This window comes from Stenotrophomonas sp. GW821-FHT01H02A, assembly GCF_059422145.1.
In genome coordinates, this window is sequence record NZ_JBWKWI010000009.1 from 1 (window position 1) to 114,197 (window position 114,197).

Genomic DNA, 114,197 nt, shown 5'->3' on the forward strand with positions numbered 1-114,197 from the left:
TTTCATCAGTGGAGAGAACTGCAGCATGACGTGACGCATGTCATGGGCATCGACGTACTCTTCGACCACGTAGAGGTTCTCCCAGTCCCAGAACGTATCGAGCACCGCTGGCGCAATACCCAAGGGACTCAGGATGTTCAGGTTCTCCATCTCGCGCTTGAGACGGGTAGTCGCATCCCCGCCGTTCTCGTAGAGCTCGACATGAGGACGCGCCTCCTTGATGACCACCTGTCGGCCGGTAGCGCGCTCGATCGAGAGATAGACACCGCCCGTGTTGGAGAAGCCCAGCGCGCTTTCAACGAGATAGCGTCCCTCATTGAGTGATCGGTCGCCGATTCCATCCTCATCACTCGGGAACGGATCCTGAGCCCACGGCGGACTCTCGAAGTATGGGTTCCGGCGATCAGGCATGTGCTCTCCCGATGGCCCCACCAGCATCGGTATCCGCTTACCCATGATGTCCAGGTGGCTCACCTGGATGATGCCGCCATAGCGGTAGTACAGGCAGCGGCTGTCCTTGTAGCGTCTGTCGGACAGAATGTAGGAGCCGGTCCGGGTGCCAAGCGCCTGGTAAAGCGCCTCGATCACCTGGATGAACTCGCCTTCCGTGTGCGGATAGACGGTGATGAACTTCCCGGACCCACCCCGGGGCCATCGCTTGGATGTCATCATCCTCATCGTCCGGCAATCGTTCGCGAACTTGAACGGGACATCCTGCTCAAGCAACAGCGCCGCAGCGTCGGCCAGCATGGCGCGGCAGTTGTCCTCGATCGCCGACAGATGAATCTTCCACCCTTGGATGGGAAGAGAACCCACCTGAGCATCGCCCCCAGGCATCACGTGCGACCAGACACCCTTCTGGCGAATTTCCCAACCACGCCCATGCGCTGCCAGTAGTGGTCGCACGATAGCGGCGAGCTCATCGCTGGGCGTGTAATGGTCGTAATCCGGCTCATAGAAGCGATCATCGCTATTGATGAAAGTGATCTTGTCTACGTGCCGACGTTCCCGCAGTGTCGGATTTTCAGATGCCATGGCGCGCTCCTTGAATGGGCTCGGCGCTTGGCCCGTGTCTTGAGCCAAGCGGTGTCCAACACTGTTGCGGGAAGGACATCGGGGCAGCGGTCCCCTCTCCGGCTGGATGCGCCGGCTAGCGATCCTGAGATGCACGTCGCAGGCAGGATGCCGGGGTGAGAGCTCCCCCTCTCACCTTGCCCACCGTGGGGCAGCGCCGCCGGCTGGGAAGCCGATCACTGAGGGTCTGAATCGTGGGTGCGTTCCACACCCACGACATTCGCATCGATTGCAGGCTGCGGTTTACTGAATGTTTCCGCCACAGCAGGTGTGCGTCGAGCTACCCGAGCTGTTTCCCAGCGTGCCGACATTCGTGTCCAGGGCAAGGCGCTGCAGATTGAGTACGCGATTCATGAGAGACCTCCTTATTGGAAAACGAAGAATCCGATCTGACTTGATTGTCTGTCGAATCAGTCGGTGACACTGCGCACTGGCATTTCAGTTGCGCAGATAAGTGGGCAATACGAAACAGCAGCAACCGTAGTAGGCCCTGTAGCGCCGCACACAGCCGGTTGCAGTTGAGTCTCTTGCCGATGAACATCCGCGAAGGGGCGAAGGTGTTGACGGATATTCAACGCCTTTCGTAGCCACGGCAGTAGCCGGTCTCCTCCGCGTGGTGCAGTAGGAAATGCCCCTACAACGACGTCCATGTCGATCCCATCAACGCATAGGGCGCGCGCCTCGGTTATCCGGCAGAATGCCTACGTATCCAGGTGAGGGATCCACCCCCATGCGCATCCACCAGATCGACCTTCCCGTCTCCGATGTCGCCGCCACCGTGGCGTACTTCCGCGATGAACTTCAGCTGCCGGTCGAGGGCTCGGCCGTGCGCATCGGCTGGAGCACCCTGAAGCTGCAAGCCGCAGGATCGAACCCGGTCGGCGGCGTGCACCTGGCGTTCAACGTGCCGGCGAATCGCTTCGAAGCGGCCACCGACTGGCTCAAGGCACGGGCCACCCTGCAGCGCGATCTGAAGGGCCATGACCACTTCACCTTCGATGGCCGCTGGGATTCGGAATCGATCTATTTCACCGGGCCGGACGGTCTGATCCTGGAGTTGATCGCGCGGCGGCGCTTGCCTGCGGGCGAGCGCCAGGGCGGGTTCCATGGCAGCGAGATGACCTGCATCAGCGAGGTCGGCCTGCCCGCTGAGCACGTGGGCGAGGTGCAGGCAAAGGCCCAGGCGGCCTTCGGGCTGGAGCCCTTGTCACAGCCCACGCCACACTTCGCAGCGCTCGGCGATGACGAAGGCCTGTTGATCGTGGTCGATGCCACGCGCCGCTGGTTCCCCGAGCAGAAGGTGCTGCCGAATGCGCGCGGCATCCGCGTGGTGCTGCATGACGTGGTGCCGGGCGCGGTGGTCGACGACGCAGCACCGGGCTGGCACCTGCGCTCGGCCTGAGCAGGTCCGGACGAACGAAGCCCCGCCGGAGCGGGGCTTCAGTTCACGCAACAGCCGGCTGGGCTCACTCTTCCTCGTCCTGCTGGCCGCCCTGCTGCTGGTTCTGATTGCGCTGCTGCTGTTCCTGCTGCTGTTGCTGCTGCTGGCCGCGACCGCGTTCCTGCTGCTCACCGCGCTGATTCGGGTTCTGCTGGTTCTGCTGAGCCATCTCGATTCTCCGGTTGCCGCAAACGGAATGTCGCGGTCCGGGCCATCCTCTGCAGCGCGAGGTTAACGACGTGTGGGGGTTTGTATACGAATTCGTCAACGTCTCCACGCCCACGTTTTCTGCACGTGCAGACCCCATGTCGCAGTAGGCGTTGGCCCGCATATGAACGGTTCGAATTCCCTTATGCCACTCCCTACCGAACCCCTCGTCGTGCGACTGAACAGGGCATCCCTGGACCAGCTTCTGCAGATGACGCGCAGATGACGATCACGGCATCACCGGCGGCACGTAGGTCAACGTCATGCCCAGCAGCCACAGCAGGCCGAGCACCAACGGGATGTGCACCAGCAGCTGGATGAAGGTGAAGCCGACGATGTCGCGCGCTTTCAGGCCGAGCACGCCCAGCAGCGGCAGCATCCAGAACGGGTTGATCAGGTTCGGCAGTGCCTCGGCGGCGTTGTAGACCTGCACTGCCCAGCCCAGGTGGGCCTTCAGTTCGTTGGCGGCCTGCATGACGTAAGGCGCTTCGATGATCCACTTGCCACCACCGGAGGGCACGAAGAAGCCGAGCACCGCCGAGTACACGCCCATCACCAGCGCGAAGGTGTCGGTGGTGGCGATGTGCACGAACAGCGTGGACAGGCGATGGGCGAGCGTCTCATCGCCACTGCCGGTGGCGTGGGTGAGGATCATCGCGATACCGCCGTACAGCGGGAACTGGATCAGCACGCCGGTGGTGCTCGGCACTGCCTTGGCGACCGCGTTGAGGAAGCTGCGCGGGCGCCAGTGCAGCAGCAGGCCGAGCGAGATGAACAGGAAGTTGTAGGTGTTGAGGTTGGCGATGGCGGTGACCACCGGCTTGCTGGCGAACTCGCCGAACAGCCAGCCGAACGCGAGCAGCGAGAGCAGCACGGTCAGCAGCGGGCTGTACTCCAGCCACTCGCCGGGGCGGGTGCGCGGCTGCAGCGGCTCGGCCTCGGCGCGGGCGGCGCCCTCGAAATCCTTGGCGGTGCGTGCGGAGGCGGCGCCGGGGGCGGTCAGCCAGGCGATCAGCAGCGAGACCAGGATCAGCGCGGCGGTCAGCGCGATCGACTGCCACAGGAAGATGGTTTCGGTGAAGGGCAGCACGCCGGTGATCTCGACCAGGCCGGGCGGCATGCTGGCCGGGTTGGCCTGCAGCTGGGCGGCCGAGGAGCTCAGCCCCATCGCCCAGACCGCGCCAAGACCGAGGTACGCCGAGGCACCGGCGGCGCGGTAGTCCATGTGGAGTGCTTCGCAGCGGGCCAGCGCGCGCACCAGCAGGCCGCCGAACACCAGCGAGAAGCCCCAGCTGAGCAGCGAGGCGAGCATGCTGATCAGCCCGACATAGACCACCGCCCCACGACCGGTCCTGGGGACGCGGGCCAGCAGATCGATGAAACGCGCGACGATCGGCGCGGTGGCCACCGCGTAGCCGCCGATGACCACGAAGGCCATCTGCATGGTGAACGGGATCAGGCTCCAGAAGCCCTCGCCGAACGCCGTCGCGGTGGCCTGCGGGGTGGCACCGAGGCCCATCGCGGCGGCAGCGACGATGACCACGCCAAGCACCGCGAACACGTAGGCATCGGGGAACCACTTTTCCGCCCAGGCGGCCGAGCGCAGTGCCGCGCGCGCCATCCAGCCGTCCTGCACCACCGTCGACGTGTTCATTGCCCCGCCCTCCCCGATCATTCGATGGGAGCGATTCTGGGCGCTGGCCACGGCGCTGTCAGTCGCCTAATGGTCGTAGTGCGCGTTATCGGTAGCACCCGACCGTTGGTCGGGTGACCCCTCAGCGCACCGCCAGCGACACCGCGATGCCGGCGAACAGCGCCGCACCGACCCAATTGTTGTGCAGGAAGGCCTTGAAGCACGGGTCACGCTCGCGCTTGCGGGCGATCCAGAACTCGTAGGCGATCAGCCCGGCGGCCACGCCGACGCCCAGGCCGTAATAGAACCCCAGCCCGGCGCGCAGGCCGACCAGCGCCATCGTGCCCAGGAACAGCGCGTAGAGGATGCCCTGGATGACCAGGTCCAGATCCCCGAACAGGATCGCGGTGGAGTGCGAGCCCATCTTCAGGTCGTCATCGCGGTCGACCATGGCGTACCAGGTGTCATACGCGGTGGACCACAGGATGTTGGCGCCGTACAGCAGCCAGCCGATCACCGGCACTTCGCCCTGGACCGCGGCGAAGGCCATCGGGATGCCCCAGCCGAAGGCCATGCCGAGGTAGACCTGCGGCAGGTGGGTGTAGCGCTTCAGGTAGGGATAGCTGGCGGCCAGGATCACGCCGATGAAGCTCATGCCGATGGTGAGCCAGTTCAGGGTCAGCACCAGGGCAAAGGCGACGATCATCAGCCCCGCGAACAGGGCCAGCGCCTCGCGGCCGGAGACGGCACCGCTGGCCAGCGGGCGGTCCTTGGTGCGTTTGACGTGCGGGTCCAGCCAGCGGTCGGCGTAATCGTTGATCACGCAGCCGGCCGAGCGGGTCAGCCAGACGCCGGCGGTGAACACGAACAGCGTCCACAGCGGCGGCAGCCCGCCGGAGGCCAGCCACAGCGCCCACCAGGTGGGCCAGAGCAGCAGCAGGGTGCCGATCGGGCGGTCGGCGCGCATCAGTTTCCAGTAGTGCCGCCAGCGCGGCGGGGGAGCCGCCTCGGGCGCTTCAAAACGTTCGTAAGCCATCGGTAAAGGATACCGCCTGGGCTGGCCGGGCGCGCCGTCGGCCGGCGCATCGATGCAGGGGGCAGACCTGCGCGGCGTTTACGGATAGAATGCTCCTCCCGCGCCGCCTTGGCGGTCCGTGGCCCCATCAGGCGGCCCGGCGGGATGCAGGACACAACGCGCTCGTAGCTCAGCCGGATAGAGTAGTGGCTTCCGAAGCCATTGGTCGGGGGTTCGAATCCCTCCGGGCGCACCATCCTTGCCACTGTTCCCCGTGTTCATTGCTCTGCCTGCGCTGACCGCGCCCAGGCTGGGCCGCGCCATCAGCTGGCCGACCGGGTCAATGCGCGCACGGGATGGCCGGTACGCATCGGTACCGGCCATGCGACGTCAGTCCTGCTCAGTACGTCCCATCAAACGCAAAGATCGGCTTGCGCTGCCTCCACAGCCCGGCGGTGAAATCCGGGAACTCCAGCGTCTGGAAGCTGTTGGCGATCGACTGCTCGGACAGCGGCGTGATCGCACTCCAGGTGACCGCATCGTAGATATCGATCGGCATCGGTGCCTTGGCCTTGAGCGCCTCCACGAAGGCATGGATGACGAACCAGTCCATGCCACCGTGGCCGGCGCTGGCCGCGGTATCGGCGTGCTGCTTCCACAACGGGTGCTCGTACTGATCCTGGTAGGTCTGGAAGGCTTCCCACTTGTGCGGCGGGCTGCGGCCTTCGATATGGATGGACTGGTTCACATCCATCCACAGGCCCTTGGTGCCCTGCACGCGGAAGCCCATCGAGTAAGGGCGCGGCAGCGAGGTGTCGTGCTGCAGCAGGATGGTCTCGCCGTTCTCGCAGGCCAGCGTGGTGGTGACGATGTCGCCGAGCTTGAAGGCCACCTTGGTGCTGGGGTGGGTGGTGCCACCGCTCTTGGCCACGGTGTACTCGTGCAGCCCGCGCGCCTTGCTGGCGAATGCGTTGATGTGGGTGAAGCGGTTGCCACGGTTGATGCCGGTGTACATCGCACAGGGACCGATGCCGTGGCTCGGGTACAGCTCGCCGTTGCGCTTCACCGAATGCTCGGTGCGCCAGCGCGCCTCGGACCAGCCCTTCGGGCCGAACTCGACGCCGCTGTCATAAGGCTGGTTGGGATCACCGGAGTTGAACTTCACGCCGCGCAGGTCGTGCTGGTAGCCGCCCTGCAGATGCACCAGTTCACCGAACAGGCCCTGGCGCACCATCTGCAGCGCGGCCATCACATCGCGGCGATAGCAGACATTCTCCAGCAGCATGTAAGGCGTACCGGTCGCCAGTTGGGTCTTGAGCACATCCCAGTGATCCTGCAGGGTGATGCCGGCGACGACCTCGCAGCCCACCGCGACCTTGGCCTGCATGGCCGCGATCGCCATCGGCGCGTGGTATTCCCACGGGGTGGCGATGATCACGCCGTCCAGGCCACGCTGCTCGATCAGCCGCTTCCAGGCATTGACGTCGCCGTCCTGCCCGTACGCCTTGGGCGCCGGCTTGCCGGCCTTGGCCACCATGTCCATGCCGCGCTTGAGCATGATCGGTTCGATGTCGCACAGCGCGACCACCTCCACGTCGTCGCGGCGGACCAGTTCCTTCAGCAATACCTGGCCGCGCATGCCGGTACCGATCAGGCCCAGCCGCACCTTGCGCGCGCGGGCCCAGGCGGGCGTGTTCGGCAGCAGGCTGCTGGCGGCGACGGCCGCGCTGGCGACGATGAATTCTCTGCGTTTCATGGACGTACCTCGTTTGAAGATCGCGTCGGCCGGGACCGGCGCGAGGGAAGCATCAGAACTTGTAGCCGACGGTCAGACTGTAGCCGCGACCGAAGATGGTGGCGTAATCGCTGGAATCGCCCAGGAAGCTGTTCGGGTCATAGAACGGCAGGCGGTCGAACAGGTTCTTGATGGTGAAGCCGACGTTCCAGTGCTCGTCCGGACGCCAGCCCACGCTCAGGTTGGCGGTCCACCACGACGGCGCGCCATCGCACTTGCTCTTTTCCACCGGCAGGTAGCCGGCGGTGCAGGTCTGCGGGTTGTTGTCTTCCTCATCGATCTGCTCCAGCGCCCACTTGGTGCCGCCCACGTAGTTGACGAAGAAGCTGGTGGTGACCTGCTTGTAGCTCCAGTCCGCGTTCAACGTGGCACGCAGGCGGGGGTTGTTGTAGTAGCCGACCAGGTCGCCGTAGTACCAACCGCTTTCGTCATCCAGGTAGGAGCGGTTGCGGTTGGCGATGGTGGCGGCCACGCCGATGTTGAGGTTGCCCCACTCACCGAGCGAGAAGCGGCTGCGCGCGTCGATGTCGAAGCCGTCGATCAGGGTCTTGCCGCGGTTCTTGTACTGACCCACCACGCTGGCCACGTTGCCGACGCTGTAGCCAGGCAGCGTGCCGGGGCACGCAACGCCGCTGGCCGGGTCAGCGCACATCGCCGCCAGCGCAGCCAGGTTGGCGCGGTCGCTGTCGGTGATCGGCGAGCGGGTGGAGGAGATGATGTCTTCGTCGCGGGTGAAATCCGGGGCGACGATTTCGTTGCTGCGATAGATGAACCAGTAGTCAGCCGATACCGAGAGCCACTGGGCCGGCTCGTAGACGAAGCCGAGGGTGGTGATCTTGGCCTTCTCCGGCTTCAGGTCCGGGTTCGGCTGGGTCATGCGCGCCACGGTGCGGCTGCAATCGGTGTTGAGCAGGTTCTTGCCAAGGTCGACATCGCCACCGCGCTGCGACGACAGCAGCAGGTTGGCGATCGCGTTGGTCTCGTTGCAGCGCACCTCATCGCGGTAGCCGCCCAACTGGGCGAACACACCGCCGTTGCCGGACTCGGCCAGGCTGGGCGCGCGGAAGCCGGTGGAGTACGTACCGCGCAGCATCAGCTGGTCGAACATCTGGTACTTCAGGCCGATCTTCGGCGCGAGGTTGGCGCTGAAGTCCGGGTATTTGTCCACGCGCAGCGCGGCGTCCAGTTCCAGCTTCTCGGTGAGCGGCGCCACCGTCTCGGCGAACAGTGCATAGGTGTTGCGCTTGCCGTCGAACCACGAGCCGCCCTGCTGGGTGATCAGGCCGTTGGCCGCGTCCGGGTTGCCGGGGGTGTAGAAGGTTTCGCGGCTGGCGTTGAAGCCGAATGCCGCACGCACGTCGCCAGCGGGCATCTGGAACAGCGGTCCTTCGATCTTGCCATCCAGGGTATGCAGGCGCGTCCAGGACTGGATGTCGAAGGTCGGGAACGCTTCACGGATCAGGGCAGCGTTGGCCTCGCTGATCTCGCCGAACTTGTAGGCCGGATGGTCGGAGATGATCACCCGCCCGGTGCCCGGATCGATGGAGTACGGACCGAAGGCCTTTTCAAAGCCGGCCAGGTTCACGTTGGTGGTCTGGTAGGTAACCGAGTGGCTGCCGGCGGTGGCGAAGGCGGTTTCCCAGTTCCAGTCGCCGATATCACCGCGCAGGCCGGCTACCACGCGGTAGCTCTGGTCGGTGTTGCGCTGGCCGAAGTGGTTGGCGCCCACGTCCTGCAGCAGGTACTGCAGGCCGACCACGCCGCCCATCAGCGCCTTCAGTTCGGGCGAGGCATGGTTGTACTCGTTGTTCGGACCCAGGTACGGATACAGGAACTGGTTGACGGTGGTGCCGGTGTTGCGCGAGAACCAGCTGGTCGGGTTGCCGGTGGTGGTGCCGTACGCGCGCGGGGTGCCTCCGTTGGCGGTCAGGTCGATGTCGGTGTAGGTGGCTTCGGCGAAGGCCTCGGTGCTGTCGCCGATCAGGAAATGCGCGTTGACGTAGGCGGTGTTGCGCTCGGACTTGGCGCCGGCATCGATCTCGTTGTTCATCCACGTCTCCCAGATGCAGCGCGGGCCGGCCGCTTCACTGGTGAGCACGTTGTTGCAGCCCGGGGCGGCTTCCTGCACGCGGGCACCGGTGACGGGATCGAAGGCGAAGTAGCTGCCCGGATTGAACTCGCCCGGCTTGCTGCCGGTGCCCAGGCGCAGGTTGGGCAGGTAGTTGGGGTTGTTGACGTAGTACTGGCTGGGCCGCTTGTCGTAGAAATCGCTCAGCGGAATCGCGTCGCGCCGGTACAGGTTGACCGAGGCGTAGACGTTGTAGCGGTCTTCATCCAGATCGCCGAAGCCGGCGGTGATGCTGCCCTGGTGCTCGCCGTAAGAGCTGATCCGCGAGGACTTGTCAGTGGTGAGGTTGATCTCCGCGCCCTGGTAGGAGCGCTTGGTGATCACGTTGATCACGCCGGCCACCGCGTCGGTGCCGTACACGGCCGAGGCGCCATCGGTCAGCACTTCCATGCGTTCGATCGCCGCGGCGGGGATCGCATCGATGTTGACGAACTGGGTCTGGAAGCCGGCCGGGGCACCGTAGTACGACAGGCGGCGGCCGTTCAACAGCACCAGCGTACCCTGCGCGCCGAGCCCACGCAGGTTGGCCTGCGAGGCACCGTCCGAGCCGGTGAACAGCGAACGCGAATCCTGCTGGCCCGGCCGCGCGGCGGGGAGGTTGTCGAGCACCTGGAGCAGGGTGCGTGCCCCCATATTCTCGATGTCCTGCTTGCTGATCACCTGCACCGGCGAAGCGGTCTCCACATCGCTGCGGCGGATGTTGGAGCCGGTCACCTGGATGCGTGACAGTTCGGTGGCCTTGGCGTCGGGCGGGGTGTCCTGCGCGCTGGCCGTACCGGCCACGGCGAGGGCCAGGCCCAGCGCGATGGACAAGGGGGTGGCGGGGATGCAGCGATGGCGATGGCGTTCGGTCAACATCTTTGGCTCCTTGTTCGATCCGCAGCGTGGGGCTGGCGGTGGATGGGGTTTTTCGGGCAAACGTCCCCCGTGCCGCGGCCGGAGGGCCGCAGACGGGAAACGGGAGAGAGCGGTCGTTCGAAAGGCGGTTCGGTTACGGCGACACGATGCTGGCGGTATCGCCCTCCTGTCCGATCAGGGCGGCATTGGCCCAGTTGCCACAGACCTGCGCGGGGTGCTCGCCCTGCGCCCCGAGCGTGCGCAGGCTCAGCCGCTGCAGGCCGCGCACGTCCAGCTCCGGTTTCACGACGCCAGGTGCTTTGACCAGGCCGCTGTCGTACAGCAGCCGACCGTCGCCCCAGACCTGGAACTGCATGCCGCCGGCGGTGCGGCATTGATCATCGATGCCCAGATCGGCGCGCAGCAGGCGCCAGCTGCCATCCAGCTGCAGGTCGACCCGGCTGCTGCCATTGACGCCCAGGCCGCGGCGGAAGTGCAGGCCGTTCATGCGCATTTCGGCCTGGCCACCGAAGGCGTGGTCGGTGGCGACGCTGGCCTTCAATGGCGCCGGCAGCGGCAGCGCGGACAGATACAGCTGCTGCGCCGGGCCGTCCGGCTGCGGATGCTCCAGCACATGGAAAGTGGACAGCACGATCGGGCCGACATCGCGCGGCTGCAACGCATCGACCGCACGTGCCACGCTGCCCTGCGCAGCGGTGACCATTGGATCGGAACCGCTGGCGCCATCACCGTCCGGATTCTGCGTGCTCAGCACGCGGAAGCGCAGCAGGCGGCCGGCATGGGCGGGGAAATCGATCTGCTGCATGCCCTGCTGCAGGGTCAGGCGACCGCGCTTGATCGGCTCACCCCACTCGCCGTTGCTGTCGGCCATGTAGATTTCGTAGTCGCGGATCTGGCCGCTCTTCCAGTGCTGGTCGTTGCGCGGTGCCAGTGCGATGCCGTCGATCAGCTTGCGTTCGCCGAAGCCAAGCACCCATTCGTGCGCGCCGGTCTTGACCGCCTGGTTGCGCACGGTGCGGAACCACGTGGCCGGATCGTCGTCGAAGGCCTTCTCCATCTCGTAGCCCTGCTCCTCTGCCGGCCGGTTGACCACCAGCAAGCTGTCCGACGGCAGCGCGCGGCCCAGTTCCGGTGCGGCCGGGAAGGCATCGTCGGCGGGCGCGGCGGCGACCGGCAGCTCCAGCTGCAGCGTGAGCGCCTGGCGGATGTCGGTCGGCGCGGTACGCACGTGCAGGGTGCCGCGGCGTTCGGCCGCGTCGAAGTACCAGCCTTCCCTGGCACCCTGCCACGCCGCCTGGTCGGCCAGCATCGGCAGCATGCGACCCTCCAGCGTCACCGCGGCGGGGCGCTGGCGGCTGAGCACGCGCAGCGCATAGCGGCGCTGCGGCAGCTGGCCGGCGTACTGGCCCTGTACCGGATCGATGCGGACCTGCACCGGGCCGCTGCCCTGCGCCGGTGCCTGCACCGTGATCGCCTGCGTGCTGGACTCGCCCTTCTCATAGCGGCGGGTGGCGCCATCGTCTTCGTACAGGGTGTACTGCGAGGTGCCCTGCGGGTACAGATCGAAGGTCACTTCGTCGAGCGGCTTCTCGCCGTCATAGAGCATCGCCGGGTACATCGGGATGATCGCGCCGGCGCGCACGAACACCGGGATCGTGGCCAAATCGACCGCGCGGTCCAGCGAACGGCCCGCGGCACCGGCCTGCAGCTGGCGACCATCCCAGTAGTCGATCCAGCGCCCCTGCGGCAGGTGGATGTCGCGGCGCCAGCCACGGCTCGCGGCCTGGCTGCGGTACACCGGGGCGATCAGCAGCTCACGGCCGAGCAGGAACTGGTACTTGTGCGCTTCGGTGTAGGCCTGCGGGTCCTGCGGGTAATCCCACATCAACGCGCGCAGCAGCGGTGCACCGGTGGTCGCGGCATCGTGCGCCAGCCCGTACATGTACGGCGTCATGCGCATTTTCAGTTTCAGGTAGTCGCGGTTGACGCTGCGGTAGGGCTCATCGAACCACCACGGATGCTTGCGCGCATTGCCCGACCAACCCGACATGCCCATCAGCACCGGGGTGAAGCTCTTCCATTGCAGGTCGCGGGTGAACGTCTCGGCGCTGCCGCCGAAGATCGCATCCACGTCGCCACTGGCGTAGGCCATGCCGGACAGGCCGGAGCCGATCAGGGTCGGGATGTGCCAGCGGATGTAATCCCAGCTGCTGCTCTGGTCGCCGGTCCAGGCCACCGCATAGCGCTGGATGCCGCCCCAACCCATCACCGTCCACAGGAACGGACGCGAGTCGGAGTTGTTCATGATGCCGTTGAAGGCGGACTGGTTGGCATCCATCGCGAACTGGTAGCCCTTGCCGGTCCAGGCCACGTCCAGCTTCTGCACGCGGCTGCCGGCGGTGCCGACTTCCCAGGCGATCTTGTCGACGCCGTTTTCCGTCCACAGCCCGGTCTTGAAGCCGTATTTCGCCAGCCCCTGCACGGTCTCGGGCAGCTTTCGGTAGCCGCAGCCGTAACCGTCGTTGGGCAGGATCCAGCCGCCGGGCATGTCGTGCTCGCGGTACTGCCGGGCCACGCTGTCGACCACATCCGGCGTCGTGCCGGTCGGGCCGTCGCTCCAGCCGTCAGGCACGCTGCCGGGCTTCTTGATGTTGTCACCATCGTTGTAGCAGTCGGCGTCGCCGTAGGAGAACGCCCAACGCGGCAGCAGGCCGGCCCGGCCGGTCAGCGTGGTGTAGCGGTCCAGCAGCGCATGCAGGCTCGGCCCGACGAAGTAGTACGCATCGAAGCGGTCCTCACGGTGCAGCAGCGTGGCCTGGTCGGCCTGGCGCAGATCGTAGGTGCCGTCGCTCCACGTGTTGCGCAGCATGCCCCAGCCTCGCGAGCTCAGCAGCATCGGCGCCGGGTTGGGACGGTCGCCTTCTTCCCAGCCACCGGAGTACGACACCTCCAGCTCACGCCCCTTGAACTCGAAGCGACCATTCTGCTGGCCGCCCCCGTAGAAGTGTTCATCGCTCTCGCTGGAGAGCACCTGCATGCTCTGGTCCTTGTCCAGGTCCAGCGGCTGCAGTTCGCGCCACAGCGCGACATCGCGGTCGCCGTCGCGGCGAGCCAGCGACAGGCGCAGCGGCTGGCGCTGGATGTGCAGGACCAGTGCATCGGTGCGGATGCGCACCTCGTTGGCATCTTCTTCCAGTTGAACGGCGACCGTCGCGGTCGGCTGCGGCAACACGATCGGCGCGGCCTTGTCGCCGGCGCCGGTCAGGGTGCCGTTGCGGCCGGCCCGGATGCGCAGGACGTCAGCGCGCAGCAGATCCACGCGTACGGTGGCACCGGTATCGGTGCTGAGCGTCCAGCCAGCGGTGCCGTCTTTGTCGGGGGCCGCAGTGACCGCGCGCAGGTTGCCCACCGGCGCGGCGCTGGCGGTGCTGCCCAGGGCCACTGCGGCGAGCAGTGCGATCGTCAGACCAGTGCGTCGTAACCGGAAATCCACCTTGCCCCCAAGCCCGCGGTCGGCGGGAAACTGAAACCAGTGCGGCCGACTCTAGGGCAGGGTCTCGAAAGATGTCAACAAATTGCAAAGAAAAAGGAAGGATATTTTACCGTAAACGAAAGATGCGGCAGTGCGACACTTTCCAAACGTCACCTGAATACGCATTTGTTGCGGCCTGAAACCTTGGTGCAGCGCGGCATCCGTGCCAGCGCCCAGCCGAAGAAGCGCAGCTCAGCGTGGAAAACTGTGACCGATCCATCTTTTCTTTATCTTTCGATATTTGACATTTCGAAAGAAAACGCAGAAGGTGCGGTCGCCCAACAGGAATTGCGAATGGACGCTTCTCTGCTCCCTGATTTGCCCGCGTGGCAGCGCCTCGGTGGCGCCTATACCGCCGAAGAAATCGCCCAGCAGCCCCGGCTGTGGGCCGTGCTGGCCGGCCTCCTGGACGCCGCACAGACGCGCATCGATGGCTTCCTCGGGGAGGCGCTGCGCGATCCCGGCCAGCTGGTGATCTTCACCGGCGCCGGCAGCTCGGGCTTCATTGCCGAGATGGTGGCCGACCAGATCAATGCGCAGTGGCCTGCCGAGGTCCGCGCCGTGCACACCACCAGCCTGCTGACCCATCCGGCGCTGTACCTGCGCCGCGACCGCCCGACCCTGCTGGTGTCGTTTGGCCGCAGCGGCTCCAGCCCGGAAAGCGTGGCCGCGGTGGATCTGGTCCGCGACCAGGTCGATCACGCGCGCTTTCTGGACATCACCTGCAATGCCGAGGGCGAACTCGCCAAACGTGGCCAGGGCCGCAGCGATACGTTGTCGCTGCTGATGCCGGCGGCCAGCTGCGACCGCGCCTTCGCCATGACCAGCAGCCTGAGCTGCATGTTGCTGGCCGCGCTGAGTGCGTTCGACAGCGCTCCCTGGGCACAGCGCCTGGAACGCCTGCGCACCCTGGCCAGTCACGGCGAGAGTGCGCTGGATGCCTGGGATGCGGCGGTCGCCGCCCTGGCCCAGGCGTCGTACGCGCGCGTCATCTACCTCGGTAGTGGCCCGCTGGAGGCGGTCGCCCGCGAGGCCGCGCTGAAGGTGCTCGAACTCACCGCCGGCCGCGTGCTGGCGCTGGCCAACACCCCGCTGGGGTTCCGCCATGGGCCCAAGTCCACCCTCAACAGCGAGACCCTGGTGGTGATGCTGCGCAGCGCACAGCCGCTGGCCCGCCGCTACGAGCAGGATCTGTTGAACGAACTGCGCCGCGACGGCATCGCCGGGCGCGTGCTGTCGATCGGGCCGGACGACGCGGATCGCGCCGACGGTGACTTCGTCCTCGCCGCGCCTGCACTGCCCGATCCATGGCTCGCCCCGCTGTGGCTGCTGGTGCCGCAATGCTACGCACTGCAGCGTTCGGCCGCGCTCGGCATGACCCCGGACAATCCCTTCCCCGACGGCACGGTCAACCGTGTGGTGCAGGGCGTGACCATCCACCCCCACGGCTGAGCGCGCATGCAGACCTGGTACGGCATCGACATCGGCGGCACCAAGATCGAACTGGTCGCGTGCGACGCCACGCTGGTAGTCCACCACCGCCAGCGCGTGGCGACGCCGACCCGCGACTACGCCGCGTTCCTGCAGGCGATCGTCGATCTGGTCGATGCGGCGGATGCCGCGCTCGGCCAGCGCGGGGTGGCGGTCGGCATCGGCCTGCCCGGCGTGCGCGACCGCGCCAGCGGCCGCCAGCTCAGTGCCAACGTGCCCAGCCTGACCGGTCACACGGTCGGGGCGGACCTGCAGGCGCGCCTGCAGCGCCCGCTGGAGCTGGGCAACGATCTGCAGTGCTTCGCCCTGTCCGAAGCGCATGACGGCACCGCCGCCGGCTATCCCAGCATGTTCGGGGTGATCCTCGGCACGGGGGCGGGCGGTGGCTTCTGCGTGGGTGGCCGGCTGATCGCCGGGCACAACGGCATTGCCGGCGAGTGGGGCCACTGGAGCCTGCCCGCCACGCTGCAGCTGCGCCATGACCTGCCTCTGCTGGACTGCGGCTGCGGGCTGCGTGGCTGCCTGGAGCGTTATGTCTCCGGCAGCGGGCTGGCGATGATCCACCAACGCCGCGGTGGCGACGCGCTGGATGCTGCGGAGGTGGTCGCACGCGCCCAGGCCGGCGATGCGATCGCGCAGCAGGCCCTGGCCATCCACCGCGACCTGCTCGGCTACAGCTTCGCCAGCCTGATCCTCGCGCACGATCCACACGTGATCGTGCTCGGCGGTGGCCTGTCCAAGCTGGAGCAGCTGTATCGCGATCTGCCCGCCGCGATCGCGCCCTACCTGTTCGATGGCGTGCGCGTGCCGCCGATCCTGCCGCCCACCTTCGGCGATGCCGGCGGTGCGCGGGGCGCCGCCCTGCTCGCACGCCAGCACCATTCCTCCCCCTGAACACCGCTGTTACTGGAGTTGCCATGTCCGCCGTCCAATCGTTGATCGCCGCCCATCGCCAGGGCCACCCCGTCGGGCTGTACAGCGTCTGCTGCAGCAACGCGCAGGTGCTGCTGGCGGCGATGCAGGTCGCGCAGCGCTACGACACCCTGCTGCTGATCGAAGCGACCTCCAACCAGGTCGATCAGTTCGGCGGCTACACCGGCATGACCCCGCCGCAGTACCGCGACTACGTGCTGCAGCTGGCGCGCGATGCCGGCTTCCCGGTCGAGCGGCTGGTGCTCGGCGGCGACCACCTGGGGCCGAACGCCTGGCAGAAGGGTCCGGCAGCGGTGGCGATGGCGAACGCGCGTGAGCTGATCGCCGCCTATGTCGCCGCCGGCTTCCACAAGATCCACCTGGACTGCAGCATGTCCTGCGCCGACGACCCGACCCCGTTGCCGGACGCCATCGTCGCGGCGCGCTCGGCCGAACTGGCGCGCATCGCCGAACGCACTGCGGCCGAGCACGGGCTGCCGCCGCCGGTCTACGTGATCGGCACCGAAGTGCCGATTCCCGGCGGTGAGGCCTCGCTGGCCGGGGGCCTGCAGGTGACCACGCCGGCCGCCGCGGCCACCACCCTGGCCATCCACCGCGAAGCATTCTCCACCCCGGACCTGCTGCCGGCGTGGGAACGCGTGATCGCGATGGTGGTGCAGCCCGGCGTGGATTTCGACCACAGCAGCGTGCACTGCTACGACCCCGCCGCTGCCGCGGACCTCTCGGCCTTCGTCGAGCAGCAGCCGCGCATCGTGTTCGAAGCACACTCCACCGATTACCAGACCGAAGCCGGCCTGCATGCGCTGGTCCGCGATCACTTCGCGATCCTGAAAGTCGGCCCGGCGGCGACCTATGCCTTCCGCGAAGCGGTGTTCGCGCTGGCCATGATCGAGCGTGAGCTGCTGCCCGCCGCGCAGCACTCGCAGCTGATCGAGGTGCTGGACCGCTGCATGGTCGACAAGCCCGCCAGCTGGCGCAGCTACTACCAGGGCGACGAACACGAACTGCGCCTGCTGCGCGCGTACTCGCTCAGCGACCGCAGCCGCTACTACTGGGGCGAGCCGGCGGTGCAGGCCGCGCTGGACACGCTGGTCGCCAATCTCACCGCGCATGTGCCGCCGCAGATGCTGCTCAGCCAGTTCATGCCCGAACAGCTCAAGGCGATCGAGGCCGGCGAATTGCAGCCGGCGCCGCTGGCGCTGATCCAGCACAAGGTGGCGCTGCGCCTGGCCGAGTATGCCCGGGCCTGCAATCGCAACGTGTCGGGCACGCATAACGAAACCCGGCAGGCCAAGGAGCTTTCGGAACGGTAAGCTTCGGCTTTCCCTTTCGAACGGAATCGTCCCCATGCGAAACACCCGGCAGCGCCGCCAACAGATCCTCCAGACCCTGGTCGAGCACGGCAACGTGCAGGTCAGCGAGCTGGTGGAGCGCTTTGCGGTGTCCGCGGTCACCATCCGCGCCGACCTGACCCACATCGAGTCGCAGGGGCTGGCCACGCGCACCCACGGGGGCGCCACGCTGGTGCGCACGCCGCCGCAGGAACAGGACATCCACGAGAAGGATGCGTTGAACCTGCCGATGAAGGACCGCATCGGTATCGAGGCGGCCAAGCTGGTCAAGGCCGGCGACAACATCATCATCGACTCCGGCTCGACCACGATGACCCTGGCGCGCCACCTGCGCGGGCACCGCGATGTCACGGTGATGACCAACGGGCTCAACATCGCCTGGGAGCTGGCCAATGCGCCCGGCGTGGAGCTGCTGCTCACCGGCGGGCTGCTGCGCAAGCAGTCGCTGTCGCTGCATGGCAGCCAGGCCGAGGCCAGCCTCAATACCTACAGCTTCGACACCTTGTTCCTCGGTGTGGATGGCCTGGACCTGCAGTTCGGCCTGACCACCCACCACGAGGCCGAAGCCAGCCTCAACCACCGCATGGTCGAGCGCGCGCGCCGCATCGTGGTACTGACCGATGCCTCCAAGTTCGGCCGGGTCAGCCTGCACCGCATCGCGCGGCTGGACCAGGTCCACACCATCATCACCGACGCCAGCATCGAGGCCGAGTACCTGGAAGGGCTGCAGCGGCTGGGCGTCGAAGTGATCATCGCCGAGTCCCCGCCTTGACCGAGTCCCGCTCCCTGCACGGCCGCCTGCTCACCGACACCGGTTGGGTCCGCGGCGATATCCATTTCGACCAGCGCATCACCGCCATCGACACCGCGCACGCTGATCCGCGCGACGATGATGACGTACCGCTGGTCCTGCCCGGCTTCATCGACCTGCATGTGCATGGCGGAGCCGGGGTGGACATCATGCAGGGCGGCACGACCGCGCAGACGGTGGCGCGTGCGCACGCCCGGCACGGCACCACCGCGCTGCTGGGCACCACCATGACCGCGCAGGAAGACGACATCACCCGCGCGCTGGAAGGCCTGTCCGCTGCGATCGCCACGCGCGAGGCCGGCATGGCGCGCGTGCTCGGCGTCCACCTGGAAGGCCCCTTCATCAGTGCGCAGCGCCTGGGCGCGCAGCCACCGCTGGTGGTCGAGGCGACGCTGGCCGACGTGCAGCGCCTGCATGCGATCGCCCCGATCAAGGTGCTCACCCTCGCCCCGGAGATCGGCCAGCACCTCGCGCTGATTCCCGCGCTGAGCGCACTCGGCATCCGGGTGCAGCTTGGCCACAGCGCCGGCAGCTACGAAGACGGCGTGGCCGCGCTGAACGCCGGTGCGGCCGGCTTCACCCATCTGTTCAACGGCATGACCGGGGTGGACCACTACCACCCGGGCATCGCCACCGCGGCGCTCGCGCATGCGCAGTACGCCGAACTCATTCCCGATCTGCAGCACGTGCATCCGGGCGCGATCCGCACCGCGCTGCGCGCGATTCCGCGCCTGTACTGCGTGACCGATGCGACCGCCGCCACCGGCATGCCCGATGGCGAGTACGCACTCGGCGTGCAACGCGTACACAAGTGCCTGGGCTGCGTGCGGCTGTCGACTGGCTCGCTGGCCGGCAGTGCGCTGACCATGGACCAGGCACTGCGCAACCTGGTCTCGCTCGGCCTGGACATCGCCGATGCCTCCAACCGGCTGTCGCGCTACCCGGCCGACTACCTCGGCATCGACGACCGCGGGCGCATCGCGACCGGGGCCTGGGCGGACCTGGTGGTGCTCGACCACGACCTGCGCGTGCGCGGCGTGGTGGTGGAAGGCGACGACATCGCGCTCGACTGAGCGTGGACTCCCGCGCCGCCATGGCGCACGCAGCAGCAGACAGGACCGGCACGATGAACGACGTTTCCGCAGCCATGCCCGTGCACGCCGGCGCTTCCGCACCGCGCTGGCCGGTACGCTATCTGTTGTTCATCGGCGGCATGGGTGGGCTGCTGTACGGCATCGACATCGGCATCATCGCCGGTGCCCTGCCCTATCTGGAGGCCACCGCCACCGCGAGCTGGCACCTGACCAGCCAGCAGTTGGGCTTCGTGGTCGCCGCGGTGCTGCTCGGCAGTGTGCTGTCCTCGCTGTTCGCCGGGGCGGTCGCCGACCTGATCGGCCGCCGTGGCGCGATGCTGCTGGCCGGCGTGCTGTTCACCGCGAGCATTCCGGTGATGGCGCTGTCCGATGGCTATGCCGCGCTGTTGATGGGACGCCTGCTGCAGGGCGTCAGTGGCGGCCTGATCGGCGTGGTGGTGCCGCTCTACCTGGCCGAAGTGCTCAGCCCGGAACGACGGGGGCGTGGCGCGGCGATGTTCCAGCTGCTGTTGACCATCGGCCTGGTACTGGCCGCGGTGATCGGGCTGTACCACGCGCATGCGGTGGATGCGGCCACCGCCGCGGTGCGCCACCTGCCGGGTGCCGAGCAGCAGCGCCTGCTGTTCGACGTCAAGGATCACGCGTGGCGCACCATTTTCTGGAGCTGCCTGCTGCCCGGGCTGGTGTTCACCGGCGGCGTGCTGCTGATCAGTGAATCCCCCCGCTGGCTGGTCCGCCGTGGCCGCATCGACAAGGCGCGCCGTGCCCTGCAGCGTACCGTTGCCGCGGGCGAGGTGGAGCCGACCCTGCAGCGCATGCAGGCCCCCGAAGACGTGCAGATCGGCCGCAACGGCAAGCGCGACCCGCTGCTCAGCCGGCGCTATGTGTGGCCGTTCGTGCTGGCCTGCCTGGTGCTGGCCTTCACCCAGGCCACCGGCATCAACTCGGTGCTGGCCTACGCGGTCAACATCCTCAACCAGGCCGGCCTGCCCGGCTCGGTCGCCAATGGGGCGGACGTGGCGATCAAGCTGCTCAATGCGGTGATGACCGTGGTCGCGCTGGTGCTGGTCGACCGCAAGGGCCGCAAGTTCCTGCTGATGCTCGGCAGTGGCGGCATCACGCTGTCGCTGCTGGCGGCGGCACTGCTGTTCGTGCAGAGCGAACGCGGACGGCTGGATGTGCAGGCCGCACTGCAGCAGCAGGTGAGCGGCACCACGTTGTCGCTGCCGCTGGACGCCGCGCAGTGGCAGCGCCTGGACGGCAATGCCGGCGCCGCACCGCAGCAGTTGACCGTGTCCTACGCCTACGGTGGCTTCAGCAACGTGCGTTCCCTGCGCAGCGACAACCCGATCGACGCCACCCTGCAGATCCGTCGCGAGGACGCGGTCTCGGCCGACAGCGTGATCGGGCGCTTCTTCCGCACCCTGCACCTCAACCCGTTCCCGGACCCGGCGCACGCCGCCACTGCGCCGCTGGTGATCGAACGCGCGGTGATCGGCCCGGTGCCCCCGCCCACCCACGGCTGGCTGGTCGCCGGCTGCATCCTGCTGTTCGTCGCGTTCTTCGCGGTGGGCCCCGGCGTGTGCGTGTGGCTGGCGCTGTCCGAGCTGATGCCGACCCGCATCCGTTCCAACGGCATGAGCATCGCGCTGTTGATCAACCAGTTCGTCTCCACCGTGATCGCCGCGATCTTCCTGCCCACGGTGGGCCATCATGGCTACGCCAGCATGTTCTTCTTCTGGGCCGGCTGTACGCTGCTGTACTTCCTCATCGCCGCGTTCTGGCTGCCGGAGACCAAGGGCAAGTCGCTGGAGCAGATCGAGGCGCATTTCCGCTGAAGCCGGCTGCCGCTGGCAAGGCGTTCAAGGCGCCTTGCCGGTCACCTCGGTGTACAGCCGGTGCGCTTCCTCCGTGCTGTCCAGCCCGGTGACCTGCATGGACTGCGCGAAGGGGCCGGCGATGACGGCGACGTTGAGCACCTGATCGCCGATCGTCAACGCGACCCGCCTGGCGACACGCGCTTCCGTCGCGGCGAGGATGCGCGGTGCCGCCGTATCCGTGAAGCGCAGGATCAGGGTCCCGTTTCCGGTGGCGCCGTCGCTGCCCACGGCCACCGCGGCGATGTCGGCCGTGGTGATGAACGCCGGCTCGATCAAGGACAGCGTATTGCCGTCTCGGTCCTTGAGCGTCGTGACGCCGGGGCGGCGACTATCCTCGGCCACCTCACGCATCTGGATGCGCGCCTGCGCCAGCGGTGCGGTACCCGCCGGGGAGTCACTCACCGCCGGTGCGGGAGGGGCCTGGCTGCAAGCGCCCAGCCCGGCACCCAGCATCATCGTCGCGATCAACAGACAGCTGCGCATGCACGTCTCTCTTTGAGTGGGGGCACGAGTATCGCGGTAGCCCGCCCTCAGCGCAGGCGACGGATGCGCCAGGCGACCACGATCTGCAGCACACCGTAGAGCAGGCTGCCGATGCCGATCCACAGCGTGGTGACGGCAATGCCCGCAATCGGGTTGGCCACCATCATCGCGCCGAGCACGATCGCCAGCACGCCGCTGAGGATCAGCAGCCACTCGCCCTGGATTTCCTTGCGCACGCGGATCGCGAACACGATGCGGTAGATACCGGCCACGATCAGCCAGGCGGCCAGCAGCAGGATCAGTATGCTGGCCGTGGCCAGCGGGTTGAGTACGGCCAGGACACCGAATACCAGCGAGGCCAATGCATAGACCAGCAGCCAGCCACGCGGCACGCCACTGCGGCCGAACAACGCGAACAGACTGATCAGGCCTTCCACCAGGGCCATCACGCCGATCGCCCAGGCCAGCGCGGTGGCGGCCGACAACGGCCGTGCGATTGCGATCAGTCCGAAGACGACGGCGACCACGCCGTACAGCATCAGCACCCACCAGCTGCGGCCGATGGCAGTGAGGAAGGGAGAGGTGCGCGGATCCGGCGGCAGGTTCATGGGACGTCCTTGCAGGGAGGATGACGGCCCGATGGTACGGCCTGATCCCGTGCAAAGCGCGGCAACGCCGCTCAGGGCACGCGTGCGCAGACCCAGACCTGCATCGGCCCGGCGCCGGCGTACTGCAGCGCGCGCAGGGCGGCATCGGTGGTCGCCCCGGTGGTCATCACGTCGTCGACGATGGTCAGCCCGGCGGGCGGGTGGCCACGGACCGCGAACGCATCACGCAGGTTGCAGCGCCGGGCATCGGCGTCCAGGTTCGATTGCGCGGCGGTCTCGCGGGTGCGCTGCAGCCCGTTCCAGAGCGGGCAGCACAGGCCGCGCGCGAGCGGCTTGCTCAGTTCCAGCGCCTGGTTGTAGCCGCGCTGGCGCAGCCGTCGGCGATGCAGCGGCATCGGCTGCAATGGGCCGGCCAGGAACGACGGCACGCGCTGCAGCATCAACTGCGAGAGCAACCGGCCGGCCGCCAGGTCCTGGTGGAATTTGAATTGGATCAGCAGGCGGTCGATCGGTGGCGCGTACAGGAACGCCGCGCTGGCGGCAGCCTGGCGGGGATGCTCGTCCACGCAGCGCTCGCAGTGGTCGCCATCGGCAGCGCCCGGGTCGGCGGCCGCCAGCGGCAGCGCGCAACGCCGGCAGGCACGGTCGTTCCATGGCAGCGCCTGGTGGCAGGCACGGCACAGATCCATGCCGTCCTCGCCCGGGCAATCGCAGACCAGGCAACGCAGCGGCAGGATCTGCCAGCCGAGCCAACCCAGTCCACCGTAAACTTTCGACAGGATCATGTGGTTGACAGATGGTGGCAGCCTCACCAGACTGCCGCCCTTTCGTTCCACTATCTGTCAGGACATCCCCATGGCTTCTGTCATCCGCCACGACTGGCATCGCGAAGAACTGCTGGCCCTGTTCGCGCTGCCCTTCCCGGCATTGCTGCACCGCGCGGCCAGCGTGCACCGTGAGCAGTTTGATCCGGCGGAAGTCCAGGTCTCGACCCTGCTCTCGGTCAAGACCGGCGGTTGCCCGGAAGACTGCGCGTACTGCCCGCAGGCACAGCGCTACAGCACCGGGGTGGATGCACAGAAGCTGATGGCCACCGACGAGGTGGTCGCCAAGGCCCGCCAGGCCAAGGCGGCCGGCGCCTCGCGGTTCTGCATGGGGGCGGCCTGGCGCTCGCCCAAGGACCGCGACATCCCCAAGGTGGCGGCGATGATCCGCGAGGTGAAGGCGCTCGGCCTGGAGACCTGCGCCACCTTGGGCATGCTCAGCGGCGAGCAGGCCACCGCGCTGCGTGAGGCCGGGCTGGACTACTACAACCACAACCTGGACACCGCGCCGGACTACTACGATTCGATCATCCACACGCGCCAGTACCAGGACCGGCTGGACACGCTGGAGCATGTGCGCGATGCCGGGATGAAGACGTGCTGCGGCGGCATCGTCGGCATGGGCGAGACCCGCGAGCACCGCGCCGGCCTGCTGCTGGCGCTGGCCACCCTGCCTGCCCACCCGGACTCGGTGCCGATCAACCGCCTGGTACAGGTCGCCGGCACCCCGCTGCATGGCACCGCCGAGCTGGATCCGTTCGAGTTCGTGCGGATGATCGCGGTGGCTCGGATCGTCATGCCGCGTTCGATGGTACGGCTGTCGGCCGGGCGCGAGACGATGAGCGACGAGCTGCAGGCGCTGTGCTTCCTGGCGGGGGCCAATTCCATCTTCCATGGCGAAAAGCTGCTGACCACCGGCAACCCGGACACCGAGCGCGACCTCGTCCTGTTCGAACGGCTGGGCCTGCGCCCGATGGCGGTCACGGTGGATGCCACCGGGCACGACCACCCGGGCATGGTCCACGCCGACATCACCGCCGGCGGCAGCTGCGGGCAGGCGGCCTGAGCCCCGAGCAGCGGGCCCGGCAACCGGGTACGCTAACGGCCCACCCGGACCCCCTGACGACCATGGCCCGTCCTGACCTGCACGACCGCATCCAGGCCCAGCGCAAGCTCCGCGACGCGCAGGGGCGCCTGCGGGTGCGCCGTGTGGTGAGCCGGCGCGATGGCGTGCAGCTGGAAGTGGACGGCCAATGGCTGACCAACTTCTGCAGCAATGACTATCTGGGCCTGTCGCAGCAGTTCGGCGTGGTCAGTGCACTGCAGGATGCCGCCGCGCGCGAAGGCGCCGGCGCGACCGCCTCGCACTTGATCTGCGGCCACCATGCACTGCATGAAGCGCTGGAACAGGAAATGGCCGATTGGCTCGGTTATCCGCGGGCGCTGCTGTTCGGCAGCGGCTTTGCTGCGAACCTCGCCGTGCAGCAGGCGCTGCTCAGCGAGGAAGACGACGTCTGCGTGCAGGACCGGCTCAACCACGCCAGCCTGCTGGATGCCACGCGCCTGGCCGGTTGCCGCCTGCGTCGCTACCCGCACCTGGACACCGAAGGCGCGCTGCGCCAGCTCAAGCACGCACCCAACGGCGCGGCGATGCTGGCCACCGACGGCGTTTTCAGCATGGATGGCGACATCGCGCCGCTGCGGTCGTTGTCGCTGGTGGCGCGCATGCAGGACGCACTGCTGTACGTCGATGACGCGCACGGCATCGGCGTGGTCGGCGAACACGGCCGCGGCTGCGTGGCCGAGGCCGGCCTGGGCGTCAACGATGTGCCGCTGCAGCTGGCGACACTCGGCAAGGCGCTCGGCGGCTGCGGTGCGGTCGTGCTCGGCGACGAGGCGCTGATCCAGCACCTGGCCGAAACCGCGCGTCCCTATATCTACACCACCGCCGTGCCGCCGGCCCAGGCTGCCGCTGCACTGGCGGCGGTGAAGCTGGCGCGGCGCGACGACTGGCGCCGCGAGAAACTCACCGAACTGATCGGCATCTTCCGCACCGGCGCCCGCCAGCACGGTCTGGAACTGATGCCATCGGATACCCCGATCCAACCGCTGCTGTGCGGCGCCGAGTCCACCGTGATGGCGCTGTCGGCCGCGCTGGAAGCGGCCGGCTTCCTGGTCAGCGCGATCCGTCCGCCGACCGTCCCCGAAGGCAAGGCACGCCTGCGCGTGACGCTGTCCGCCCTGCATGCACCGGCGCAGGTCCACGCGCTGGTCGATGCGATCGCCCACGCGCGCGACACCGTGGTCCAGCAGCACGCGCTGAATGCCCTGACCGCGTGACGCCGCAGAGTTGAGCATGCATATCGATGTCATCGGCCAGGGCCCGGCACTGGTCCTCATCCACGGCTGGGCCCTGCATGGCGGCGTGTTCGCACCGCTGGTGGAGCGCCTGTCCGCGCACGTCCAGCTGCACCTGGTGGATCTGCCCGGCCACGGCGCCAGCCGCGACGACAGCACGCCGCTGCGCCTGCCCTACGTGGTCAATGCCATCGCCGCCGCCACGCCGCCGGCGGTCTGGTGCGGCTGGTCGCTCGGCGGCCTGTTCGCCCTGCATGCCGCCGCCACCCTGCCGCAGGTTCGCGGCGTGGCGATGCTCGCCGCCACGCCGCGCTTCGTGCGCGGCGACGACTGGCCGCACGCGGTGGAGCCGGCAGTGTTCGAACAGTTCGGTCAGGATCTCGCGCAGGACTACCGCGGCACGCTGGAGCGCTTCCTGGCGCTGGACGCGATGGGCTCCGAGCACGCGCGGCAGGAACTGCGCACGCTGCGCGAGATGCTGGTCGCGCGCGGCGAGCCGGCCCCGCGCGCATTGCAGGAAGGCCTGCGCCTGCTGGAGAACACCGACCTGCGCGGCGCCCTGGCCACCTTGGGCAAGCCCAGCCTGTGGCTGGCCGGCCAGCGCGACCGGCTGGTCTCGGCGCGGGCCATGCAGGCCGCCGCCGCGCTCGCCCCGGGCGCACAGGCCCACGTGGTGGCGCACGGCGGGCATGCCCCGTTCCTCGGCCATGCCGACGAAGTCGCCGCGCAGCTGCAACACTTTGTTGCCGCGCTGTCTTGACCTGTTCCGGCCGCGCATCGCCGATCATGTACGCCTGCCTTTTCCCACAGGACTGACCCATGGATCTTGGAATCGCCGGCCGCTGGGCCCTGGTCTGCGCCGCCAGCAAAGGCCTCGGGCTGGGCTGCGCGCGCGCGCTGGCACGCGAAGGCGTCAACGTGGTCATCGCCGCGCGCGGTGAAGCGGCACTGGACCGCGCCGTGCTCGAGCTGCAGGCCCTGCCAGGCGCACGCAAGGTGATCGGGGTGGTCGCCGACATCTCGACGCCGACAGGCCGCGCCGCTGCATTGGCCGCCTGTCCCCAGGTCGACATCCTGGTCAACAACGCGGGCGGACCGCCGGCCGGCGATTTCCGCCAGTTCAGCCGCGAGGACTGGATCGCCGCGCTGGACGCCAACATGCTGGCCCCGATCGAGCTGATCCGCGCCACCGTGGACGGCATGATCGAGCGCGGCTTTGGCCGCGTGGTCAACATCACGTCCTCGTCGGTGAAGGCCCCGATCGACATCCTCGGGCTCTCCAACGGCGCACGCTCCGGACTGACCGGGTTCGTGGCCGGGCTGGCACGCAGGACCGTCGCCCACAATGTCACCCTCAACAATCTGCTGCCGGGCCAGTTCGATACCGATCGCCTGCGCGGCAACTTCGCTTACCTGGCGCAGCAGCAGGGCATCGACGCCGGCCAGTTGGCCGAACGCAAACGCACGCATATTCCCGCCGGCCGCTTCGGCACCGCCGACGAGTTCGGCGCCGCCTGCGCGTTCCTGTGCAGCGCGCAGGCCGGCTACATCACCGGGCAGAACCTGCTGATCGATGGCGGCGCCTACCCGGGCACCTTCTGATTCCACCCGCACCACCGTTTTGAGCCGTGAGTACCCCATGACGTCCAGCTTCGATCCGCATCACGTCCGTCGCGCCTTCTCGCGCGCCGCCAGCAGTTACGACGCCGCCGCCGCGCTGCAGCGCGAGGTGGAGAAGCGCCTGCTTGAATCGCTGGACTACCTGGAAAACCGCCAACCACAGGTGGTGCTCGATGTCGGCAGTGGCACCGGCCACGCCAGCGCGCTGATGAAGAAGCGTTGGCCCAAGGCGCAGGTGATCGCGCTGGACCTGGCCCAGCCGATGCTGCGCGAAGCGAAGAAGCAGGCAGGCTGGTGGAAGCCGTTCTCGCGCGTGTGCGGGGACGCGCAGGCACTACCGGTGCTGGACCAGAGCGTGGATGTGATCTTCAGCAACCTGTGCCTGCAGTGGGTGGAGGATCTGCCCGCGGTATTCGCCGGGTTCCGCCGTGCGCTCAAGCCCGGCGGCCTGCTGCTGGTCTCCACGTTCGGGCCGGAGACGCTGATCGAACTGCGCGATGCGTTCGCCGCCGCCGACGAGGTGCCGCATGTCAGTCGTTTCGCCCCGATCGCGCAGTTCGGCGACGCGCTGATGATGTCCGGCTTCCGCGATCCGGTGCTGGACCGCGACCTGTTCACCCTGACCTACGACGACCTGACCGCACTGATGCGCGAGTTGCAGGCGATCGGCGCCACCAACGCGCGCCAGGACCGCCGCCACACGCTGACCGGGCGCGGGCGTTTCGATGCCGCACGTGCTGCGTACGAGCCGCTGCGGCGCGAGGACGGCAAGTTGCCCAGCAGCTGGGAAGTGATCTACGCACACGCGTGGGCGCCGGAAGGCGGCGCACCGATCCGCGAGCGCGGCCACGATGTCGCCACGGTGCCGGTGTCGGCGATCCCGATCCGCCGCAGAACGCCCTGAGCCGACCGCGCCGACCGCGCTGATCGCGTAGAGCCGACCGTTGGTCGGCTGCCCGCAGGGCGGCTCGGCGGTCCGGCCGACCAACGGTCGGCGCTACGACGGGAACAGATCGCGATGGAAGAAGTAGATTTCCTGCGCCAGGAACCGCCAGCTGGTGTGGAAGCTGCGGAAGCGCGTGCTCGGCGTGGACGAGGCCAGCGCATCGATGCCCAGCTCGCGGCACAGGCGCAGTGCGCGGGCCATGTGCAGCGGGTCGCTGACGATGATCACGCGGTGCAGCTTGCGCTGCTCCATCAACCGCCGCGCCTCGATCAGGTTCTGCCGGGTGGTGCGCGAGGCGGTCTCGATCAGGATCGCGTCATCGGGCACGCCCTGCTTGAGCGCATAGCGACGTGCGACCTGCGATTCGGAAAAACGCGCGCCGGTGCCGCCGTAGCCACCGGTGAAGATCAGCAGCGGCGCATACCCCTGCTGGTAGAGATCCAGCCCGTGCCGGATCCGCTCTTCGAACACCGGCGAGGGTTTGGCGTCGTAGGCCGCCGCGCCGAGCACGATGATCGCGTCGGCCTTCTGCGCCTGGTCGCGCTCGCCGATCCAGACGATCCACGCGGTGACTCCGAGCAGCCACACGGCCAGCACGATGCACAGCCGCCACAGCCACCCGAAGAAACCTACCCGTGTCCGTCGGCTCATGCCGCGTCCCACGGCAGCGCGTCCAGATCGACATTGCCGCCGGACAGCACCACGCCCACGCGTTTGCCGGCAAAGCGCGCCGGCTCGGCGAGGATCGCCGCCAGGGCAATCGCCGAAGAAGGCTCGACCACCTGTTTGAGCACTTGCCAGATCAATCGCATCGCGGCGACGGTGGCGTCATCGGCGACGGTGATGACCTGGGCCGCGCCCCGCAGCAGCGCGAAGTTGGGCGCGCCCAGCGTCCCGCGCAGGCCATCGCAGATGGTGTCGGGGGTGAAATCGATGCGGCGCTCACCCGCCGCCAGCGAGCGCGCAGTGTCGGCCGCACCTGCCGGCTCGGCCAGGACCAGCTCTGCATGGGGAGCGGCCGCCTGCAGCGCCAGCCGCGTACCGGCGGCCAGGCCACCGCCGCCGATCGGCACCACCATCACGTCCAGCCCGTGGCTGGCGTGCAGCAGCTCCAGCGCGGCCGTGCCCTGGCCGGCGATCACGCCGGGGTCGGTATAGGGATGGACCAGGGTCGCCCCGGTTTCGGCCTGGACCTGTGCGCACATCGCCTCGCGCGCGGCGATCGAAGCATCGCAGCGCCACAGCGTGGCGCCGTGGCGACCGATGTTGGCCAGCTTGGCCGCCACCGCGCCCTCGGGCACGATCACGTGGCAGGCGATGCCACGGGTGCGCGCGGCCAGCGCGAGGGCGGCGCCATGGTTGCCCGAGGAGTGGGTGACCACCCCGCGGCGGGCCTGCGCCTCATCCAGTGCCCAGACGGCGTTGCAGGCGCCGCGGAACTTGAAGGCGCCGCTGCGCTGCAGGTGTTCGGCCTTGAACCACACGGTGGCACCGGTCATCGCATCCAGCGTGCGCGAGCGCAGCACCGGGGTCACGCAGGCATGCGCGGCAATGCGCGCCGCCGCCGCCAGCACGTCGTCAACACAGGGCAAGGGTGAATCGCTCATGACGCAAGATTAACGTATGCCCCCCGCCCACATCCGTCTTGATGAACGTGTCAGCATGGCAACCATTCATTCGGATCGGGCCGAGTTAAGGGCTGATTCAATGCCCTGGGCCGAAGCTGGCCCTACAGCCCTTTGGGGGGACCCCATCATGAAAATGCGCCTTGTTCTTGCCGGTGGCCTGTTGTTGGCCCTGTCCGGCTGCGCGACGTACGACTATGTCGGCGGTGGCGGCGGCAATGGCTACTACCACGGCGCACCCTCGGTCGAGTACCGCTATCCGGCCGGATACCCCTACGGGTACGGCAGCGGCTACTACGGCAGTGGCTACTACGGGTACGGGGGCGGCTATGGCGGTGGCTACGGCTATCCGGTGTATCGCCCGTATCCGAATTATCGCCCGCCGCACAATCATCGGCCGCCGCCGCGCCCCGGCAATGGCAACGGAGGCAACCCCACCCGTCCGCCGGATCGCCCGCGTCCGAGCAACGGCGGCTCCCCGTGGCGGAACATGGATTCGATGAGTGGACCGCGCCGGCCGCAGCAGCAACAGCAGCGCCCGTCGCCGCCGCCACAGGCGCGCCCGGCCCAGGCACCCCGTCCCTCTTCGCCAAGGATGAACGGTTCCCCGTGGCGGAATCTCAACAATGCGAACCAACGCACAGTTGAGCCCTGAGGTGGCTTGATTTTCACGCGCCCGGCCGTTCAATCTAGCCGTGCGGTGACAGCCACGGTCACAAAGTGCCAAAAGCGACAAGTGGCGTCACATTCGGCTCTATGTCGATATCCGCCAGGAACATCTGGATCCCCCCTGTTCCGGCCCTGTCGGATGTCGGCACCTTAAACGCAGAAGGCCCCGCCACTGGCGGGGCCTTCTGCATCTGGGCCGCCCGTTTTCCGCGGGCGCATCAAAAAAACAGGGCCGGCAGTCCCCCGACTGCCGGCCCCTCTGCTTCCCCACGATGCGCTTGGACCGGCCCCTGTTCCAATTCCGGTCCGTTGCGCACAAGGCGCATGCCATCCTGGGTGCTATTGGGTTATCTGCAGAAAACGTGCCAACTTGAGGGTTGATTTCATTGCCCCCGACGAATGGCGCTAAAATCGCCATCCGCGCCCTGCCGCCAGGGCTGATCCGGGCCGCCCGGCCCCGTCCCGAGCTCCTCCGCCATGACTGACTCCTTCTACCGCTACGACGTGATCGTCATCGGCGGCGGCCACGCCGGCACCGAGGCCGCGCTGGCCGCCGCACGCAGCGGTGCGCGCACCCTGCTGCTGACCCATAACGTCGAGACGATCGGCGCGATGAGCTGCAACCCGGCCATCGGCGGGATCGGCAAGGGCCACCTGGTCAAGGAGATCGACGCCCTGGGCGGCGCGATGGCCCATGCGGCCGACCGCGCCGGCATCCAGTGGCGCACGCTCAACGCCTCCAAGGGCCCCGCCGTGCGCGCCACGCGCTGCCAGGCTGACCGCAACCTCTACCGCATGGCGATCCGCCAGATCGTCGAGGCCCAGTCCAACCTCACCGTGTTCCAGGCGGCGGTCGATGACCTGGTCATCGACGGCGATGCCGTCCGCGGCGCCATCACCCAGACCGGCCTGCGCTTCAGCGCGCCGGCGGTGGTGCTGACCGCCGGCACCTTCCTGGCCGGCAAGATCCACGTCGGCGAGACCCAATACGCCGCCGGCCGCATGGGCGACCCGCCGGCGACCACGCTGGCCGCGCGCCTGCGCGAACGCCCGTTCGTGATCGACCGCCTGAAGACCGGCACCCCGCCGCGCATCGACGGCCGTTCGCTGGACTACGGCCTGATGGAAGAGCAGCCCGGTGACGACCCGCGCCCGGTGATGTCCTTCCTGGGCAGCGTGGACGAGCACCCGGCGCAGGTCAGCTGCTGGATCACCCACACCAGCGAGCGCACTCACGAGATCATCCGCAACGCGCTGCATCGCTCGCCGCTGTACAGCGGCCAGATCGAAGGCATCGGCCCGCGCTACTGCCCCTCCATCGAGGACAAGGTGGTGCGCTTCGCCGAGAAGGCCAGCCACCAGATCTTCGTCGAGCCCGAAGGGCTGGACGTGGTCGAGATCTATCCCAACGGCATCTCCACCTCGCTGCCGTTCGATGTGCAGCTGGCGCTGGTGCGCAGCATGCGCGGCTTCGAGAATGCGCATATCACCCGCCCCGGCTATGCGATCGAATACGACTTCTTCGATCCGCGCGGGCTGAAGAACACGCTGGAGACCAAGACCGTCAGCGGCCTGTTCTTCGCCGGCCAGATCAACGGCACCACCGGCTATGAAGAAGCCGCTGCGCAGGGCCTGCTGGCCGGCCTCAATGCCGCGCGTTTCACCCGCGAGGAAGCCGGCTGGTGCCCGCGCCGCGACGAGGCGTACCTGGGCGTGCTGGTCGACGACCTGATCACCCATGGCACCAACGAGCCGTACCGCATGTTCACCAGCCGCGCCGAATACCGGCTGCAGTTGCGCGAGGACAATGCCGACGTGCGCCTGACCGGCTTCGGCCGCGAACTGGGCCTGGTCGATGACCGTCGCTGGGCGGCATTCCAGACCAAGCAGGACGCCGTGGCACAGGAAACCGCGCGCCTGCGTGCACTGTGGGCGACCCCGGGCAATGCGCTCGGCCGCGAGGTGGAAGCCACGCTGGGGGTGGCGGTCAGCCGCGAAACCAACGTGCTCGACCTGATCAAGCGCCCGGAACTGGACTACGCCACGCTCATGCAGGTGCCGTCGCTCGGCCCGGCCGTGGCCGATGCCAAGGTCGCCGAACAGGTCGAGATCGGGGTGAAGTACGCCGGCTACCTGGACCGCCAGCGCGACGAAATCGAGCGCCAGCAGCGCCATGAGAACACCGCCATCGCCGCCGATTTCGATTACGCCAGCGTGCGCGGTCTCTCGGCGGAGGTGCAGCAGAAGCTCGAGCGCGTGCGTCCGCAGACGATCGGCCAGGCCCAGCGCATCCCCGGCATGACGCCCGCAGCGATCTCGCTGCTGCTGGTGCATCTGGAACGCGCGCGCCGCATCCGCGCCGCGTAACGCGGCACCCGCCCCCGGTAGAGCCGACCGTTGGTCGGCTGCACAGCAACCGCCGGGGGATTCCGGGCAGCCGACCAACGGTCGGCTCTACCGCGGGTGGCGGGCGGGGGTTTGCGGGCGATCGGCAAGGGGCAGGCGCCCCCGCGTTATCATCGGGGGCCGGGACAACGCTGCAGGCGGCGTCCCAGCCCTGCGTTGCCGGAGTTTGCGCATGTCCCCGATCCGCCCCTTCCTCGACAAGCTGCCGGTACTCGGCGAACGCGTCTACATCGATCCGGCCTGCACGATCATCGGCGATGTGGTGCTGGGCGATGACGTCTCGGTGTGGCCGGGCACGGTGATCCGCGGCGATGTGAACCACGTCCGGATCGGTGCGCGCAGCAACATCCAGGACGGCACCATCATCCACGTCAGCCACCACAGCCCGTTCAACAAGGGCGGCTACCCGACGATCATCGGTGAGGGCGTCACGGTCGGCCATGGCACCATCATCCATGCCTGCACGATCGGCGATTACTGCCTGATCGGCATGGGCGCCTGCATCCTCGATGGCGCCAAGGTGGGCACGCATGGGTTCCTGGGCGCCGGCGCGGTACTCGGCCCGGGCAAGGTGGTCGGCGAAGGCGAGCTGTGGCTGGGCAACCCGGCGCGGCTGGCGCGCACGCTCAGCGCCAAGGAGATCGAATCGCTGCATTACTCGGCCGATCACTATGTGCGCCTGAAGGATCAGTACCGGGGTTGATTGCGGTAAAGTCCTCAGCCGACCAGGAAGCAGTCGAGACCCGCATGCCCCCGCTGGCAGACCGGAGAGGAATCCGGCGTCCCTTGTGCCCTTCCGTACCCCCCACCGCGATGTGCCGCCGATGAGCGCGCCGATGCTGGATACGTACCGGGAGGTCATCACTCCCGAAGGCGTGCCCCTGCACCTGCCCGTGGCCGGTCCATTGCCGCGTGCGCTGGCCTGGGTGATCGACTTCGTGATCCGGATCGGCGCGCTGATGCTGCTGAGCATTCCGCTGGCCTTCCTCGGCGGATTCGGCCAAGGGCTTTATCTGGGCCTGATGTTCCTGCTGATGTGGGCCTACACCATCGTCCAGGAGGCCTGCTGGGGCCGCACGCTGGGCAAGCGCGCGATGGGCCTGCGCGTGGTCGCGCGCGATGGCGGGCCGATCGGCTGGATGAGCGCGGTCACCCGCAACCTGCTGCGCACCGTGGACATGCTGCCGTTCGGCTATGCGCTGGGGCTGCTGTCGAGCCTGTTCGACGCGCATGGCCGCCGCCTCGGCGATCTGGTCGCCGGTACCGTAGTGATCCACCAGGGCGCGGCGCCGCTGGGCGGCACGGTGGCGGTCGGCAGCGTGCTGGCACCACCGCAACCGCTGCAGCCCGCCGAACAGGCCGCCGTGGTCGCCTTTGCCGAACGCGCGCCGCGGCTGTCGGCGCCACGCCAGCAGGAACTGGCCGATATCGCCGCGCCGCTCACCGGAAGCCACGGCCAGGTCGGCGTGCTGCGCCTGTATGCGATGGCCAACTGGCTGCTGGGACGGCGATGAGACAGGAACAGTTCGTTGCCCGCTACCAGGCCGAGTGGCAGGCGCTGGAGCACTGGCTGGCCCAGCGCGGTGAGCACCCGCGGCAGGCGCGCCGGCAGCCGACCCATGCAGGCCTGGACGACGGCGACTTCCCGCAGCGCTACCGCCGCCTGTGCCAGCAGCTCGCGCTGGCGCGCCGGCGTGGTTACAGCCCGCAGCTGGTGGCGCGGCTGCAGCAGCTGATGCAGCAGGGCCACACCCTGCTGTACCGCACCCCGCGCCCGCAGTGGCAGCGCGCGCTCGCCTTCCTGTTCGCCGACTTCCCGCAGCTGGTGCGCAGCCAGGCGCGCAGCATGTGGGTGGCCGCGGCATTGTTCGTGATACCGCTGGCGGGGAGTTTCGCGCTGATCCTGTGGCGCCCCGAGCTGATCCATCTCTTGATGGACAACGCCCGCATCGCCGAGTTCGAACGCATGTACGATCCGGCCTCGCCGAACCTGGGCCGCGACAGTGGGACCAACTGGACGATGTTCGGCTACTACATCATGAACAACATCAGCATCGGCCTGCGCACGTTCGCGTTCGGCTTGATCGCCGGCATTGGCACGGTGTTGGTGATGCTGTTCAACGGCGTCGGCATCGGCTCGGTCGCCGGGCACCTGCAGCACATCGGCCACGGCGATCCATTCTGGCGCTTCGTGGCTGGCCACGGTGCATTCGAGCTGACCGCGATCGTGATCGCCGGCGGTGCCGGGATGCAGCTGGGCATGAAACTGCTCGCACCCGGTCGGCGGCGGCGCATCGATGCGCTGGTGGAGGGCGGTGTGATCGGCGCCAAGCTGTGCGTCGGCGTCGCCGCGATGCTGTTGATCGCCGCGTTCATCGAGGCTTTCTGGTCCTCGATCGCGGCGATCCCGGCGTGGGGCAAATACAGCGTGGCAGCCGTGCTGTGGACCGCGGTACTGGTGTGGTTGTGGCGCGGCGGACGCGGAGGGGCCGATGCAGATTGATCGGCTCAACGTCGTGCTGCGCGCGCGCTCGGGCTGGGAAGCCATGGAGCTGGGCATGGCCCTGGTCCGTCGCCATGCCGCCGCGATCTGGGCGCCCTGGGTGGCCGCCTCGCTGCCGGTGTTCGTGCTGCTCAATGCATTGGCCTGGTGGACCGACAGTTTCGGCTGGGCCTGGCTGGCGATGTGGTGGCTCAAGCCGTTGTTCGAGCGGATCGCGCTGTACGTGATCTCGCGTGGGGTGTTCGGCGATGTATCGACGACGGCGCAGACACTGCGCGCGCAGCGTACGTGGGGCTGGCAGGGCTTCTGGGGCTACCTCGGCTGGCGGCGCCTGAGCCCGCTGCGCCCGGTGCTGCTGCCCGTCAATCTGCTGGAAGGTGCCGATCCAGCGCATCGTCGCCAGCGTCGGCGCGCGATCGCCGCAGGTGCGATAGGGCACGGGCTGCTGCTGACGGCGGTCTGCATGGTCTTCGAGATCGTACTGGTGGTCGGTGGCATCGCGGCAATGTTCATGTTCATCCCGGTGGACCTGCTGTCCGAATCCTGGCGCGCGGCATGGGAGCTGGCCAAGCAGGACATGCCGGCCTGGATGCAGCTGGGCGTGAACCTGCTGTTCTGGGCTGCCGCCACGCTGATCGGTCCGTTCTACGTCGGCGCCGGATTCGGCCTGTACCTGGACCGGCGCACGCAGATGGAAGCATGGGATCTGGAAATCGCTTTCCGCCGCCTGCACGCGCGGCTGCAGCAGGCCGCGCCGCTGCTGGTGCTGGCCCTGGTACTGGCGTGGCCGGGGTCGGGGCTGCACGCCCAGCAGGTACCGCCGCCGTCGAGCAGCCACGGCACGCTGACGGCACCGGACGATGCATCATCGCCCGAGGACGGCCTGGCGCCGGCCTCCGATGCGGGCGACGACGACGCAGCAGATGACGAAACAGATGATCCACCCCTGACCTACGACAACGATCCGGACAACACGCCGGTCGGCATCTTCGGCAACGAGGCCGTGGACACCGCCGGCTTCCGCCAGGCGGTGCAGCGCGCGTACGAAGACCCGCTGCAGAGCCCGACGCGCGAGGTCACCGAGTGGAAGCGCACGGACACCGACGCGGCCGAGGCCGAAAAGGCAAAACGCGGGGCCACGACCAAAGGCACGGGGCAAGGTGGCGCCAAGGGTCCGTTGTTGCCCGCACAGATCGCCGAATGGATGTTGTGGGCGGTGGTCGGCATCCTGGTGGTGCTGCTGCTGATCACCGCGCCGCGCTGGCTGCCGTGGCTGCGCGGCTCCGGCCGGCGCCATCGGGCGAAGGCGGCCGCGGTGGTGGAAGAAGCGATCGCGATACCGGACGTGGTACCGCCCGATCCCGCCGCACGTGCCCGTGCGCTGTGGCAGGAGGGCCGACCACGCCAGGCGCTGGCGTTGTTGTATCGCGCGAGCGTAGACGCCATGAGCGAGCGCGCGCAGATCAGCCTGCCACCGGGCGCCACCGAAGCGCAGTGCCTGCGGGCCTCGCGACAGATGCCGGTCGAGGCCGATCGCCGCCTGTTCGCGCGCATCGTGCGGGTCTGGCAATACGCCGCGTATGCCGGCCGGCTGCCGACCGATGACGAATTCGAGGCCTTGGCCGCCACCCTGCAGAGCCAGTTCGGGTGGCGCGCATGAGCGCGCGCCTGCGCTGGTTGCTGGTCGGCCTCGTGCTGCTGGTGATCGCGGTGCCGCTGGCGATTCTGTTCCTGCGGACGCACGAGCGGGTGAGCCAGGTCGAGCACCTGCCGCCACAGGGCGAAGCCAGCTACAACCCGCTGTACGTGCTCGGCCAGGCGCTGCGCGCGGACGGCATCACCGTGCAGTCGCGGCCGCGCCTGGACCTGACCCGGATGCCGCTGGAGCCCGGTGACACCCTGGTGCTGCTGCAGGACAGCGCGGAAGTGCCCGCGCCGGCCGTCACGGCGCTGATGGCCTGGGTGCAACGCGGTGGACACCTGATCGTCCGCACGCCGCCGGTGGGCAAGGACGACGCGCGAAATGGACCGCTGCTGGACGCGCTCGGCGTGGACAGCGAGGACTACGAGAGCTATTGCCAGCAGTTCCACGTGCGTGACGATCCGCAGCACGTCGAATTCTGCAATGGTCGCCGCTTCGCGGCGCAGCCACCCGCTGGCATGGCCATCGAACGCGAATGGGGCGACACGGGCGATCTGGCCTTCGTCCGCCTGCGCCACGGCCAGGGCCGCATCGATGTGCTGGCCGACATGGCCTTCATGCACGGCAAGGGCCGGCCCAACCCGGCGGTCCCGCCGAACGCGGCCAATGCCACCATCGACGGCCTGCACGACAGAGCCCATCGCGACCTGACCCGCTACGTGCTCGCACCCAATTACGGCAAGGGCACGATGTGGCTGGTCTACGCCTCGCGCCCGCCCTCGTTGTGGAACCGCGTGTTCTACCTTGGCTGGCCGGTCTGGGCGCCGTTGCTGCTGGCCCTGCTCGGCTGGCTCTGGCAGCGCGGGCAGCGCCTGGGCAGCGAACTGCCCTCCCCCGCCGCGGAACGCCGCTCGCTGCTGGAACACATCCGCGCCAGCGGCGAGCACCTGTTGCGCTTCGGCAAGGCGCCGCTGCTGTACGACGCGGTCCGGCGTGCATTCCTGGCGCGCCTGCGGCGGCGTTCGCCGAGTGCGGCCGCGCTGACCGGCGAGGCCCGGGTGCAGGCCGTCGCCACGTTGTTGCAGTGGTCGCACGAGCGCGTGCAGACCGCCTTGACCCCACCCGCTTCCCACGACGTCGCCGGCCTGCGCGACCGCATCCGCCTGCTGATCCAGATGAGAAACCTGCTATGACCGAGCCGACGCTTCCGCCGCCGCTGTCCCCTCCTGCCGTGACGCCATCACCCTCGCCATCGCCGTCGCCGTTGTCCGAGCGCGTCGATGCCGTGCGCGAGGCGGTGGGCCGCGCCTTCATCGGCCAGCCCGAGGTACTGGACCAGATCCTGATCGCGCTGCTGGCCGGTGGCCACGTGCTGATCGAAGGCGTGCCCGGGCTGGGCAAGACCCTCCTGGTGCGCGCCCTCGCCCAGGCGTTGGAGCTGGACTACGGCCGCGTGCAGTTCACCCCGGACCTGATGCCCAGCGATGTCAGCGGCCATGCGGTGTACGACCCGAAGACGGAGAGCTTCAAGATCCGCCGCGGCCCGGTGTTCACCAACCTGCTGCTCGCCGATGAAATCAACCGTGCGCCGGCCAAGACCCAGTCGGCCCTGCTGGAAGTGATGCAGGAAGGCCAGGTCACGATCGAGGGCAAGGCGTTCGCGCTGACTCCACCGTTCCTGGCCCTGGCCACCCAGAACCCGGTCGAGCAGGAAGGCACCTACCCGCTGCCGGAAGCGCAGCTGGACCGCTTCCTGCTCAAGGTGCTGATCGACTACCCGGCGCTGGAAGACGAGAAGCGCATGGTCGATGCGATCACCACCGGCCGCAGCGCGGCCGACTTCGATTTCTCGCAGGTGCCGCGCGTGCTGAGCGGCGCCGAGGTGGTCGCGCTGCAGCAGGCCACCGCGGCGATCACGGTCGATCCGGAGGTGATCGACTACGCGGTGCGGATCGTCGCCGCCACCCGTCAGTGGCCGGGCATCGCGCTCGGTGCCGGCCCGCGCGGCAGCATCGCGCTGGTGCGTGCGGCGCGTGCGCAGGCGGTGCTGTCCGGCCGTGATTTCGTCACCCCGGATGACGTGCGCGACATCGCCAAGCCGGCACTGCGCCACCGCATCGCGCTGGCGCCGGAACTGCAGATCGAAGGACAGAGCGCCGACGATGCGCTGATTGCGCTGCTGGCCAAGGTGGATGCACCGCGCAAATGAGCGGCCGCCTCCTCCCCCGCGAGCGGATGGCATGAGGCCGGGCCCACTGCTGCTGGCGCTGCTGGCCGGCTGGGGGCTGCTTGGCGTGCCGGTCGTGCTCGGCGCGTGGCCACACGCGGTCTGGTACGCGATCGGCGGCGGCGTGGCGCTGGTCGCGCTGGTCGACCTGCTGCGCCTGCGCGGCCAGCCCTCGCCGAGTGTGCACCGCGAACTGCCCGAATCATTGGCGCTGAACGTCGAGCGTGAAGCCACCCTGCGCCTGGAATCGAGCCGGCATCAGCGCGTGGAGGTGGTTGATCTGGTCCCCGGTGGCTGGAGCCTGCAGGGGCTGCCGCGTACGCTGGCGCTCAAGCCGATGGTGAGCAGCAGCGTGGCGTACCGGCTGACCCCGACCGCACGTGGCCGCTTCGTGTTCGAGGGCGTGCATCTGCGCGTGCATAGCGCTTGGCGCCTTTGGCGTCAGCGGCGGCAGCTGCCGCCGGCGATGACGGTCCGCGTGTACCCCAACTTCGTGCCGCTGACCCGCTTTGCGCTGTTCAGTGCCGAACAGGCCTCGCGCCTGGTCGGTGCGCACCTCAAGCGCCGTCGCGGCGAAGGCACCGATTTCCACCAGATGCGCGAGTACCGCGTCGGCGACAGCCTGCGCCAGATCGACTGGAAGGCCACCGCGCGGGCGCGCAAGCTGATTTCGCGCGAGTACCAGGATGAGAAGAACCAGCAGCTGGTGCTGATGATCGATACCGGCCGGCGCATGATGGCCAGCGAAGGTGGCCTGTCGCACTTCGACCATGTGCTCAACGCGGCGCTGGTGGTGTCCTACCTCGCGCTGCGCCAGGGCGACGGCGTGGGGCTGTTTGCCGCCGGGGGAGAAAGCCGTTGGGTCGCGCCGAAACGCGGCATGGGCACCATCGACACCCTGCTGCGTGCCAGCTACGACCTGCAGGCACAGCCGGTCGCGACCGATTATCTGGCCGCCGCCACCGAGCTCTCGCTGCGCCAGCGCCGCCGTTCATTGGTGATGTTGGTCACCAACGTGCGCGATGAGGACATCGAAGATCTGCTCGCGGCGGTGCGCCTGCTGCAGCGCCAGCATCTGGTGTGCGTGGCCAGCCTGCGCGAGCGCGAGCTGGATGATGCGCTGGCCCAGCCGGTGGAGACGCTGCAGGACGCCAGCCAGGCCGGCGCGATCGCCCGCTACCTGCAGCAGCGCAGCGATGCGCATGATGCGCTGCGCAGCCATCGGGTGATGGTGCTCGATGTCACCGCCGAGGCCCTGCCGGGCGCGCTGGTGGAACGCTATCTGGCGGTCAAGCGGGACGGCTTGCTGTAACCCACCGGGACCGGGCTGCGGTCGGGACCGGCCGCGGGAACGCCATCAGAGATAGATGCGCGTCGGTGCTTCGTCGATGATCGCGTGCGGTACGAAGCGGGCGCTGTCGCGGGTGATCCGGCTGCTGTCTTCGCGGATGCCCATGCCACAGGCCTGGTCGCCCACCACCCAGCTGCCGATCAGCGGATAGCCGCCATCGAACGCGGTGAGGGGATGCGCGGCCTGGCGGATCGCCGGGCCGGTGTACGGGCCTTCGCTTTCCTGCCAGCTGCCATCGGCCAGGTGCAGGGCGACGTTGGCGCCTTCGCGCGAGAACAGCGGTTTGCGTACCCAGCCGCGCGGCAGCTCGCTGCCATCGTCGAACTCGGCGGCGAGCAGGTTCGGGTGGCCGCGGTGGCGCTGCCACAGCAACGGCAGCACGCCCTTGTTGCTCAGGATCGCCTTCCATGCCGGTTCCAGCAGCTGCACGCCCGAGCCGGGCAGCGCCTGGCCGAACGACTCGGTCATCAGGTCTTCCAGCGGATACAGCTTGAACAGGCTGCCGATCACGCTGTCGTCGAGCGCGGTGAAGCGCCCGTCTTCGGACAGGCCGATATCTTCGATCGCGATCGCTTCGCCGCGCAGGCCGGCCTGGGCGGCGCAGTCGCGCAGATAGGCGACGGTGCCCTGGTCTTCCTCGGACGCCCCCACCGCACTGAAATACAGCGGCGGCGGCAGCTGCGCGGCCAGTTCACCGAAACGTTCCACCAGGGCTTCATGAATCGCGTTGAACTGGTCGGCATGCGGCGGCAACCGGTTCTGGTTGCGCTGGTCCTCCAGCCACTGCCACTGGAAGAACGAGGCTTCGAAGAGCGACGTCGGCGTGTCGTAATTCAGTTCGTACAGCTTGGCCGGGCCACTGCCGTCGTAGGCGAAATCCAGCCGCCCGTACAGGTGCGGCTCGCGCCGGCGCCAGCTGTCGGCGATCCAGTCGCGGAACGGCGGCGGGATCGCCAGCTGCTCCATCAGCTGCTGGCTGCCCACCACCTCATCGACCAGATCCATCGCCATCGCGTGCAGCTCGGCGCTGGGGTCTTCGATGTCCTGTTCGATCTGACGCAGGGTGAAGGCGTAATACGCCGTTTCATCCCAGTACGGCAGGCCATCGATGGTATGGAAACGGAACCCCGACTCTTCGGCCCGGGCGCGCCACTGGCTGCGCTCGGCGATACGCACGCGCTGCATCGATCAGCCGCCGACGCTGCTGCGGTTGCTGCTGGTGTTGCCGAAGCCACCCCGGCTGGCGGTGACCGCACGGTTCGGGGTGGCGTTGACCGGGGCCAGGCCGGCCTTGCCGGCACCGATACCGCTGGCGGTGTTCAGCCCGCCGGTGGACGGACCCGGGCGTGCCCAGCCCTTGGCCTTGTCCTGGTAGGCCGGCGCCGCCGCCGGCTGCTGGGCCAGGCCCGCGCCGCCGCGGTTGTTGAGCATCTGCGACATGAAGAAGCCCATCATCATCGGGCCGATGAACGAATGGCCGGTGGAGGTCTTCTGTTCCACGCACTGCTCGGCGTTGTACTCGGCCTCACAGGCTTCACGCGTCGCGTACTTGGGGGCGGCATCGGCGGACTGCTTCTGCGCTTCGGCAAAGGCGTTGCGGCAGCTGGACGGATCGCCGGTGGCTTCGGTACAGGCCTGCACCGAGGTGTAGAGCCCCTCCTGCACCTGTACGGCCTCGTTCTTCTGGCAGGCGGTGAACAGCAGCGGCGCAGCGCTCATCAGCAGCAGCGCAGTGGTCCTGGAACGTTTCATGGCGTCATGCCCCCTAGTGCGGTTATCTCCCCAATCATGCCTGATCGGCGCGAACAACCAAAACCAGCAAAGTCCAGAACATGAACGGCGTTTCAGGATTCGATCGCACGGCAGCAGCGAAGGTGGTTGCAAACGCAACCGGAATTTTTCGGCAGAATCGGGCTGAAACGCGCCCCCACGGCCCGCCGGATCCTGCCAGCCACCATGCCTGAATACCGCTCCCGCACCTCCACCGCCGGCCGCAACATGGCTGGCGCACGCGCCCTGTGGCGCGCCACCGGGATGACCGATGGCGATTTCCACAAGCCGATCATCGCCGTCGCCAACTCATTCACCCAGTTCGTGCCCGGCCACGTGCACCTCAAGGACCTGGGCCAGCTCGTGGCGCGCGAGATCGAGCAGGTCGGCGGCGTGGCGAAGGAGTTCAACACCATCGCGGTGGATGACGGGATCGCCATGGGCCACGACGGCATGCTGTATTCGCTGCCCAGCCGCGAGATCATCGCCGACTCGGTGGAGTACATGGTCAACGCGCACTGCGCCGACGCGCTGGTGTGCATCTCCAACTGCGACAAGATCACCCCCGGCATGCTGATGGCCGCGCTGCGCCTGAACATCCCGGTGGTGTTCGTTTCCGGTGGGCCGATGGAAGCGGGCAAGACACGCCTGTCCGAGCACAAACTGGACCTGGTGGATGCGATGGTGATCGCCGCCGATGAAAGCGCCAGCGATGAGAAGGTCGCCGAATACGAGCGCAGCGCCTGCCCCACCTGCGGCTCGTGCTCGGGCATGTTCACCGCCAACTCGATGAACTGCCTGACCGAAGCGCTGGGCCTGTCGCTGCCGGGCAACGGCTCGACCCTGGCCACGCATGCCGACCGCGAGCAGCTGTTCCGCCGGGCCGGCCGCCTGGTCGTGGAACTGTGCCACCGCTGGTATGGCGGCGAAGAGATCGGTGCCCTGCCGCGCGGCATCGCCACCCGCCAGGCGTTCGAGAACGCGATGACGCTGGACATCGCGATGGGCGGCTCGACCAACACCATCCTGCATCTGCTGGCGGCGGCGCAGGAGGCCGAGGTGGACTTCGACCTGCATGCCATCGATGCGCTCTCGCGGCGGGTGCCGCAGCTGTGCAAGGTCGCCCCGAACACGCCGAAGTACCACATGGAGGATGTGCATCGGGCCGGTGGCGTATTCGGCATCCTCGGCGAACTCGCGCGCGGAGGGCTGCTGCATACCGACGTGCCGACCGTACACAGCCGCACCCTGGCCGAGGCGATCGCACGTTGGGATGTCGCGGTGAGCACCGACGAGAACGTGCACGATTTCTTCCGCGCCGGGCCGGCCGGCATCCCGACCCAGGTCGCGTTCAGCCAGGCCACGCGCTGGCCGACGCTGGACGTGGACCGCACCGAAGGCTGCATCCGGGATGTCGCCAATGCCTATTCCGCCGAGGGTGGACTGGCCGTGCTGCGTGGCAACCTCGCCGTCGACGGCTGCGTGGTGAAGACCGCCGGCGTGGACGAATCGATCCACGTGTTCGAGGGCAACGCGCGGGTGTTCGAGAGCCAGGACGCCGCCGTGCAGGGCATCCTCGCCGATGAAGTCGTTGCCGGTGACGTGGTGGTGATCCGCTACGAAGGCCCGCGCGGTGGCCCGGGCATGCAGGAGATGCTGTATCCGACCAGCTATCTGAAATCCAAGGGCCTGGGCAAGCAATGCGCCCTGCTCACCGATGGCCGTTTCTCCGGCGGCACCTCGGGCCTGTCGATCGGGCATGCCTCACCGGAAGCGGCCTCGGGCGGCACCATCGGCCTGGTTCGCGATGGCGACCGCATCCGCATCGACATTCCGGCGCGGCGCATCGATCTGCTGCTGGATGACGCCACGCTGGCGGCACGCCGTGCCGAGCAGGACGCCCTGGGCTGGAAACCGCGCGAGGCGCGCCCGCGCAAGGTCACCGGCGCGCTGAAAGCGTATGCATTGCTGGCCACCAGTGCCGACAAGGGCGCGGTGCGGGACCTGGCGAAGCTGGACGACTGAGGACGCCAGCGCGGCCTCCCGGCTTGACCTGGGTGCAGCCCTCGCAAACACTCAGGTCAGACCTCTGCACAAGGATGTGACGATGCGCAGTACCCGTTCTCTGCTCGCGCTGGCCCTGTCGGCGGCCGCATGTCCGGCCTTCGCCGATGGATGCGCGGTGGATCGCACCGCGATGCTGGCGTTGACCCCGGAGCAGTTCGATCAGGATATGGAAGGCGGCTGGCGACCGATGGCGGAACAAGGCGAATGCCAGCTGGCCGCCGCGGATCTCATCGCGGCCTATCGTGCGCAGCCCAAGGCCGCCGGCAACACCACGATGATCTGGCATGAAGCGCAGATGCGTGCACAGGCCGGGCAGGACGCACAGGCGGTCGCGTTGATGCGGCAGACCTACACGCCCGCGCCCGACGCTGGCGGTTGGAATCCCTACGTGGAAGCCAGCATCGCCTTCATCGAGAAGGACCGCCCGGCCCTGGCCGCTGCGCGCGCGACGCTCGCCGCCCTGCCTGCGCCACCGGAGGTGAACGTCAAGGATGGATTTTTCAGCTTCGCGATGCCGAACGGCGAGGTGCTGCAGGTCGCCTGGCCGCCCAATCTCGATGTGGTCGATGCGTTTGTCCGCTGCTTCGGCCAGGGCTACCGGCAGGCGTATTCCGCTCAGTCCTGCCGCCATCCCGACACTACGACCACGCCCGAGGGCCGCACACCCTGATCGGGTCGCAGGAGCTGCCCGTGTTACCCGATCACCCGCTTGAACGGCGGCAGTGAATCGATGATGCGTTTGCCGTAGCGGCGGGTCAGCAGCCGCGAGTCGAGGATGATCACGCGGCCGGTATCGGTGGAGGTGCGGATCAACCGGCCGGAGAACTGGGTGAGCGTGCGCAGGGCGTGCGGGATCGCGATCAGGTTGAACGCGTTCAGACCGCGGCTTTCGAACCACTCGCTCAAGGTGGAGGTCTGCGGGTCGGTCGGGACCGCGAACGGCACCTGGGTGATCACCACCGTGGTGCAGGCTTCGCCGGGCAGATCGAGGCCTTCGCCGAAGGAATTCAGCCCGAACAGCACCGAGCCCTCGCCGGCGGAGGTGCGCCGCAGGTGCTCGTCGATCATCTTCTGCTTGGCGGTTTCGCCCTGTACCAGCACCTGCCTGCGCTGCGCGGCCGGCATCAGCTCGGCCACCTTTTCCATCTTCCAGCGCGAGGTGAACAGCACGATGCTGCCCTTGTCCCAGTCCAGCTCCTTGACCAGGTACTTGGCGATCTCCTTGGGGTGGCCCTCCTTGTCATCGGGGGTCACCGGGAACGCCGGCACGATCAGCTGCGCCTGGTTGGGCAGGTCGAACGGGGAGGCCAGCGAGACCATCTCGGCCTCGGCCGGAATACCGTTGTCGATCGCCAGCGCCTGGAAATCACCGCCGCCGGTGAGCGTGGCCGAGGTCATCACCACCGAGTCCACTTCATCCCAGAGCAGCTTGCGCAGCACGTTGGCGGCCGACACCGGCGAGCCGTGCAGGACCAGGTCGCCATCGCGCGAGAGGGTCACCCAGCGCGCGGTCGGCGGCTGGCCGTCCTTGTCTTCGCGGCGCCAGCCGGTCCACAGGTTGTGCTGCTGCTCGATCATCTCCAGCGCCATGCCGAGGTTGCGCTGCAGGCGCTCGCGCGCGGCATCCTCGGGCTTGCCCTTGGCCACCTGCGTCAGCGCGGCGTGCGCCCAGTTGAACAGCGCGCGGGTATCGTCGGCGATGGCCTCGATGTCCGGCATCCAGATCTCCGGCAGGCGGCCGTTCGGGGCACGCCACATCGGCTCCTGCGCGGACGGGTCCGGCCGCCAGCTGCGGTCGATCACATCGCGGAAGGCCTTGAGCTGCTTGCTGACCTTGGCCGCGACCTCGATCGCCTCGTTGGGCAGCAGGTTGCCCAGCTTGTCCTTGTCCACCGCGCGGTACGCCGCGGCGATCAGGATCTGCAGGCGGCCGGTGCGCTTGGCCATCTCGTCCAGCGCAAGGCTGGCCGCGCCCTGGTCGATGGCGACGTTGCCGATGTGATGGCCTTCATCAAGCACCAGCAGCATGTCCGAGGGCGGGGCGATCAGCGGTTGGCCGTTGTCGCTCTCGCCGATCGACAGCGCCGACAACAGCAGTGCGTGATTGGTCACCACGATCTGCGCTTCACGCACGGTGTTGCGTGAGCGCAGCACGGCACACTGCGCCGAGTAGGCGCACTTGCGTCCGGCGCAGCCCGAGGCCGGCGTGGTGATGCGCGAGCGCAGGGTGTTGCTGATCGTCTCCGGCGCGTTGTCCAGATCACCGTTCCAGCGGCCTTCGAGAAAGGCCTTGCTCAGCGACTGCGCCAGGTCCATTTCGATCGGCGCCAGCGGGCGGTCGAACAAGGGCTGCTCGTCTTCGAACATCCCTTCCTGCGCGCCATCGCCATGCGCTTCAGCGGCATTGCGGGTGCACAGGTAGCGGGTGCGGCCCTTGGCCAGCGCCACCGTGGCTTCGATGCCGGTGGCCTTGAGGAAGTTGGGGATGTCGCGCTCGACCAGCTGCGACTGCAGCGCCACGGTGCCGGTGCTGATCACCAGCTTCTTCTTGGTCGCCAGCGCGATCGGCACGCCGGCGGTCAGGTAGCCCAGCGACTTGCCGACCCCGGTCGGGGCCTCAACCACGCCAACGCCGCCGCTGTGCGAGAGCGCACGCGACACCACGCCGATCATCTGGCTCTGCGAGCGCCGGGTACTGAAGCCGGGCGTATTGGCCTGCAGCTTGGCGTAGGCGTCGCGGATGCCGGCCTTGAGTTCGTCGTTCAGCGCGCGGGGGGCTTCAACTTTTTCGGTCACGCCGGGGGACTGCCTGACTGGATCACGGTCCCCATTTTCTCACGACCCGGCGGCCGTGACCGGCGCCATTTTCCGCGCCGGTTCATCTCCATGACGCGACCCACTCCAACACTGTGGACCGCGACAGCCTGCTGCATCCGCTCAGCGCGGTGGCAGCGGCGCAGCGGGTGGAACGGCGCGGCTGCGCAGCGCGCGGGTCATCGCCCAGACCAGCAGGACCAGGGCGAGCGCCTCGAACAGGTTGAGCGCGAAGTGGCCAGCGCCCAGCAGCTTGGACATCAGCTGCAGGTTTTCGTAGTTGCCCTGCTGCACCATCCACATCGGCACCAGGTTGAGCACCAGGCCGGCCAGCGTGGTCAGCGCTATCAGGCCCAGCGCGCCCAGGGCCACGCTGCGGATCGCCCCGCGCGGGGTGTCCACCACCCACACCACCGCGACCGCCAGCGCGATCAGCACCGGCAGGCGCACGCCCACCATGGTCAGCATCGAGACCAGCAGGTCCATGTCCACCGGCTCAGTCCTCGCCGGCCAGCGGCGCCAGCCGGTTCCGCAGCTCGGTGTAGACCGCGTCGGTCTGCGGGCGCACGGCGTGCCACTGCAGGAAGCTCTCGGCGGCCTGTTCGACCAGCATGCCCAGGCCATCGACGATGTTGCGGCAGCCGGCCGAGCGCGCCCATGCGGTGAAGGCGATCGCGGCCTCGCCGTAGTTGAGGTCCACGGCGGTGGTCATGCTGTTGACCAGCGAGAGCGGCAGCTTGAACTCCGCGGCGCGGTCGCGCCCGGCCGAGGTGGCGTTGACGATCAACTCGAAATCGCCCAGCTCGCGGATGTCTTCCCAGTAGCGGGTGATCGCGCGGCCCGGCTCGCCCATCGCATCGATCAGCGCGTCGGCGCGCTCCGGAGTGCGGTTGACCACCACCAGCTCCAGGATGCCGGCATCCAGCAGGGCCGGGGCCACGCTGCGGGCCGAGCCACCGGCGCCGATCAACAGGGTGCGGCGGCCACGCAGGTCCAGGCCGTGGCGGTCGGTGAGGTCACGGACCAGGCCGATGCCATCGGTGGTATCGCCATGCCAGCGGTCGCCCTTGCGCAGCAGCGTGTTGACCGCGCCGGCGCGGCGCGCGCGCGAGGTCAGCGTGGTGCACAGTGCGAAGGCGGCTTCTTTGTGCGGCGCGGTGATGTTGGCGCCGACGCCGCCCTCGGCAGCGAAGGCCTCCAACGCTGCCAGGAATTCGGCCGGCGACGCTTCGATCGCACGGTAGTCCAGCGCCAGACCTTCCTGCCGGCCGAACGTGGCGTGGATGTGCGGCGACTGCGAATGCGCGATGGGCTGGCCGAATACGGCGTAACGGTCGGTCATGGGTTGTCCTGCTCCGGGCCTAGAATGGAACGCAAACCCCAACGGACGCGATGATGCGCATTCCATTGTCTCTGCTCGCGCTGAGCGCCAGTTTACTCTGCACGCCCGCCGCGATGGCGCTTTCCGAATTCGGCATCGAGGGCATGGGCGTGGTTTCGACCAAGGCCAACGAAGCCCAGGCCACGATCGCGCCGGACGGCCAACGCCTCGTCTGGGCCAGCGACCGCGCCGGTGGCCAGGGCGGCTGGGACCTGTGGCAGGCGGTGCTGCGCGATGGCCGCTGGCAGGATCCCGCCCCACTTCCGCTCAACAGCGCCAGCGATGAGCGCGACCCCTACTTCAGCCACGATGGACGCTGGCTGTACTTCGCCTCCGACCGAAGCGGCGGCCAGGGTGGATTCGACCTGTACCGCGCCCCGGTGGCCGCCGATGGCAGCCTCGGGCCCACGCAGACCCTGCCGGGCCCCCTCAACACGCGCGACGACGAACGGGCGCCGGCCCTGCGCCCGGACGGGCGCACCCTGCTGTTCTCGCGCAACGGCAAGCACACCCAGGGCGGCTTCGATCTGTATCTGGCGCCCGTGCAGGGCGAGGGATTCGGCACCGCGCAGGCCCTGCCCGCTCCGCTCAACACGGCCGCCGACGAACTCGGGGCGGCCTGGCTGGATAACGAGGGTGCACTGGCCTTCACCCGCGCGAGCGGCGGACATGCGCAGGTCCTGCTGGCGGGCTGCGATCACCGCCAGGCGGCGGTGCCGCTGACGTTGTCGTTCAATACCGCGGACGGCCAGACCGGCGCGCCGGTAGTGGACGCGTCGAAGCCGTCGGAAATGGTACTGGCCGGCATGGCACGCTCACCGCGTGCCGGCGGGCTGGATCTGTACCGGATCAGGACGCCGTCAGCGCCGAAGGGCCAGCGCTGCGGCTGACGCTGCGGGGGCCGAATGGCCGCCGCGTGGCCTGGCGCCAGCCCTGACCGTGCCGGCCGAGCGCTAGCGCGCCTGCAGCAGCTCGGCGCGCAACTGCTCGTACTGCGCTTCGCTGATCTCGCCATGGTCCTTGCGCTGGTTCAAGGCCGCCAGCTGCGCCTGCAACGCCGGCGACAGCTGCGCCTCACGGGCGATGCGGGCAGCGGCGGAGGGCTGCTCCGGCGCCTGCCGCGCGGCGCGGCGCACGCCACGGATCACCAGCCCGATGACCATTGCGAAGGCCAGCACGCCGGCCGTCCAGGTCACCCACTGTAGCCATCCCATCGTCTGCATCATCGTCGTCCTGTATCGGGGTGGGCGCGTATTGTCAGCGCTCGCGCAGCCAACGCGCCACCTGCGGGGCGAAATAGGTCAGCACGCCATCGGCGCCGGCACGCTTGAAACCGATCAGCGACTCCATCACGCAGGCGCGTTCGTCCAGCCAGCCATTGGCGAAGGCGGCCTTCATCATCGCGTACTCGCCGCTGACCTGGTAGGCGAAGGTCGGCACGCCGAACTGCTGCTTCACCCGGCGCACCAGGTCCAGGTAGGGCATGCCTGGCTTGACCATGACCATGTCCGCACCTTCTTCCAGGTCCAGCGCGATTTCGCGCATGGCCTCGTCGCCGTTGGCCGGGTCCATCTGGTAGGTCTTCTTGTCCGCCTTGCCGAGGCCGGCCGAGCTGCCGACCGCATCGCGGAAGGGACCGTAGAACGCCGACGCGTACTTGGCCGAGTAGGCCATGATGCGCACGTTGACATGGCCGGCGGCATCCAGCGCACGGCGGATCGCGCCGATGCGGCCGTCCATCATGTCCGACGGCGAAATGATGTCCACGCCCGCTTCGGCATGCGAGAGCGACTGCTTGACCAGTGCCTCGACCGTGATGTCGTTGAGCACGTAGCCGGCGTCATCGATGATGCCGTCCTGGCCATGCGTGGTGTACGGATCCAGCGCGACATCGGTCATCACGCCCAGCTCGGGGAAGCGCGCCTTGAGTGCACGCACGGCGCGCTGCGCCAGGCCATTCCCGTCCCATGCCGCCGCCGCGTCGAGACTCTTGCCGGCCGGATCGATCACCGGGAACAGGTCGATCACCGGGATGCCGAGTTCCAGCGCCTCTTCGGCCACCTTGAGCAGCTCGTCGATCGAGAGCCGTTCCACGCCCGGCATCGAGGCGATCGGGGCGCGCCCGGCCAGTTCGTGCACGAACACCGGATAGATCAGGTCGTCGGTGGTCAGGGTGTTCTCGCGCATGAGGCGGCGCGAGAATTCGTCGTGACGCATGCGCCGGGGGCGATAATCGGGGTGTGCCATGAGGTGCTCCGGAACGGAAGGCAGGAATTACTGCAGCAGGTACTGCCGCGGTTGCAGGGGCTCAGGCAGCGGCTGGACGCCCAGGCTGTCGAGCAGATCGATTTCGATGGTGCGCACCATCGCATCCAGCGGCAGGTCGTTGGATTCCAGCCCGAACGGCTCTTCCATCTCCTCGCCAAGCTGGTCCAGGCCGAAGAATGCATACGCCAACACGGCCGACACCACCGGCGTGGCCCAGCCCAGCGAACTGGCCAGGCCGAACGGCAACAGCACGCAGAACAGCCACGCGCAGCGGTGCAGCAGCAGCGTGTACGCGAACGGCAGCGGCGTGGTCAGGATGCGCTCGCAACCGGCCTGGATGCTGGAGAGCGCATGCAGGCGTGTTTCGAACTGGGTGTACAGGTAGGGATCGAGCTGACCGGCGCGCAGCGCCCGGGCCAGATCGGAGGCGATCATCGCCAGCAGTTGATCCGGCACATTGCGGCGCTGGCCGAAACGCGCACGGTCGGCCTCGGCCACCCACGGCAGCGCCGCCAGCGCCACGTCGCGGCCACGCAGGCGGGCAGCCAGCGCATGCGCGAAGCCGATGCACAGCCGGCACACCCGGTCGCGCAGCGCGGCATCGTCGACCAGCAGTGCCTGGGACAGGCGCGCCAGGCTGCGGGATTCATAGATCAACTGGCCCCACAGTTTGCGGCCTTCCCACCAGCGCTCGAAACAGGCGTTGTTGCGGAAGCTGAGGAAGATCGACAGCACCAGGCCCAGCAGCGTGAACGGCGCCACCGAGACGCGCTCGATGCCCGGCGGGTGCCACAGCTCGGCCAGGGCGGCGACGGCGACGGACAGCAGCAGGATCGCCACGACTTTCGGGGCCACCGCCGGAACGATGGAGCCGCGCAGGATATAGAGCAGTTGCCAGCCGTGGGGACGAGGACGAATGATCATCGGTGCAGGGAGAGCGCCCGGACGGGCGTGGACCGCCGGCGGAGCCGGATGCGGCAGCCGGTCATTCTACGCCGATGCTGCCGGGCGGCCGTGAGCTGCGACGGTCGGTCGCACCCGCACGGCTCAGAGGATGCCGCCACCCAGCCCGAGCCGGACGATGCCGACCACCACCACGATGCCGTTGAGCACCAGCCCGGTCCAGGCCCGGCCGCGCTTGCTGGCATGGGTGAACAGGATGCCGATGGCGGCGATCACCGCGCCCACCGCGGCGAACGGGATCAGGAACCAGTTGCCCCAGCCCAGCAGCGGGATCAGGGCCACAATCATCCAGAGCAGCGCGACGATGCCCCACAACAGACTGATCAATCCCATGCCCGGCTCCTTGAGGTGAATGCGTGGCCCACCATAGCGGTTCCGGGCGCAGGCGCAAGCGGCGGCGAGACGCTGTTGGCGGGGGCCTCACCGGGCCGGTGCTAGGGTGCACTGGCAGGGGTTGGGACCGATTCAGTCGCCAGCACCGATCATCCCAGCCATCACACACAGGGGTAACGCCATGAACATCCGATGCGCTGCATTGCTGGGCCTGGCGCTGGTCAGCGCTGGCTGTGCCAGCACCTCCAAGGTCATGCTCGGCCAGGCGCGTGCGCCGGTCGATCCGGCCACGGTGCAGATCTACTCCACCCCGCCGGCCGGCTCGCAGGAAATCGCCCAGCTCGAATCGGCGAGTGCGGTCGGTTTCGGCACCCAGGGCCAGACCGATGCCGCCGTGATGCGGCTCAAGCGTGAGGCCGCCGCGCTCGGGGCCAATGGCGTCATTCTGATGGGCGTCGGCTCCAGCGGATCGCCGGTGGGCATGTCCGTCGGTGCGGGCAGCTACGGCTCGCACGTGGGCGGTGGCCTCGGCATCGGCATCCCGACCACGCAGAAGCGCGCGGCCGGGGTCGCCATCTGGGTGCCCAACCCGCCGCCGGCACCGCGCCTGCCGACGCAGACGATCACGCCGCAGCGGTAACGAACACCGCGGTAGGCCACGACCGTGGGTCGTGGCCCCCGTGTCAGCGCTTGGCCGCGCTGTTGTACTTGGGCACGAACACCTCGTTCACTGCCTTGGCCAGCTGGTCCGGCGGCAGCAGGCCCTGGTCGAGCAGGAAGTTGTTGAACGCCAGGCGGTCGAAACGATCACCCAGCGCCAGCTCGGTCTGCATGCGCAGCTCAAGAATGCGGGTATAGCCGTAGAAGTAGCTGCCCGCCTGGCCGGGCATGCGCACCATGTAGCGGTCCAGTTCCTGCGTGGCCATCGCCTTGGACAGGCCGACCTCATCGATCAGCACGCGCTCGGCGTTGGCACGGTCGATCTGGCCGAGGTTGAGCATCGGGTCCAGCATCGCGCGCGCGGCACGCAGCAGGCGGAACTGCAGTGCGATCAGCTGCCCGTCCAGCGGCTCGTACGGCACCATCTCCGCTTCGGCATACAGCGCCCAGCCTTCCACGTTGACCGAGTTGAAGGCGAACATGGTGCGCGCCAGCGAGATGCCGCGCTCCACCATCGCGGTGAACTGCAGCTCGTGACCGGGGCGGCCTTCATGCGCGCTCAGCGTCCAGGCGGCGGAGCCGAAGTTGAAATCGTCGTACTGCGCGGCCTTGTCGCCGGCGGCCGGGTTGCCCAGCGACAGCACGAAGGTGCCCTGCTGCCCGGTGTTGCCGACCAGCGGGGCCGGCAGGAAATGCGGGGCCGGCGAGGCGGCGCTTTCGGCCGCCGAGCCCAGCCGCATCTGCATCGGGCGCTGCGGCACGTCGACGATCTTTTCCTTGCGGATGATCGGGTCGATCGCATCGATCACGCCACGGTAGTGGTGTTCAAGCTGGTCGTCGGGAATCTTGTCGCCCTTGAGCGCCCGCACCACCGCCACCGGGTCGGTGGTGTCGGTGACCTTCAGGCCCTTGGCCTGCACCACCAGCGGTGCCAGCTGGCGCATCGCCGAGCGGGTTTCCATGAATTCCAGCTGGGCCCGCTGCATCAGCAGCGCCGGGGCGATGTCGATGCCCACGCGCTTGAGCTGGTACGCATACAGCGGCTCGGGCAGGCGCGCATCGGTGCGGGCCTTGGGCAGCACCTCGCGGCGGGTCCAGTCGCGGTACTCGCGCAGCTGGCTGGCGATGGTCTGCAGCGCCTGCTCGGCGCCGGCCACCTTGTACTTGCCGAACAACTGCTCGATGCCGCTGATGTAGGTATCGACATTGGCCAGCGACTGCTCGACTTCGATCTTCGTCGGCTGCAGCAGGCTCTTGTCGCCCAGGCGCTCTTCGTAGCGCTGGCGCGACAGCGTGGTCACCGGCTGCGTGCCCGGGGCAAGCCCGGCGTAGGCCTTCAGGCGATCCAGCGCCTTGGCCCGGCGCTCGGCGGGTACCTGGTCGGACAGCAGCAGGTTGAGGCCGCTGAACACGGTCTGCGGGGTGTCGCTCCACGGCAGCAGGTACTTCTCGTTGAGCTCGCTGCCTTCGATGTTCTGGTCGGCGGCGGCGATCATGATCGCCAGGTCCTGACGCACGTTGGGATCGCGCTCGGTGGTGAGCTTGGCCTGCAGTTCACTGCGTGCCTTGGCCATCGCCGCGCGGTAGCGGGCGCCGTTGTCCGGGCCGAAGTCAGCCACCTTGTCGTCATAACCCGGTACGCCGAAGAAGCCGGTTTCTTCCGGCTGGAACGGGCCCTGCGCATCCAACAGGATCTGCGCCAACTGGTTGCTGCGGGTGACCCAGGCCGGCGAGGCGGCGGGCTTGGCGGCTGCCGGGGCGGCCAGGGCCGGCGGGGCCGACAGCGCGGCGGGAACGGACAGGGCCAACGCAACAGCAAGGACAAGCGGCTTCATGCAGGAACTCCAGGGCAGGATGCCTGCGACCCTACGCACTTGGCGGGTCCGGGGCAATTGGCCGGAGGTCATGCGCTGCTCAGATCCGCAACGCGTCCGGTGACGGCGGGCACTCCCCTTTGGCCCGGCACTCTTCCAGCGCGCAGCGTTCCGCGGCTTCGATATCGTCCAGCGCCGCCAGATCGATCGCCTCCTTGCCGTCGGTCACCACGTACAGCATCGGGTAATCCCAGTGATCGCCGGAGCGCTTGGCATTGAGGAACATGCGGCCATGGCCCTGTGGGCCGGAGACCGCGATCACGAACTGGCTCTGGCCATTGGAGTGCATCGAGCCGGCCGGCAGGTAGCCATCACGCAGCGGCTCACCCAGCGCCTCCACCAGTTCGATGTTGCAGCGCGCGCGGCGCATGGCCTCCTGGTAGGGCGTGCTGGATTTGCTCCAGTACGCCCACTGGGACAGCGCGAACCACACCGCCCCGGTTGCGGCGCCGATGCCAAACACGACCGCCAATGGCATGGCCCAGCGCCAGTGGCGGCGCCACCAGCCGGTGGGCACGGTCGTACCAGGAAGCGCGGGCGGCAATGTCATCGGCAAACTCCTTGTCAGGCCGGTGGCAGGAACGGGTAATCAGGGCGCCAGGCAGCGCCCCAGGAAATCTTCGGCCAGGCGGTAGCGATGCAGCGCGTTGCTGCCCGACAGGCCGTGCTTGGCACCCGGATAGGTCATCAGTTCGAACGGCTGGCCGCGCTTCTGCAGGGCGCTCATCAGCACCGTGGAGTTGGTGAACAGCACGTTGTCGTCGGCCATGCCGTGGATCAGCAGCAGGCGTGAGCGCAGGCCGTCGATGTGCGCCAGCACGCGCGCTTCTTCGTAGCCCTTCGGGTTGTTGCCCGGCAGGTTCATGTAGCGCTCGGTGTAGTGGGTGTCGTACAGGCCCCAATCGGTCACCGGCGCACCGGCCACGCCACAGGCGTAGCTGTCCGATGCCTTGGCCAGCAGCATCAAGGTCATGTAACCGCCGTTGGACCAGCCCTGCACGCCGATGCGCGCCGGGGCGACCCAGGCCTGCTGCTTCAGCCAGGCCACGCCGCGCAGCTGGTCGGCCACTTCCACCGTGCCCTGCACGCCATACAGCGCGCCGCCGAAATCACGGCCGCGACGCGGGGTGCCGCGGTTGTCCAGCGAAAACACCACGTAGCCCTGCTGGGCCAGGTACTGGTTGAACAGGTGGTCGCCACGGCCGGGCCAGCTGTTGGTGACCGTCTGCGAGGCCGGGCCGCCGTAGACGTACACCACCACCGGGTAGCGCTTGGCCGGATCGAAGCCGGTCGGCTTGATCAGGCTGTAGTGCAGTTCGGTCTTGCCGTCGGCGGCGGTCAGGCTGCCGAACTCGACCGGGCGCTGCGCATCGAGATAGCGCGCGTACGGATGCGCCGGGTCTTCAAGATTGTTCTCGACCAGGGTCGCGATCTTCTCGCCGTTGGCACGGTGCAGCGCGATCTGCGGCGGCGTGGTGGTGTTGGACCAGCTGTCCACGTAGACGCTGGCGTTGCGCGCGAAGCTGGCGGTGTGCATGCCCGGTGCCTGGGACAGGCGCTGCGGCGTGCCCCCCTGCAGCGACACGGCATACAGCTGGCTTTCGCGCGGGTTGTCCATCCCGGCACGGAAATAGACCTTGCCGGCGGTTTCATCCACGGCCAGCAGTTCGTCCACCGGCCAGTTGCCGGCGGTCAGCGCGGTGACGGTCTTGCCGTCATCGGAAATGCGGTACAGATGCTCGAAACCGGTGCGCTCGGACGACCACACGAAGCCGCCCTGCTTGAGGAAGCGCAGGCTGTTGTGCAGCGGCACCCAGGTCGGCGACGTTTCGGTCACCAGGGTGCGCTGCTGGCCGCTGGCCAGTTCGGTCTGGATCAGTTCGAGCGTCTTCTGGTCGCGCGACTGGCGCTGGAAGGTCAGGTGCCTGGGGTCGCGCCAATCGACGCGGGCCAGATAGATGTCGGGGTTGCGGCCGAGGTCGATCCAGCTGGGCTTGGCGTTCTGGCGCGGCGCGATCACCGCCAGTCTGACGGTGACGTTGTGGTCGCCGGCGGCCGGGTAGCGCTGCTCGATCATCTCGGTGCGGTCGGCATACATCTCATAGCGCTTCTGCACCGGCACCGGCGATTCATCGATGCGGGCGAACGCGATGGCCGAGTCGTCCGGCGCCCACCAGTAACCGGTGTGGCGGTCCATTTCCTCATCGGCCACGAACTCGGCCACGCCGTTGCCGATGGTGTCGCTGCCATCGCGGGTGAGCTGGATCTGCTGGCCACTGGCCAGGTCGATCACCCACAGGTTGCGGGCGCGCACGAAGCTGACGAAGCCGCCCTTCGGCGAGAGCTTGGCATCGGTGGCGAAGCCTTCACCGTGGGTGAGCTGGCGCACCGCGGCCTTGCCCTGCTTGCTCAGGTCGTACAGGTACAACTCGCCGCCGAGCGGGAACAGCAGCGTGCGCGCATCCGGCGACCACTGGTAATCGACGATGCCGGTCATCGCGGCGATGCGCTGGCGCTCGCGGCGCGCCTTCTCGGCATCGCTCAGGGTTTCTTCGCCCGGCAGCACTACCTTCGAATCGACCAGCAGATGGGTCTGGCCACTGGCGATGTCGTACGCCCACAGGTCCAGCTGGTTGCGGTCCGCATCCTTGCCACGCAGGAAACTGACCTGCGAGCCATCCGGGGCGACCTTGGGCTTCATCAGGGTCGGGCCGGACAACGGCAGCGGACCGGTGATGGCATCCAGGGTCAGTTTTTCAGCGTGGGCGATCGAGGTCGAGGCGAGCATCAGGGCGAGCGAAGCAAACAGGTGGCGCATGAAGGATTCCGGCAGCGTCTGGGCAGTCCCCGGCCGCGGGTGCGGCACGGGGAACGCTTCATCCTAACCAAATCCGTCTCGATCGTGCCGGCGGCGGGCGAACGTCCGGCCGCGCCAACCGCTGCGGGGATCCGGCCAGCGACCGGCACTACCGGGCAGGCGGCCCCCGTTTCAGCGCTGGCCGAACAGGTGTTTGCGCTCCTCTTCGCTGAGCGGCTTGCCGGCCTGCGGATTGACCTGTTCGCGCAGCGCGTAGGCGCGCTGGGTGGCCGGACGGGCCGCGATCGCGTCATGCCAGCGCTTGAGGTTCGGGAAGGCGCTGAAATCCACCGGGAGCTTGTCGTAGGCCCCGATCCAGGGGTAGCTGGCCATGTCGGCGATGCTGTACGCCTCGCCGCCGAGGTAGGCGGTCTGCGCCAGGCGTTTGTCCATCACCCCGTGCAGGCGGCGAACTTCGTTGTTGTAGCGCTCGATCGCATAGGGAATCTTTTCGGGCGCGTAGACATTGAAATGCCCCATCTGGCCGCTCATCGGGCCCAGGCCGGCCATCTGCCAGAACAGCCATTCCAGCACCGCCACCCGGCCGCGGCTGTCGGCCGGCAGGAAGCGACCGCTCTTCTCGGTCAGATACAGCAGGATCGCGCCGGACTCGAACACGCTCTGCGGGGCGCCGCCATCGGTGGGCTGGTGGTCGACCAGGGCCGGCATCTTGTTGTTGGGCGAGATCGCGAGGAACTCGGGCTTGAACTGGTCCCCGGCGCCGATGTTCACCGGCTGGATCCGGTACGGCAGGCCGGTCTCCTCCAGCATCAGCGTGACTTTGTGGCCATTCGGGGTGGGCCAGTAGTACAGGTCGATCATGGCGACAGCTCGCGGATTGGGAATCCCGAGTCTAGTCCGTCACTCGGCTTGGCAGGGTCAAGCCGGACCGTTACGCTGCGCCGTCCCCGCAACGCAGCATTCCAGCATGAGCTCGACCCAGACTCCCATCAGCCCCCTGTCCTCCCTGATCTTCGCCTCGCGCTGGCTGCAGCTGCCGCTGTACCTGGGCCTGATCCTGGCGCAATGCGTCTATGTGTTCCTGTTCGGCAAGGAGTTGTGGCACCTGCTGCACAAGGCCAACGCCATGGGCGAACAGGAGATCATGCTGCTGGTGCTGGGCCTGATCGACGTGGTGATGATCTCCAACCTGCTGGTGATGGTGATCGTGGGCGGCTACGAGACCTTCGTGTCGCGCCTGCGCCTGGAGAACCATCCCGACCAGCCGGAGTGGCTGAGCCACGTCAACGCGAGCGTGCTGAAGGTGAAACTGGCGTTGTCGATCATCGGCATTTCCTCGATCCACCTGCTCAAGACCTTCATCGCCGCCGGCACCCTGGACGGCCTGCCGTCGTGCGCCAGCCCGGACTACATCCTGGCGGTGCAGACGGCCATCAGCAGCATCGGTCCCAGCGCAGCGGCAGCCTTCAAGTGCGCTCCGCTGACCTCCACCGGTGTGATGTGGCAGACCATCATCCACTGCGCCTTCATCCTCTCGGCGATCGGCATCGCCTACACCGACAAGCTGATGAACGGCACGCCGAGCAAGGCCCTGTCGCACTGAGGCTTGCCCGGCAGCAGCGGCATCGGTGAGGATGCCCCCTGCCCTGAGCGCCTGGCCCCCGGGCCGGGCGGGTGATGCTAGATTGCACATCTGCGGGTCCGCCATGGCCGTCGGGAAACGTCCATGGCCTTCGGTCGGCCTGACCGCATCAGGTCCTACGTATCGTCGTCTTCAAAGGGGAGTTGGATGTCGCACGTCAAGACTCATGGCCCGGCGCGGCTGTTCGCGCCGATGATCCTGCTGGTGGCCCTGTCCGCCTGCTCGGGCAAGGACGAAACCGCACCCGCCGCGCCTGCGGCACCGGCGGCCCCCACTGCCGCACCGGCCGCACCGGCGGTGTCGGCCAAGGTCCAGTCGATGGGCACCGAGGAACTGCGCGAGCTGGCCAGCAAGGCACTGCGCGAGAACCGGATGTACGCCCCGGCCGGCGACAACGCCATCGAGTACTACCTGGCGCTGCGCGACAAGACCCCGGATGACGCCTCGGTCAAAAGTGCGCTGACGGATCTGCTCCCCTACACCCTGATCGCCGCAGAGCAGAACCTGGGCCGCGAGGATTTTGCCGAAACCCAGCGGCTGGTCGCCCTGATCGAAAAGGTCGACCCGACCGCGCCGGCATTGCCGCGCCTGAAGCAGGGCATCAGCGGCAGTATGCAGACCGCGCTCAAGCGCACCCAGGAAGAGACCGACAAGGTCAAGAAAGACGCCGAAACGCGCGCCAAGCAGCTGGTCGAACAGCAGCGCCTGGCCCAGCAGCAGACGGCCGAAGCCGAGGCCGCCCGACAGATCGCCGCCCAGCAGGAAGCCGCGCGCCGCGACACCGACCGCCAGGATGCCGAGCGCCAGGCCACCGCGCGCCGCGAGGCCGAGCAGCGCCAGCAGCAGGCCGCCGCCCAGCAGGCCGCGGCCACCCGCCAGGCAGCCGTTGCACCGAGCCTGCGCCCGGTCAGCACCCCGGCGCCGCGCTACCCGGCCGATGCCCTGCGCTCGGGCACCTCGGGCGAGGTGCTGGTCGAACTGACGGTCGGCACCGACGGTTCGGTAACCGCGGCCCGCGTGCTGCGCGCCACCCCGGCCCGCGTGTTCGACCGCGAAGCGCTCAATGCGGTCAAGCGCTGGAAGTTCGAACCGGTCGGCGCCCCGGTCACCACGCGCCGCACGCTTGCCTTCGCACCGGAAGGCGGTTGATCGCGACGTAAGGTGGAATATTGAAAGGCCCGGAGCGATCCGGGCCTTTTTCTTTAACGGGGACGTTAACGGGGACGGGGGTAGTTAATAACAGGGACGGAGGTAGTTAAGCGCGTTTGTCTGACAACTGGGCGCGCCGCAGGCCTAGCGCTTTTCCCGCCCTGGCTCTGCAAGGTGATCAATCGCCATCAACGTTGCCGTCCATGCCCCGTTCCGCTCGCCTGGTTCTCCCCGGCATCCCGCTTCATGTCATGCAACGTGGCGTCAATCGCGCTGCGTTGTTCATCGATGATGAAGACCGGCGTCACTACCTGCGGCTGTTGCGCAATGCCTGCCGCAAGCAGGGGATCGCCCTCCACGCGTTCGTATTGATGGGCAATCACGTCCATCTTCTGATGACACCCTCGGCAGCGGAGGGGCTGGCCCCCGCCATGCGGCAGTGCGGGCAGAACTATGTGCAGTACTTCAACAAACGGTATGGGCGCAGCGGAACACTGCTGGAAGGCCGTTTCAAGTCGTGTCTGGTGGATTCCGACAGCTATCTGTTGATGGTCCATCGTTACATAGAGCTCAATCCGGTACGGGCCGCGATGGTGGCCTTCGCCGAGGACTATCGATGGTCCAGTGCTCGGGTGTATCTGGGGCTTGAGCACAACCCCATGCTGACGCCACACCCCTGCTACACCATACTCGGCCCTACGCCGAAAGCCCGTGCGGACGCCTACGGCCAATGGCTTCGGGCCAGCATCCAACCACAGGAAAGAGCGCGGATCGTGGCCTACGTCGCGCAGGAGCGCGCGCTGGGTAGCCAGCGCTTCCAGGACATGGTGCAGCAGGCATTGCACAGGTCCGTGGCCTACAGGCCTGCGGGACGGCCGATCAAGGTCAGCGGCGCCTAGCAGGCTGTCCGTCGGCGTCCCGGAACCAACGGACGACATCCCGGTTAACCACCTCGGTTAACCACCTCCGTCCCTGTTATTAACTACCTCCGTCCCCGTTATTGAAAAGGGCTCCTTGCGGAGCCCCTGGTGCATCAACCGGAGATCGCCAACCGCTCCTGGTGGTAGCGACGCACTGCCGCGTACCAGAACAGCGCGGCAAGGCCGAAGCCAGCGCCAAGGTAGACCGCCCACATCTGCGGGCTGATCGTTTCGTGGCGGATGATCTTGAGCAGCATTTGGTTCTGTGCCAGGAACGGCACGGCGAACTGCCACAGCTCGCTTTTGATCGGATACACCATCAGCGCATAGCCCGGCAGCATCGGCAGCAGCATCAGCCAGGTCATATGGCTCTGGGCCTCCTTCATGCTCTTGGCCGCGGCCGACAGGAAGGTCAGCAGCGAGGTACCGATGAACAGCATCGGCACCATGATCAGCAGCATCTGCACCATCGACACGAAGCCCATGTTGAGCTGCCGGCCTACGCCGCCGGAGGACAGCTGCGCACTGATCTTGAAAGCCAGCAGCGTCAGCAGCAGCGATGCCATGCCGACCGCACAGGCGGCGGCGATCTTGCCGCTGACGATCGCACTGCGCGCTGCCGGCGTGGCCAACAGCGGTTCCAGCGACTGCCGCTCACGCTCACCGGCGGTAGTGTCCATCACCAGGTAGGCACCGCCCAGGAACGAAGTGATGGTGAGCAGGATCGGCAACAGCACCGACAGCATCATGCCGCGCTTGGCTTCGGCGGTCGCCAGATCCTGCGCCGCGACATCCAGCGGTCGGGCCACCTGCGCATCGATGCCACGGGCAAGCAACCGGAGTGCACCCACCTGCTGGCTGTAGCCCCCCAGTGCGGCTTCCAGCCGGCTGCTGGGAATATCAGCGGCACGCCGGGTGCTGTCCTTGATGATCTCCACCAGCGCCGGTCGGCCCTCGGCCCAGTCCGTCCCAAATGACGGGCTGATCCGCAGCGCGACATCGATGCGCTGGCTGCGGATCGCCTCGGTGAGGTCCGCCGGTGCCTTCGTCGCATTCAGACCCTGCGCGGCCAGGAAACGCACCAGGTTGGGCGCATGCTCACCGCCGATCATCGGGATGTCCAGCGGCTGCTCGATCTGCGTCTTGACCCGGCTTTCGGCCAGCTTGCTCATGCCGAGAATCAGCACGGGATACAGCAGCGGCCCCAGCAGCAGGGTCAGCGCGAGCGTACGGCGGTCCCGCGAGAGATCGCGCAGCTCTTTGCACATCACGATCCACAACGTTGCGAACGAACTCATGCGTGCAATCCTTCTTCGGTACCGATCGCCTTCACGAAGGCATCTTCCAGGTTGCTTTCCCCGGTCTGTGCGCGCAGCTCGTCGGCGCTGCCGGCAGCCATCACCGTGCCCTGCGCGATGATCACCACGTGGTCACACAGCGCGGCCACCTCCTGCATGATGTGGCTGGAGAAGATCACGCAGCGGCCCTCGTCGCGCAGCCCGCGCAGGAAGCCACGCAGCGCGCGCGTAGTCATCACGTCCAGCCCGTTGGTGGGCTCATCCAGGATCACGTTGCGCGGGTCATGCACCAGCGCGCGGGCGATCGCGGTCTTGGTGCGCTGGCCCTGCGAGAAGCCTTCGGTCTGGCGGTCGAGGATGTCCTCCATCTCCAGCGCCGCGGACAGCACCTTGGTGCGCTCGCGGATCCGCGCTGCACTCAGGCCGTGCAGCTGCCCGAAGTAGGCGATGTTCTCGCGCGCGGTCAGGCGCTTGTAGACACCACGTGCATCGGGCAGCACCGCCAACTGGCGGCGCACCGCGATCGGGTCCACCGACGCATCGATGCCATCCACCAGTACGCGGCCCTGATCAGGCTTCATCAGCGTGTACAGCATGCGCATGGTGGTGGTCTTGCCGGCGCCGTTGGGGCCGAGCAGGCCGGTGATGCGGCCGTTCTCGGCCTGGAAGCCGACGTTCTGGACGGCATGGATCAGGCCGGTCTTGGTCTTGAATGCTTTGTGCAGATTCTCGGCGACGATCATGCGCGCACCTCCCCGGTGCGGTACGAGGAACGGTTCATGGCGCCCATCCGTTGAATGAGGTGAATGCCGGCACCGGGCTGAGGCTGTCCAGGCAGGTGGCGTCGAGCGACTTCGCATCCGCAGTGTCGATGAACTGACCGAGGATGCGCGGCATGCAGCCAGCGTTGATCGTGCCGTGGCCCTGGCCCTTGGCGAGCAGGTGACGTCCATTCGGCAGCTGCTTGAGCACCTGCTCGGCATAACGCGGCGGCGTGACCGGGTCGAACTGGCCCGACAGCAGCAGCACCGGCAGCGACGAGGCGAACGGCTTGGTGAAATCCTTCGGGCGCGAACCGGCGTTCCAGGCCGGGCACGCCGCGAAGAACATGCGCGCCACTTCCGGGCCCAGCACGCGGTCGCCCTGCGCGCCTTCCTGATAGCGGTCGGCGTCCTCCGCGCACAGCACCGACCACTGCATGCCACGGTTCATCTGTACGCCCAGCGTGCGGCTGGCCATCTTGCTCAACGACATCAGCGGCGCATAGCGCCCCTGCGCAGCTTCATCGAGCATCACCGGCAGCAGCGAGGACAGCTCCGGCATGTAGGAGAACATGAAGGCCAGTCCGGTCACCGAATCGGCGGTCACTACATCGCGCTCGGCCTGGCCGGTGCCTGGGTTGCGATAGTCGACCTCGACCGGCGCCTTCGCCAGCGTCGCCATGACGTTGCGCAGCTGGGTGCGGGTATCGACCGGGAAGCGCTTGGCGCAGATCGGATCCTGGCGGCACTGTGCCGACTGCAGGGTGATCGCATCTTCGAAGGTGTTGGCGAAGTCGCCACCGACCACCAGGTCGTTCGGCACCACGCCATCGATCACGACCGTGCGGGTGTGTTGCGGATAGTGCGCGGCATACTGCTGCGCCACGCGCGTGCCGTAGGAGCCACCGATCACGTTGACCCTGTCCACGCCCAACGCCTTGCGCACCGTATCCAGATCGCCGATGGCTTCGGTGGTGGTGTAGAAGCGGGTATCGGCGCGGCCGGTCAGCGACTGTGCGCACCGGCGGGCATAGTCCTCGATCAAGCTCGCGCTCGGCGCGGCGTTCTCGTCCAGCGGCAGTTCCTTGCCCTGTGCATCCAGGCAGGTGAGCGGGTTGGACTTGCCGGTGCCACGCTGGTCGATCAGGAAGATGTCGCGCTGCTTGCGCACGTCGCGCAGCGCCAGGTTGACCGGTGCGGCGACCTCGGTGGCGGCCTGGCCCGGGCCACCGGCGAGGAAGACGACCGGGTCGGCCTTGCCGGCGCCATCATTGCCGGCCTCCAGCCAGGCGATGTGCAACCCGATCCTGCGGCCACCGGGTTCGGCCGGGTTTTCCGGCACCTGCAGGGTGGCGCACTGCGCCTCCACATTCGCACTGGCCTGTGCGCTGGTCAGGGTGCAGGGCTGGAACGCGAGCGTGCCGTAGAGGCGTTGGGCGGCTGCAGCGCCCGATGCGTCGTCCGGCACTGGCGTACAGCCGGCACACAGAGCAGCGACCAGCGCGACGGCCAGCCTCAGGTGATGTGTAGACATCTTCCGTACTTCCCCTTGTTGAAGGTCATGCCACCACGACGCGTGGGCGTGGCCGATGTGACCCAACTTACACGGCTGGCAGGGTGGCGGGGAAGGCGGCCCAGGCGCCGCACCCCTCACGGGACGGTCAAGGCGACCGCGCTGATGGTGCGGTCGCGGCCTTCGGCCTTGGCCCGGTAGAGCGCCGCATCGGCCTCGCCCAGCAGGCGCGCCATGTCGCCTGTGCCCTGATCGATGGCCAGGCCGATGCTGGCCGTCACCGGTACCGGCAGGCCATCGAGCCGCGCCGGCGACTCGCGCAGCGCCTGGCGCAGGCGATCGGCGCACTGTCGTGCCTGGGCCTGGTCCGCGCCCGGCAGCAGCAGGACGAATTCCTCGCCGCCATAGCGGCCCAGCAGGTGCTCACGGTCGGCGACGCATCCGGCCAGCACGTCCGCCACGTGGCGCAGCACGGCGTCGCCGGCCAGGTGGCCCCAGCGGTCATTGATCTGCTTGAAGTGATCCACATCCAGCAGCAGCAGCGCCAACGGCCGGGCCGGGCGGCGATTGAGCTGCAGCAGGCCGGCACCGTCGGCCAGCACCGCCCCCCGGTTGAGCAGGCCGGTGAGCACGTCGGTCCGCGCCAGCCGCTGCAGATCCACCAGCATGCGCTCCACCAGCAGCAGCACCAGCGCGAAGCACCGGGCCAGCTCCAGGATCAACCCGACCAGGTAGGTCGCAAACACCGGTGCGCCGGCGCGCAGGATGTCATCGCCTGCATCGGCGGCGACCGGCAGGAACAGGCGGACCAGATACAGCAGGGTCTGCGCGGCGAACACCGCGGCGGCCAGCCGGCAACTCGTGCGCTGCGCCGGCGGTGCATGGCGCAGCAGCAGCCACGTCATCCAGCCGTTGAGCAGCACCGCGAATACGCTGAACACGTGCAGCCGGATGACCAGACTGGGATGGACGACCAGGAAGAAGGCGATCGCCCCGAGATAGGTGGCCATCCACGCCACGGGCTGCCACGCCGGCAGCCGACGTCCAAGGTGGCGCGCCACGCCATACAGCATCAGCACGCCGGACAACGCGACCGCCACGTTGCCGGCGAGGATGCCGGACACCTGCGGCAGATAGGGCCGCAGCGCGATCAGGGTCAGGCTGACCGACAGCATCCACAGGCTGGCCGTCCACAGCCGCAGCGCGGGCTGCCTGCGCAGCACCAGCAGCAACAGCGAGAAGCCCATGGCGATGCCCAGGCACAGCAGGAAGCCGAGCACGGCGATGGTGGGGAAATCCAGGGGCATCGTGTCAGCCAGGCGGAAGCGGCGCGCGGCGCATCTTACCGCCCGCCACGGCGCAACGCCGCCGGCCCGGGAGCGGACAGCGGCGCCTGGCTGCCCCCGCACCGCCCACTGGCGCGCAGGGGAACAGGGTTACTTGCTGCTGACGTACTTCTCGCGCCGCACCTGCGGGGTAGCCAGGCCAGCGTCCTTCAACGCCTCGAAGGTCGCATCGACCATGTCCGGGTTGCCGCACAGATAGGCGATGTCGGTGGCCGGGTCCGGGGCGAACTCGGCCAGATGCTGCTGCACGTAGCCGTGGCGCACATCCGGATGCGGGTGCTCCGGCAGCTCGCGGGACAGGCAGGGGACATAGCGGAAGCCCGGGTGGGCCTCGGCGAAGGCCCGGAAGTCGTCGCTGTAGAGCAGTTCGGCGGGCGTGCGGGCGCCCTGCAGCAGGACGACCTCCACGCCGCGCTCGGCCATGGCGGTGGCCAGCAGCAGCAGCATCGAGCGATACGGGGTGACTCCGGTCCCGGTGGCGATCAGCAGGTAACGGGCATTGTGATCGCCCGCCTGCAGGCAGAACCGGCCGAACGGGCCACTGGCACTGACGTGGCCGCCGATGTCCAGGCCCTCGAACAGGGCCGTGGCGGCGCCGCCGGGGACGAAGCTGACCGCGATATCGACCGCATCGCCCGCGCCGAGGGCGTGATCATGAATGGTCGCCAGCGAATAGCTGCGCTTGGTGGCAGTGCCGTCGGCGTACTCGAAATGGACCTGGATGAACTGACCGGGCTGGAAATCCAGCGGCTGGCCGTCATCACGCAGGAACTGGTAATGGCCGACGGTCGGGGCCAGCATGCGCCGGTCGACCAGTTTGAGGGGGAATTGAGCAGGCACGACTTTTCGGGACAGTGTGTAGCCGGGGCAAGCCCTCGGGGTCTTCTATAATAGCCGCTCCCCGCCCCTATCCAGCGCCAGCCCATAGGCGCGAAGGCAAGAGCTTGGCTTCCCAGAACACTCCCGCGCCCACCGCCGTGCCCGCCCTGCGGGTGCGTGATCTCCGCAAAACCTACGACAACGGCACCCAGGCGCTGAAGGGCGTCTCGCTGGACGTGGCCCCGGGCGACTTCTTCGCCCTGCTGGGCCCCAACGGCGCCGGCAAGTCGACCCTGATCGGCATCATCAGCTCGCTGGTGAACCTCAGCGAGGGCCAGGTCGAGGTCTTCGGCAGCGACCTGGTACGCAACCGCAGCGCCACCATGCGCCTGATCGGCCTGGTCCCCCAGGAGATCAACTTCAACCTGTTCGAAAAGCCCTTCGACATCCTGGTCAACTACGCCGGCTTCTACGGCGTGGCGCGTGCCGAGGCCGAGCAGATGGCCGAAGAAGAACTCAAGCGCGCCCACCTGTGGGACAAGGCGCAGGTGATGAGCCGCACCCTGTCCGGCGGCATGAAGCGCCGGCTGATGATCGCCCGCGCGATGATGACCCGCCCGCGCCTGCTGATCCTGGATGAGCCGACCGCCGGCGTGGACATCGAGATCCGCCGCGACATGTGGCGCGTGCTCAAGGAGATCAATGCCGCCGGCACCACGATCATCCTCACCACGCACTACCTGGAAGAAGCCGAGCACCTGTGCCGGAACCTGGCCATCATCAACCACGGCCAGATCGTCACCCAGGGCCCGATGCGCGAACTGCTGGCCAAGCTGGACGTGGAGGGCTTCCTGTTCGACATCGACGGCAGCTTGCCGGCCCAGCTGCCGGAGATCGAGGGCGCGGTCCTGATCGCCACCGACAGCCACACGCTGGACGTGGACATGCCGCGCGCGATGGACCTCAACCGGGTGTTTGAAGCCTTGAACGCCGCCGGTATCCGGGTGCGTTCGATGCGCACCAAGAGCAACCGCCTGGAGGAGCTGTTCGTGCGCCTCACCGGCAACCAGGAGAACGTGGCATGAGCAGCACCCCGACCCCGGTCCTGACCGACGGCCAGCGCAACCGCATCGCACTGATGACCATCGTGCGCCGCGAAGTGGCGCGCATCCTGCGCATCTGGGGCCAGACCCTGGTGCCGCCGGCGATCACCATGACCCTGTACTTCCTGATCTTCGGCGGCCTGATCGGCTCGCGCGTAGGCGAGATGGGCGGCTACAGCTACATGCAGTTCATCGTGCCGGGCCTGGTGATGATGAGCGTGATCCAGAACAGCTACGGCAACATCAGCTCCTCGTTCTTCGGCGCCAAGTTCGGCCGCCACGTGGAGGAGCTGCTGGTCAGCCCGATGCCCAACTGGGTGATCCTGTGGGGCTATGTCTCCGGTGCGGTGCTGCGCGGCCTGATGGTCGGCGTGATCGTGCTGATCATCGCCATGTTCTTCACCCCGGTGCGCATCCCGCACCCGCTGGTGACGCTGACCACGGTGCTGCTGGGCGCAACGATCTTCTCGCTGGCCGGCTTCATCAACGCGGTGTACGCCAAGAAGTTCGATGACGTGGCGATCGTGCCGACCTTCATCCTGACCCCGCTGACCTACCTGGGCGGCGTGTTCTATTCGGTGAAGCTGCTGCCGACCTGGGCCGAAGCGGCCACCCACGCCAACCCGATCTTCTATATGGTCAACGCGTTCCGCTACGGCCTGCTGGGCACCAGCGACGTGCCGCTGTGGGTGGCCTACGCACTGATGATCGGCTTCGTGGTCGCCCTGACCGCGCTGGCCCTGTGGCTGCTGAAGCGTGGCGTGGGGATGCGCAGCTGATGCGCATCCTGATCCTCGGCGCCGGCGGGACCGGCGGTTACTTCGGTGGTCGCCTGGCCCAGGCCGGCGTGGACGTGACCTTCCTGGTGCGCCCGGCGCGCGCGGCGCAGCTGGCGCGCGAGGGCCTGGTGCTGCGCAGCCCGTTGGGCGATGCGACGTTCCCGGTCAAGCACGTCACCGCCGAGGCGCTGCCTGCGCTCGCGCGCGCTGAACCCTTCGATCTGGTGATCCTGAGCTGCAAGGCCTACGACTTGGCCAGCTCGATCGAGGCGATCGCGCCGGCGGTCGGCCCGCGCACCACGGTGCTGCCGATCCTCAACGGACTGCGCCATTACGCGGATCTCGACGCGCGCTTCGGCCGCGACGCGGTACTGGGCGGGCTGTGCTTCATCAGCGCGACCAAAGCCGCCGATGGCGCGGTCGTGCATCTGGCGCCGGCGGCGAAGCTGACCTTCGGCGAGCGCGACGGCACCGGCAGCAGCGCGCGCGTGCTGGCACTGGCGGCGGCCTGCGTGCAGGCCGACGTGGACCACGTCGCCACCGAGGCGATCGGCCAGGAGCAATGGATCAAGTACACCTTCCTGACCACGCTGGCGGCGGCGACCTGCCTGATGCGCGCCGATGTCGGCACGATCGTGGCCACCGATGACGGTGCGACCATCGTTCGGGGCCTGTACGCGGAGTGCGTGGCGGTTGCCGAGGCGGCCGGCGAGCCGATCCCGGCCAAGGCGCGCGAGATCGCGCTGGCCGCGACCACCCAGGCCGGCTCGGCGTTGAAGGCGTCGATGCTGCGCGATCTGGAAGCCGGCCAGCAGGTCGAGGCCGAGCACATCGTCGGCGACATGCTGGTACGCGCACGTGCCGCCGACCAGGCGGCACCGCTGCTGGCCGTGGCTTACGCACACCTGCAGGCCTACCAGCAGCTGCGCGGCGCCTGAGCGCCATGCCGACCGCGCTGCCGGCCCGCGTGGTGGTCCTGGGCCTGGGCTACAGCGGTCGGCATCTGGCGGCGCTGCTGCAGGCACACGGCGTGGCCTGCAGCGGCACCGTGCGTGATCCGGCGCGTGCGCAGGAAGATGGACTGGTCCGCCACCGCCTGGTCGCAGGCGAACCGATCAGCCCGCCCCTGTGCGAGGCGATCCGCACGGCCGAGGCCATCATCTGCTCCGTGCCACCGGATGCAGACGGTGACCCGGCCCTGCGCCTGCTCACCGACGCGCTGAGCGACAGCCCTGCGCTGCGCTGGGTCGGCTATCTCTCCTCCACCGCGGTCTACGCCGACCGCGATGGCGGGTGGGTCAACGAGATGTCTGCCGCCGATGCAACCGATGCGACCGCCCTGAGGCGCCTGCGCGCAGAACAGCAGTGGCAGGCGTTCGCGCGCGCGCGTGGCATCGCCTCGGCGGCGTTCCGGCTGCCGGGCCTGTATGGGCGCGGGCGCAATGTGCTGGTCCAGCTGGCGCAGGGCAAGGCGAGGCAGGTGGTGCGACCGGGGCTGGTGTTCAACCGGCTGCATGTGGAGGATCTGGCCAGCGGCGTGCTGGCGGCGATGCGGCAGCCTGCGGGCGCTGCGCTCTACCTGCTCAGCGATGACGAACCGGCGCCGCCACAGGACGTGCTGGCCTATGCCGCGGCGCTGAGCGGGTGGCCGCTGCCCGCCGCGCAGGCCTGGAATGCACCCGAGGTGGCCACCCCACTGCGCCGCTTCTACAGCAGCAACAAGCGCATCGATGGCCGCAGCACGCGCGCGGCACTGCAGTGGCAGCCGCGGCTCACGACCTATCGCGAAGGCCTGGACGACGCGTGGGCCCACGGCGACGGACGCACTGCCCTGCGCTAGCCCATGACCGTGGGTCGTTGGTCGTGGGCGCCGTACCCATGCGTGGTCCGACACGCGTACCGACCAACGGTCGGTACCTACCCGATCAGGCGACGTCAGGCAGCCGGAAGAACGCGCGCGTCGCGGCGGTGGCATGGGCGGCAGTAACCTCCACGGCTTCGCCGCGATCGCGCGCCAGCTCGTCGACGATGTGCGACAGGAACATCGGCTCGTTGCGGCGGTCCTTCGGCATCGGCTTGAGCGTGCGCGGCAGCAGGTAAGGTGCGTCGGTCTCGATCATCAGGCGGTCGGCCGGGATGTGCTTGACCAGCTCGCGCAGGTGGGCGCCACGGCGTTCATCGCACAACCAGCCGGTGATGCCGATGTACCAGTCCTGGTCCAGGTAATCGAACAGCTCCTGGCGCTCGCCGGTGAAGCAGTGCACCACCGCCGGGCCCAGCTTGCCGTCGAAGTTCTTCATCTGCGCCATGAAATCGGCGTGCGCATCGCGCTGGTGCAGGAACAGCGGCTTGCCGTTCTCGGCGGCGAGCTGCAGCTGGCGCTCGAAGGCGCGGTGCTGCGCCGGGCGCGGCGAGAAATCGCGGAAGTAGTCCAGCCCGCACTCGCCCACCGCCACCACCTCGGCGTGCGCATGCAGCGCGCGCATCTCCGCGTCGCACTCGTCGGTGTATTCCACCGCATGGTGCGGATGCACGCCAGCGGTGGCGTACAGGACGCCGGGATGCTGGCGGGCCAGCGCCAGCGCCATCGGCGAATGCTCGCGGCTGGCGCCGGTGATGATCATCTGTGCCACCCCGGCCTCGCGGGCACGCGTCAGCACGGCGTCGCGGTCGCGATCAAAGGAATCGTGGGTGAGGTTGGCGCCGATATCGATCAGTTGCATGGGGGCTACAGGACGAATGAACCCGCCCATTCTACCGTGCTGCCCCGCGATGCCCCGGCGAGCACGTCTCGCCGGCCTCGCCTGCGCCCCGTATCCTTGCCGCATGACGCCCCCGATGTTCCCGATTTCCACGCTGCTGCCGCAGCTCCTGACCACGCTGGAGCACGGCCCCCGGCTGGTGCTGGAAGCGCCACCCGGCGCCGGCAAGACCACCCAGGTGCCACTGGCCCTGCTGGATGCGCCGTGGCTGGAAGGCCGCAGGATCATCATGCTGGAGCCACGCCGCGTGGCCGCGCGCAGCGCCGCGCAGTTCATGGCGCGACAGCTGGGCGAGAACGTCGGTGAGACCGTCGGCTATCGCATCCGCTTCGAGAACAGGATCTCCGCGCGGACCCGGATCGAGGTGGTGACCGAAGGCATCCTGACCCGCATGCTGCAGGACGATCCATTGCTGGAGGGCGTGGGCGCGCTGCTGTTCGATGAGTTCCACGAGCGCCATCTGGCCGCCGATCTGGGCCTGGCGCTGGCGCTGGATGTGCAGTCGCAACTGCGCGAGGACCTGCGCATCGTGGTGATGTCGGCCACCCTGGATGGCGAGCGGCTGGCGCAGTTCCTCGATGCGCCCCGGCTGAGCAGCGAAGGCCGCAGCTTCCCGGTGACGATCGCGCATTTCCCCGCACGCCGCGACGAAGCGCTGGAACCGCAGGCGCGCCGCGCGGTGGAGCAGGCGTTGGCCGAGCATCCCGGCGACGTGCTGGTGTTCCTGCCCGGGCAGCGCGAGATCGCGCGCGTGCAGACCGCGCTGCAGTCCGTGCTCGATCCCGCCGTGCAGGTACTGCCGCTGCACGGCGAACTGCCGGTGGACCAGCAATCGCAGGTGCTGCAGCCCGATCCCGGCGGGCGCCGCCGGGTGGTGCTGGCCACCAACGTGGCCGAATCGTCGGTCACCCTGCCCGGCGTGCGCGTGGTGATCGATGCGGGACTCGCCCGCGAGCCACGCTACGACCCCAACAGCGGCTTCGCGCGCCTGGATGTGGTCAACATCGCACAGGCCTCGGCCGATCAGCGTGCCGGCCGCGCGGGCCGTGTCGCCGAGGGCTGGGCCTGGCGGCTGTGGCCGCAGTCGCAGCGGCTGGAGGCACAGCGTCGGCCCGAGATCGCGCAGGTGGAACTGGCCTCGCTGGCGCTGGAGCTGGCCGCCTGGGGCAGCGACGACCTGCGCTTCGTCGATACACCGCCGGCCGGTGCATTGGCCGCCGCCCGTGAACTGCTGCAGCGCCTGGGCGCGCTCAGCGACAGCGGCACGCTGACCCCACTGGGCCGCCGGATGCTGACCCTCGGCACGCATCCGCGGCTGGCCGCGATGCTGATGGCAGCTGGCACGGGTGTCGAACAGGCCTTGGCCTGCGATCTCGCCGCGCTGGTGGAAGCGCGCGATCCGCTGCGCCAGGGTGGGGATGCCCTCGCCGCGCGGTGGCGTGCGCTGGCAGCGTTCCGTCAGGGGCGCGTGCCGCACGATGCCAACCGCGGTGGCCTGGCCACCATCGATGCAGCCAGCAAGCAATGGCGGCGACGCCTGCGCTGTGATTCCGCACCCCCTGCGTCGGTCGAGGCGCATCAGCTCGGCGACCTGCTCGCGCATGCTTTCCCGGACCGGATAGCCGCCCGCCATCCCACCGATCCGCTGCGCTACCTGCTGGCCAATGGGCGTAGCGCGCGCCTGTTCGATCCCAGCGATCTGCGTGGCGAGCCCTGGCTGGTGGCCGTGGAGCTGCGCTACGAAGCACGCGACGCGTTGCTGCTGCGTGCCGCGCCGGTGGACGAGAACCGTCTGCGCCGTGATTTCCCAGAGCGCTTTAAACAAGAGGACGTGGTGCGCTGGGACGGTGAGAAGCGCGCGCTGGTCGCGCGCCGCGAAACCCGCTTCGATCGCATCGTGCTGGACAGCCGCTCGGCCGGCCGGGTGGATCCCGCGCACGCTGCGCAGGCACTGACCGATGCCGTTGCCGAACTCGGGCTGGATGCATTGCCGTGGACGGACGGTCTGCGCCAGTGGCAGGCACGTGCACTGGCGGTGCGCGCGTGGATGCCGGAGCTCGAACTGCCGGATGTCTCCGATGCAGCGCTGATGGCGACGCTGCCGGCCTGGCTGACGCCCGCGTTCAACGGCAGGACACGCCTGGACGCGCTCGACGAATCCACCTTGGGTGAAGCGCTGAAATCCCCCCTGCCGTGGGCGCAACGCCAGCTGATCGATCGCCATGCCCCGGTCCGCATCACCGTGCCCTCTGGCATGGAACGTCTGATCCACTACGCGCTCGATGCCGATGGCGTCACGCCGCAGGCGCCGGTGCTGGCCGTCAAACTGCAGGAACTGTTCGGCCTGAGCGACACCCCGCGCATCGCCGATGGCCGCATCCCGCTGACCCTGCATCTGCTCTCCCCTGGCGGCCGCCCGCTGCAGGTTACCCAGGACCTGCGCAACTTCTGGGCGAACACGTACGCGGAAGTAAAGAAGGAAATGAAGGGCCGCTATCCCAAGCATCCGTGGCCGGATGATCCGTGGACGGCAACCGCGACGCACCGGGCCAAGCCACGGGGGACGTGAGCGCGGCTCCGTGGTGATGCGTTCCCCATTCATGGCTGCCACCTGACCAGCGTCATGGGCCCCGCTGACCCCCACTGCGCCCAGCCGTTACAGTCGTGACCTGGCCGTCGCTGGCGGATAACACGCCCTACACGGCCATCGCGCGACACTGGATCAGAACCGAGGCAAAGGACCCCCCATGAGCAGATTGACCGTGATTACCGACCGCGCCCTCGAGCGCGCCCTGGACATCGCCAGCACCGCTGGTGACGGCCTCAAGCATGCCGGCAGCAACCTGCGCCACTTCGGCCCGCAGGCCACCGACTGGATCAAGACCGGTGCCGCGCTCGGCGCGGTCAAGACCGGCAGCAAAGTGGCTGCCAAGGTCGTGCGCCGCAATCCGGCCGTGACCATCGCCGCCGCGGCCGTCGGCGTGGGCCTGCTGGGCTACGCGCTGTACCGCAAGCAGCAGAAGAAAAAGCTCGCCAACGGTGGCGTGGTGAACGGCCAGGCGCAGCGCATCAGCGCCCGCAACCGCCGCAACGACACGGTGGTGGATGAAACCAGCGATATCGGCAGCGACGCCTGATCCGTTGACGCATCACTGCATGCGTATCGAAGCCGCCGGCCTTGCCGGCGGTTTTTTATTGCGGCACGACGACGCACCGCGTGGCGCTACCGGATTTCCCGCCATTGGCCGGGTTGCAGATCGCCGATCGCATGCGCGCCCATGGAGACGCGCACCAGTCGCAGCGTCGGCAAGCCGACCGCCGCGGTCATCCGCCGCACCTGCCGGTTGCGCCCCTCGCGCAGCGTGATCGCCAGCCACGCATCGGGCACCGTCTTGCGGAAACGGACCGGCGGCGTGCGCGGCCACAGTTCAGGCGGGGGCTCCAGGCGCTCGACACCCGCCGGCAGTGTGGGGCCATCGTTGAGCAGCACACCACGGCGCAATGCCTGGAGCTGTTCATCGGTTACCGTGCCTTCCACCTGCACCCAATAGGTTTTGTCGGCCTTGTGCCGCGGATCGGTCAACTGGTGGGCCAGACCGCCGTCATCGGTGAGCAGCAGCAGGCCTTCGCTGTCGTAATCCAGTCGCCCCGCTGCGTACACCGCCGGTGGCAGCCCGAAACCGGCCAAGGTCGCGCGCGGCGGCTGGCTGCGGTCGGTGAACTGGCACAGCACGTTGAACGGTTTGTTGAAGGCGATCAGCATCGGGGCAACAGCGGCGGTGGGGTGGCCCATTGTCCCATCCCCGTGCCGCCGCCGCGAACGGCGGCGAACGTCAGCCGTTGATCTTCATTCTGAGCAGGACGCGCGGGCGGTAACCCGCGCGCGGTGTCTTACTTGCCCGGCTTCACGAAGCGCAGCGTCATCCGGTCGCTTTCACCGATCGCCTGGTACTTGGCCTCGTCGGCGGCGTCATGCTGGTTGGTCGGCGGCAGCGTCCACACGCCGTTCGGGTAATCCTTGGTATCGCGCGGGTTGGTGTTGATCTCGCTGCTGCCGGCCAGTTCGAAACCGGCGGCCTTGGCCATCGCGATCACCTGCTGCTGGCCCACGTAACCGGTCTTGTCGTCGGCCGGCACATCCGCCTTGGCACGGTGCTCGACGACGCCGAGCACGCCGCCCGGCTTAAGCACCGAGAAGAAGCCCTTGAACATGCCTTCGGCCTGGCCGCTGCTGCGCCAGTTGTGCACGTTGCGGAAGGTCAGCACCACATCGGCCGAGTTGGCCGTACCGAACACCGGCGCCTTCGGGTCATAGGCAACCACGCGGCTCTTGCCGAACACGCTGGCGTCGCCGGCGAACTTCTTTTCCAGGCTGTCACGGCTGCGCTGCTGGTAATCGCGGCCACGCCCTTCCGGCACGGCCATCGGATCGACCACGGCGGCCACGTACTGGCCCTGGTCGTGCAGCAGCGGCGCAAGGATTTCGGAGTACCAGCCGTTGCCCGGGGTGATCTCGATGACGGTCTGGCCCGGTGCGACACCGAAGAACGACAGCGTCTGTGCCGGATGGCGGTACGCATCACGCTTGACGTTGGCCGGATCGCGGCGGCTGTCCTGCACGGCCTTCTGCACGGCCGGGGTGATCGCGACCTGCGCGTTCGGGCCAGCGGGCTTGATCGCCATCGCGGGCGCGGCAAGCATCAGGGTGGAGACAGTGAACAGGCAGGCACAGGTCAACGAACGGGCTTTCATCGGCGGGGCTTCCGGTAGCGGGATGCGGCGAGACTAGCAGCCAAGCGTGCACAGGTGTTCACAAAACGTTAGTGCGACGCAGCAATCCGGAACACTGTTTTGTGCCTGCTGCCGCAACGCTGTCACTACGCCGGCCGTATCCTGTGGAAACGATTCCCAGGGAGAACATCACCCATGACTGCTACGCGCGAACTCGGTCGTTCCGGCCTCCATGTCGCCCCCATCGCCTTCGGCGGCAATGTCTTCGGCTGGAGTGCGGACGAGAAGACCTCCTTCGCCCTGCTCGATGCCTTCGTCGAGTCCGGCTTCAACCTGGTCGATACCGCCGATGTCTATTCGGCATGGGTGCCGGGCAACCAGGGCGGTGAATCGGAAACCATCCTGGGCCGCTGGTTCAAACACAGTGGCAAGCGTGACAAGGTGGTGCTGGCGACCAAGGTGGCCAAGTGGTCCGAACACCCGGGCCTGTCCGCCGACAACATCACCGCGGCGGTGGAGGACTCGCTGCGCCGCCTGCAGACCGACGTGATCGATCTGTACCAGGCGCACGAGGATGATGAATCCACCCCGCTCGAATCCACGCTGGCGGCCTTCGGTCGCCTGATCGAACAGGGCAAGGTGCGCGCGATCGGTGCCTCCAACTACAGCGCCGAGCGCCTGCGCGATGCCTTGAAGGTCTCGGCCGACTACAAGCTGCCCCGCTACGAGACGCTGCAACCGGAGTACAACCTGTACGACCGTGCCGGCTACGAAGCCGGGCTGGAAGCGGTGGTGCGCGAAGCGCAGCTGGGCGTGATCAGCTACTACTCGCTGGCCAGTGGCTTCCTCAGCGGCAAGTACCGCAGTGCCGCCGATGCGGGCAAGAGCAGCGCGCGCGGCCAGAGTGTGGTGGACAAATACGTCAATCCGCGCGGCCTGCGCATCCTCGCCGCGCTGGACGATGTGGCCAGCACGCATGGCGTGAGCCCCTCGCAGGTGGCGATCGCGTGGTTGATCGCACGCCCGGGCATCACCGCGCCGATCGTCAGCGCCACCAGTGTCGAGCAGTTGAAGGATGTGCTGGCGGCCGCGAACGTCGCGCTGTCGACGCAGGATGTGCAGCAGCTGGATGCGGCGAGCGCCGAACAGGGCTGAGCACACCGCCCTGTGTGACGGACAGCCGCCGCAGGGCGGCTGTGTCCGTCCGGGGCGGGCGTTCCGTTTCCAGTCCGGGCTCGCTCGTCTTATCGGCTTGCCCGGCTGTCTTCGGCGACCAGCGCGTGGTGCAGGCTCACGCCAGCGCGCACGCCTTCGGCACTGGCCAGGCTGATGTTGCCGACCAGCGTTGCGTCGCCCGCGGCGTAAATGCCGGGCACGCTGGTCTGCTTGCCCGCGTCGACCTGGACCAGCACACCGATCGGGCTGTCCTCCAGCGCGCAGCCCAGCTGCTCGACCAACGGCGTGCCCATGTGCTGCCCCGCGGTGACGAACAGCGCGCGCAGTTCGATCCGGCGGCCATCGGCGAGCACGGCCGCGCTCAATGCGGGTGCTTCACCTTCCAGCCCGGTCACCGCCTCGTGCTCGATGCTGACCCCGCGATGCTGCAGGGCGGCGAGTTCCTCCGGCGCCAGTGTCATGCCGTGCGCGAACAGGGTGACGTTGCCCCAGTCCGCGAGCAACGCGGCCATCGTCGCGGATTTCTCATGCCCGCCCAGCAGGCCGATCGCACCGCCGCCGATTTCATAGCCATGGCAGTACGGGCAATGCACCACGCTGTGGCCCCAGCGTTCGGCCAGCCCAGGCAGTTCCGGCAGCGCATCGCGGATGCCGGTTGCCAGCAGCAGCTTGCGCGTGGCCCAGGTGTCACCGTTCGCGGTGCCGACCACGAAACCATCCACGGTCGGCTGGGCCGTGCAGACCGTGTCACTGATCCAGCGCACGGTGGGATAGTCCAGCAACTGCGCCTTGGCGTTGCGCAGCAGCTCGGCGCCGGCGATGCCATCCTGGCCGAGGACACCGTGGGAATGTGCGGCGAAGCGGTTGCGTGGCAGGCCGCTGTCGATCACCAGCACCTCGCGGCGCGCACGCGCCAGGATCAGGGCAGCGGACAGGCCGGCGAAACTGCCGCCGACGACAATCGCATCAAGCGTCATGGGGAACTCCTGCAGCGTGGTGAGCCAGGTGGCGGGCGAATTCCTCGCCCAACGTGGCCAGGGTGGTGTCGCGCAGGCGGGCCTCGAGCAGGGCCTGGGCCTGGCGGTAACTGTCGTCGAGTGCCTCGTTGACCACGCGCTGCACCGGGCAGCCGCGTCCGGTCTCGCGTGCGCCGGTGTGCAGCAGGGCGGGCGCACCGATGGCGAGATACACATCGTGCAGCGTGATCTGCGCCGGCGCCCGGGCGAGTTGGGCGCCGCCCCCGTGGCCACGCACGGTCGTCACCAGGCCGCCCTTGTTCAGGGCCGACAGCAGACGCCGGATCACCACGGGATGGGTCGGCAGGCAAGTAGCGAGCTGTTCGGAGGTGCGCGGGCCGTCCTGGCCGACCAGATGGGCCATCACGTGCAGCGCGTCGGAAAACTGGTTGCTGGATTTCATGTAACAACGATAGTTACATATTGATTGCCTGTCCAGTCCTGTTTCGTTCCATTTTTAGCTTACTTCCGCATACACGCAGCCTTCACAACATTGAATGGAACGCGAAGCGTGATTGGCGTCGCACTTCAGGGTGTCCCCAACAGACCGATACCGCATCGCCCTTCCTTACTTTTGATCTCTCATGACGTCCTCCGCACCGGCGCGTCCACGCGCCCTGAGTCTTCAATTCAAACTGCTGGGCGCGCTGTCGCTCGGCCTGGTCATCATCGTGCTGGCCGCCTTGGCCGGGCTGGGCTCGGCCTGGCGGCACCTGGCGGCCGAGGTGCCCGTCGAGGTCGCTCGCAAGGCACAGGCCGAGCTGCTGCAGCGCGGGTTCCGCCTGCAGGTGCAGGAGTGGAAGAACGTGTTGATCCGCGGTGCCGATGACGCCCAGCGCGAGCGCCACCTGGCCGCGTTCACTGCGGAAGGACGCCGCATTGAAGCCCTGGCCGGCACGCTGGCGACCAGCCGCGACGAACAGACACGCACGCTGGCCAACCGGTTCCTGGCCGAGCACCGCGCATTGGAGGCCCGCTACCGCGGCGCGCTGGAGGCGTTCGCGTCCAGTGGCTATGACACCCAGGCCGGCGACGCGCTGGTGCTCGGGGCCGACCGTGCCGTGGGTACCACCTTGGATGCACTGGCTGCGCGGGCCAGCGAGCGCGCGGCGTACGAGACCAACGCCACTTCCGAGCGCGCCCGCGAAGCGCTGGTCGCCTCGGCGATCGTCACGGCACTGGCGGCGGTGCTGCTGCTGGTCGCGCTTACCGTGTGGCTGCGGCGCGCGGTGATCGCCCCGGTGGTCGCGGTGGAAGCGGCGGCACGCGCGGTGGCACGCGGTGATCTGGAGCATGTCGTGGTGGTGCGCAGCCACGACGAGATCGGTCGCCTCGGCACCGCGATGCGCGCGGTGACCCAGACCCTGAAGGACGTGCTGGCCGCGCAGGCGACCATGGCACAGCGCCACGACGCCGGTGAGATCAGCTACCGCATGGACGCCACGGCATTCCCCGGCGGCTATGGGCAGATGGTGCGCGACACCAACACCCTGGTCGCCAACCACATCCAGGTGAAGCTGCGGGCGATCGAGATCATGGGCCACTACGCGGTCGGTGATCTGTCGGTGGACATGGAGCGCCTGCCCGGCGAGAAGGCGGTGATCACCCAGGCACTGGATACGGCCAAGGCCAACCTCGGTGCGATCAATGCCGAGATCAAGCGGCTGGCCGAGGCCGCCGCCGTGGGCGATTTCAGCCAGCGCGGCGATGAAGCGCGTTATCAGCACGACTTCGGCGAGATGGTCGGCGGCCTCAACCGCCTGATGCACACCACCGAGCAGGACCTGGGCGAGGCCTCGCGCGTGCTCCAGGCGATCGCCGGCGGTGATCTCAGCGCGCGCATGCACGGCGACTTCCATGGCGTGTTCGCGCGCATGCGCGATGACATGGCGCGCACCACCGGTCAGCTGGCCACCATCGTCGGCGACATCAAGCAGGCCGCGCAGTCGATCCAGACCGCGGCCGGCGAGATCGCCGCAGGCAACAGCGATCTGTCGCGCCGTACCGAACAGCAGGCGGCCAACCTGGAAGAGACCGCCGCCTCGATGGAGGAACTCACCTCCACCGTGCGCCAGAACGCCGAGCATGCGCGCCGGGCCAACCAGCTCGCGATCAACGCCGCGTCGGTCGCCATGCAGGGCGGCGAGGTGGTTGGCGAGGTGGTCACCACGATGGGGGCGATGCAGTCGTCGTCGCGGCAGATCGCCGAGATCATCGGCGTCATCGACGGCATCGCGTTCCAGACCAACATCCTCGCGCTCAACGCCGCCGTCGAAGCGGCACGCGCCGGCGAGCAGGGCCGCGGCTTCGCGGTGGTCGCCAGCGAAGTGCGCACGCTGGCGCAGCGCTCGGCCGGTGCGGCCAAGGAGATCAAGGGGCTCATCGATCGGTCGGTCGCCGATGTCGACCGCGGCGCGGTACTGGTGCAGCAGGCCGGCCGGACCATGGGCGAGATCGTCGGCAGCGTGCAGCACGTCACCGACATCATGGCCGACATCGCGGCCGCGTCGCAGGAGCAGTCGGCCGGGATCGAACAGGTCAACCAGACCGTGGTGCAGATGGATGAGACCACGCAGCAGAATGCGGCCTTGGTGGAGGAAGCCTCGGCGGCGGCGCGCAGCATGGAAGCGCAGGCGGTGGCCTTGAATGCCGCGGTGGATGTGTTCGTGCTGGATGCGCGGCGCGGTGCGCCGACCGGATGGGTCCGGGCCGCATGAGGCAGGCGTGGTGCCGGCCAGCGGTCGGCACTACCGGACGTAGGGCGTACCGACCATGGCCTCGGCCAGATGGTCGAGGAACGAACTGATCCGCGCCGACACTGCCGTGTTGCGGTAGTACACGGCGTGGATCGGCTGGCGGACCTCCACGGTGAGTTCCGGCAGCAGTTGGACCAGCGTGCCCGCCTCACGGTCGCGATCGGTCATGAAGTCGGACAGGCTCACGATGCCGACCCCTTCCAGCGCCAGCTGGCGCAGCGTTTCGCCACTGGAGACCGCCACCGCCGGACGGACATGCAGCAGTGCATCGGTCGCACCGGGCAGCGGCCAGTGGTTGAGCGAATCAGGCTCGTTGAAACCGAGCAGGGTGTGCTCGCCCAGCGCCGCCACATCGCGCGGGGTGCCATGCTGCTCAAGGTAGGCCGGGCTGGCCATCACCCGCAGGCGGCTGTGGGCCAGCGGCCGCGCGTGCAGGGTGGAATCGGCCAGCGGCCCGATCCGGATCGCCACATCGGTGCGCCGCTCCAGCAGGTCGATGTAGCGCTCGCTGCTGTTGAGCTCCAGCGCCACCTCGGGATAACGCGCGCGGTAACCCGCTACCAGCGGGGCGATCACGTGCAGGACGAACGGCATCGCCGCATCCACGCGCAGTCGTCCGGCCGGGCGCTCGCGGCGGGCGGCGATCTGCTCTTCGGCGGCCTCCACCGAAGCCACGATGGCGCGGGCCTGGGCCAGGAAGGCATCGCCCTCCTCGGTCAACTGCAGGCGCCGGGTGGTACGGGTCAGCAACGTGGTGCCGAGCTTTTCCTCCAGCCGGCCCAGCGCGCGGCTGACCCCGGAGGTGGTCTGGCCCAGCTGTTCGGCGGCGGCGGTGATCGAGCCGCTGTCGATCACGGCGATGAAGGCCTGCATCTCATCAAGGGTGGTTTTCATGGCGGTGGCGCGGCGGAGGTGCCCCATTATTGACCATGGGGCAACAGTGATTGGCGTGAAGGCCGCTTTTTCCGCAAGAGTGCGGCGCGCAGACTGCGCAGCCTTACTTCCCACCGGTATCCGTCCATGTCCCGTGGTATCCCCTTGGCCTTGTTGGCGCTGACGCTGGGTGCGTACGCCATCGGCACGACTGAATTCGTCATCGTCGGCCTGATCCCGACCATCGCCGCCGACCTCGGCGTCACCCTGCCCTCGGCCGGCCTGCTGGTATCGCTGTACGCGCTGGGCGTGGCGGTCGGTGCGCCGGTGCTCACCGCGCTGACCGGCCGGGTGCCGCGCAAGACGCTGCTGGTGGCGCTGATGCTGCTGTTCACCCTCGGCAACGTGATCGCCTGGATGGCACCGGGCTACGGCTCGCTGATCGTGGCGCGCGTCCTGACCGGCCTGGCGCACGGCGTGTTCTTCTCGATCGGCTCGATCATCGCCACCTCGGTGGTGCCCAAGGAGAAGGCGGCCAGCGCGATCGCGATCATGTTCACCGGCCTCACCGTGGCCTTGGTCACCGGCGTGCCGCTGGGCACCTTCATCGGCCAGCACCTGGGCTGGCGCGCCACCTTCCTGGCGGTGGCCGCGCTCGGCGTGATCGCGCTGATCGGCAGCCTGCTGTTCGTGCCGCGCAATCTCCAGCGCAGCGAGCCGGCCACGTTCGGCCAGCAGCTCTCCGTGCTGGCGCAGCCGCGCCTGCTGCTGGTGTATGCGATCACCGCGCTCGGTTACGGCGGCACCTTCCTGTCCTTCACCTACCTGGCCTCGATCCTGCAGGACGTGACCGGTTTCTCGGCCAATGCGGTCAGCGGCGTGCTGCTGGTCTACGGCGTGTCGGTGGCGATCGGCAACCTGTGGGGCGGCCGCCTGGCCGACCGCCGCGGCCCGATCCCGGCGCTGAAGCTGATCTTCGCGTTGCTGGCCGCCGTGCTGTTCGTGCTCACCTTCACCGCCTACAACACCTGGCTGGTGCTGCTGACCGTGCTGGCGCTGGGTGCGGTGGCGTTCGGCAACGTACCGGGGCTGCAGGTGTACGTGGTCAAGCAGGCACAACGTTTCGCCCCGCAGGCCGCCGATGTGGCCTCCGGCCTGAACATCGCCGCGTTCAACGTCGGCATCGCACTCGGCGCGTCGCTGGGCGGCCTGGTGGTCGATCACTTCGGCCTGATGCACACCCCGTGGCTGGGCGCGCTGGTGGTGATGGGCGCCTTCGGCCTGACCGCGTTGAGCGGGCGCCTGGACCGCCGCGATGGGGTTGCCGACCGTGCCGAAGGCATCACCGTGAGTGCGCATTGAGGGATTCCGGTCGCGGACCCGTGACAGCAGCCGACCAACGGTCGGCTCTACCTGACAGCCGAGCAACGATTCGTTTCACGCAACCGCAGCCGGCCAACGGTCGGCTCTACGTCGCTTTACGGTGCACGGCGTAGCCTGCACCTCACCCCATGAAGGAGTTTCCATGAACATTCCCGCATTCGGCCTCGGCACCTTCCGCCTGAAGGGCCAGACCGTGATCGACTCGGTGCGCAACGCACTGGACGTTGGCTACCGCGCCATCGATACCGCGCAGATCTACGAGAACGAGGCCGAGGTCGGCCAGGCCATCGCCGAGTCCGGCGTGGCCCGCGATGATCTGTTCCTCACCACCAAGATCTGGATCGCCAACTTCCATCACGACGCGCTGCTGGAAAGCCTGCGCGAGAGCCTGCGCAAGCTGCGCACCGACCATGTCGAACTGACCCTGATCCACTGGCCGTCGCCGAAGGATGCCGTGCCGATGGCCGAGTATCTCGGTGCGCTGGCCGAGGCCAAGTCGCAGGGCCTGACCCGGCAGATCGGCATCTCCAACTTCACCATCGCCCAGACCCGCCAGGCCATCGAGATCCTGGGTGCCGACGCGATCGCCACCAACCAGATCGAAGTCCATCCGTACCTGCAGAACCGCGCGTTGATCGCGTTCCTGAAGGACCAGGGCATCCATGTCACCACGTACATGAGCCTGGCCTACGGCGAAGTGCTCAAGGACCCGGTGATCCAGGCCATCGCCGAGCGCCACCAGGCCACCCCGGCCCAGGTCGCGCTGGCGTGGGCATTGCAGCAGGGCTACGCGGTGATTCCGTCCTCGACCAAGCGCGAGAACCTGGCCGGCAACCTGCTGGCGGCCGAGTTGCGCTTGAGCGATGAGGACATGGCGCAGATCGCCACGCTGGATCGCGGGCATCGCCTGGCCAATCCGGAGGGGATCGCCCCGGCCTGGGATTGATCGGTAGCGCCCGACCGTTGGTCGGGCGTGGATGGTGCGTGCCGACCAAGGGTCGGCGCCTACCGGAGCAACCAGTCCCGCATTGCCGCGCTGACCTCGTCGGGCTTTTCCATCGGGGCCAGATGCCCACAGTCGGGCAGCACGACCAGGTTCGAGTGCGGCACCAGCGCATGCATCTCCTCGCTGATCGCCAGCGGGGTGATGCGGTCGTTCGCACCGCACACGATCAACAGCGGATCGCGATACCCGGCCAGCACGTCATGGCCATCCACCCGATCCAACGCACTCTGCCGCAGGAACACGTCCGCGCCCAGCCGCGCCGTCATGTCGCGCACGCGCTGGACCAGCACGTAGTCATCCAGCCGCGAGGCGTCGATATAGCTGCGCATCAGCGTGTCACCGAAGCCGTGGAATTTCCCGGGCAGGCGCACGCTGGCCCGCTGCGTCTGGCGTTGCCTGGCACGCTCGGGCGAGTCGGCATGGATCGAGGTGTCGATCAGGGCCAGCCGCAGCACCCGTTCCGGCGCGGTGCGCAGGATCGCCTGCGCCACGAAGCCACCCAGCGAGAATCCCGCCAGGGCAAAACGCGCCGGTGCCTGTGCCAGCACGTCCTCGACCACCGCCTGCATCGTCCCGCCGCGGGTCTGGTCGCCGACGATGCACTCGGCGATATCGGACAGGTCGGCGATCTGCGCACGCCAGAGTTCAGCGTCGTTGAGCAGGCCGGGGAGCAGCAACAGGGGGATACGATCAGTCATGCCGTATTGTCGCCCCGCCCGCGTGCCCACGCCGTACCGCGATCGGCTCAGTGCGTTGCAGGATCGGGTGCCTGCGGTACCTGCACTTCCTGCACGGGCAGGGTCACCACCATCACCGTCGAATCGTCCGGGTCGAGCCGGGTCTTGAAGCCGAGGCTCTGGCACATCGCCAGCATGGTGCTGTTCTCGCGCAGCACCTGGCCTTCGATGATGTTCAGGCCGAGCCACTGGGCGTACTCGATCATGATCGCCATCAGCCGCCAGCCGATACCGTGGCCCTTGAGGTCGGAGCGGATCAGGATGCCGTACTCGCCGCGGTCGTAGTCCGCATCGGCGTGCAGGCGCACCGCGCCGAGCATGTCGCCACTGCGCGGGTCGATCGCCACCAGGGCGATGGAGCGCGCGTAGTCGAGCTGGGTCAGGCGGGCGATGAATTCGTGGCTGAAATGCTTCACCGACTGGAAGAAACGCAGGCGCAGGTCGTCATCGGTGACGCGGGCAAAGAAGGCGCGGAACAGCGCGTCATCCTCGGGGCGGACCGGACGCACGAAGGCGGGGGCACCGTCGGACAGGGTAATGGTGCGCTCCCACTCCTTCGGGTACGGGAACACCGCGAAACGCGGATGGCCGCGGCCCTTGTGCAGCTTGCGCGACGGTGCGATCGCCACGCGCGCATCCAGCGCGATCACGCCGTCGCGGTCGGCCAGCAGCGGATTGATGTCGAGCGTGCGGATCTCGGAAATGTCGGCGGCGAGCTGGGCGAGCTTGACCAGGATCAGCGCGACCGCACGTTCGTCGGCGGCCGGGACATCGCGGTAGGCCTTGAGGATGCGCGACACGCGCGTGCGTCCGATCAGTTCGTGCGACAGGCGCAGGTCCAGCGGTGGCAGGGCGATGGCTTTGTCATCGATCACTTCCACCGCCGTGCCGCCGCGGCCGAACACGATCACCGGGCCGAAGGTCGGGTCGTCGGCGATGCCGGCGATCAGCTCGCGCGCCTTGGGCCGCACGATGGTCGGCTGCACCAGCACGCCATCGATGCGCGCATCGGGCCGTTTCTCGTGCGCACGCGCGATGATCGAGGTGGCCGCCGCATGCACCGACTGCAGGGTGCTGAGGTTCAAGCGCACCCCGTCGACATCGGACTTGTGCGGAATGTCGGCCGAGAACACCTTGATCGCGACCGTGGCGCCCTGCTCCAGCAACGGCTGCGCCAGGTCCATCGCCTCATGGGCATCGCGTGCCTGCATCACCGGTGCGGACGGAATGCCGTAGGCATTGAGCAGCTGGTGGGTGGCGATCGGGTCCAGCCACTGCTGGCCGGCGGCGAGCGCAGCCTCCACCAGCGCGCGGGCGCCGGCGGTATCGACCACGAAATCCTCGGGCAGGCTGGGTGGGGTTTCCATCAACGCAGCCTGCGCGTCACGGTAACGCACCAGATGCTGGAAGCCGCGCACGGCCTCGGCTTCGGTCGGGTAGGTCGGCACGCGTGCGGCATTGAGCGTGGCAGTGGCGCGGTCGTCGTTGCCCAGCCACACCGCGAACACCGGCTTGTCGCGGTGATGGCGCGGGCGCAGGCCGAGCGTGCGGGTCAGCGCCTGCGCGGCATCGGCCGAGGAGGTGAACGCGGTGGGCACGTTGACCACCAGCACCGCGTCGTTCTCGGTATCGGACATCAGCGCTTCGATCGCGGCGGCATAGCGGTCGCCGTCGGCATCAACGACGATGTCGACCGGATTGCTGCGCGACCAGCCCTGCGGCAGCACCGCATCGAGCTGGGCGACGGTGGTCGGCGACAGCTCGGCCAGGCTGCCGCGCAGGGCCAGCAGCTGGTCCACCGCCAGCCGCCCGACCCCGCCGCCATTGCTGAGGATCGCCAGTCGACGACCGGGGATCGTGCCGAGCCGGCCCAGCGTTTCGGCGGCGGTAAACAGTTCGTCCAGCGCGCTCACGCGCAGCAGGCCCGCGCGGTTGAACGCCGCGCCGTAGACCGCATCGGCGCTGGCCAGCGCCTGCACGTGGGTATCGGCATCGGGATTGATGCGGATGTGGCGGCCGGATTTGACCACCACCACCGGCTTGGCGCGCGCGGCGGCACGCGCGGCCGACATGAACTTGCGCGCATCGCGGATGTGTTCGACGTAGAGCAGGATCGCGCGGGTGCGGTAATCGGTGGCGAAGTAATCGAGCAGGTCGCCGAAATCGACATCCAGCGTGTCGCCGAGCGAGACCACGGCGGAGAAACCGACCGAGCGCGCCACGCCCCACTCCACCAGGGCCGCGGCGATCGCGCTGGATTCGGAGATCAGGGCCAGGTCACCGGCCTGCGGGAAATGCGCGGCAATGCTGGCGTTCAAGCGCGCATGCGGGGCGATCACGCCCAGGCAGTGCGGGCCGAGGATGCGCAGGCCCTTGGGCCGTGCGGCCGCCTCCACCTGTGCGGCCAGCGAGCCCGGGCCCTCGCCCAGGTTGGCGGTGAGGATGATCGCCGCACTGACACCGCGCTCGGCGGCCGTGGCCACCACCTGCGGCACGATGCTGGCCGGGGCAGTGATCACCACCAGCTCGGGCACCCAGTCCAGGTCCTTGAGCCGCTTCACGGTGCGGATGCCATCGATCTCGCTGTAACGCGGATTGATCCAGGCGACCTTGCCAGGGAAGCCGGTACCGCGCAGGTTGCGCATCACCGCCCGGCCAGCGGAACGTTCACGCGGGCTCCCGCCGATCACGGCGACCGACTGCGGGCGGAAGACGGCTTGCAGGTGGTAGGTGCTCATGCGACCAGACAGTAACAGGGACGGAGGTGATTAATAATCACCCCCGTCCCTGTTATTAACGACCTCCGTCCCCGTTAACGGTCCCCGTTAACGTCCCCGTTAAAGGAGGGTGCCGCGCAGGATCATCGCGGCGATGCTGAAGTAGATGACCAGGCCGGTGACGTCGACCAGGGTGGCCACGAACGGGGCCGAGGCACTGGCCGGGTCGAAGCCCAGCCGCTTGAGGATGAAGGGCAGCATCGAGCCGGACAGCGAGCCGAAGGTGACGATGCCGACCAGGGCCGCGCCGATGGTCAGTGCCAGCAGCTGCCAGTGGTCGCCGTAGTCGTGCAGGCCCAGCAGCTGCCAGGACACGATGCGGATGATCGCCAGCACGCCCAGGATCGCGCCCAGGGTGATCCCGGTCGGCACCTCGCGCAGCGCCACCTTCCACCAGTCGCGCAGGCGCAGCTCGCGCAGGGCCAGGCTGCGGATCAGCAGCGAGGTCGCCTGCGAGCCGGAGTTGCCGCCCGAGCTCATGATCAGCGGAATGAACAGCGTCAGCACCACCGCGCGCGCCAGTTCGTCTTCGTAGTGCTGCATCGCACTGGCGGTCAGCATCTCGCCGAGGAACAGCACGCTCAGCCAGCCGGCGCGCTTGCGCAGCATCTCGAAGAACCCGATCTGCATGTACGGCTTTTCCAGCGCTTCCATGCCGCCGAACTTGTGCACGTCCTCGGTCGATTCCTCGATCAGGGCATCGAGGATGTCGTCCACCGTGACGATGCCCAGCACATGGTGCTGCGCATCCACCACCGGGATCGCGAGCAGGTCGTGGCGGCGGATCAGCTGCGCCACTTCTTCCTGGTCGAGCTGCACATCCACCGTCACCGGCGGATTGACCTGGGCGACGTCGAGGATGGGCTCCTCCGGCAGCCCGGTGATCAGCCGGCGCATGGTGACCACCTGGACCAGGGCGCGGGTATGCGGGTCCAGCACATAGATCGCGTACACCGTCTCGCGGGTGCGCTCGACCTCGCGGATGTGCTGCAGGGTGCGGCCGACCGTCCAGTCCGAGGGCACGCTGACGAACTCGGTGGTCATCAGTGCGCCGGCGGTATGCGCCGGGTAGCTCAGCAGCTGCTGGATCGCCTTGCGGGCCTCGGGGCTGAGCAGCGGGATCAGGCGCGCGCGCTCGTCCTCGTCCAGCTCGTGGACGATATCGGTGGCGCGGTCATCGGCCATCAGGCCGAGCAGGGCAGCGGCGCGGGCCACGGGCATCGCTGCCACCAGGTCGCCACTGCGGTTGAGCTCGGGCTGCTCGAGCATTTTCACCGCGCGCGGCAACGGCAACGCGGCCAGCGTGTCGGCGGCGCGCGACAGGCTCAGCGTGTTGAGGAATTCCACCGCATCGGCGGTGTTGAAATTATCGAGGGGTGCGCTCAACGAGGCGGCATCGGCCACCGGGCGCAGCAGGTCTTTCTGGTTCATCGTATTCGCCTGTGGGTATCGCATTGCGCGACGCCAACGCTGGCGAACCGACCCGTATCAGGCGGTAGCCATCGCTGGCGTCGAGCAAGGTCGACTTCTACTGTCGCTGGACATGGGTTGGGGACTCCGGATGGGTTTACTGCCGACGGCGGACGCCAGCAGCGGCGGGCAGTCTGGACCCGGCTGTGACGCAGGTCAACCCTCGTGCCGCACGCCGTTCGGGTGGCAGTGGCCTTCGACACCCATGGCGGCCGCATAATGGTGCGTGGCCCGGCCACAGGCCCCGGATGCCGGGGAGGCTTTCCACCCGCACGGCACACGATCCCATGAGCAGGTTCTTCCATGCATAGCGGCGCGCTCGAGCTGGCCCTGGTGCTGCTGCTGGCCGCGGTGATCGCAGTGCCGGTGTTCAAGAAGCTCGGCCTGGGCGCGGTGCTCGGCTATCTGGCCGCCGGCGTGGTACTGGGGCCGGATGGCCTGGGCTTCGTGCAGGATGCCGATCGCATCCTCAGCGCCGCCGAGATCGGCGTGGTGATGCTGCTGTTCGTGATCGGGCTGGAGCTGTCCCCCGCGCGCCTGAAGGTGATGCGCCGCTCGGTGTTCGGTGCCGGCGCGCTGCAGGTGGCGTTGAGTGCCCTCGTGCTCGGCAGCCTGCTGATGCTCGATCACTTCCAGTGGAAGAGCGCGTTGATCGTCGGCATCGCGCTGGCGCTGTCCTCCACCGCGGTCGGCCTGCAGCTGTTGTCCGAGCACAAGGCGATCAACAGCGATTACGGCCGGCTCGGCTTTGCCATCCTGCTGTTCCAGGACCTGATCGCGATCCCCTTGCTGGCGGCGATTCCGCTGCTGGGCGGCGCGCGCAACGACACCCTGCAGTGGAATGACGTGGCCATCGCGATCGGGGCCTTGGCCGTGGTGATCCTGTGCGGCCGGCCGGTGCTGCGCCGGCTGTTCAACATCATCGCGCGCACGCGCAGCCCGGAAGTGTTCACCGCAACGGCGCTGCTGGTGGTACTGGGCACCGCGTGGTTCATGCAGGAGGCCGGCCTGAGCCCCAGCCTGGGTGCGTTCCTGGCCGGCGTGCTGCTGTCCGATTCCGAATTCCGGCATGAACTGGAATCGCAGATCGAGCCGTTCAAGGGCCTGCTGCTGGGGCTGTTCTTCATCGCGGTGGGCATGGGCATCGACCTGGACCGCATCGTCGCCGAGCCGATGATGATCGCCGCCGGGGTGGCGATCCTGCTGGTGGTGAAGTTCGGCCTGCTGTTCGGGATCGGCAAGCTGGCCAAGCTGCGTACCCGCCACGCGGTGCTGCTGGGCAGCGTGCTGTGGCTGGGCGGCGAGTTCGCCTTCGTGGTGTTCAACGAAGCGCAGCGCGCGCATCTGCTGGGCAGCGCCAACCATGATCGGCTGGTGGCGATCGTGGGTCTGTCGATGGCGATCACCCCACTGCTGATGATCGGCCTGATCCGGCTGCTGGGCCGCGACGAGGGCCCCAAAGCGGCTGCGCAGCCGGCCGACAAGGTCGACATCGAGGATGTGCAGCCAACGGTGATGATTGCCGGCATGGGCCGCTTCGGCCAGGTGGTGGCGCGCCTGCTGACCGCGCAGAAGATTCCGTTCGTGGCGCTGGAGTCGAACCCGGACACGGTCTCGGACCTGCGCCGGTTCGGCAACAAGCTCTATTACGGCGATCCGACCCGGCCGGAAATGCTGCGTGCCGCCGGTGGCGAGCACATCCGGGTCTACGTGGTCACCCTCGATGATCCGGACGCCAACATGCGCGCCACGCGGCTGATCCGGCGCATGTATCCGGATGCGGTGGTGCTGGTGCGCGCACGCAACCGCCAGCATGCGTGGCGGCTGATGGACATGTCCGCCGAGCCGTTCCGCGAGGTGTTCGGCACCAGCCTGGAGCTGAGCGAGCGGATGCTGATCGCACTGGGCATGTCGGTGGACACCGCGCGCAGCCATGTGCAGCGCTTCCGCGAGCATGATGAGAAGCTGCTGCGCGACCAGTACCTGGTCTACGACGACGAAGCGGCGGTCATCCAGACCTCGCGCGACGCGCGCGCGGATCTGATGCATCTGTTCGAGGCGGATGCGGAGAGTGATGGGAAGGGCGCGGACGACGATCCGCCACGTTGATGGCCCTGCAACCGGCACCGGGCAGCGCCCGGTGCGACACCTGGCGGCTCAGCCGTTATCGCGCAGGAACCGGGCCATCGAGGACACGCCCGGCACCAGCGGTTCGAACTCGCCCGCCACATCGATGAACCCCCGCATCACCGCGATCTCGCGCGGGCTGCGGTTGAGCGCATCGCGAACATCCGGGTCGGCACCGGCACGCAGCAGGCGCTGCACCAGCAGTGGCAGGCCGTGCAGGGCGGCCAGATGCAGCGGGCCGAAGCCACGCGGATCACGCACGTCCAGCGAAACGTCTTCATCGAGCAGGCGTTCCACCGCGGCAAGCACGATCTGCTCGTCGCAGGCGGTACCCGGTTCGGCACGTGCGCCCAGCAACAGCAGCAACGGGGTGACCGAGCCTGCGGCCGCCTGGTCCGGTTCGGCACCGGCCAGCAGCAGGGTGTCGAGCAGGGCCAGCAGGCGCGCACGGTCGCGCGCACTGAAGCCGTACAGCGCGGCGCAGTGCAACGGGCCGAGCTGCTGGGCGTCACCCGCGTGCACGTTGGCACCGGCGGTCAGCAGGCGCGAGACGATGTCCGGCAGGCCCAGCGCCGAGGCCAGCATCAGCACGGTGACGCCACCCGGCAGGCGGTATTCGAGTTCGGCACCGGCATCGAGCAGGGCCGAGACGATATCGATCTGGCGCATGCTGACGGCGGCCGACAGCGGCGTCGCGCCACTGGCGGCGGCGTGCTGTGGGTTGGCGCCGCGGGTGAGCAGCAGGTCGACCACGGCCAGGTGACCGCCACCGGCGGCGCGCAGCAGCGCGGTACAGCCCTGGGCATCGACGACATCGACCCCGAAGCCGAGATCGATCAGGCGACGCACGGCATCGGCATCGCCAGCCATGGCAGCGGCGGGCAGGTCGCCGTCGCGCAGGGCGCGGCGCGGCAACGGCCACATGCGCCAGTCCAGCCAGTCGGCAAGGTCGCGACGGCCGATCGACAAGGCGACGCCCAGCGGAGTCTGGCCATCGGCCGCCCGTGCTTCGGGAGAGGCACCCTGCTGCACCAGCAGCTTGATCGAGCCTTCGCGCGCGAGCGCCGTGGCCAGATGCAGCGCGGTCATGCCGTGGCTGTCGCGCGCCTCGCGGTCCACGCCCAGCGTCAGCAATGCCTGCTGCAGGCGCAGCCAGCCCAGCCGCACGGCCAGCGACAGCGGGGGATCGCCGGCCGGCGACGGCGCGAACGGATCGGCACCGCGTTCCAGCAGTTCCAGTGCAAGCTGTTCCAGTCCGCGCGAGGCCTGGTCGTGCTGGGCGCAGGCGCTCAGCAGCCGGGCCAGGCCACCGCTGCCGGCCGGGGACAGGCCACGCCGCAGCAGCACCTGCAGGGCGGGCACCGCATCGATGCCGCGCGCCAACAGCGCGAACATCGGGGTGTCGCCACACGCATCGAGCACTTCCGGTGACGCGCCATGCGCGAGCAGCCAGTCCAGCGCCTGCGGATCCAGCGCCAGTTCGGCATCGTGGAGCAGCGCACCGAGTTCCTCCGGGGCGCACAGGCGGGCCAGCGCGGCCATGCCGTCGACGTTGCCGAAGCTCAGCGCTTCGCGCAGCAGTTCCAGCGGTGGGCGGTCCGGCAGCGACGGCGCGGCCGCATCGTTGTCACCGGACATCAGCAGGCCATCGCTGACCGCGGATGGCAGCGGATACGACGGGTCCAGCAGCGAGACGATCGCCCAGCGACCGGCGCCGGCAGCGATGTCCACCGCGCGGCGGCCCTGCGGATCGGCCACGTCGGCGGCGATGCCCAGGTCGCGCAGGCGGCGCACCAGCAGCGGCGAGACGTTGTCGGCCATGCAGGCCAGCAGCACGGCATTGCGGCCTTCGCCATCCACCGCGTTGAGATCGGGGTTGTGCGGCAGCAGGTGTTCGACCACACCGGCACGGCCGCCACGCGCGGCTTCCAGCCACGGCGTGCGTGCCAGTGCATCGCGCGCCTCCAGGTTGGCGCCGGCGGCGAGCAGCACGTCGATGATGTCGACATGGCCGGCCAGCGCGGCTTCGTGCAGCGCGCTGCGGCGCTGGCGGTCACGCGCGTCGGCGCGGGCCTTGTGCTTGAGCAGCAGCTGCACGCCGGCCGGGTCGTCTTCTTCGGTACCGGCGGCGGCGAGCAGCACCGGGGTACCCTCGGCCGGCTCGGTCTTGGCCCCGCGTTCCAGCAGGAACTTGGCCAGGCGCCAGTTGCCGACCTGGCAGGCCACTGCCAGCGGCGACCAGCCATCATCGTTGAGCGCATCCACTTCGGCGGCGGCATCCCGCAGCAGCGCGGCGACGCCGGGATCGGAACTGCGCGCGGCGTGGTGCAGCGGCGTGTTGCCCTCGCTGTCGACCGCGCGCGGGTCGGCGCCGTTGGCAAGCAGGGTCATCACCGCCTCGGGGCGGCCGTGCCAGCTGTCGCGGGTGGCCGCCAGCAGCGGGGTCATGCCGCGGTGCGGTGCGTTGACACCTACCCCGCGGGCAATCAGTTCGCGCAGCAGGCGCAGGTCCGGCAGGACCGCGGCGAGGACGGCCAGGCTGCGCTGGTCGCGCCAGGCAGGGTCGGGCAGGCCGTGGGGATCGGCACCGGCCTGCAGCAGCTGCAGGGCGCGGTCGACCCGACCGCTGCGCGCGGCGTCATAGAGAGCCGGCTGTTGTTCGTGCAGGCTGATCGATTCCAGCGGTGTCTGGGCGGCGGGGTAATCGGCGAACGAAACATCGCGGTCACTGCGCAGCTCGGCCTGCTGGCTCGCCGTCAGCGTCGTCGCCGGCGCGATCGCCTGCAGCAGCAGGTGTGCCACGGGCGAAAGCAGCACCACGGCAGCGGCGATCGGCCAGTGCAGCGCATCCGAGACCAGGCCCGGCCACGCCGGCAGCACCACCAGCGCGCATACCAGCACCACCAGCGCGGCAACGGACAAGCCGCGCCAGGCCGTCAGATCGCGTCCGGCCAGGGTCTGCCAGTGACGGGCCAGACTGCCTTCGCTGCGTTCCACGTCATTCCACAGCGGCCAGGTCCGCCATACCCCGAGCAGCGCGGCGCTGACCGCCACGCTCAGCCCGAGCACGGCGGCCAGGCTGCCGCTGTCGTGCAGCGCACTCAGCGGCCAGGCCACCAACAGGGCCAGCAGCAGCGGGCCGAGCCCCCACAGCGCCAGCAACGCAGGCGCGTCCTGGCGGACCATCTGCGGGATCGGCTGCAGCGTGCGGGTGCGACGCCACCACGAGACCGCCAGCGCGAACGCCGGCTGGGCCAGCGCGGCGCACACGGCACCGGGCACGCCACCGAGGGCCGCAGCCAGAGCCAGCAGCACACCAAGGGCGGCAGCGGAAGCCACGGCGCGGGGGCGTTGGGATTCAATCATTGCGTCGCGCGAACCGGACCGGCGCCAACGGAGGCGGCGGCAACTGCAGATGGAATCCACGCTCGGCCAGGTTCTGGCGCACTTGTGCGGCATCGGCCTGGGCGAGGCGACGGTCGGGAGTCAGGGCCACTTCGAGAACGAACTGGAACGGCGCCAGCGAGGCCTTCACCGCGTCGGGGATGACCGAAAAGTCATCACGAACGGCGAGATAGACGAAGCTGTCCTGCTTGCGTTGGCTTTTGTAGACGTAGGCTTGCATGCCGCAGGGCTTTGCCCAGGGTAGTGAATGGCAATGATTGTGGAGGAAAGCCGGCACGGGTGAAAGCTGCGTGCACTGTCCGTGGCGGTTTTCCCCTCGTGCGACAGCATGGGGTTCATCAATGTCGCGATGTCGTTCAGCTGCGCGCCGTTGCAGTCTGCCCACGCCGCCGTGATGAATACGTCGCTGCGGCGGGACCGGGAGCACCCGATTCCACGGGCACCGCGCGGACCACCGCCCGGCGAGGCGGTGGTCCTGTCGGCTTACTTCACCTTGGCGTAGGTGCCCTTCAGTGCCACGCCGGCCAGGATCGCACCCGCATAGCATTCGTAGTTGGTGCTGCTCTTGAACTCGTTCTTCTTGTAGTAGCTGACGATGTCGACCACGGCATTGGCGCCGCGCGACCTGGCCCCATCCTGCAGCGCGCGCAGCGCCGACAGTGCCACCCAGCGGCAGGCCTCGGCGTCGCTCTTGTTGGCGGCGTTGGTCTTCTTGTTGGTCACGTCCTCGCCCAGGCGCTCGACGACGCTGGCCTTTTCGCCGGCCAGGTAGAACTTCACGCTGCCGTCGATGCCGACGTTGCGGGCTTCAGCGGAATTGACCAGCTCGTGCAGCGACTGCTCCACGCGGGTTTCGCGGGCCTGGGCGGTACTGGCCATGGCGAGCAGCGCGGTGGCGGCGATCAGGGCAAAACGACGCATTCAACTTTCTCCTTGTTGGTGGGACGCGAGGGGTCCAGGGAACGGCCGGCCCGCAGGGCAGGCCGGAAACAGCGGTCAGTCCTGCCAGCGGCGGAAGATCAACGAGGTGTTGATGCCGCCGAAGGCGAAGTTGTTGCTCATGACATAGTCGGTCTGCAAGCGGCGGCCATCGCCATCGATGTAATCCAGCGCGCCGCAGCGGGGATCGACCTCATGCAGGTTCAGGGTCGGGGCGAACCAGCCCTCGCGCATCATCTCGATGCTCAACCAGGCCTCGAACGCGCCGCAGGCACCCAGCATGTGGCCGACATAGCTCTTCAGCGAGCTGATCGGCACGCCGGGGCCGAACACCTGGTGGGTCGCCTGGGTTTCGGCGATGTCACCGTGCTCGGTGGCGGTGCCATGCGCGTTGATGTAACCGATCCGATCGGCGGCCAGCTCGGCATCATCCAGCGCCAGCCGCATCGCCTGGGCCATGGTGCCGGCGCTGGGCTGGGTGACGTGCTGGCCGTCGCTGTTGGTGCCGTAGCCGACCACCTCGGCCAGGATCGTGGCCCCGCGTGCCAGGGCATGCTCCAGTTCTTCCAGGATCAGCGTGCAGGCCCCCTCGCCCAGCACCAGGCCGTCGCGGTGGGCGTCGAACGGACTGGGCGTGGTCTGCGGGGCATCGTTGCGCACGCTGGTGGCGAACAGGGTGTCGAACACGGCGGCGGCGGTGGCATCGAGCTGCTCGGCCCCACCGGTGACCATCACCGTCTGTTTCCCGCTGCGGATCGCTTCATAGCCCGAGCCCACGCCCTGGCTGCCCGAGGTGCAGGCGCTGGAGGTGGTGTAGACCCGCCCGGACAAGCCGAAGAACACGCCGATGTTCACCGGCGAGGTGTGGCTCATCATCTTCAGGTAGGTGGTGGCGCTGATGCCTTCGGTGGTGTGCTCATGCAGCATGCGGCCGAACTCGGCGGTAGCCTCGTGGCTGCCCGAGGACGAACCGTAGGCAACGCCAGCCATGCCACTGCGCAGCACCGGATGGCCGAGCAGGCCAGCCGCCTCCAGCGCCAGTTCGGTGGCACGTACCGACATCACCGCCACCTTGCCCATGCTGCGGGTGGTCTTGCGGTTGTAGTGGGACGGCAGCTCGAAGTCTTCGGCCGGGGCGGCCAGGCGGGTGTTGAGGCCATCGAAGACCTCCCACTCCGGGATGTAGCGCACCGCATTGGTCTTTGCCTGCAGGCGCGCGCGGATGCTCGCCCAGTCCTGCCCGAGCGGGCTGATGGCCGCGGCACCGGTGACCACGACGCGACGATCGGGGCGGGCCATCAGACCATGCCCCCATTGACCGAGATCACCTGGCGGGTGATGTAGCCGGCCGATTCCGAGAGCAGGAAGGAGACCGCAGCGGCGACCTCCTCCGGCTGGCCAAGGCGGTTGGCCGGGATCAGCTTGAGCGCGTGCTCGACCACTTCTTCATTGACCATCTCGGTCTCGATCAGGCCCGGTGCCACGCAGTTGACCGTGATCGCCCGGCTGGCCAGCTCCAGCGCCAGCGCCTTGGTGGCACCGATGATGCCGGCCTTGGCCGCGCTGTAGTTGGTCTGGCCGCGGTTGCCGACCAGGCCGGAGACCGAGGACAAGGTGACGATGCGGCCGGGCTTGCGCCGGCGCACCAGCGGCATCACCAGCGGGTGCAGCACGTTGTAGAAGCTGTCCAGGTTGGTGTGGATGACCGCATCCCAATCCTCGGCCGGCATCGCCGGGAAGGCGCCATCGCGGGCGATGCCGGCATTGCAGACCACCCCGTAATACGTGCCGTGCGCTTCGATGTCCGCTTCCAGCGCGGTCCGCGCGGCATCGCGGTCGCTCACGTCGAACATCAGCACCCGGGCCTGTCGGCCCAGCGCCTGGATCTCGGCCACCACGGCCTGCGCGTCCTCGATGCGGCTGCGGCAATGCACCACCACGTCGAAGCCGTCGCGCGCGCAACGCAGCGCCACGGCACGGCCGATGCCCCGGCTGGCGCCGGTCACCAGCACGGTCAGATTCCCTGTCATGCCTCTCCACTCTCCAGATAGGCCAGCGCGTCCGTGGGTTCAAACACGGAGACGTTGGCAACCGCCATTTCGATATCGCCTGCCAGGATCCGGCAGGCGAACATGCCCAGGCCATTCTCGCCCAACAGCTCGCAGTTCGCCTCCACCCGCAGGCAGCTGCCGGCGGTGAAGAACGGCTGGTGGGCGGTGTATCGGCGGGTGCCGAGCAGGAAACCGATCGACGGCGCGCGGCCGGCGTGGCGTGCGCGGCACCCGGCCCAGGCGGCGATCGCCTGCGCCATGTATTCCACCCCGACCCAGGCCGGCACCCCGTCGGAGGTGCAGAACAGCCCCTGCGCGGGCACGTCCACCTCGACCGCGATGGATTCCTCCTGCCAGGCCACCACGCGGTGGATCAGGCGCATGCTGTCGCGGTGCGGCAGCACCGCATCGATGTCATCGGGCAGCGGCATGCTCATCCCCGGGCCAGTGCCAGCACGGCGTTGCTGCCGCCGAAGGCGAACGAATGGCTGAGCACGTGCTGCAGCGGCTGCGCGGCGCGCGTTCCCGGCGTTACCAGGGCCAGCGCCGGCAAGGCGTCATCGACCTGCCCGTCCCACCAGTGGGTGGGCAGCTGCTGGTCCGGGTTGTCGGCCAGGGTCATCCAGCACAGCGCCGCTTCGATCGCGCCGGAGGCGCCGAGCGTGTGCCCGGTCAGCGGCTTGGTCGAGCTGGCCGGCACCTGGGTGCCAAGCACCGCCGCGACTGCCTGGCTCTCCATCGCATCGTTGTGGCCGGTGGCGGTGCCGTGCAGGTTCACGTAGTCGATCTGCGCCGGATCCAGCCCGGCCCGGTCCAGCGCCTGCTGCATGGCATCGATCGCGCCGCGTGCCTGCGGGTCCGGCGCGGACATGTGGTGCGCGTCGGAGGATTCGCCCCAGCCGGACAACCGGACGGCACCCGGCTCGCGGGTCATCAGGAACAGCGCGGCGCCTTCGCCGATGTTGATGCCGCTACGGTTCACCGAAAACGGATTGCAGCGCGTCGCCGAGACCGACTCCAGCGCGCTGAACCCGGCCACGGTGAAGCGGCACATTGAATCCGCCCCGCCGGCGACCACCGCATCGACGACGCCGGCGCGCAGCAGGCGCGCGGCCGACATCAGCGCCTTGGCGCTGGACGAGCACGCGGTGGAGATCGTCCAGGCCGGGCCGGTGCTGCCGATCCGCCCGCGCACGAAACGCGCGGCAGTGCCCATTTCCTGCTGGGCGTAATGGAACGCGGACGGCCATCGGCCATCACGGTGATGCACACGCAGTGCGCTCTCCGATTCGCCGATACCCGAGGTACTGGTACCGATGATCACCGCCACGCGCTCGGCACCAAAGCGGGCGACGGCGGCATCGACGGCCTCGCGGATCTGGCCGAGCGCGGCGTCGAGCAGCCCGTTGTTGCGGCCACGCAGGGCCACCGGCAGGTCGGTCAGGTCCGACAGCGGCGACTGCACCTCGCCCAGTGCCAGGGTGCGCCCGGGCAGGATGGCGTCGTTGTCGCGCAGTCCGCCGGGCTGCGCCGCGAACAGGCCCTCGCGCACCTGGGCGCGGTCGGCCCCCAGCGCGCAGATCACGCCCAGCTCGTTGAGATAGACCGCGCTGCTCACTCTTGGCCCTGCCCCATGTCCATCGACTCGATCACCAGTTCGTAGCCCTCGGCCAGGTTGCGCAGCCGTACACGACCATCCGGCAGCGTGTCGCGCACCAGCCAGGGCGTACCGTCCTGCTCCAGGCTGCGCACGCCGTCGGTCTCCTGCAGGGTCCAGCCGGCCGGCAGCACGGCGCGGATCGCCGCCGCCGGCCACAGCGAGAACTGCAGGTCGTCGAGCACGCGCTCGCCACGCACCTGCGGCGGCAGCCACGGCGCGCGGGTCTGCTCCAGATGCTGCCCGTCCCAGACCATGCGCACGCCGGTCTGGCCCATCGCCTGTACCGCCAGCCGCACCTGTTCGGCATCCACCTCCAGCAAGGCATCCAGCTCGCGCTCGTGACTGCCGAAGCGGAACTGCAGGCGCTGCTGCAGCTGCACCGGCTGCGGCAAGGCCGAGGGCGCCAGCTGCAGCACGGGCAGCGGCACGCGCGCGGTGGGCAGCCGGGTGCTGGCACACGCGACCAGCAGCAGGCTCAACAACAGGGTCAGGATCAGGCGCTGCACAGTTCCTCCAACACGCGCAGGCGCCGGCCACTGGCATCGGCGACGTAGGGATTCTGCGTATCCCAGGCGTATCCAGCCAGGATCGAGGAGATCATGCGGCGCACCTCCGGCTGCGGATCGGGATGGTAGATGATCTTCTGGAAGCCACCGGCGTACCAGGCCTCGACGAAGCGCCGGAAGGTCTTCACCCCGGCCCGCAGCGGTACCGAGAAGTCCTGTTCCCAGTCCACCGTCTGCCCGGCATGTTCGCGCGCCAGGCAATCGCTGGCCAGCTGCGCCGACTTGAACGCGATGGTCACCCCCGAGGAGAACACCGGATCGAGGAACTCGCCGGCGTTGCCGAGCAGCGCATAGCCCTCGCCCCACAGCGAGGAGACATTGGCCGAATACCCGGTGATGGTGCGCACCGGCAGCACCGCCCATTCGGCGTTCCCGAGCAGGCGGGTCAGGTTCGGATCTTCGCCGACGATGGCCTGCAGCTTGTCCAGGTCGGTGCCCGGGTAGCGCTCGAAGAAGCTCGGCTCGGCGACCACGCCCAGCGAACAGCAGCCGTTGGAGAACGGAATCGTCCAGTACCACACGTCCACGTGCTCGGGATGGGTGGTGATCAGGATCTTGTTGCGATCAAAGCCCGCGCCGGCCGGAATATGGTCGCGCACATGGCAGAAGATCGCGCCGCGCACCGGGAAGTTGGACGGCGACTCCAGCTTCAACAGGCGCGGCAGCAAGCGGGCGAAGCCGCTGGCGTCGAGGATGAACCCGGCCTCGATGGTGTACTCGCTGCCATCCGGGCGACGTACCTGCACCTGCGCCGGGCGGCCGGGCTGCACCGACAGCACTTCATCGCCGAAGCGCAGCGTGGCACCCATGCGCTCGGCCCCCCGCGCCAGCACATCATCGAAGTCGGCGCGCTGCACCTGGTAGGTGGTGCCCCAGCCCGGCGAAAACTTGTCGCGGAAATCGAATTCGGTGGTCGCCTCGCCGCGCACGAACGCCGCGCCGTTCTTGTACTGGAACCCGGCCTGCACCACGTCCTGCAGCAGGCCGGCCGCCTCGATGTACTCCATGCTCTGCGGCAGCAGGCTCTCGCCGATCGAGAACCGCGGGAACTGCTGGCGCTCCAGCATCAGCACCTGGCGCCCCTGCCGGCGCAGCATCGCGGCCGCCACGGAGCCGGCCGGACCGGCGCCGATGATGAGGATTTCAGTACGTTCCACGTGCGGCTTCATCGATACATCCTTGATCAGATCATGAAAGGGAAAACGCGGTCGCTCAGTGCGGTGCGTCGTGCGGCGGTGGGCGGAACAGCGGCGAGATCAGCCAGACCAGGCCGATGCCGAACAGCAGGGTCAATCCGAACGCGCGCAGCGCCGGCGTGGCCGACAGTCCGAGCAGGCCGAACGACAGCCAGGTGCTGGCCGCGCCGACGCAGACCGCCAGCCAGGCACTGGCATCGCCGCGGTGCTCGATCAGGAAGATGCCGTAATCGATGCCCATGCCGAGCAGCAGCATCAGCGCGAGCACGTTGAACAGCTGCAGCGGCTGGCCGAACAGCCCCAGCAGGGCCAGGGTCAGCGCGCCGGCCACCAGCGTCGGGGCGAGCACGCGCCAGGCCTGGCCGCGGTAGCGCCAGTACAGCACCGCGAACACCAGCGCGATGCCGATCAGCAGCAGCCCGCTCATCAGCTTGCGGTAGTGCTTGAGCAGCTGCGAGAAATCGGCGGTGCGATCGACCCAGCGCACGCCGTCGATGCCCTTGGCCTGCGCTTCCAGCAAGGCCAGCGCATCGGCACGCGAGAGGTCATCGACCATCACCACCGAGGCCACCCCCTGCCCGACCGTGCCCAGCCACAGATGGCGGAACGGCATCGCCGCCGGCGATGCAAGGAACGCCTCGGCCTGCAGATCCTGCGCGGCGTACGCGGGGCGCAGCAGCGGCTCGCCCACGGCTTCCCCCACCCGGGCCAGCACCTGCGGCTCGATCCTGGCCGTCAACGCAGCATCGGCGTGCTGGCGCTGCTGCGAAGGCAGCCACTCGCTGATCGCTCGGTAGCCACCGATCTGCTTGTCTGCTTCCAGCACGCGCAGCCGGTCGATCAGCGCCTCTTCGCGCTCCAGTACCTGTTCAGCGGTGGCGCCCTGGACCAGATAGAACTGCGCCGGGCTGGGCATGCCCAGCATCTGGCTGATGCGGATCTGCTGGGCGATCAGGTCCGGCGGCGACGACTGCAGGCTACGCAGGTCATCGTTGGTCTGCAGGCGGGCGATGCCGATCGCCGACAGCACCGCCACCACGCCGAGGAAGATCGCGGCCGTGCGCCCATGCAGGCGCGGCCAACGCTCCAGCGTGGCGCCCAGCCACCGCGAAAACCCGGTCCGGCGGATCTCTCCGCCATCCAGCCACGGGAACCAGAAGATCACCGTCAGGAATGCCGCCGCCAGACCGACCACCGAGAACAGCGCCATTTGGCGCAGCCCCGGGAACGGGGCCAGGCCCAGCGCGAGATAGGCCAGTGCACTGGTCAGCAGCGCCAGCCACAGGCCGGGCAGCAGGTGCCGCAGCAGCTTCCAGCGGCGGTCGGCCGGTTCGGCCTGGCGCGAGGCGAACCAGTGGATGCCGTAATCCTCGGCGACGCCGACCAGCGAGGCGCCGAATACCAGGGTCAGCACATGCACCTTGCCGAATACCAGCACGGTCACGGCCAATGCCACGCCGCAGCCGATCAGCAGCGAGGCGGCGACCAGCAGGATCGGGCGCAGCGAACGGAACGCCAACCACACCAGCAGCAGTACCGCGGCCAACGAGCCCCAGCCGATCGTGTTGATTTCCCAGTTGGCCTGCACGGCCGCCGCCTCGGCATGCAGGGGCACGCCGGCGCGCAGCACCTCCAGGCCCGGTGCCTGCTTCGTGGCGGCGTCAGCGGCGGTGTCCAGCAGCAGATCGATGTGCCGCTCGCCGTCGAGCTTGAATGCCGAACCGACCGTGTCGTACTGCACGATCGACCAATGCTTGCCGTCGGCCTCAAGCAGGCCGTCATCGCTCATCTGCAGGCCCGAACCCAGCGCGCGCTCCTGCCACCACTGCGGCCACAGCGACAGCGGATCCTGGCGCCATTCGGTCAGCCGCGGTGCGCCCATCGGACCGTACAGTGCGGCCAGCGCCGACTCTGCCAGGCCCTCGGTGGGTTCGTGCTGCAGGCGCTCGCGCTGTGCGCTGGTCAGCAGGCGGTCGCGATACGGTGCGTAGAACGCGCGGGCCTGATCGAACCAGCCCTCGATCGAGCCGCTCTCCTGCAGCAGCGGGGCCGCGCCCTGCTCTCTCTTGATGGCATCGCGGAAGGCCGCCTCGGCCGCCTTGGTCCGGGCCGCATCGGTACTGCCCAGCAGCACCACGATCTGGCGCGCATTGGCATCGGCGATGCGCCGGGTCACATCGGACAGCAGGCGATCATGCGCGTCCTGTGGCAACAGCGCGAGGATGTCGGTGTCGATCCGGGATTCGCTTTTCCACAGCTGCCATTGCTGCACGCCGAGGCCGATCAGCACCAGCAGCCACACAATGGCCAGCCAGCGCCAGATGCGCTGCAGGCGGCCGTTCGAGCTCAGCACGTCATTCAAACCTGCCGCCCTCGTCCGCGCTCAGCGTGGCCGGCGTCTCGCTCATGCCGGCAAAGTGGATGCGGGTGACATCCTGGTTGGCCTCGTTGATCTGCACCTCGCGCACGTAGCGGTCACCGCTCAGGGTGAGCTGCGCGAACACCTTGCCGAGCATCGCCGAGCGCGGGGTCAGCTGCATCCGCCAGGCGTTGCCGGGCAACACCTCGACCTTGACCGTGAACTGCGCCGACAGCGCCTGCGCATCGCCGCTCATCAGCGCGAACATGATCGCGTTGACCGAGCGCATCGCCGGTTGCTGGCGGCCATCCATTTCGACCCGGCTGCTGCCATCGCGTTGCCGGCTGAGGATGCGGTCACGGGTGACCACCACCTCGGAAGGGAACGGCTTGAGCGTGGTCCAGATCACCCCATGTTCCTGGGCAAGCACGAAGCGGCCCTGCGAGCGCAGCGGGTTCTTGAAGCCGGCGACCTGCTTCTCCTGGGTGAACTCGCCGCGCAGCACGTCGACCTTGGCCACGCGCTGTTTGACGACATCCACATCGTTGGCGGCCCACGCCGGGGCGACCACCGCCAGCATCACCAGCACGCACAGCGTGCGCAGGAAACGGTTCATTGCGGTTGCACTCCCAGACGCTCCCACAGTACCGGCGGGCACAGGTAGCGCATTTCATTGGTGGCCGCGTCGACCGCGACCTGGATGGTATGGGCGCGGGTCAGGGTGACACCGCTGTCCGCATCCAGGATCTCGTAGGCGATCTTCAGACGGTTCTCCCACTCGGTGATCGTGGCGCGCACGCGCAGCGCCTGGCCGTACAGCAGCGGGCGGATGTACTTCACACGCGCATCGACCACCGGCCACAGGTAGCCGGAATCGCGCATCTGCGGGTAGTCGTAATCGTGGCGCTGGAGCAGCGCGCAACGCGCGATCTCGAAGTACTTGAAGTAGTTGCCGTGCCAGACCACCTGCATTGCATCGCAATCGTGGAAGGCCGGTGACAACGCGACCTCGAGGCTCAGATCATTCGTGGACATACAGCTCCCAGCGCTGTGCGCGGATATCGTCCAACAGGGCACGCAGCTCGCCATCCAGCGCGCGGTCTTCTTCGATCAGGGCGATGCGCTCGGACAGGTCCAGGTACATCGCGGCGAGATCGCCATGCAGGGTCGCCTTCATCCCGACGCGCTCACGCAGCGCCACCCCCTGGCGGGCGGTGATCAGCAGCGCCGCGACGACCTGTTCGGTCAGTTCGATCACGCGCAGGCAATCGCGCGCGGCGATGGTGCCCATGCTGACCTTGTCCTGGTTGTGGCATTCGGTCGAGCGCGAGAACACCGAGGCCGGCATGGTCTGCTTGAGCGCTTCGGCGGTCCAGGCCGAGACGCTGATCTGCAGCGCCTTCAGGCCATGGTTGATCGCCGCACGCTCACCGGTGGCGGCCGACAGGTTGGCCGGCAGGCCATGGTTGAAGCGCGCGTCCACCACCAGCGCCATCTGCCGGTCGAGCAGATCGGCGAGGTTGGCGATGGTGTTCTTCAGCGCATCCATCGCGAAGGCGATATGGCCACCGTAGAAGTGGCCGCCGTGCAGGATGCGCTCACCCTCGACATCGATCAGCGGATTGTCGTTGGCGCTGTTGAGCTCGGTTTCGATCAGCTGGCGGAAGAACGGCAGTGCGTCCTGCACCACGCCGATCACGTGTGGGGCGCAGCGCAGCGAGTACCGGTCCTGCAGGCGCTGTTCATTGCGCGGCGGGCGGTCGCTGTGCAGGTCCTGGCGCAGGCGCGCGGCGATCCGGGTCTGGCCCGGATGGGGCTTGGCGGCGAACAGCATTTCATCGAAATGGTGCGCGTTGCCGTCGCTGGCCAGCACGTTGAATGCGGTCAGGCGGGTGGCGAGCCTGGTCAGGTAGTCGGCGCGGTCGTACGCCAGGCAGGCCAGCGCCGTCATCACGGCCGTGCCGTTCATGATCGCCAGGCCCTCCTTGGGGCGCAGCCGCAGCGGGGCCATGCCGATCTCGGCCAGCACCTCCGCGGCCGGGCGGCGCGCGCCCTGGTACATCACCTCACGCTCGCCACACAGCACCGCGGCCACGTAGGACAGCGGGGTGAGATCGCCACTGGCACCGACCGAGCCCTCGGCGGGAATCAGCGGCAGCACATCGTGGTGCAGCAGCGTGGCCAGGCCCTGCAGCAACGGGTGGCTGACCCCGGACATGCCGCGCACCAGCGAGGCCAGGCGTGCGGCGATCACCGCGCGGGTTTCCTGCGGATCCAGGAAACGGCCCAGGCCACAACCATGGTAGGTGAACAGATGGTGCGGCAGTTCGGCCACCAGCGCCGGCGGAATGTTCACCGTGCACGAATCGCCGTAGCCGGTGGTCACCCCGTAGATGACGCCATCTTCGCGCAGCAGGCGATCAAGGAAATCCGCGCCGCGCTGGATGCGCGCGGTGAACGCGGGATCGTCGCTGACGACGGCCTGGGCTTGGCGCTGCGACAGCGCGACCACGTCTTCGATGGTCAGCGGCGCATCGCCGAAGCGGACGGAGGATGCCTGATCGGCCTTACTTGCCATGAGATGCCTGATCCCAGAAGGGGAAGAAATTGAACCAGTCCAAGGGTGCCTGGGTGACCTGAACTTCCAGCCACCGGGCGAAATGTTCGGCCTGCGCAGTCAGCGCAGCGTCACGCGAGCCGCGCGGCAATACGATGCGGTCGGTGAACTGTTCAAAGCGCACCTGGTAGCCGCGGCCGTGATGCAGGCAGGCCATCGTGTAGACCGGACAGGCCAGCGCCGCCGCCAGCACATAGGCGCCGATCGGGAACTGCGCGGTGTGGCCAAGGAACGAAGCGGGTACGGTGCGGCCGCCCCGCAGCGGCACGCGGTCGCCGACGATGGCCACGAAGCCGCCCGCTTCGACCCGGCGCTGCAGCTCGACCGCCGTGGCCGGGCCCATGTCGGTCACCTGCAGCAGCTCCACCGAGGCCAGCGGATCGAGCCGCTGCATCAGGCGGTTGAAGCGCTGCGCGTGCGCGGTATGCACCAGCACCGTGATGTGGAAGCCGGGCACCTGCTCGGCCAGCACCTGGCACAGTTCCAGGCAGCCGATGTGCGCGGTGAGGATCAGCCCGCCTTCGCGGCGTGCGATCTTGTCCAACACCAGGTCGCGCTGCAGATAGATGCGCTCGGGCGGATAGCGGCCGCCCAGGCCCAGCAGCTTGTCGAGCATGGTGTCGGCGAACAGCGCGAAATGCTTCAGGCTCTGCCAGCGGCCGGGTGCGGTGGTGAACACGCCGGTGTGCGCCTGCAGCCGCTGCAGGTATTGCAGGGAGGCGTCGCGCGCGAGCCGGTTGCTCAGCCAATGGCAGAGCACCACCGGGTACACGCACAGCCGGAACGGCCAACGGCCGAACCAACGGTGCACCCAGCACAGGAACAGCACGCCGGCAGCCGAGGTCGACTCGCCGATGTCGGCCCAGTGCGGAGCGCTGCCAGGGGCGGGCGTGGTCATGCGCGTGGTCCCGCGATGCGCTGCCACAGCAGCCGCGGCGCGCGCCACAGCATCCCGAAGAACAGACGCGCGTGCATGCGGCTGATGCGCACGTTGTCGCGCCACACATCGAAGTGCGAGACGCCATCGCTGGGATAGGTGACGGCGGTCGGTACGCTGATCACCTTCACCCCGCGCCAGAACAGCCGCACCAGGATTTCACTGTCGAAATCCATGCGTCGCCCGATGGTTTCCTCGCCGATCAAACGGGTCACCGGGGCCAGCGGATACAGGCGGAAGCCGCACATCGAGTCGCGGATCTGCAGTGAGAGCGTGTTGATCCAGACCCAGATATGCGTGGCGTAGCGGCCGTACAGACGCGCCTTGGGCACACTGGCGTCGTAGGCCGGGATCCCGCAGATCACCGCGTCCGGCTGCGCCTGCGACAGCGCGACGAAGCGTGGCACATCGGCGGTGTCGTGCTGGCCATCGGCATCGATCTGCAGCACGTGGCTGTAGTCCAGGCGCGCCGCTTCGGCAAAGCCGGCCAGCATCGCGCCGCCCTTGCCCTGGTTCACCGCCAGCCGCAGCAGCGTGACCTGCGGTGCGTGCGTGCGCGCCAGCGCATCAAGCACCTGCGCGCACTCAAGGTGCGAACCGTCGTCGACCAGCAGGCAGGGCAGTCCACTGGCCAGCACGCCCTGCACCACCGCGCCGATCGCATGGGCGTGGTCGTACACCGGGATCACCACCAGCGGGGCGAAGGCCGGTCTGCTCATGCCGTTGCCGGTGTCCTCACGCATCGCCGAACACCACCCGGCCACTGGCGTGCACGCCATGGTCGGAAACATAGCGGAAGCTCATCGCCGACCTGGCCGCATCCCAGCCCAGGCTCAGCTGCAGGCAGTCGCCCGGCCGTGCCACGTGCTGGAACTTGACCGCGTCCATGCGCAGGAACCGCGGCGGCATCGTAAAGGCACTGCGGCCATAGTGGATCGCCCAGTCCAGCTGGACCACGCCGGGCAGGATCTTCGCCTGCGGGAAGTGCCCGTCGAACACCACCAGGTCCGGATCCAGCACGAACTGCAGCGAGGCACTGGTGGCATCGCGCTGCCGCCACTCGGCGGTCGGCATCAACGGCCGGAACAGGGCGGCCAGCGCGGCGGCGGTGACCTTGCCCTGCGCGTTGAACGGCAGTTCGTCGATGAAACGCCAGCGCCGTGGCCGGGTCACGGCATCGTGGCTGCGGGCCAGATGCGCACCGAGCTGCTGCGCCTGGCGGCGGCGCTCGGCATCGTCCCACTGCGCGGCGCCCGCCGCCTGCGGCACCACCACGGCGGCCAGCTGTTCGCGCGCGCCCGGCAGCACCAGCACGCGCACGTCCTGCACCGCAGGGTGCGCACGCAGGTGCTGTTCCAGCGCGTCCAGCGACACGCGGCGTTCTTCGATCTTGACGATGCGGTCGGCACGGCCGAGCAGGCGGAAACTGTGGCCGTCATCGGCCACCACGCGGTCCTGGGTCAACCACCAGTCGTCGCTGTCCAGGTGCGGCGAGCGCACCGCCAGGCAGCCCGCGTCGATCCGCCAGGCCACGCCCGGCAGCGGATGCCACTGCGGCTGCTCGGCACTCCAGCGGCGCCAGGCCACGCCACCGGTCTCGCTGCTGCCGAACACTTCGGTCGGGGCCACCCCCATCAGGGCGCGCACCTGCAGCGCCGCCTCGGTCGGCAGCGGACCGCCAGAGGAGAACACCGCACGCAGCTGGCCGCCCAGCGAGGCCCAGTCCAGTTGCTCGGGCAACCGTTTGAGATGGGCCGGGGTCGCCACCAGCACCGAAGGCTGGCCGCCCAGCGCGCCGACCAGGTCTTCGTGGAAGAAGCGGCGCGGCTGGATCGGGCGGCCCGCCACCAGCGGCCACAGCACGCGGAACAGCAGGCCGTAGATGTGCTGGTGCGAGACCGTGCCCTGCACCTGCGCACCGTCCATCTGCTCGCCGAAGGCGGCCTGCAGCGCATCCACCTCGCGAGTCAGCTGGCGCATGCGCTTGACGATCGCGCTCGGCGCACCGGTACTGCCGGAGGTGAACACCACCAGTTCCAGCGCCGCTTCATCCAGCGGCTGCAGCACCACCGCAGGATCGACATCCGCCTCCGGTTGCAGCGGCGCATAGCGCGCCGGCACGTCACCGGCGAAGCCGGCCACGCGCGGGCTCAGTCCTTCCAGCGTGGCCGGCAGATTGTCGCCGCCCAGGAACACGCGCTTGCCGGCATGCCAGGCACCCAGCAGGGCCGCGGCGAAGCGCAGCGTGTCATCGAAATACAACGCCCAGTCAGTGCCGGGCGCACGCGCGAATGCCTGCTGCCAGCGCAGCACCTGCGCGCGGAACTGTGGATGGTCCACCGCAGTGCCGTCGGCGATGCCGACGATGCGGCCGGGGCGCGGCAACAGCGCCAGCCGGTCCAGTGCGATCCACTCAGCCATGCGCGTGCGCCGCCTTGACCCGTCGCCGGACCAGCCATTCCCCGCCAAACAGAGCACCCATCATCACGTACGCCAACAATCCGTTGTAGAACGCCCAGACCTGGTTGGACGCCCACAGCGCCGTGGCCAGGGCCAGACTTCCGTTGAGAACAAAAAAGCCGCACCAGATCCACGTGACGCGGCGGGTATAGCGCACCGCGAACGGCGGCAGGTCCGGCTCGCTCAGCCGCGCCAGGCGCTCGACCGCGCTGGGCCCGAAGCGAAGGCTGGTGGCGAAGATCACCAGCATCACCGCATTCACCAGCGCCGGGTACAGCTTCAGCGGCAGTGCCTCGTTGAAGGCCGTGGCGACCAGCGCGAGCAGGCCGGTGCCCAGCGCGGCCACCCACCACACCGCCTGGCGGGTGGTCAGCGCGCGCAGCGCGGCGAGGGTGAACAGCAGCAGGGACAGCCAGCGCGGCTCGAACCGGCCCAGCGACAGGTAGACCACCAGCGGGTATGCCAGCGACAGCAACGCAAACGCCGCGACGCGTACCCGGACCATGGTCAGTCTTCTGCGATGGCCGTCAGGCGGCCGCTTGACCGGGCAGCAGCCCGTGCACCACGTCCACGATGTCCTGCACGGTCCGCACCTGCTTGAAGGCTTCCGGCTGCAGATTGCGGCCGAGCAGCGGCTTGAGCTGCACGATCAGGTCGACCGCGTCGATGCTGTCGATGTCCAGGTCGTCGTACAGCCGCGCGGCGGGCGTGATGCGGTTCGGCTCGATCTCAAAGCTGTCCTTGAGGATCTTGACGATGCGCTCGAAAAGTTCGTTCTTGGTCATGGGTAAATCCTGACGCGCCGTTAGGACGGCTGGCGTGCGGCGACAAACTCGCTCAGGGCACGCACGCTGGAGAAATGGCGACGGGTCTCTTCCGAATCGGCTGACAGGCTGACACCGTACTTTTTCTGCAGGGCCAATCCAAGTTCCAGCGCGTCGATCGAATCCAGGCCCAGCCCCTCCACGAACAGCGGGGCGGCGGAATCGATGTCTTCGGGAGTGATGTCTTCCAGTGAAAGCGATGAAATGATCAATTCCTTGATCTCGTGCTCAAGTGCCTGCACGGGTCGGGTCTCCAGCGAAGTCGAAGTAATGGGCAAGATGATCGGTCACACGCCTGGCCGCCAAGGCATCCCCCCTGGGCGCATCGCCGGTCTCGTTCAGGAACGGGGCAATCGGGAGATCCTCCCCGACTTCCAGCTGAACGTGAAATCGCCGTGATGGCACACGATACCATTTCTGGCCCTTGGTCAGGGTCGGCGGGGTGCAGGTGATCCGGACCGGCGTGATGTCCAGTCGCCCCCGCACCGCGATGTTGGCGGCCCCGCGCTGCAACCGCAGCGGCTGGCCCGGCACGGTCCGGGTGCCCTCCGGGAAGATCACCAGGTTGCCGCCGGCCTGGACCGCGGCGATGCAGTCGTCCACCAGTCCGGCCCCATCATCGTTGGACACGTAACCGGCCGCACGGACCGGGCCGCGCATGAAGGGATTGCGCGCCACGGCCTGCTTGACCACACAGTCGGCATTGGGCAGTTGGGCGATCAGCAGCACCACATCGATCAGGGTCGGATGGTTGGCCAGGATCAGCAGGCCGTTGCGCTGCAGGCGCTCGCCCCCGCGGATTTCATAGGTCATCAGCCCCAGCCGGTGCATCAGGCCGACGTGGGTGGCGAAACCGGCCTGGACCAGGCGCCGCGCCAGCACCCGCCGGCGCACCGGGTCGCGCACCAGCAACAGGGACAGGAACAGCAATCCGCCCAGGACCAGCCCGCCGATCCCGAAGGCGGCAAAGCTCAGCCCCGTGCCCAGCACCCGCCAGGCATGGTTGATCCGGGCCGCCCAGCGCTCAGCCATGGCGCTGCCAGCGCCAGTGCTGGCCATCGGCATCCAGCGCCAGGGCGGGCGCTCCGGCCAGCAGGAAACGCAGCGCCTCCAGGCCATGCGGCAATCCGCTGGAAGGCCGGTCTGCACCACCGGCGCCCCAGCCCAGCGAGAGCCGGGTGCCCGGACCCGCCGCCGGGCCCAGCCGCCAGCACCAGGCGAAGAACGGGTCGGGCTCGTCGGCAAAGTCGGCATACACCGGGGGCAGCGGTGACTCATAGACCACCAACCGCACCTCCTGCGCCCCGTCGGCGAGCAGCCCGAAGGCCTCGACGCACGCGGTTTCGACCGTGGCCCGGCCGGCCGCCAAGGCCAGATAGTTGCCGCGATGTCGGCGGGCGATCGAGTACAGCGCGGCGATCGCGTTGTGCACCGAGAGGCCGAAGCCGGTCGGCGACATCGGCTGGTCCGCGCTGAGGGTCTCCAGCAACTCCATCGAACGGGCCACGTCACCATGGCGCGAGGCGAACACCAGCGGCACCTGGCCGCCGTCGTCGGGCTGCTCGCACCAGCACGCGGTCTGGATCGCCATGCGTCCCAGCCGCTCGATGCGGCGGCGCTGCATGGCGGGTATTTCGGACAGCGCAGGCGTGTCCTCGCCGGTCGGCAACCAGGGATCCTGTGCCCACGCCTGCCATTGCTCGCGGGTGGTGAGGCCCGGCGCCCACGCCGCCCAATCGATTACAGAAAACTCAATCATTCCCGCCAACATGATGGATGGGTACCAAGAGAAGGCACGAGCCATGGTGGCAACGCAGAACGGCCCCCCATGCCAGCCACTCCACGCCTGTCGTCGACATCGCCTGGCACCGGTGGCGGTGCCGAGAAAGGAGCGCACGCTATCATGACACTCTCGGCACTGGCAGCATTCACATTCTGAAATGAGCAACGCGATCGACAACGCAACGGCCCCGGCAGTCGCTTCCCTTTCCTCCGGACCTGCGTTGTTCCATGCGGCCTACGTCCCGGCGGCGCAGCGCGCGGCCGCGCTGGCCGATCCCCAGACGCTGGCCGTGTTCGGTTTCGGCCTGAACCCCGCCGCGCTTGACGACCCCCGCTGGCTGCAGGTGCCACTGGCCGAGCAGGGTCCGGCACGGATCGAGGTCTGGCGTGGCGGCACGCCGGTCGAGCACGGGGTCACGGACGGGGTGCGCTGGTCGCACAACGAGACCCTGCTGTTCGGGGTGCTGGAGATCGACGAGGTCGACAGCGACATCGAGACCGCCGCGGCCGAGGCCTACGCCCGGATGAGCGCATTCCTGTCGCGCTGCGGCTACCCGCATCTGCTGCGGACCTGGAACTACCTGGACGCGGTGACCGAGGGCGACGGCGATCAGGAACGCTATCGGCGCTTCTGCGTGGGCCGCGTACGCGGCCTGCGTGAGCTGGACGAGGCCGCGCTGCCGGCGGCGACCTGCATTGGTCGTTTCGATGGCGAGCGCCGCCTGCAGGTGTATTGGCTGGCGGCGCGCGAGCCCGGCCAGCCGCTGGAGAATCCGCGCCAGGTCAGTGCGTTCCGCTACCCGCGCCAGTACGGCCCGCAGTCGCCGAGTTTTTCGCGGGCGCTGCTGCCGCCGCTGGCCACGGGCCTGCCGTTGCTGCAGTCGGGGACGGCGGCGATCGTGGGGCATGTGTCGCAGCACACCGGGGCGGTGGATGAGCAGTTGCGGGAGACGCTGACGAATCTGCAGAGTCTGGTGGATACGGCGCGCGGTCAGCGGCCGTCGTTGTCACCGGTGCTGGGTTCGACGTCGGTGCTGAAGGTGTATGTGCGGCGCGCGGAGGACATGGGCGCGGTGGCGGCGCAGATGGCCGCGCTGCCGACGGCGCCGCCGTTCGTGGTCCTGCACGCCGAGGTGTGTCGCGCGGAGCTGCTGGTGGAGATCGAGGGGCTGCACGGCTGAGCCAAAAGCCTTGGTTTTCCGGTCGTACCTGGGCTGGGTCGGCGTGGGTGGGGTATCGGGACCCGCTGCAAGTACGTCCATGTAAGCCCATGTGTTGCCATCCATGGCAACACATGGTCCCGCCACCCCACCCACACCGCCCCTTCGACAGTTGGCTGGTGCGCATGGGTAACATCAAAAGCAGACGGCGCCCGATCGGTTGCCTGACACTTTTTCTCGATGAATAAGGCGATCTCTCGCTGTGGCTCTGGCTCTGGTAGAGCCGACCCGCTGGTCGGCTGCTCTTGAATCGGCTGCCCTTGACCCTTCTTTTGCGGCTGGCTTCTTCCAACCGACCACGCAGACTCTGCCGGGCGAGGGCGGTCAGCCCCTGCCGGGACCGTTGGAGCGGCATGGATGCCGCTCCAACGGTCCCCCATGGATGGGTTTACGGCGCGTCCCGGCAGGGTCTGAACGCCCTCGCCCACATGGAACCGGTAGCAGCCACCACGCTTACCTCAGTGATACCCCACATCCGCGCGCACCTTGCCGCGGAACACCCGGTACGACCACGCCGTGTAGCCCAGGATCACCGGCAGCAGGATCACCAGCCCGACCAGGCTGAAGCTCAGCGACGAGGCCG

At 68.3% G+C, this 114,197-nt stretch carries 102 protein-coding genes and 1 tRNA gene (1 of these 103 running past the window's edge); 41 read left to right on the forward strand and 62 right to left on the reverse strand.

What is annotated here, in order from left to right; genetic code table 11:
- Positions 1-1,035: class III lanthionine synthetase LanKC N-terminal domain-containing protein (locus tag AC07WC_RS13995; protein WP_495210531.1), on the reverse strand; the 1,035-nt coding region annotated here is incomplete at its 3' end.
- Between the two features lie 282 nt (positions 1,036-1,317).
- On the reverse strand, positions 1,318-1,428 hold the full coding sequence (locus AC07WC_RS14000) for a class III lanthipeptide (RefSeq protein ID WP_495210532.1): 111 nt from the start codon (positions 1,426-1,428) through the stop codon (positions 1,318-1,320).
- A 376-nt stretch (positions 1,429-1,804) separates the two neighbouring features.
- On the opposite strand from AC07WC_RS14000, the gene AC07WC_RS14005 reads away from it, so the two are divergent.
- On the forward strand, positions 1,805-2,476 hold the full coding sequence (locus tag AC07WC_RS14005; RefSeq protein ID WP_495210533.1) for a VOC family protein: 672 nt from the start codon (positions 1,805-1,807) through the stop codon (positions 2,474-2,476).
- A gap of 64 nt (positions 2,477-2,540) precedes the next feature.
- Here AC07WC_RS14005 and AC07WC_RS14010 read toward each other — a convergent pair whose 3' ends face one another.
- The 3 genes from AC07WC_RS14010 to ubiA all read right to left on the reverse strand — a co-directional run bounded on the left by AC07WC_RS14010 (position 2,541) and on the right by ubiA (position 5,391).
- Entirely contained in the window at positions 2,541-2,684 is a 144-nt protein-coding gene (locus AC07WC_RS14010; RefSeq protein ID WP_495210534.1) for a hypothetical protein, read from the reverse strand.
- A gap of 267 nt (positions 2,685-2,951) precedes the next feature.
- On the reverse strand, positions 2,952-4,343 hold the full coding sequence (locus AC07WC_RS14015; RefSeq protein ID WP_495210675.1) for a short-chain fatty acid transporter: 1,392 nt from the start codon (positions 4,341-4,343) through the stop codon (positions 2,952-2,954).
- Between the two features lie 154 nt (positions 4,344-4,497).
- Complete coding sequence (gene ubiA, locus AC07WC_RS14020) at positions 4,498-5,391, reverse strand: 4-hydroxybenzoate octaprenyltransferase (protein ID WP_495210535.1); 894 nt, start codon at positions 5,389-5,391, stop codon at positions 4,498-4,500.
- A gap of 158 nt (positions 5,392-5,549) precedes the next feature.
- Between ubiA and AC07WC_RS14025 the strand changes: the two genes are divergently transcribed.
- Positions 5,550-5,626, forward strand: a tRNA-Arg gene (locus tag AC07WC_RS14025).
- Between the two features lie 144 nt (positions 5,627-5,770).
- Here AC07WC_RS14025 and AC07WC_RS14030 read toward each other — a convergent pair.
- From AC07WC_RS14030 to AC07WC_RS14040, 3 genes are all read right to left on the reverse strand, one after another.
- Entirely contained in the window at positions 5,771-7,126 is a 1,356-nt protein-coding gene (locus AC07WC_RS14030; protein WP_495210536.1) for a Gfo/Idh/MocA family protein, read from the reverse strand.
- 52 nt (positions 7,127-7,178) lie between these two features.
- Complete coding sequence (locus tag AC07WC_RS14035; protein WP_495210537.1) at positions 7,179-10,151, reverse strand: TonB-dependent receptor plug domain-containing protein; 2,973 nt, start codon at positions 10,149-10,151, stop codon at positions 7,179-7,181.
- A gap of 133 nt (positions 10,152-10,284) precedes the next feature.
- Positions 10,285-13,644 carry a TIM-barrel domain-containing protein gene (locus tag AC07WC_RS14040; RefSeq protein ID WP_495210538.1) on the reverse strand — a complete coding sequence of 1,120 codons (3,360 nt, stop codon included), beginning with the start codon at positions 13,642-13,644 and terminating at the stop codon, positions 10,285-10,287.
- 333 nt (positions 13,645-13,977) lie between these two features.
- Between AC07WC_RS14040 and AC07WC_RS14045 the strand changes: the two genes are divergently transcribed.
- From AC07WC_RS14045 to AC07WC_RS14070, 6 genes are read left to right on the forward strand one after another with little or no spacing between them, the layout of a single operon-like run.
- Complete coding sequence (locus tag AC07WC_RS14045; RefSeq protein ID WP_495210539.1) at positions 13,978-15,135, forward strand: SIS domain-containing protein; 1,158 nt, start codon at positions 13,978-13,980, stop codon at positions 15,133-15,135.
- A 6-nt stretch (positions 15,136-15,141) separates the two neighbouring features.
- Positions 15,142-16,068, forward strand: coding sequence for an ROK family protein (locus tag AC07WC_RS14050; RefSeq protein ID WP_495210540.1), 927 nt, complete (start codon positions 15,142-15,144; stop codon positions 16,066-16,068).
- Positions 16,069-16,091: 23 nt separating this feature from the next.
- On the forward strand, positions 16,092-17,420 hold the full coding sequence (locus AC07WC_RS14055) for a D-tagatose-bisphosphate aldolase, class II, non-catalytic subunit (protein WP_495210541.1): 1,329 nt from the start codon (positions 16,092-16,094) through the stop codon (positions 17,418-17,420).
- Positions 17,421-17,454: 34 nt separating this feature from the next.
- Positions 17,455-18,231, forward strand: a complete 777-nt coding sequence (locus tag AC07WC_RS14060; protein WP_495210542.1) for a DeoR family transcriptional regulator — start codon at positions 17,455-17,457, stop codon at positions 18,229-18,231.
- On the forward strand, positions 18,228-19,343 hold the full coding sequence (nagA, locus tag AC07WC_RS14065; RefSeq protein WP_495210543.1) for an N-acetylglucosamine-6-phosphate deacetylase: 1,116 nt from the start codon (positions 18,228-18,230) through the stop codon (positions 19,341-19,343). The genes AC07WC_RS14060 and nagA overlap by 4 nt, the downstream gene beginning before the upstream one ends.
- 53 nt (positions 19,344-19,396) lie before the next feature.
- Complete coding sequence (locus AC07WC_RS14070; protein ID WP_495210544.1) at positions 19,397-21,202, forward strand: MFS transporter; 1,806 nt, start codon at positions 19,397-19,399, stop codon at positions 21,200-21,202.
- Positions 21,203-21,226: 24 nt separating this feature from the next.
- Here AC07WC_RS14070 and AC07WC_RS14075 read toward each other — a convergent pair whose 3' ends face one another.
- The 3 genes from AC07WC_RS14075 to AC07WC_RS14085 all read right to left on the reverse strand — a co-directional run bounded on the left by AC07WC_RS14075 (position 21,227) and on the right by AC07WC_RS14085 (position 23,120).
- A complete protein-coding gene (locus AC07WC_RS14075; protein ID WP_495210545.1) occupies positions 21,227-21,727 on the reverse strand; it encodes a SecDF P1 head subdomain-containing protein in 501 nt (166 codons plus the stop codon).
- A 47-nt stretch (positions 21,728-21,774) separates the two neighbouring features.
- The gene (locus AC07WC_RS14080) at positions 21,775-22,335 is read right to left on the reverse strand and encodes an HdeD family acid-resistance protein (protein WP_495210546.1); all 561 of its coding nucleotides are present in this window, start codon (positions 22,333-22,335) and stop codon (positions 21,775-21,777) included.
- A 71-nt stretch (positions 22,336-22,406) separates the two neighbouring features.
- Positions 22,407-23,120, reverse strand: a complete 714-nt coding sequence (locus tag AC07WC_RS14085; protein ID WP_495210547.1) for a ComF family protein — start codon at positions 23,118-23,120, stop codon at positions 22,407-22,409.
- 70 nt (positions 23,121-23,190) lie between these two features.
- Between AC07WC_RS14085 and bioB the strand changes: the two genes are divergently transcribed.
- From bioB to bioC, 5 genes are all read left to right on the forward strand, one after another.
- On the forward strand, positions 23,191-24,225 hold the full coding sequence (gene bioB / locus AC07WC_RS14090; RefSeq protein ID WP_495210548.1) for a biotin synthase BioB: 1,035 nt from the start codon (positions 23,191-23,193) through the stop codon (positions 24,223-24,225).
- Positions 24,226-24,287: 62 nt separating this feature from the next.
- Positions 24,288-25,499 carry an 8-amino-7-oxononanoate synthase gene (bioF, locus tag AC07WC_RS14095; RefSeq protein ID WP_495210549.1) on the forward strand — a complete coding sequence of 404 codons (1,212 nt, stop codon included), beginning with the start codon at positions 24,288-24,290 and terminating at the stop codon, positions 25,497-25,499.
- Positions 25,500-25,515: 16 nt separating this feature from the next.
- Entirely contained in the window at positions 25,516-26,277 is a 762-nt protein-coding gene (gene bioH / locus AC07WC_RS14100) for a pimeloyl-ACP methyl ester esterase BioH (protein WP_495210550.1), read from the forward strand.
- Between the two features lie 59 nt (positions 26,278-26,336).
- Complete coding sequence (locus AC07WC_RS14105; protein WP_495210551.1) at positions 26,337-27,119, forward strand: SDR family oxidoreductase; 783 nt, start codon at positions 26,337-26,339, stop codon at positions 27,117-27,119.
- Between the two features lie 37 nt (positions 27,120-27,156).
- A complete protein-coding gene (gene bioC, locus AC07WC_RS14110; RefSeq protein ID WP_495210552.1) occupies positions 27,157-28,041 on the forward strand; it encodes a malonyl-ACP O-methyltransferase BioC in 885 nt (294 codons plus the stop codon).
- 93 nt (positions 28,042-28,134) lie between these two features.
- Here the strand turns inward: bioC and AC07WC_RS14115 are convergent, their stop codons facing one another.
- Both AC07WC_RS14115 and AC07WC_RS14120 read right to left on the reverse strand, forming a co-directional pair.
- Positions 28,135-28,746 (reverse strand): YdcF family protein, encoded by a 612-nt coding sequence (locus tag AC07WC_RS14115; RefSeq protein WP_495210553.1) that lies wholly within the window; start codon positions 28,744-28,746, stop codon positions 28,135-28,137.
- Entirely contained in the window at positions 28,731-29,690 is a 960-nt protein-coding gene (locus AC07WC_RS14120) for a pyridoxal-phosphate dependent enzyme (RefSeq protein WP_495210554.1), read from the reverse strand. Before AC07WC_RS14120 ends, AC07WC_RS14115 begins: the two co-directional genes overlap by 16 nt.
- A 148-nt stretch (positions 29,691-29,838) precedes the next feature.
- On the opposite strand from AC07WC_RS14120, the gene AC07WC_RS14125 reads away from it, so the two are divergent.
- From AC07WC_RS14125 to AC07WC_RS14165, 9 genes are all read left to right on the forward strand, one after another.
- The gene (locus tag AC07WC_RS14125; RefSeq protein WP_495210555.1) at positions 29,839-30,363 is read left to right on the forward strand and encodes a hypothetical protein; all 525 of its coding nucleotides are present in this window, start codon (positions 29,839-29,841) and stop codon (positions 30,361-30,363) included.
- 491 nt (positions 30,364-30,854) lie between these two features.
- Positions 30,855-32,744: a tRNA uridine-5-carboxymethylaminomethyl(34) synthesis enzyme MnmG gene (gene mnmG, locus AC07WC_RS14130; protein WP_495210556.1), complete on the forward strand. Its 1,890-nt coding sequence runs from the start codon at positions 30,855-30,857 to the stop codon at positions 32,742-32,744.
- Positions 32,745-32,955: 211 nt separating this feature from the next.
- Positions 32,956-33,486 carry a gamma carbonic anhydrase family protein gene (locus AC07WC_RS14135; protein ID WP_495210557.1) on the forward strand — a complete coding sequence of 177 codons (531 nt, stop codon included), beginning with the start codon at positions 32,956-32,958 and terminating at the stop codon, positions 33,484-33,486.
- 121 nt (positions 33,487-33,607) lie between these two features.
- The gene (locus AC07WC_RS14140) at positions 33,608-34,297 is read left to right on the forward strand and encodes an RDD family protein (RefSeq protein WP_495210676.1); all 690 of its coding nucleotides are present in this window, start codon (positions 33,608-33,610) and stop codon (positions 34,295-34,297) included.
- A complete protein-coding gene (locus tag AC07WC_RS14145) occupies positions 34,294-35,286 on the forward strand; it encodes a stage II sporulation protein M (RefSeq protein ID WP_495210558.1) in 993 nt (330 codons plus the stop codon). Before AC07WC_RS14140 ends, AC07WC_RS14145 begins: the two co-directional genes overlap by 4 nt.
- Complete coding sequence (locus AC07WC_RS14150; RefSeq protein WP_495210559.1) at positions 35,276-36,946, forward strand: DUF4129 domain-containing protein; 1,671 nt, start codon at positions 35,276-35,278, stop codon at positions 36,944-36,946. The genes AC07WC_RS14145 and AC07WC_RS14150 overlap by 11 nt, the downstream gene beginning before the upstream one ends.
- A complete protein-coding gene (locus AC07WC_RS14155; RefSeq protein WP_495210560.1) occupies positions 36,943-38,121 on the forward strand; it encodes a DUF4350 domain-containing protein in 1,179 nt (392 codons plus the stop codon). The genes AC07WC_RS14150 and AC07WC_RS14155 overlap by 4 nt, the downstream gene beginning before the upstream one ends.
- Positions 38,118-39,137, forward strand: coding sequence for an AAA family ATPase (locus AC07WC_RS14160; RefSeq protein WP_495210561.1), 1,020 nt, complete (start codon positions 38,118-38,120; stop codon positions 39,135-39,137). Before AC07WC_RS14155 ends, AC07WC_RS14160 begins: the two co-directional genes overlap by 4 nt.
- A gap of 31 nt (positions 39,138-39,168) precedes the next feature.
- Positions 39,169-40,467 carry a DUF58 domain-containing protein gene (locus tag AC07WC_RS14165; protein WP_495210562.1) on the forward strand — a complete coding sequence of 433 codons (1,299 nt, stop codon included), beginning with the start codon at positions 39,169-39,171 and terminating at the stop codon, positions 40,465-40,467.
- Between the two features lie 45 nt (positions 40,468-40,512).
- On the opposite strand, the gene AC07WC_RS14170 is transcribed toward AC07WC_RS14165, so the two are convergent.
- Together AC07WC_RS14170 and AC07WC_RS14175 are read right to left on the reverse strand one after the other, a co-directional pair.
- Positions 40,513-41,691, reverse strand: coding sequence for a glutathionylspermidine synthase family protein (locus tag AC07WC_RS14170; RefSeq protein ID WP_495210563.1), 1,179 nt, complete (start codon positions 41,689-41,691; stop codon positions 40,513-40,515).
- Positions 41,692-41,694: 3 nt separating this feature from the next.
- Positions 41,695-42,258, reverse strand: coding sequence for a DUF1190 domain-containing protein (locus tag AC07WC_RS14175; protein WP_495210564.1), 564 nt, complete (start codon positions 42,256-42,258; stop codon positions 41,695-41,697).
- A gap of 204 nt (positions 42,259-42,462) precedes the next feature.
- Here AC07WC_RS14175 and ilvD point away from each other — a divergent pair, with 204 nt between their 5' ends.
- Complete coding sequence (gene ilvD / locus AC07WC_RS14180) at positions 42,463-44,301, forward strand: dihydroxy-acid dehydratase (RefSeq protein WP_495210565.1); 1,839 nt, start codon at positions 42,463-42,465, stop codon at positions 44,299-44,301.
- 82 nt (positions 44,302-44,383) lie between these two features.
- Positions 44,384-45,013 (forward strand): hypothetical protein, encoded by a 630-nt coding sequence (locus AC07WC_RS14185; RefSeq protein WP_495210566.1) that lies wholly within the window; start codon positions 44,384-44,386, stop codon positions 45,011-45,013.
- A gap of 23 nt (positions 45,014-45,036) precedes the next feature.
- Here the strand turns inward: AC07WC_RS14185 and dinG are convergent, their stop codons facing one another.
- The 3 genes from dinG to aroE all read right to left on the reverse strand — a co-directional run bounded on the left by dinG (position 45,037) and on the right by aroE (position 48,499).
- Entirely contained in the window at positions 45,037-47,139 is a 2,103-nt protein-coding gene (gene dinG / locus AC07WC_RS14190) for an ATP-dependent DNA helicase DinG (RefSeq protein ID WP_495210567.1), read from the reverse strand.
- A 141-nt stretch (positions 47,140-47,280) separates the two neighbouring features.
- Entirely contained in the window at positions 47,281-47,643 is a 363-nt protein-coding gene (locus tag AC07WC_RS14195; RefSeq protein WP_070472534.1) for a hypothetical protein, read from the reverse strand.
- A 10-nt stretch (positions 47,644-47,653) separates the two neighbouring features.
- Positions 47,654-48,499, reverse strand: a complete 846-nt coding sequence (gene aroE / locus AC07WC_RS14200; RefSeq protein ID WP_102788661.1) for a shikimate dehydrogenase — start codon at positions 48,497-48,499, stop codon at positions 47,654-47,656.
- A gap of 53 nt (positions 48,500-48,552) precedes the next feature.
- Between aroE and AC07WC_RS14205 the strand changes: the two genes are divergently transcribed.
- Positions 48,553-49,428, forward strand: a complete 876-nt coding sequence (locus AC07WC_RS14205; protein WP_495210568.1) for a TolB-like protein — start codon at positions 48,553-48,555, stop codon at positions 49,426-49,428.
- Between the two features lie 63 nt (positions 49,429-49,491).
- Here the strand turns inward: AC07WC_RS14205 and AC07WC_RS14210 are convergent, their stop codons facing one another.
- From AC07WC_RS14210 to AC07WC_RS14225, 4 genes are all read right to left on the reverse strand, one after another.
- Positions 49,492-49,761, reverse strand: coding sequence for an SHOCT domain-containing protein (locus tag AC07WC_RS14210; RefSeq protein ID WP_495210569.1), 270 nt, complete (start codon positions 49,759-49,761; stop codon positions 49,492-49,494).
- Positions 49,762-49,795: 34 nt separating this feature from the next.
- Positions 49,796-50,785, reverse strand: a complete 990-nt coding sequence (gene hemB, locus AC07WC_RS14215) for a porphobilinogen synthase (protein ID WP_390330367.1) — start codon at positions 50,783-50,785, stop codon at positions 49,796-49,798.
- Between the two features lie 27 nt (positions 50,786-50,812).
- Positions 50,813-51,730 carry a bestrophin family protein gene (locus AC07WC_RS14220; protein ID WP_495210570.1) on the reverse strand — a complete coding sequence of 306 codons (918 nt, stop codon included), beginning with the start codon at positions 51,728-51,730 and terminating at the stop codon, positions 50,813-50,815.
- A gap of 123 nt (positions 51,731-51,853) precedes the next feature.
- Positions 51,854-52,102 carry a hypothetical protein gene (locus tag AC07WC_RS14225; protein ID WP_481466982.1) on the reverse strand — a complete coding sequence of 83 codons (249 nt, stop codon included), beginning with the start codon at positions 52,100-52,102 and terminating at the stop codon, positions 51,854-51,856.
- 181 nt (positions 52,103-52,283) lie between these two features.
- Here AC07WC_RS14225 and AC07WC_RS14230 point away from each other — a divergent pair, with 181 nt between their 5' ends.
- Positions 52,284-52,742: a hypothetical protein gene (locus tag AC07WC_RS14230; protein WP_495210571.1), complete on the forward strand. Its 459-nt coding sequence runs from the start codon at positions 52,284-52,286 to the stop codon at positions 52,740-52,742.
- A 43-nt stretch (positions 52,743-52,785) separates the two neighbouring features.
- Here the strand turns inward: AC07WC_RS14230 and AC07WC_RS14235 are convergent, their stop codons facing one another.
- The 4 genes from AC07WC_RS14235 to AC07WC_RS14250 all read right to left on the reverse strand — a co-directional run bounded on the left by AC07WC_RS14235 (position 52,786) and on the right by AC07WC_RS14250 (position 58,315).
- Positions 52,786-54,597 (reverse strand): DUF885 domain-containing protein, encoded by a 1,812-nt coding sequence (locus AC07WC_RS14235; protein WP_495210572.1) that lies wholly within the window; start codon positions 54,595-54,597, stop codon positions 52,786-52,788.
- Between the two features lie 79 nt (positions 54,598-54,676).
- Complete coding sequence (locus tag AC07WC_RS14240) at positions 54,677-55,186, reverse strand: cytochrome c oxidase assembly factor Coa1 family protein (RefSeq protein WP_495210573.1); 510 nt, start codon at positions 55,184-55,186, stop codon at positions 54,677-54,679.
- A 39-nt stretch (positions 55,187-55,225) separates the two neighbouring features.
- A complete protein-coding gene (locus tag AC07WC_RS14245; protein ID WP_495210574.1) occupies positions 55,226-57,454 on the reverse strand; it encodes a S9 family peptidase in 2,229 nt (742 codons plus the stop codon).
- Between the two features lie 171 nt (positions 57,455-57,625).
- Positions 57,626-58,315 carry a glutathione S-transferase N-terminal domain-containing protein gene (locus AC07WC_RS14250; protein ID WP_495210575.1) on the reverse strand — a complete coding sequence of 230 codons (690 nt, stop codon included), beginning with the start codon at positions 58,313-58,315 and terminating at the stop codon, positions 57,626-57,628.
- Positions 58,316-58,421: 106 nt separating this feature from the next.
- On the opposite strand from AC07WC_RS14250, the gene AC07WC_RS14255 reads away from it, so the two are divergent.
- The 3 genes from AC07WC_RS14255 (at position 58,422) to AC07WC_RS14265 (ending at position 61,144) form a co-directional block, all read left to right on the forward strand.
- Entirely contained in the window at positions 58,422-59,057 is a 636-nt protein-coding gene (locus AC07WC_RS14255; RefSeq protein WP_495210576.1) for a TIGR00645 family protein, read from the forward strand.
- 186 nt (positions 59,058-59,243) lie between these two features.
- Positions 59,244-60,245 carry an energy transducer TonB gene (locus tag AC07WC_RS14260; protein ID WP_495210577.1) on the forward strand — a complete coding sequence of 334 codons (1,002 nt, stop codon included), beginning with the start codon at positions 59,244-59,246 and terminating at the stop codon, positions 60,243-60,245.
- Positions 60,246-60,448: 203 nt separating this feature from the next.
- Positions 60,449-61,144, forward strand: coding sequence for a transposase (locus tag AC07WC_RS14265; protein WP_495210578.1), 696 nt, complete (start codon positions 60,449-60,451; stop codon positions 61,142-61,144).
- 134 nt (positions 61,145-61,278) lie between these two features.
- On the opposite strand, the gene AC07WC_RS14270 is transcribed toward AC07WC_RS14265, so the two are convergent.
- The 5 genes from AC07WC_RS14270 to AC07WC_RS14290 form a co-directional block, all read right to left on the reverse strand.
- Complete coding sequence (locus AC07WC_RS14270; RefSeq protein ID WP_495210579.1) at positions 61,279-62,463, reverse strand: ABC transporter permease; 1,185 nt, start codon at positions 62,461-62,463, stop codon at positions 61,279-61,281.
- On the reverse strand, positions 62,460-63,206 hold the full coding sequence (locus AC07WC_RS14275) for an ABC transporter ATP-binding protein (RefSeq protein WP_495210580.1): 747 nt from the start codon (positions 63,204-63,206) through the stop codon (positions 62,460-62,462). Before AC07WC_RS14275 ends, AC07WC_RS14270 begins: the two co-directional genes overlap by 4 nt.
- Positions 63,207-63,240: 34 nt before the next feature.
- A complete protein-coding gene (locus AC07WC_RS14280; protein ID WP_495210581.1) occupies positions 63,241-64,758 on the reverse strand; it encodes an alpha/beta hydrolase in 1,518 nt (505 codons plus the stop codon).
- A 116-nt stretch (positions 64,759-64,874) separates the two neighbouring features.
- Positions 64,875-66,044, reverse strand: coding sequence for a GGDEF domain-containing protein (locus AC07WC_RS14285; protein WP_495210582.1), 1,170 nt, complete (start codon positions 66,042-66,044; stop codon positions 64,875-64,877).
- 129 nt (positions 66,045-66,173) lie between these two features.
- Positions 66,174-66,923: a ferredoxin--NADP reductase gene (locus tag AC07WC_RS14290; protein WP_495210583.1), complete on the reverse strand. Its 750-nt coding sequence runs from the start codon at positions 66,921-66,923 to the stop codon at positions 66,174-66,176.
- 104 nt (positions 66,924-67,027) lie between these two features.
- Between AC07WC_RS14290 and AC07WC_RS14295 the strand changes: the two genes are divergently transcribed.
- The 4 genes from AC07WC_RS14295 to AC07WC_RS14310 are packed head-to-tail and all read left to right on the forward strand — an operon-like array spanning position 67,028 to position 70,624.
- Positions 67,028-67,987 (forward strand): ABC transporter ATP-binding protein, encoded by a 960-nt coding sequence (locus tag AC07WC_RS14295; RefSeq protein WP_495210584.1) that lies wholly within the window; start codon positions 67,028-67,030, stop codon positions 67,985-67,987.
- On the forward strand, positions 67,984-68,784 hold the full coding sequence (locus AC07WC_RS14300; RefSeq protein ID WP_019185458.1) for an ABC transporter permease: 801 nt from the start codon (positions 67,984-67,986) through the stop codon (positions 68,782-68,784). Before AC07WC_RS14295 ends, AC07WC_RS14300 begins: the two co-directional genes overlap by 4 nt.
- Positions 68,784-69,722 carry a 2-dehydropantoate 2-reductase gene (gene panE, locus AC07WC_RS14305; protein ID WP_495210585.1) on the forward strand — a complete coding sequence of 313 codons (939 nt, stop codon included), beginning with the start codon at positions 68,784-68,786 and terminating at the stop codon, positions 69,720-69,722. Before AC07WC_RS14300 ends, panE begins: the two co-directional genes overlap by 1 nt.
- Positions 69,723-69,727: 5 nt before the next feature.
- Entirely contained in the window at positions 69,728-70,624 is an 897-nt protein-coding gene (locus AC07WC_RS14310; RefSeq protein ID WP_495210586.1) for a Rossmann-fold NAD(P)-binding domain-containing protein, read from the forward strand.
- Positions 70,625-70,709: 85 nt separating this feature from the next.
- On the opposite strand, the gene AC07WC_RS14315 is transcribed toward AC07WC_RS14310, so the two are convergent.
- Positions 70,710-71,507, reverse strand: coding sequence for a TatD family hydrolase (locus tag AC07WC_RS14315; protein ID WP_495210587.1), 798 nt, complete (start codon positions 71,505-71,507; stop codon positions 70,710-70,712).
- A gap of 103 nt (positions 71,508-71,610) precedes the next feature.
- Here AC07WC_RS14315 and hrpB point away from each other — a divergent pair, with 103 nt between their 5' ends.
- Positions 71,611-74,115, forward strand: a complete 2,505-nt coding sequence (gene hrpB, locus AC07WC_RS14320) for an ATP-dependent helicase HrpB (RefSeq protein ID WP_495210588.1) — start codon at positions 71,611-71,613, stop codon at positions 74,113-74,115.
- Between the two features lie 178 nt (positions 74,116-74,293).
- Positions 74,294-74,683, forward strand: a complete 390-nt coding sequence (locus tag AC07WC_RS14325) for a hypothetical protein (RefSeq protein ID WP_019185464.1) — start codon at positions 74,294-74,296, stop codon at positions 74,681-74,683.
- 86 nt (positions 74,684-74,769) lie between these two features.
- Here the strand turns inward: AC07WC_RS14325 and AC07WC_RS14330 are convergent, their stop codons facing one another.
- On the reverse strand, positions 74,770-75,309 hold the full coding sequence (locus tag AC07WC_RS14330) for a pseudouridine synthase (protein WP_495210677.1): 540 nt from the start codon (positions 75,307-75,309) through the stop codon (positions 74,770-74,772).
- 128 nt (positions 75,310-75,437) lie between these two features.
- Positions 75,438-76,298 (reverse strand): class I SAM-dependent methyltransferase, encoded by an 861-nt coding sequence (locus AC07WC_RS14335; RefSeq protein ID WP_495210589.1) that lies wholly within the window; start codon positions 76,296-76,298, stop codon positions 75,438-75,440.
- A gap of 174 nt (positions 76,299-76,472) precedes the next feature.
- Here AC07WC_RS14335 and AC07WC_RS14340 point away from each other — a divergent pair, with 174 nt between their 5' ends.
- Positions 76,473-77,432, forward strand: a complete 960-nt coding sequence (locus tag AC07WC_RS14340) for an aldo/keto reductase (RefSeq protein ID WP_495210590.1) — start codon at positions 76,473-76,475, stop codon at positions 77,430-77,432.
- 89 nt (positions 77,433-77,521) lie between these two features.
- Here AC07WC_RS14340 and AC07WC_RS14345 read toward each other — a convergent pair whose 3' ends face one another.
- Together AC07WC_RS14345 and AC07WC_RS14350 are read right to left on the reverse strand one after the other, a co-directional pair.
- Positions 77,522-78,430, reverse strand: a complete 909-nt coding sequence (locus AC07WC_RS14345) for an NAD(P)/FAD-dependent oxidoreductase (protein WP_495210591.1) — start codon at positions 78,428-78,430, stop codon at positions 77,522-77,524.
- A complete protein-coding gene (locus AC07WC_RS14350; RefSeq protein ID WP_495210592.1) occupies positions 78,420-78,872 on the reverse strand; it encodes an Rrf2 family transcriptional regulator in 453 nt (150 codons plus the stop codon). Before AC07WC_RS14350 ends, AC07WC_RS14345 begins: the two co-directional genes overlap by 11 nt.
- A 181-nt stretch (positions 78,873-79,053) precedes the next feature.
- On the opposite strand from AC07WC_RS14350, the gene AC07WC_RS14355 reads away from it, so the two are divergent.
- Positions 79,054-81,186 (forward strand): methyl-accepting chemotaxis protein, encoded by a 2,133-nt coding sequence (locus tag AC07WC_RS14355; RefSeq protein ID WP_495210593.1) that lies wholly within the window; start codon positions 79,054-79,056, stop codon positions 81,184-81,186.
- Between the two features lie 30 nt (positions 81,187-81,216).
- On the opposite strand, the gene AC07WC_RS14360 is transcribed toward AC07WC_RS14355, so the two are convergent.
- Positions 81,217-82,119, reverse strand: a complete 903-nt coding sequence (locus AC07WC_RS14360; protein ID WP_495210594.1) for a LysR substrate-binding domain-containing protein — start codon at positions 82,117-82,119, stop codon at positions 81,217-81,219.
- 126 nt (positions 82,120-82,245) lie between these two features.
- Between AC07WC_RS14360 and AC07WC_RS14365 the strand changes: the two genes are divergently transcribed.
- Entirely contained in the window at positions 82,246-83,460 is a 1,215-nt protein-coding gene (locus AC07WC_RS14365) for an MFS transporter (RefSeq protein ID WP_495210595.1), read from the forward strand.
- Positions 83,461-83,623: 163 nt separating this feature from the next.
- Positions 83,624-84,427, forward strand: coding sequence for a 2,5-didehydrogluconate reductase DkgB (gene dkgB, locus AC07WC_RS14370; protein ID WP_495210596.1), 804 nt, complete (start codon positions 83,624-83,626; stop codon positions 84,425-84,427).
- Positions 84,428-84,486: 59 nt separating this feature from the next.
- Here the strand turns inward: dkgB and AC07WC_RS14375 are convergent, their stop codons facing one another.
- From AC07WC_RS14375 to mgtE, 3 genes are all read right to left on the reverse strand, one after another.
- A complete protein-coding gene (locus AC07WC_RS14375) occupies positions 84,487-85,185 on the reverse strand; it encodes an alpha/beta fold hydrolase (protein WP_495210597.1) in 699 nt (232 codons plus the stop codon).
- Between the two features lie 47 nt (positions 85,186-85,232).
- The gene (locus AC07WC_RS14380; protein ID WP_495210598.1) at positions 85,233-87,962 is read right to left on the reverse strand and encodes a bifunctional acetate--CoA ligase family protein/GNAT family N-acetyltransferase; all 2,730 of its coding nucleotides are present in this window, start codon (positions 87,960-87,962) and stop codon (positions 85,233-85,235) included.
- A gap of 99 nt (positions 87,963-88,061) precedes the next feature.
- On the reverse strand, positions 88,062-89,432 hold the full coding sequence (gene mgtE, locus AC07WC_RS14385; protein WP_495210599.1) for a magnesium transporter: 1,371 nt from the start codon (positions 89,430-89,432) through the stop codon (positions 88,062-88,064).
- Positions 89,433-89,774: 342 nt separating this feature from the next.
- Between mgtE and AC07WC_RS14390 the strand changes: the two genes are divergently transcribed.
- Positions 89,775-91,580, forward strand: a complete 1,806-nt coding sequence (locus AC07WC_RS14390) for a monovalent cation:proton antiporter-2 (CPA2) family protein (RefSeq protein WP_495210600.1) — start codon at positions 89,775-89,777, stop codon at positions 91,578-91,580.
- A gap of 48 nt (positions 91,581-91,628) precedes the next feature.
- Here the strand turns inward: AC07WC_RS14390 and AC07WC_RS14395 are convergent, their stop codons facing one another.
- The 21 genes from AC07WC_RS14395 to AC07WC_RS14495 all read right to left on the reverse strand — a co-directional run bounded on the left by AC07WC_RS14395 (position 91,629) and on the right by AC07WC_RS14495 (position 112,371).
- The gene (locus tag AC07WC_RS14395; RefSeq protein WP_495210601.1) at positions 91,629-94,964 is read right to left on the reverse strand and encodes an ankyrin repeat domain-containing protein; all 3,336 of its coding nucleotides are present in this window, start codon (positions 94,962-94,964) and stop codon (positions 91,629-91,631) included.
- Positions 94,957-95,223: a YcgL domain-containing protein gene (locus AC07WC_RS14400; RefSeq protein ID WP_495210602.1), complete on the reverse strand. Its 267-nt coding sequence runs from the start codon at positions 95,221-95,223 to the stop codon at positions 94,957-94,959. Before AC07WC_RS14400 ends, AC07WC_RS14395 begins: the two co-directional genes overlap by 8 nt.
- A gap of 263 nt (positions 95,224-95,486) precedes the next feature.
- Entirely contained in the window at positions 95,487-95,924 is a 438-nt protein-coding gene (locus AC07WC_RS14405; protein WP_495210603.1) for an excinuclease ATPase subunit, read from the reverse strand.
- A 75-nt stretch (positions 95,925-95,999) separates the two neighbouring features.
- Positions 96,000-97,241: a beta-ketoacyl-ACP synthase gene (locus tag AC07WC_RS14410; protein ID WP_495210604.1), complete on the reverse strand. Its 1,242-nt coding sequence runs from the start codon at positions 97,239-97,241 to the stop codon at positions 96,000-96,002.
- Positions 97,241-97,972, reverse strand: a complete 732-nt coding sequence (gene fabG, locus AC07WC_RS14415; RefSeq protein ID WP_495210605.1) for a 3-oxoacyl-ACP reductase FabG — start codon at positions 97,970-97,972, stop codon at positions 97,241-97,243. Before fabG ends, AC07WC_RS14410 begins: the two co-directional genes overlap by 1 nt.
- Positions 97,969-98,424 (reverse strand): hotdog family protein, encoded by a 456-nt coding sequence (locus AC07WC_RS14420; protein WP_495210606.1) that lies wholly within the window; start codon positions 98,422-98,424, stop codon positions 97,969-97,971. The genes fabG and AC07WC_RS14420 overlap by 4 nt, the downstream gene beginning before the upstream one ends.
- A 2-nt stretch (positions 98,425-98,426) precedes the next feature.
- A complete protein-coding gene (locus AC07WC_RS14425) occupies positions 98,427-99,611 on the reverse strand; it encodes a beta-ketoacyl-[acyl-carrier-protein] synthase family protein (protein WP_495210607.1) in 1,185 nt (394 codons plus the stop codon).
- On the reverse strand, positions 99,608-100,159 hold the full coding sequence (locus AC07WC_RS14430) for a DUF3261 domain-containing protein (protein WP_495210608.1): 552 nt from the start codon (positions 100,157-100,159) through the stop codon (positions 99,608-99,610). The genes AC07WC_RS14425 and AC07WC_RS14430 overlap by 4 nt, the downstream gene beginning before the upstream one ends.
- Positions 100,147-101,388 carry an NAD(P)/FAD-dependent oxidoreductase gene (locus AC07WC_RS14435; RefSeq protein ID WP_495210609.1) on the reverse strand — a complete coding sequence of 414 codons (1,242 nt, stop codon included), beginning with the start codon at positions 101,386-101,388 and terminating at the stop codon, positions 100,147-100,149. The genes AC07WC_RS14430 and AC07WC_RS14435 overlap by 13 nt, the downstream gene beginning before the upstream one ends.
- 43 nt (positions 101,389-101,431) lie before the next feature.
- Positions 101,432-103,777 carry an MMPL family transporter gene (locus AC07WC_RS14440; RefSeq protein WP_495210610.1) on the reverse strand — a complete coding sequence of 782 codons (2,346 nt, stop codon included), beginning with the start codon at positions 103,775-103,777 and terminating at the stop codon, positions 101,432-101,434.
- The gene (locus AC07WC_RS14445; protein ID WP_495210611.1) at positions 103,770-104,390 is read right to left on the reverse strand and encodes a LolA family protein; all 621 of its coding nucleotides are present in this window, start codon (positions 104,388-104,390) and stop codon (positions 103,770-103,772) included. The genes AC07WC_RS14440 and AC07WC_RS14445 overlap by 8 nt, the downstream gene beginning before the upstream one ends.
- A complete protein-coding gene (locus AC07WC_RS14450; RefSeq protein WP_495210612.1) occupies positions 104,387-104,809 on the reverse strand; it encodes an acyl-CoA thioesterase in 423 nt (140 codons plus the stop codon). Before AC07WC_RS14450 ends, AC07WC_RS14445 begins: the two co-directional genes overlap by 4 nt.
- Positions 104,796-106,352 (reverse strand): HAL/PAL/TAL family ammonia-lyase, encoded by a 1,557-nt coding sequence (locus tag AC07WC_RS14455; protein ID WP_495210613.1) that lies wholly within the window; start codon positions 106,350-106,352, stop codon positions 104,796-104,798. Before AC07WC_RS14455 ends, AC07WC_RS14450 begins: the two co-directional genes overlap by 14 nt.
- Positions 106,342-107,289 (reverse strand): lysophospholipid acyltransferase family protein, encoded by a 948-nt coding sequence (locus AC07WC_RS14460; RefSeq protein ID WP_495210614.1) that lies wholly within the window; start codon positions 107,287-107,289, stop codon positions 106,342-106,344. The genes AC07WC_RS14455 and AC07WC_RS14460 overlap by 11 nt, the downstream gene beginning before the upstream one ends.
- Positions 107,286-108,047 (reverse strand): glycosyltransferase family 2 protein, encoded by a 762-nt coding sequence (locus tag AC07WC_RS14465; protein WP_495210615.1) that lies wholly within the window; start codon positions 108,045-108,047, stop codon positions 107,286-107,288. The genes AC07WC_RS14460 and AC07WC_RS14465 overlap by 4 nt, the downstream gene beginning before the upstream one ends.
- Before the next feature lie 16 nt (positions 108,048-108,063).
- Positions 108,064-109,749, reverse strand: coding sequence for an ApeI family dehydratase (locus AC07WC_RS14470; RefSeq protein WP_495210616.1), 1,686 nt, complete (start codon positions 109,747-109,749; stop codon positions 108,064-108,066).
- Positions 109,742-110,293, reverse strand: coding sequence for a COG4648 family protein (locus AC07WC_RS14475; protein ID WP_495210617.1), 552 nt, complete (start codon positions 110,291-110,293; stop codon positions 109,742-109,744). Before AC07WC_RS14475 ends, AC07WC_RS14470 begins: the two co-directional genes overlap by 8 nt.
- A gap of 22 nt (positions 110,294-110,315) precedes the next feature.
- Complete coding sequence (locus AC07WC_RS14480; RefSeq protein WP_495210618.1) at positions 110,316-110,573, reverse strand: acyl carrier protein; 258 nt, start codon at positions 110,571-110,573, stop codon at positions 110,316-110,318.
- Between the two features lie 20 nt (positions 110,574-110,593).
- Positions 110,594-110,854, reverse strand: coding sequence for a phosphopantetheine-binding protein (locus tag AC07WC_RS14485; RefSeq protein ID WP_019185497.1), 261 nt, complete (start codon positions 110,852-110,854; stop codon positions 110,594-110,596).
- Positions 110,841-111,644, reverse strand: a complete 804-nt coding sequence (locus tag AC07WC_RS14490) for a lysophospholipid acyltransferase family protein (protein ID WP_495210619.1) — start codon at positions 111,642-111,644, stop codon at positions 110,841-110,843. The genes AC07WC_RS14485 and AC07WC_RS14490 overlap by 14 nt, the downstream gene beginning before the upstream one ends.
- Positions 111,637-112,371, reverse strand: a complete 735-nt coding sequence (locus AC07WC_RS14495; RefSeq protein ID WP_495210620.1) for a beta-ketoacyl synthase chain length factor — start codon at positions 112,369-112,371, stop codon at positions 111,637-111,639. Before AC07WC_RS14495 ends, AC07WC_RS14490 begins: the two co-directional genes overlap by 8 nt.
- A gap of 181 nt (positions 112,372-112,552) precedes the next feature.
- On the opposite strand from AC07WC_RS14495, the gene AC07WC_RS14500 reads away from it, so the two are divergent.
- On the forward strand, positions 112,553-113,575 hold the full coding sequence (locus AC07WC_RS14500; protein WP_495210621.1) for a chorismate transformation FkbO/Hyg5 family protein: 1,023 nt from the start codon (positions 112,553-112,555) through the stop codon (positions 113,573-113,575).
- A gap of 497 nt (positions 113,576-114,072) precedes the next feature.
- Here the strand turns inward: AC07WC_RS14500 and cydB are convergent, their stop codons facing one another.
- On the reverse strand, positions 114,073-114,197 hold the final stretch of the coding sequence (gene cydB / locus AC07WC_RS14505; protein ID WP_495210622.1) for a cytochrome d ubiquinol oxidase subunit II. The gene runs 889 nt beyond the window's last position; 125 of the gene's 1,014 nt are visible here — the last part of the coding sequence; its start codon lies off the right edge, out of view; its stop codon occupies positions 114,073-114,075.

Coding starts and splice junctions, on each gene's coding strand:
- AC07WC_RS14000 (WP_495210532.1), bottom strand. CDS start 1,428: ATGAATCGCGTACTCAATCTGCAGCGCCTTGCCCTGGACACGAATGTC.
- AC07WC_RS14005 (WP_495210533.1), top strand. CDS start 1,805: ATGCGCATCCACCAGATCGACCTTCCCGTCTCCGATGTCGCCGCCACC.
- AC07WC_RS14010 (WP_495210534.1), bottom strand. CDS start 2,684: ATGGCTCAGCAGAACCAGCAGAACCCGAATCAGCGCGGTGAGCAGCAG.
- AC07WC_RS14015 (WP_495210675.1), bottom strand. CDS start 4,343: ATGGCGCGCGCGGCACTGCGCTCGGCCGCCTGGGCGGAAAAGTGGTTC.
- ubiA (WP_495210535.1), bottom strand. CDS start 5,391: ATGGCTTACGAACGTTTTGAAGCGCCCGAGGCGGCTCCCCCGCCGCGC.
- AC07WC_RS14030 (WP_495210536.1), bottom strand. CDS start 7,126: ATGAAACGCAGAGAATTCATCGTCGCCAGCGCGGCCGTCGCCGCCAGC.
- AC07WC_RS14035 (WP_495210537.1), bottom strand. CDS start 10,151: ATGTTGACCGAACGCCATCGCCATCGCTGCATCCCCGCCACCCCCTTG.
- AC07WC_RS14045 (WP_495210539.1), top strand. CDS start 13,978: ATGGACGCTTCTCTGCTCCCTGATTTGCCCGCGTGGCAGCGCCTCGGT.
- AC07WC_RS14050 (WP_495210540.1), top strand. CDS start 15,142: ATGCAGACCTGGTACGGCATCGACATCGGCGGCACCAAGATCGAACTG.
- AC07WC_RS14055 (WP_495210541.1), top strand. CDS start 16,092: ATGTCCGCCGTCCAATCGTTGATCGCCGCCCATCGCCAGGGCCACCCC.
- AC07WC_RS14060 (WP_495210542.1), top strand. CDS start 17,455: ATGCGAAACACCCGGCAGCGCCGCCAACAGATCCTCCAGACCCTGGTC.
- AC07WC_RS14070 (WP_495210544.1), top strand. CDS start 19,397: ATGAACGACGTTTCCGCAGCCATGCCCGTGCACGCCGGCGCTTCCGCA.
- AC07WC_RS14075 (WP_495210545.1), bottom strand. CDS start 21,727: ATGCGCAGCTGTCTGTTGATCGCGACGATGATGCTGGGTGCCGGGCTG.
- AC07WC_RS14080 (WP_495210546.1), bottom strand. CDS start 22,335: ATGAACCTGCCGCCGGATCCGCGCACCTCTCCCTTCCTCACTGCCATC.
- AC07WC_RS14085 (WP_495210547.1), bottom strand. CDS start 23,120: ATGATCCTGTCGAAAGTTTACGGTGGACTGGGTTGGCTCGGCTGGCAG.
- bioB (WP_495210548.1), top strand. CDS start 23,191: ATGGCTTCTGTCATCCGCCACGACTGGCATCGCGAAGAACTGCTGGCC.
- bioF (WP_495210549.1), top strand. CDS start 24,288: ATGGCCCGTCCTGACCTGCACGACCGCATCCAGGCCCAGCGCAAGCTC.
- bioH (WP_495210550.1), top strand. CDS start 25,516: ATGCATATCGATGTCATCGGCCAGGGCCCGGCACTGGTCCTCATCCAC.
- AC07WC_RS14105 (WP_495210551.1), top strand. CDS start 26,337: ATGGATCTTGGAATCGCCGGCCGCTGGGCCCTGGTCTGCGCCGCCAGC.
- bioC (WP_495210552.1), top strand. CDS start 27,157: ATGACGTCCAGCTTCGATCCGCATCACGTCCGTCGCGCCTTCTCGCGC.
- AC07WC_RS14120 (WP_495210554.1), bottom strand. CDS start 29,690: ATGAGCGATTCACCCTTGCCCTGTGTTGACGACGTGCTGGCGGCGGCG.
- AC07WC_RS14125 (WP_495210555.1), top strand. CDS start 29,839: ATGAAAATGCGCCTTGTTCTTGCCGGTGGCCTGTTGTTGGCCCTGTCC.
- mnmG (WP_495210556.1), top strand. CDS start 30,855: ATGACTGACTCCTTCTACCGCTACGACGTGATCGTCATCGGCGGCGGC.
- AC07WC_RS14135 (WP_495210557.1), top strand. CDS start 32,956: ATGTCCCCGATCCGCCCCTTCCTCGACAAGCTGCCGGTACTCGGCGAA.
- AC07WC_RS14140 (WP_495210676.1), top strand. CDS start 33,608: ATGAGCGCGCCGATGCTGGATACGTACCGGGAGGTCATCACTCCCGAA.
- AC07WC_RS14145 (WP_495210558.1), top strand. CDS start 34,294: ATGAGACAGGAACAGTTCGTTGCCCGCTACCAGGCCGAGTGGCAGGCG.
- AC07WC_RS14150 (WP_495210559.1), top strand. CDS start 35,276: ATGCAGATTGATCGGCTCAACGTCGTGCTGCGCGCGCGCTCGGGCTGG.
- AC07WC_RS14155 (WP_495210560.1), top strand. CDS start 36,943: ATGAGCGCGCGCCTGCGCTGGTTGCTGGTCGGCCTCGTGCTGCTGGTG.
- AC07WC_RS14160 (WP_495210561.1), top strand. CDS start 38,118: ATGACCGAGCCGACGCTTCCGCCGCCGCTGTCCCCTCCTGCCGTGACG.
- AC07WC_RS14165 (WP_495210562.1), top strand. CDS start 39,169: ATGAGGCCGGGCCCACTGCTGCTGGCGCTGCTGGCCGGCTGGGGGCTG.
- AC07WC_RS14170 (WP_495210563.1), bottom strand. CDS start 41,691: ATGCAGCGCGTGCGTATCGCCGAGCGCAGCCAGTGGCGCGCCCGGGCC.
- AC07WC_RS14175 (WP_495210564.1), bottom strand. CDS start 42,258: ATGAAACGTTCCAGGACCACTGCGCTGCTGCTGATGAGCGCTGCGCCG.
- ilvD (WP_495210565.1), top strand. CDS start 42,463: ATGCCTGAATACCGCTCCCGCACCTCCACCGCCGGCCGCAACATGGCT.
- AC07WC_RS14185 (WP_495210566.1), top strand. CDS start 44,384: ATGCGCAGTACCCGTTCTCTGCTCGCGCTGGCCCTGTCGGCGGCCGCA.
- AC07WC_RS14195 (WP_070472534.1), bottom strand. CDS start 47,643: ATGGACCTGCTGGTCTCGATGCTGACCATGGTGGGCGTGCGCCTGCCG.
- aroE (WP_102788661.1), bottom strand. CDS start 48,499: ATGACCGACCGTTACGCCGTATTCGGCCAGCCCATCGCGCATTCGCAG.
- AC07WC_RS14205 (WP_495210568.1), top strand. CDS start 48,553: ATGCGCATTCCATTGTCTCTGCTCGCGCTGAGCGCCAGTTTACTCTGC.
- AC07WC_RS14210 (WP_495210569.1), bottom strand. CDS start 49,761: ATGCAGACGATGGGATGGCTACAGTGGGTGACCTGGACGGCCGGCGTG.
- hemB (WP_390330367.1), bottom strand. CDS start 50,785: ATGGCACACCCCGATTATCGCCCCCGGCGCATGCGTCACGACGAATTC.
- AC07WC_RS14220 (WP_495210570.1), bottom strand. CDS start 51,730: ATGATCATTCGTCCTCGTCCCCACGGCTGGCAACTGCTCTATATCCTG.
- AC07WC_RS14225 (WP_481466982.1), bottom strand. CDS start 52,102: ATGGGATTGATCAGTCTGTTGTGGGGCATCGTCGCGCTGCTCTGGATG.
- AC07WC_RS14230 (WP_495210571.1), top strand. CDS start 52,284: ATGAACATCCGATGCGCTGCATTGCTGGGCCTGGCGCTGGTCAGCGCT.
- AC07WC_RS14235 (WP_495210572.1), bottom strand. CDS start 54,597: ATGAAGCCGCTTGTCCTTGCTGTTGCGTTGGCCCTGTCCGTTCCCGCC.
- AC07WC_RS14240 (WP_495210573.1), bottom strand. CDS start 55,186: ATGACATTGCCGCCCGCGCTTCCTGGTACGACCGTGCCCACCGGCTGG.
- AC07WC_RS14245 (WP_495210574.1), bottom strand. CDS start 57,454: ATGCGCCACCTGTTTGCTTCGCTCGCCCTGATGCTCGCCTCGACCTCG.
- AC07WC_RS14250 (WP_495210575.1), bottom strand. CDS start 58,315: ATGATCGACCTGTACTACTGGCCCACCCCGAATGGCCACAAAGTCACG.
- AC07WC_RS14255 (WP_495210576.1), top strand. CDS start 58,422: ATGAGCTCGACCCAGACTCCCATCAGCCCCCTGTCCTCCCTGATCTTC.
- AC07WC_RS14260 (WP_495210577.1), top strand. CDS start 59,244: ATGTCGCACGTCAAGACTCATGGCCCGGCGCGGCTGTTCGCGCCGATG.
- AC07WC_RS14265 (WP_495210578.1), top strand. CDS start 60,449: ATGCCCCGTTCCGCTCGCCTGGTTCTCCCCGGCATCCCGCTTCATGTC.
- AC07WC_RS14270 (WP_495210579.1), bottom strand. CDS start 62,463: ATGAGTTCGTTCGCAACGTTGTGGATCGTGATGTGCAAAGAGCTGCGC.
- AC07WC_RS14275 (WP_495210580.1), bottom strand. CDS start 63,206: ATGATCGTCGCCGAGAATCTGCACAAAGCATTCAAGACCAAGACCGGC.
- AC07WC_RS14280 (WP_495210581.1), bottom strand. CDS start 64,758: ATGTCTACACATCACCTGAGGCTGGCCGTCGCGCTGGTCGCTGCTCTG.
- AC07WC_RS14285 (WP_495210582.1), bottom strand. CDS start 66,044: ATGCCCCTGGATTTCCCCACCATCGCCGTGCTCGGCTTCCTGCTGTGC.
- AC07WC_RS14300 (WP_019185458.1), top strand. CDS start 67,984: ATGAGCAGCACCCCGACCCCGGTCCTGACCGACGGCCAGCGCAACCGC.
- panE (WP_495210585.1), top strand. CDS start 68,784: ATGCGCATCCTGATCCTCGGCGCCGGCGGGACCGGCGGTTACTTCGGT.
- AC07WC_RS14310 (WP_495210586.1), top strand. CDS start 69,728: ATGCCGACCGCGCTGCCGGCCCGCGTGGTGGTCCTGGGCCTGGGCTAC.
- AC07WC_RS14315 (WP_495210587.1), bottom strand. CDS start 71,507: ATGCAACTGATCGATATCGGCGCCAACCTCACCCACGATTCCTTTGAT.
- hrpB (WP_495210588.1), top strand. CDS start 71,611: ATGACGCCCCCGATGTTCCCGATTTCCACGCTGCTGCCGCAGCTCCTG.
- AC07WC_RS14325 (WP_019185464.1), top strand. CDS start 74,294: ATGAGCAGATTGACCGTGATTACCGACCGCGCCCTCGAGCGCGCCCTG.
- AC07WC_RS14330 (WP_495210677.1), bottom strand. CDS start 75,309: ATGCTGATCGCCTTCAACAAACCGTTCAACGTGCTGTGCCAGTTCACC.
- AC07WC_RS14335 (WP_495210589.1), bottom strand. CDS start 76,298: ATGAAAGCCCGTTCGTTGACCTGTGCCTGCCTGTTCACTGTCTCCACC.
- AC07WC_RS14340 (WP_495210590.1), top strand. CDS start 76,473: ATGACTGCTACGCGCGAACTCGGTCGTTCCGGCCTCCATGTCGCCCCC.
- AC07WC_RS14345 (WP_495210591.1), bottom strand. CDS start 78,430: ATGACGCTTGATGCGATTGTCGTCGGCGGCAGTTTCGCCGGCCTGTCC.
- AC07WC_RS14350 (WP_495210592.1), bottom strand. CDS start 78,872: ATGAAATCCAGCAACCAGTTTTCCGACGCGCTGCACGTGATGGCCCAT.
- AC07WC_RS14355 (WP_495210593.1), top strand. CDS start 79,054: ATGACGTCCTCCGCACCGGCGCGTCCACGCGCCCTGAGTCTTCAATTC.
- AC07WC_RS14360 (WP_495210594.1), bottom strand. CDS start 82,119: ATGAAAACCACCCTTGATGAGATGCAGGCCTTCATCGCCGTGATCGAC.
- AC07WC_RS14365 (WP_495210595.1), top strand. CDS start 82,246: ATGTCCCGTGGTATCCCCTTGGCCTTGTTGGCGCTGACGCTGGGTGCG.
- dkgB (WP_495210596.1), top strand. CDS start 83,624: ATGAACATTCCCGCATTCGGCCTCGGCACCTTCCGCCTGAAGGGCCAG.
- AC07WC_RS14375 (WP_495210597.1), bottom strand. CDS start 85,185: ATGACTGATCGTATCCCCCTGTTGCTGCTCCCCGGCCTGCTCAACGAC.
- AC07WC_RS14380 (WP_495210598.1), bottom strand. CDS start 87,962: ATGAGCACCTACCACCTGCAAGCCGTCTTCCGCCCGCAGTCGGTCGCC.
- mgtE (WP_495210599.1), bottom strand. CDS start 89,432: ATGAACCAGAAAGACCTGCTGCGCCCGGTGGCCGATGCCGCCTCGTTG.
- AC07WC_RS14390 (WP_495210600.1), top strand. CDS start 89,775: ATGCATAGCGGCGCGCTCGAGCTGGCCCTGGTGCTGCTGCTGGCCGCG.
- AC07WC_RS14395 (WP_495210601.1), bottom strand. CDS start 94,964: ATGATTGAATCCCAACGCCCCCGCGCCGTGGCTTCCGCTGCCGCCCTT.
- AC07WC_RS14400 (WP_495210602.1), bottom strand. CDS start 95,223: ATGCAAGCCTACGTCTACAAAAGCCAACGCAAGCAGGACAGCTTCGTC.
- AC07WC_RS14405 (WP_495210603.1), bottom strand. CDS start 95,924: ATGCGTCGTTTTGCCCTGATCGCCGCCACCGCGCTGCTCGCCATGGCC.
- AC07WC_RS14410 (WP_495210604.1), bottom strand. CDS start 97,241: ATGGCCCGCCCCGATCGTCGCGTCGTGGTCACCGGTGCCGCGGCCATC.
- fabG (WP_495210605.1), bottom strand. CDS start 97,972: ATGACAGGGAATCTGACCGTGCTGGTGACCGGCGCCAGCCGGGGCATC.
- AC07WC_RS14420 (WP_495210606.1), bottom strand. CDS start 98,424: ATGCCGCTGCCCGATGACATCGATGCGGTGCTGCCGCACCGCGACAGC.
- AC07WC_RS14435 (WP_495210609.1), bottom strand. CDS start 101,388: ATGAAGCCGCACGTGGAACGTACTGAAATCCTCATCATCGGCGCCGGT.
- AC07WC_RS14445 (WP_495210611.1), bottom strand. CDS start 104,390: ATGAACCGTTTCCTGCGCACGCTGTGCGTGCTGGTGATGCTGGCGGTG.
- AC07WC_RS14450 (WP_495210612.1), bottom strand. CDS start 104,809: ATGTCCACGAATGATCTGAGCCTCGAGGTCGCGTTGTCACCGGCCTTC.
- AC07WC_RS14455 (WP_495210613.1), bottom strand. CDS start 106,352: ATGGCAAGTAAGGCCGATCAGGCATCCTCCGTCCGCTTCGGCGATGCG.
- AC07WC_RS14460 (WP_495210614.1), bottom strand. CDS start 107,289: ATGACCACGCCCGCCCCTGGCAGCGCTCCGCACTGGGCCGACATCGGC.
- AC07WC_RS14465 (WP_495210615.1), bottom strand. CDS start 108,047: ATGAGCAGACCGGCCTTCGCCCCGCTGGTGGTGATCCCGGTGTACGAC.
- AC07WC_RS14470 (WP_495210616.1), bottom strand. CDS start 109,749: ATGGCTGAGTGGATCGCACTGGACCGGCTGGCGCTGTTGCCGCGCCCC.
- AC07WC_RS14475 (WP_495210617.1), bottom strand. CDS start 110,293: ATGGTCCGGGTACGCGTCGCGGCGTTTGCGTTGCTGTCGCTGGCATAC.
- AC07WC_RS14480 (WP_495210618.1), bottom strand. CDS start 110,573: ATGACCAAGAACGAACTTTTCGAGCGCATCGTCAAGATCCTCAAGGAC.
- AC07WC_RS14490 (WP_495210619.1), bottom strand. CDS start 111,644: ATGGCTGAGCGCTGGGCGGCCCGGATCAACCATGCCTGGCGGGTGCTG.
- AC07WC_RS14495 (WP_495210620.1), bottom strand. CDS start 112,371: ATGATTGAGTTTTCTGTAATCGATTGGGCGGCGTGGGCGCCGGGCCTC.
- AC07WC_RS14500 (WP_495210621.1), top strand. CDS start 112,553: ATGAGCAACGCGATCGACAACGCAACGGCCCCGGCAGTCGCTTCCCTT.